Annotated in this window: 99 protein-coding genes and 2 tRNA genes (2 of these 101 only partly in view); 40 read left to right on the forward strand and 61 right to left on the reverse strand. The window is 60.4% G+C overall.

Translation table 11 applies throughout. The features are described 5' to 3' along the window. The 5 genes from P5689_RS01960 to P5689_RS01980 all read left to right on the forward strand — a co-directional run. Positions 1–277: the 3' portion of a universal stress protein gene (locus P5689_RS01960; RefSeq protein ID WP_285531898.1), read on the forward strand. The gene continues 611 nt to the left of window position 1, outside the view; the window shows 277 of its 888 coding nt (coding positions 612–888); the start codon falls outside the window, past its left edge; its stop codon occupies positions 275–277. Between the two features lie 71 nt (positions 278–348). Continuing rightward, the gene (locus P5689_RS01965) at positions 349–2,343 is read left to right on the forward strand and encodes a glycosyltransferase N-terminal domain-containing protein (protein WP_285531899.1); all 1,995 of its coding nucleotides are present in this window, start codon (positions 349–351) and stop codon (positions 2,341–2,343) included. Beyond that, entirely contained in the window at positions 2,340–3,326 is a 987-nt protein-coding gene (lpxK, locus tag P5689_RS01970) for a tetraacyldisaccharide 4'-kinase (protein ID WP_336717341.1), read from the forward strand. The genes P5689_RS01965 and lpxK overlap by 4 nt, the downstream gene beginning before the upstream one ends. 9 nt (positions 3,327–3,335) lie before the next feature. After that, complete coding sequence (locus tag P5689_RS01975) at positions 3,336–4,262, forward strand: lauroyl acyltransferase (RefSeq protein ID WP_285531901.1); 927 nt, start codon at positions 3,336–3,338, stop codon at positions 4,260–4,262. A 182-nt stretch (positions 4,263–4,444) separates the two neighbouring features. Next, positions 4,445–4,816, forward strand: a complete 372-nt coding sequence (locus tag P5689_RS01980) for a hypothetical protein (RefSeq protein ID WP_023978340.1) — start codon at positions 4,445–4,447, stop codon at positions 4,814–4,816. A gap of 148 nt (positions 4,817–4,964) precedes the next feature. Here the strand turns inward: P5689_RS01980 and P5689_RS01985 are convergent, their stop codons facing one another. After that, positions 4,965–6,362 carry a penicillin-binding protein activator gene (locus P5689_RS01985; RefSeq protein WP_285531902.1) on the reverse strand — a complete coding sequence of 466 codons (1,398 nt, stop codon included), beginning with the start codon at positions 6,360–6,362 and terminating at the stop codon, positions 4,965–4,967. Here P5689_RS01985 and rsmI point away from each other — a divergent pair. Then, entirely contained in the window at positions 6,347–7,291 is a 945-nt protein-coding gene (gene rsmI, locus P5689_RS01990) for a 16S rRNA (cytidine(1402)-2'-O)-methyltransferase (RefSeq protein ID WP_285531903.1), read from the forward strand. The genes P5689_RS01985 and rsmI overlap by 16 nt on opposite strands. A gap of 128 nt (positions 7,292–7,419) precedes the next feature. Here the strand turns inward: rsmI and P5689_RS01995 are convergent, their stop codons facing one another. From P5689_RS01995 to P5689_RS02005, 3 genes are read right to left on the reverse strand one after another with little or no spacing between them, the layout of a single operon-like run. Next, positions 7,420–8,055, reverse strand: a complete 636-nt coding sequence (locus tag P5689_RS01995) for an outer membrane lipoprotein carrier protein LolA (protein ID WP_285531904.1) — start codon at positions 8,053–8,055, stop codon at positions 7,420–7,422. A gap of 28 nt (positions 8,056–8,083) precedes the next feature. Further along, positions 8,084–9,466 carry a glutamate--cysteine ligase gene (locus tag P5689_RS02000; protein ID WP_285531905.1) on the reverse strand — a complete coding sequence of 461 codons (1,383 nt, stop codon included), beginning with the start codon at positions 9,464–9,466 and terminating at the stop codon, positions 8,084–8,086. A 58-nt stretch (positions 9,467–9,524) separates the two neighbouring features. Beyond that, positions 9,525–10,304: a 16S rRNA (uracil(1498)-N(3))-methyltransferase gene (locus tag P5689_RS02005; protein WP_285531906.1), complete on the reverse strand. Its 780-nt coding sequence runs from the start codon at positions 10,302–10,304 to the stop codon at positions 9,525–9,527. An 18-nt stretch (positions 10,305–10,322) separates the two neighbouring features. Here P5689_RS02005 and ubiA point away from each other — a divergent pair, with 18 nt between their 5' ends. Together ubiA and P5689_RS02015 are read left to right on the forward strand one after the other, a co-directional pair. Continuing rightward, positions 10,323–11,243, forward strand: a complete 921-nt coding sequence (gene ubiA / locus P5689_RS02010; protein ID WP_285531907.1) for a 4-hydroxybenzoate octaprenyltransferase — start codon at positions 10,323–10,325, stop codon at positions 11,241–11,243. Then, positions 11,240–11,890 carry a methyltransferase gene (locus P5689_RS02015; protein WP_285531908.1) on the forward strand — a complete coding sequence of 217 codons (651 nt, stop codon included), beginning with the start codon at positions 11,240–11,242 and terminating at the stop codon, positions 11,888–11,890. The genes ubiA and P5689_RS02015 overlap by 4 nt, the downstream gene beginning before the upstream one ends. Before the next feature lie 15 nt (positions 11,891–11,905). Here P5689_RS02015 and P5689_RS02020 read toward each other — a convergent pair whose 3' ends face one another. Beyond that, positions 11,906–13,303, reverse strand: a complete 1,398-nt coding sequence (locus P5689_RS02020) for an MFS transporter (protein ID WP_035443864.1) — start codon at positions 13,301–13,303, stop codon at positions 11,906–11,908. A gap of 3 nt (positions 13,304–13,306) precedes the next feature. Beyond that, positions 13,307–14,056, reverse strand: a complete 750-nt coding sequence (locus P5689_RS02025; protein ID WP_023978347.1) for a dienelactone hydrolase family protein — start codon at positions 14,054–14,056, stop codon at positions 13,307–13,309. A gap of 299 nt (positions 14,057–14,355) precedes the next feature. Here P5689_RS02025 and P5689_RS02030 point away from each other — a divergent pair, with 299 nt between their 5' ends. Then, positions 14,356–15,696, forward strand: coding sequence for a gluconate:H+ symporter (locus P5689_RS02030; protein WP_023978349.1), 1,341 nt, complete (start codon positions 14,356–14,358; stop codon positions 15,694–15,696). 66 nt (positions 15,697–15,762) lie between these two features. Here the strand turns inward: P5689_RS02030 and P5689_RS02035 are convergent, their stop codons facing one another. Genes P5689_RS02035 through P5689_RS02050 form a run of 4 tightly spaced genes read right to left on the reverse strand, consistent with a single transcriptional unit; the run spans position 15,763 to position 19,843 of the window. Then, positions 15,763–16,353, reverse strand: coding sequence for an isochorismatase family cysteine hydrolase (locus P5689_RS02035; RefSeq protein WP_023978350.1), 591 nt, complete (start codon positions 16,351–16,353; stop codon positions 15,763–15,765). Next, a complete protein-coding gene (gene der, locus P5689_RS02040) occupies positions 16,350–17,756 on the reverse strand; it encodes a ribosome biogenesis GTPase Der (protein ID WP_062164785.1) in 1,407 nt (468 codons plus the stop codon). Before der ends, P5689_RS02035 begins: the two co-directional genes overlap by 4 nt. 3 nt (positions 17,757–17,759) lie before the next feature. Further along, the gene (locus P5689_RS02045) at positions 17,760–19,145 is read right to left on the reverse strand and encodes a PQQ-binding-like beta-propeller repeat protein (RefSeq protein WP_240993607.1); all 1,386 of its coding nucleotides are present in this window, start codon (positions 19,143–19,145) and stop codon (positions 17,760–17,762) included. Between the two features lie 5 nt (positions 19,146–19,150). Continuing rightward, the gene (locus tag P5689_RS02050) at positions 19,151–19,843 is read right to left on the reverse strand and encodes a tetratricopeptide repeat protein (protein WP_285531909.1); all 693 of its coding nucleotides are present in this window, start codon (positions 19,841–19,843) and stop codon (positions 19,151–19,153) included. 148 nt (positions 19,844–19,991) lie between these two features. Between P5689_RS02050 and bla the strand changes: the two genes are divergently transcribed. Continuing rightward, positions 19,992–20,948, forward strand: coding sequence for a class A beta-lactamase (bla, locus tag P5689_RS02055; protein ID WP_285531910.1), 957 nt, complete (start codon positions 19,992–19,994; stop codon positions 20,946–20,948). Between the two features lie 87 nt (positions 20,949–21,035). Here the strand turns inward: bla and P5689_RS02060 are convergent, their stop codons facing one another. From P5689_RS02060 to P5689_RS02100, 9 genes are all read right to left on the reverse strand, one after another. Continuing rightward, positions 21,036–21,422, reverse strand: a complete 387-nt coding sequence (locus P5689_RS02060) for a hypothetical protein (RefSeq protein ID WP_285531911.1) — start codon at positions 21,420–21,422, stop codon at positions 21,036–21,038. A 48-nt stretch (positions 21,423–21,470) separates the two neighbouring features. Then, complete coding sequence (locus P5689_RS02065; protein WP_285531912.1) at positions 21,471–22,790, reverse strand: dihydroorotase; 1,320 nt, start codon at positions 22,788–22,790, stop codon at positions 21,471–21,473. Positions 22,791–22,829: 39 nt separating this feature from the next. After that, positions 22,830–24,569, reverse strand: coding sequence for an asparagine synthase (glutamine-hydrolyzing) (gene asnB / locus P5689_RS02070; protein ID WP_285531913.1), 1,740 nt, complete (start codon positions 24,567–24,569; stop codon positions 22,830–22,832). A 3-nt stretch (positions 24,570–24,572) separates the two neighbouring features. Beyond that, positions 24,573–25,661 (reverse strand): glycosyltransferase, encoded by a 1,089-nt coding sequence (locus P5689_RS02075; protein ID WP_408868556.1) that lies wholly within the window; start codon positions 25,659–25,661, stop codon positions 24,573–24,575. A 43-nt stretch (positions 25,662–25,704) separates the two neighbouring features. Next, entirely contained in the window at positions 25,705–26,646 is a 942-nt protein-coding gene (locus P5689_RS02080; protein ID WP_285531915.1) for a glycosyltransferase family 9 protein, read from the reverse strand. Further along, positions 26,643–27,320 carry a DNA polymerase III subunit epsilon gene (gene dnaQ, locus P5689_RS02085; protein ID WP_285531916.1) on the reverse strand — a complete coding sequence of 226 codons (678 nt, stop codon included), beginning with the start codon at positions 27,318–27,320 and terminating at the stop codon, positions 26,643–26,645. Before dnaQ ends, P5689_RS02080 begins: the two co-directional genes overlap by 4 nt. Beyond that, positions 27,317–27,904 carry a dephospho-CoA kinase gene (gene coaE, locus P5689_RS02090; protein WP_285531917.1) on the reverse strand — a complete coding sequence of 196 codons (588 nt, stop codon included), beginning with the start codon at positions 27,902–27,904 and terminating at the stop codon, positions 27,317–27,319. The genes dnaQ and coaE overlap by 4 nt, the downstream gene beginning before the upstream one ends. A gap of 97 nt (positions 27,905–28,001) precedes the next feature. Continuing rightward, positions 28,002–28,868: a shikimate dehydrogenase gene (locus P5689_RS02095; protein ID WP_285533796.1), complete on the reverse strand. Its 867-nt coding sequence runs from the start codon at positions 28,866–28,868 to the stop codon at positions 28,002–28,004. A gap of 2 nt (positions 28,869–28,870) precedes the next feature. Beyond that, positions 28,871–29,644, reverse strand: a complete 774-nt coding sequence (locus P5689_RS02100) for an N-formylglutamate amidohydrolase (RefSeq protein ID WP_122050042.1) — start codon at positions 29,642–29,644, stop codon at positions 28,871–28,873. 60 nt (positions 29,645–29,704) lie between these two features. Between P5689_RS02100 and argH the strand changes: the two genes are divergently transcribed. Both argH and P5689_RS02110 read left to right on the forward strand, forming a co-directional pair. After that, positions 29,705–31,165 carry an argininosuccinate lyase gene (gene argH / locus P5689_RS02105; RefSeq protein ID WP_023978363.1) on the forward strand — a complete coding sequence of 487 codons (1,461 nt, stop codon included), beginning with the start codon at positions 29,705–29,707 and terminating at the stop codon, positions 31,163–31,165. Continuing rightward, positions 31,162–31,299, forward strand: a complete 138-nt coding sequence (locus P5689_RS02110; protein ID WP_023978364.1) for a hypothetical protein — start codon at positions 31,162–31,164, stop codon at positions 31,297–31,299. Before argH ends, P5689_RS02110 begins: the two co-directional genes overlap by 4 nt. On the opposite strand, the gene gluQRS is transcribed toward P5689_RS02110, so the two are convergent. Then, the gene (gene gluQRS, locus P5689_RS02115) at positions 31,284–32,141 is read right to left on the reverse strand and encodes a tRNA glutamyl-Q(34) synthetase GluQRS (protein ID WP_285531918.1); all 858 of its coding nucleotides are present in this window, start codon (positions 32,139–32,141) and stop codon (positions 31,284–31,286) included. The two genes, P5689_RS02110 and gluQRS, sit on opposite strands and share 16 nt — an antisense overlap. Positions 32,142–32,279: 138 nt before the next feature. Here gluQRS and P5689_RS02120 point away from each other — a divergent pair, with 138 nt between their 5' ends. Next, on the forward strand, positions 32,280–32,843 hold the full coding sequence (locus P5689_RS02120; protein WP_023978366.1) for an HNH endonuclease: 564 nt from the start codon (positions 32,280–32,282) through the stop codon (positions 32,841–32,843). 25 nt (positions 32,844–32,868) lie between these two features. Here P5689_RS02120 and P5689_RS02125 read toward each other — a convergent pair whose 3' ends face one another. The 3 genes from P5689_RS02125 to guaA all read right to left on the reverse strand — a co-directional run bounded on the left by P5689_RS02125 (position 32,869) and on the right by guaA (position 37,066). Then, on the reverse strand, positions 32,869–33,219 hold the full coding sequence (locus P5689_RS02125) for an ArsC family reductase (protein WP_408868525.1): 351 nt from the start codon (positions 33,217–33,219) through the stop codon (positions 32,869–32,871). A gap of 130 nt (positions 33,220–33,349) precedes the next feature. Next, entirely contained in the window at positions 33,350–35,290 is a 1,941-nt protein-coding gene (locus P5689_RS02130) for a DUF2075 domain-containing protein (protein WP_035443920.1), read from the reverse strand. Positions 35,291–35,470: 180 nt separating this feature from the next. Continuing rightward, the gene (guaA, locus tag P5689_RS02135; RefSeq protein WP_023978369.1) at positions 35,471–37,066 is read right to left on the reverse strand and encodes a glutamine-hydrolyzing GMP synthase; all 1,596 of its coding nucleotides are present in this window, start codon (positions 37,064–37,066) and stop codon (positions 35,471–35,473) included. A gap of 133 nt (positions 37,067–37,199) precedes the next feature. Here guaA and P5689_RS02140 point away from each other — a divergent pair, with 133 nt between their 5' ends. From P5689_RS02140 to P5689_RS02150, 3 genes are all read left to right on the forward strand, one after another. Next, entirely contained in the window at positions 37,200–37,601 is a 402-nt protein-coding gene (locus tag P5689_RS02140) for a hypothetical protein (RefSeq protein ID WP_031240525.1), read from the forward strand. Between the two features lie 64 nt (positions 37,602–37,665). After that, positions 37,666–37,742: transfer RNA gene (locus P5689_RS02145), tRNA-Arg, on the forward strand. 32 nt (positions 37,743–37,774) lie between these two features. Further along, positions 37,775–37,851 (forward strand) — tRNA-Arg (locus P5689_RS02150). Between the two features lie 14 nt (positions 37,852–37,865). Here the strand turns inward: P5689_RS02150 and P5689_RS02155 are convergent. From P5689_RS02155 to P5689_RS02170, 4 genes are all read right to left on the reverse strand, one after another. Continuing rightward, positions 37,866–38,672, reverse strand: a complete 807-nt coding sequence (locus P5689_RS02155; protein WP_285531920.1) for an SDR family oxidoreductase — start codon at positions 38,670–38,672, stop codon at positions 37,866–37,868. Positions 38,673–38,781: 109 nt separating this feature from the next. Next, positions 38,782–39,186, reverse strand: a complete 405-nt coding sequence (locus P5689_RS02160; protein WP_285531921.1) for a response regulator — start codon at positions 39,184–39,186, stop codon at positions 38,782–38,784. Positions 39,187–39,264: 78 nt separating this feature from the next. Further along, positions 39,265–40,035 (reverse strand): trypsin-like serine protease, encoded by a 771-nt coding sequence (locus P5689_RS02165; RefSeq protein WP_285531922.1) that lies wholly within the window; start codon positions 40,033–40,035, stop codon positions 39,265–39,267. After that, positions 40,032–40,619, reverse strand: a complete 588-nt coding sequence (locus P5689_RS02170; protein ID WP_408868526.1) for a cytidine deaminase — start codon at positions 40,617–40,619, stop codon at positions 40,032–40,034. The genes P5689_RS02165 and P5689_RS02170 overlap by 4 nt, the downstream gene beginning before the upstream one ends. On the opposite strand from P5689_RS02170, the gene lysA reads away from it, so the two are divergent. The 3 genes from lysA to P5689_RS02185 all read left to right on the forward strand — a co-directional run bounded on the left by lysA (position 40,537) and on the right by P5689_RS02185 (position 47,892). Next, positions 40,537–41,838: a diaminopimelate decarboxylase gene (gene lysA / locus P5689_RS02175; RefSeq protein WP_285531924.1), complete on the forward strand. Its 1,302-nt coding sequence runs from the start codon at positions 40,537–40,539 to the stop codon at positions 41,836–41,838. The genes P5689_RS02170 and lysA overlap by 83 nt on opposite strands. Continuing rightward, complete coding sequence (locus tag P5689_RS02180) at positions 41,835–44,540, forward strand: DUF4175 domain-containing protein (protein WP_285531925.1); 2,706 nt, start codon at positions 41,835–41,837, stop codon at positions 44,538–44,540. The genes lysA and P5689_RS02180 overlap by 4 nt, the downstream gene beginning before the upstream one ends. 388 nt (positions 44,541–44,928) lie before the next feature. Further along, complete coding sequence (locus P5689_RS02185) at positions 44,929–47,892, forward strand: TonB-dependent receptor domain-containing protein (protein WP_285531926.1); 2,964 nt, start codon at positions 44,929–44,931, stop codon at positions 47,890–47,892. A gap of 119 nt (positions 47,893–48,011) precedes the next feature. Here P5689_RS02185 and uraH read toward each other — a convergent pair whose 3' ends face one another. From uraH to P5689_RS02225, 8 genes are read right to left on the reverse strand one after another with little or no spacing between them, the layout of a single operon-like run. Further along, positions 48,012–48,344, reverse strand: a complete 333-nt coding sequence (gene uraH / locus P5689_RS02190) for a hydroxyisourate hydrolase (protein ID WP_285531927.1) — start codon at positions 48,342–48,344, stop codon at positions 48,012–48,014. After that, on the reverse strand, positions 48,341–48,835 hold the full coding sequence (uraD, locus tag P5689_RS02195; RefSeq protein ID WP_285531928.1) for a 2-oxo-4-hydroxy-4-carboxy-5-ureidoimidazoline decarboxylase: 495 nt from the start codon (positions 48,833–48,835) through the stop codon (positions 48,341–48,343). The genes uraH and uraD overlap by 4 nt, the downstream gene beginning before the upstream one ends. Then, positions 48,832–49,728 (reverse strand): allantoinase PuuE, encoded by an 897-nt coding sequence (gene puuE / locus P5689_RS02200; RefSeq protein ID WP_285531929.1) that lies wholly within the window; start codon positions 49,726–49,728, stop codon positions 48,832–48,834. The genes uraD and puuE overlap by 4 nt, the downstream gene beginning before the upstream one ends. A gap of 20 nt (positions 49,729–49,748) precedes the next feature. Then, positions 49,749–51,326 (reverse strand): gamma-glutamyltransferase, encoded by a 1,578-nt coding sequence (locus P5689_RS02205; RefSeq protein ID WP_285531930.1) that lies wholly within the window; start codon positions 51,324–51,326, stop codon positions 49,749–49,751. Then, positions 51,326–52,666, reverse strand: coding sequence for an AtzE family amidohydrolase (locus P5689_RS02210; protein ID WP_285531931.1), 1,341 nt, complete (start codon positions 52,664–52,666; stop codon positions 51,326–51,328). The genes P5689_RS02205 and P5689_RS02210 overlap by 1 nt, the downstream gene beginning before the upstream one ends. Beyond that, a complete protein-coding gene (locus tag P5689_RS02215; RefSeq protein ID WP_023978384.1) occupies positions 52,663–52,836 on the reverse strand; it encodes a DUF4089 domain-containing protein in 174 nt (57 codons plus the stop codon). The genes P5689_RS02210 and P5689_RS02215 overlap by 4 nt, the downstream gene beginning before the upstream one ends. Further along, positions 52,833–54,275 (reverse strand): NAD(P)/FAD-dependent oxidoreductase, encoded by a 1,443-nt coding sequence (locus tag P5689_RS02220; protein ID WP_285531932.1) that lies wholly within the window; start codon positions 54,273–54,275, stop codon positions 52,833–52,835. Before P5689_RS02220 ends, P5689_RS02215 begins: the two co-directional genes overlap by 4 nt. Position 54,276: 1 nt before the next feature. After that, positions 54,277–55,005, reverse strand: coding sequence for an HAD family acid phosphatase (locus tag P5689_RS02225; RefSeq protein WP_023978386.1), 729 nt, complete (start codon positions 55,003–55,005; stop codon positions 54,277–54,279). A 314-nt stretch (positions 55,006–55,319) separates the two neighbouring features. Here P5689_RS02225 and P5689_RS02230 point away from each other — a divergent pair, with 314 nt between their 5' ends. Continuing rightward, a complete protein-coding gene (locus P5689_RS02230) occupies positions 55,320–55,937 on the forward strand; it encodes a TetR family transcriptional regulator C-terminal domain-containing protein (protein WP_051395849.1) in 618 nt (205 codons plus the stop codon). Positions 55,938–55,970: 33 nt separating this feature from the next. Here P5689_RS02230 and P5689_RS02235 read toward each other — a convergent pair whose 3' ends face one another. Then, on the reverse strand, positions 55,971–57,128 hold the full coding sequence (locus P5689_RS02235) for an MFS transporter (RefSeq protein WP_285531933.1): 1,158 nt from the start codon (positions 57,126–57,128) through the stop codon (positions 55,971–55,973). A 109-nt stretch (positions 57,129–57,237) separates the two neighbouring features. Between P5689_RS02235 and P5689_RS02240 the strand changes: the two genes are divergently transcribed. The 3 genes from P5689_RS02240 to P5689_RS02250 all read left to right on the forward strand — a co-directional run bounded on the left by P5689_RS02240 (position 57,238) and on the right by P5689_RS02250 (position 62,198). Then, the gene (locus tag P5689_RS02240) at positions 57,238–58,557 is read left to right on the forward strand and encodes an aspartate aminotransferase family protein (protein WP_285531934.1); all 1,320 of its coding nucleotides are present in this window, start codon (positions 57,238–57,240) and stop codon (positions 58,555–58,557) included. A gap of 265 nt (positions 58,558–58,822) precedes the next feature. After that, the gene (locus P5689_RS02245) at positions 58,823–59,755 is read left to right on the forward strand and encodes a LysR family transcriptional regulator (RefSeq protein ID WP_023978390.1); all 933 of its coding nucleotides are present in this window, start codon (positions 58,823–58,825) and stop codon (positions 59,753–59,755) included. A 460-nt stretch (positions 59,756–60,215) separates the two neighbouring features. Then, complete coding sequence (locus P5689_RS02250) at positions 60,216–62,198, forward strand: Hint domain-containing protein (protein ID WP_285531935.1); 1,983 nt, start codon at positions 60,216–60,218, stop codon at positions 62,196–62,198. A 140-nt stretch (positions 62,199–62,338) separates the two neighbouring features. On the opposite strand, the gene P5689_RS02255 is transcribed toward P5689_RS02250, so the two are convergent. The 4 genes from P5689_RS02255 to P5689_RS02270 all read right to left on the reverse strand — a co-directional run bounded on the left by P5689_RS02255 (position 62,339) and on the right by P5689_RS02270 (position 67,710). After that, complete coding sequence (locus P5689_RS02255; RefSeq protein ID WP_023978392.1) at positions 62,339–63,070, reverse strand: CDP-diacylglycerol diphosphatase; 732 nt, start codon at positions 63,068–63,070, stop codon at positions 62,339–62,341. Continuing rightward, positions 63,064–64,614, reverse strand: a complete 1,551-nt coding sequence (locus P5689_RS02260; RefSeq protein ID WP_408868527.1) for a Ppx/GppA family phosphatase — start codon at positions 64,612–64,614, stop codon at positions 63,064–63,066. The genes P5689_RS02255 and P5689_RS02260 overlap by 7 nt, the downstream gene beginning before the upstream one ends. Next, on the reverse strand, positions 64,571–66,745 hold the full coding sequence (locus tag P5689_RS02265) for an RNA degradosome polyphosphate kinase (protein WP_231944704.1): 2,175 nt from the start codon (positions 66,743–66,745) through the stop codon (positions 64,571–64,573). The genes P5689_RS02260 and P5689_RS02265 overlap by 44 nt, the downstream gene beginning before the upstream one ends. Positions 66,746–66,978: 233 nt before the next feature. Then, on the reverse strand, positions 66,979–67,710 hold the full coding sequence (locus P5689_RS02270) for an HdaA/DnaA family protein (protein WP_285531937.1): 732 nt from the start codon (positions 67,708–67,710) through the stop codon (positions 66,979–66,981). Positions 67,711–67,805: 95 nt separating this feature from the next. Here P5689_RS02270 and purM point away from each other — a divergent pair, with 95 nt between their 5' ends. Continuing rightward, positions 67,806–68,864 (forward strand): phosphoribosylformylglycinamidine cyclo-ligase, encoded by a 1,059-nt coding sequence (purM, locus tag P5689_RS02275; RefSeq protein WP_285531938.1) that lies wholly within the window; start codon positions 67,806–67,808, stop codon positions 68,862–68,864. An 8-nt stretch (positions 68,865–68,872) separates the two neighbouring features. After that, positions 68,873–69,457 carry a phosphoribosylglycinamide formyltransferase gene (gene purN / locus P5689_RS02280; RefSeq protein ID WP_285531939.1) on the forward strand — a complete coding sequence of 195 codons (585 nt, stop codon included), beginning with the start codon at positions 68,873–68,875 and terminating at the stop codon, positions 69,455–69,457. Between the two features lie 82 nt (positions 69,458–69,539). On the opposite strand, the gene P5689_RS02285 is transcribed toward purN, so the two are convergent. The 3 genes from P5689_RS02285 to P5689_RS02295 form a co-directional block, all read right to left on the reverse strand. Continuing rightward, entirely contained in the window at positions 69,540–70,952 is a 1,413-nt protein-coding gene (locus P5689_RS02285) for a DUF2142 domain-containing protein (protein ID WP_285531940.1), read from the reverse strand. Positions 70,953–71,027: 75 nt separating this feature from the next. Then, entirely contained in the window at positions 71,028–72,014 is a 987-nt protein-coding gene (locus P5689_RS02290) for a glycosyltransferase (RefSeq protein ID WP_285531941.1), read from the reverse strand. Between the two features lie 107 nt (positions 72,015–72,121). Then, complete coding sequence (locus tag P5689_RS02295; protein WP_285531942.1) at positions 72,122–72,949, reverse strand: sugar phosphate isomerase/epimerase family protein; 828 nt, start codon at positions 72,947–72,949, stop codon at positions 72,122–72,124. 301 nt (positions 72,950–73,250) lie between these two features. Between P5689_RS02295 and P5689_RS02300 the strand changes: the two genes are divergently transcribed. Together P5689_RS02300 and P5689_RS02305 are read left to right on the forward strand one after the other, a co-directional pair. Then, positions 73,251–74,729, forward strand: a complete 1,479-nt coding sequence (locus P5689_RS02300) for a sugar porter family MFS transporter (RefSeq protein ID WP_285531943.1) — start codon at positions 73,251–73,253, stop codon at positions 74,727–74,729. Positions 74,730–75,552: 823 nt separating this feature from the next. After that, on the forward strand, positions 75,553–76,434 hold the full coding sequence (locus P5689_RS02305; RefSeq protein WP_285531944.1) for a DMT family transporter: 882 nt from the start codon (positions 75,553–75,555) through the stop codon (positions 76,432–76,434). 15 nt (positions 76,435–76,449) lie between these two features. Here the strand turns inward: P5689_RS02305 and P5689_RS02310 are convergent, their stop codons facing one another. Beyond that, positions 76,450–76,995, reverse strand: a complete 546-nt coding sequence (locus P5689_RS02310) for a hypothetical protein (protein ID WP_285531945.1) — start codon at positions 76,993–76,995, stop codon at positions 76,450–76,452. A gap of 297 nt (positions 76,996–77,292) precedes the next feature. Next, the gene (ndk, locus tag P5689_RS02315) at positions 77,293–77,715 is read right to left on the reverse strand and encodes a nucleoside-diphosphate kinase (RefSeq protein WP_023978403.1); all 423 of its coding nucleotides are present in this window, start codon (positions 77,713–77,715) and stop codon (positions 77,293–77,295) included. A gap of 117 nt (positions 77,716–77,832) precedes the next feature. Here ndk and P5689_RS02320 point away from each other — a divergent pair, with 117 nt between their 5' ends. From P5689_RS02320 to P5689_RS02330, 3 genes are all read left to right on the forward strand, one after another. Continuing rightward, on the forward strand, positions 77,833–79,725 hold the full coding sequence (locus tag P5689_RS02320) for an ABC-F family ATP-binding cassette domain-containing protein (protein ID WP_285531947.1): 1,893 nt from the start codon (positions 77,833–77,835) through the stop codon (positions 79,723–79,725). A gap of 45 nt (positions 79,726–79,770) precedes the next feature. After that, positions 79,771–80,901: an AI-2E family transporter gene (locus tag P5689_RS02325; protein ID WP_285531948.1), complete on the forward strand. Its 1,131-nt coding sequence runs from the start codon at positions 79,771–79,773 to the stop codon at positions 80,899–80,901. A gap of 180 nt (positions 80,902–81,081) precedes the next feature. Continuing rightward, on the forward strand, positions 81,082–81,879 hold the full coding sequence (locus P5689_RS02330; RefSeq protein ID WP_285531949.1) for a MerR family DNA-binding transcriptional regulator: 798 nt from the start codon (positions 81,082–81,084) through the stop codon (positions 81,877–81,879). Between the two features lie 161 nt (positions 81,880–82,040). Here the strand turns inward: P5689_RS02330 and P5689_RS02335 are convergent, their stop codons facing one another. The 3 genes from P5689_RS02335 to P5689_RS02345 all read right to left on the reverse strand — a co-directional run bounded on the left by P5689_RS02335 (position 82,041) and on the right by P5689_RS02345 (position 85,806). Beyond that, on the reverse strand, positions 82,041–82,502 hold the full coding sequence (locus P5689_RS02335) for a hypothetical protein (protein WP_285531950.1): 462 nt from the start codon (positions 82,500–82,502) through the stop codon (positions 82,041–82,043). Further along, positions 82,499–83,698, reverse strand: coding sequence for a DegT/DnrJ/EryC1/StrS aminotransferase family protein (locus P5689_RS02340; protein ID WP_285531951.1), 1,200 nt, complete (start codon positions 83,696–83,698; stop codon positions 82,499–82,501). Before P5689_RS02340 ends, P5689_RS02335 begins: the two co-directional genes overlap by 4 nt. Positions 83,699–83,835: 137 nt before the next feature. Continuing rightward, entirely contained in the window at positions 83,836–85,806 is a 1,971-nt protein-coding gene (locus tag P5689_RS02345) for a nucleoside-diphosphate sugar epimerase/dehydratase (RefSeq protein WP_285531952.1), read from the reverse strand. A gap of 127 nt (positions 85,807–85,933) precedes the next feature. Here P5689_RS02345 and P5689_RS02350 point away from each other — a divergent pair, with 127 nt between their 5' ends. Then, positions 85,934–87,013 carry a UDP-phosphate alpha N-acetylglucosaminyltransferase gene (locus P5689_RS02350; protein ID WP_285531953.1) on the forward strand — a complete coding sequence of 360 codons (1,080 nt, stop codon included), beginning with the start codon at positions 85,934–85,936 and terminating at the stop codon, positions 87,011–87,013. On the opposite strand, the gene P5689_RS02355 is transcribed toward P5689_RS02350, so the two are convergent. The 3 genes from P5689_RS02355 to P5689_RS02365 form a co-directional block, all read right to left on the reverse strand. Further along, positions 86,964–87,536, reverse strand: a complete 573-nt coding sequence (locus P5689_RS02355) for a GNAT family N-acetyltransferase (RefSeq protein ID WP_285531954.1) — start codon at positions 87,534–87,536, stop codon at positions 86,964–86,966. The two genes, P5689_RS02350 and P5689_RS02355, sit on opposite strands and share 50 nt — an antisense overlap. Before the next feature lie 170 nt (positions 87,537–87,706). Then, complete coding sequence (locus tag P5689_RS02360) at positions 87,707–88,111, reverse strand: MarR family transcriptional regulator (RefSeq protein WP_023978412.1); 405 nt, start codon at positions 88,109–88,111, stop codon at positions 87,707–87,709. Between the two features lie 260 nt (positions 88,112–88,371). Further along, positions 88,372–89,793, reverse strand: coding sequence for a leucyl aminopeptidase family protein (locus tag P5689_RS02365; protein WP_285531955.1), 1,422 nt, complete (start codon positions 89,791–89,793; stop codon positions 88,372–88,374). 108 nt (positions 89,794–89,901) lie between these two features. Between P5689_RS02365 and P5689_RS02370 the strand changes: the two genes are divergently transcribed. The 3 genes from P5689_RS02370 to fdxA all read left to right on the forward strand — a co-directional run bounded on the left by P5689_RS02370 (position 89,902) and on the right by fdxA (position 93,224). Beyond that, positions 89,902–92,436: a helicase-related protein gene (locus tag P5689_RS02370; RefSeq protein ID WP_285531956.1), complete on the forward strand. Its 2,535-nt coding sequence runs from the start codon at positions 89,902–89,904 to the stop codon at positions 92,434–92,436. 3 nt (positions 92,437–92,439) lie between these two features. Next, the gene (locus tag P5689_RS02375; protein ID WP_023978415.1) at positions 92,440–92,724 is read left to right on the forward strand and encodes an RNA-binding S4 domain-containing protein; all 285 of its coding nucleotides are present in this window, start codon (positions 92,440–92,442) and stop codon (positions 92,722–92,724) included. A gap of 167 nt (positions 92,725–92,891) precedes the next feature. Beyond that, positions 92,892–93,224, forward strand: coding sequence for a ferredoxin FdxA (gene fdxA, locus P5689_RS02380; protein ID WP_023978416.1), 333 nt, complete (start codon positions 92,892–92,894; stop codon positions 93,222–93,224). Positions 93,225–93,493: 269 nt separating this feature from the next. On the opposite strand, the gene cyoD is transcribed toward fdxA, so the two are convergent. From cyoD to P5689_RS02405, 5 genes are all read right to left on the reverse strand, one after another. Beyond that, entirely contained in the window at positions 93,494–93,829 is a 336-nt protein-coding gene (gene cyoD, locus P5689_RS02385) for a cytochrome o ubiquinol oxidase subunit IV (RefSeq protein ID WP_062164826.1), read from the reverse strand. Then, positions 93,829–94,446, reverse strand: coding sequence for a cytochrome o ubiquinol oxidase subunit III (gene cyoC, locus P5689_RS02390; RefSeq protein ID WP_023978418.1), 618 nt, complete (start codon positions 94,444–94,446; stop codon positions 93,829–93,831). The genes cyoD and cyoC overlap by 1 nt, the downstream gene beginning before the upstream one ends. A gap of 2 nt (positions 94,447–94,448) precedes the next feature. Next, on the reverse strand, positions 94,449–96,437 hold the full coding sequence (gene cyoB / locus P5689_RS02395; protein ID WP_285531957.1) for a cytochrome o ubiquinol oxidase subunit I: 1,989 nt from the start codon (positions 96,435–96,437) through the stop codon (positions 94,449–94,451). A 6-nt stretch (positions 96,438–96,443) separates the two neighbouring features. Next, entirely contained in the window at positions 96,444–97,373 is a 930-nt protein-coding gene (gene cyoA, locus P5689_RS02400; protein ID WP_062164828.1) for a ubiquinol oxidase subunit II, read from the reverse strand. A 592-nt stretch (positions 97,374–97,965) separates the two neighbouring features. Continuing rightward, on the reverse strand, positions 97,966–98,748 hold the full coding sequence (locus P5689_RS02405) for a Bax inhibitor-1/YccA family protein (protein ID WP_023978423.1): 783 nt from the start codon (positions 98,746–98,748) through the stop codon (positions 97,966–97,968). 322 nt (positions 98,749–99,070) lie between these two features. Between P5689_RS02405 and thpR the strand changes: the two genes are divergently transcribed. Together thpR and P5689_RS02415 are read left to right on the forward strand one after the other, a co-directional pair. Continuing rightward, positions 99,071–99,640: an RNA 2',3'-cyclic phosphodiesterase gene (gene thpR / locus P5689_RS02410; protein WP_285531958.1), complete on the forward strand. Its 570-nt coding sequence runs from the start codon at positions 99,071–99,073 to the stop codon at positions 99,638–99,640. A 1-nt stretch (position 99,641) separates the two neighbouring features. Then, complete coding sequence (locus P5689_RS02415; RefSeq protein WP_285531959.1) at positions 99,642–100,235, forward strand: uracil-DNA glycosylase family protein; 594 nt, start codon at positions 99,642–99,644, stop codon at positions 100,233–100,235. Positions 100,236–100,262: 27 nt separating this feature from the next. Here P5689_RS02415 and P5689_RS02420 read toward each other — a convergent pair whose 3' ends face one another. The 3 genes from P5689_RS02420 to P5689_RS02430 are packed head-to-tail and all read right to left on the reverse strand — an operon-like array spanning position 100,263 to position 104,753. Next, the gene (locus tag P5689_RS02420; protein ID WP_166928205.1) at positions 100,263–100,994 is read right to left on the reverse strand and encodes a MarC family protein; all 732 of its coding nucleotides are present in this window, start codon (positions 100,992–100,994) and stop codon (positions 100,263–100,265) included. Then, on the reverse strand, positions 100,994–103,087 hold the full coding sequence (locus P5689_RS02425) for a lysylphosphatidylglycerol synthase domain-containing protein (protein WP_285531960.1): 2,094 nt from the start codon (positions 103,085–103,087) through the stop codon (positions 100,994–100,996). The genes P5689_RS02420 and P5689_RS02425 overlap by 1 nt, the downstream gene beginning before the upstream one ends. A gap of 40 nt (positions 103,088–103,127) precedes the next feature. Further along, positions 103,128–104,753, reverse strand: coding sequence for a lysine--tRNA ligase (locus tag P5689_RS02430; protein WP_285531961.1), 1,626 nt, complete (start codon positions 104,751–104,753; stop codon positions 103,128–103,130). 167 nt (positions 104,754–104,920) lie between these two features. Between P5689_RS02430 and P5689_RS02435 the strand changes: the two genes are divergently transcribed. Together P5689_RS02435 and P5689_RS02440 are read left to right on the forward strand one after the other, a co-directional pair. Next, positions 104,921–107,815 carry an ATP-dependent DNA helicase gene (locus tag P5689_RS02435; RefSeq protein ID WP_285531963.1) on the forward strand — a complete coding sequence of 965 codons (2,895 nt, stop codon included), beginning with the start codon at positions 104,921–104,923 and terminating at the stop codon, positions 107,813–107,815. Then, a complete protein-coding gene (locus P5689_RS02440) occupies positions 107,808–108,953 on the forward strand; it encodes a glycosyltransferase family 32 protein (protein WP_285531964.1) in 1,146 nt (381 codons plus the stop codon). The genes P5689_RS02435 and P5689_RS02440 overlap by 8 nt, the downstream gene beginning before the upstream one ends. A 135-nt stretch (positions 108,954–109,088) precedes the next feature. Here the strand turns inward: P5689_RS02440 and P5689_RS02445 are convergent, their stop codons facing one another. Next, positions 109,089–112,052, reverse strand: a complete 2,964-nt coding sequence (locus tag P5689_RS02445) for a TonB-dependent receptor domain-containing protein (protein ID WP_285533798.1) — start codon at positions 112,050–112,052, stop codon at positions 109,089–109,091. Between the two features lie 398 nt (positions 112,053–112,450). After that, positions 112,451–113,212, reverse strand: a complete 762-nt coding sequence (locus P5689_RS02450; protein WP_285531965.1) for an SDR family oxidoreductase — start codon at positions 113,210–113,212, stop codon at positions 112,451–112,453. Positions 113,213–113,326: 114 nt separating this feature from the next. Between P5689_RS02450 and P5689_RS02455 the strand changes: the two genes are divergently transcribed. Next, positions 113,327–114,241, forward strand: coding sequence for a LysR family transcriptional regulator (locus P5689_RS02455; protein WP_285531966.1), 915 nt, complete (start codon positions 113,327–113,329; stop codon positions 114,239–114,241). A 51-nt stretch (positions 114,242–114,292) separates the two neighbouring features. After that, positions 114,293–115,343: the 5' portion of a trifunctional transcriptional activator/DNA repair protein Ada/methylated-DNA--[protein]-cysteine S-methyltransferase gene (locus P5689_RS02460; RefSeq protein ID WP_285531967.1), read on the forward strand. 14 nt of this gene lie beyond the right edge of the window; 1,051 of the gene's 1,065 nt are visible here — the first part of the coding sequence; it begins with the start codon at positions 114,293–114,295; its stop codon lies off the right edge, out of view.

Consider the following 115,343-nt stretch of genomic DNA (forward strand, 5'->3'; position numbering starts at 1 on the left):
GCAGATCCTCACCAGTGTCGATTATCACCGGCGCGGGCCTGAAGCAGACACCGTTCAGGATTATCTCAAGCTTCATGGCGTGAATGCCGAGATCAGGAATTTTAAGGGAATCGAACGCGATGTCGGTGCAGGAATCCTTACCGCGTGTGCAGATTTCGGCGCTGATATGCTCACGATGGGGGCTTACTCCCACTCACGGTTGCGCCAGATGATCATGGGGGGCGCCACCCGCCATGTGCTTGAACATGCTGGCATAACGGTTCTCATGAGCCGTTGATGTCGAACTTTTGCCATACCGCACCGGACATGCTACCGGCGCGGTATGGGTGACTTCCTTACAGGCGCCGAATGAACCGTCTTGAGCCAGAGCTCCAGACCGAATGCCGGGTCAGGCATCCGGGCCGCTCACGCGCCGAGCGCCTCCTTCTGACACTGGCACGCGCCTATCTGGGCTTCACCCAGGCCACCATACGCTGGTGCTTTACCGGGGCGCCCGAATCCCTTCCATCCCTGCTGCAAGCTCCCGATCGCCCGGTCGATGGCTGCATCACGGCCTGCTGGCACCGCTCCCTGCTTTTTTTGCCAGCCATGTGTCGTTGGGGGCATCGTCAAAACCCTGCTCTCAATTTTGGCGTCATGATCAGTCGCAATCGCGACGGTCGCTTCATCAACGACCTTGTGGCCCCCTGGGGGATCACCGGGGTCGAAGGGTCCAGCGACCGTCAGGGGAAGAACAAGGGAGGCAGCCGCGCCCTGCGCGAATCTGTCAAGGCGATCAAGAATGGTGCGGTCTTTGCCATAACGCCGGATGGCCCACGCGGCCCCGCTGAAAAGGTTCAGCCCGGCACCCCGGCTCTGATGCGGTTATCTGGCAGCCCTCTTATTCCCGTCGGGGGAGCCTGCACTTCGCTTCGCCTACCGAGCTGGGATGGGTTACGCGTCCCCCTGCCCTTCGGCCGCGGTTACATGCTCTATGGTGCCCCTCGAAAGGGAGACGCCTCCCCCGAGGCCATCGAGAACGATCTGAAAGACCTCTCTGCCAAAGCCGAGCATTATCTATCTGCTGGCCGTTTTACCCTGCCGGATCATCTCTGGCACTTGCTGGGCATGGTCCTTACGCCGGGGTTGCGGGCCATGATGCTCGTTCGCCTCAGGCGCGGCAAGGAGCGGCGCGAACGTCTCCCGGAGCGTCGGGGCCGCGCGAGCCTTACGCGGCCGACCGGTCGAGTTCTGTGGCTGCACGCGGCAAGCGTTGGTGAGACCCATTCCATCCTCCCCCTGATCGAGACGTTGGCAAGGCGCAATCCCGGCTGGCACTTCCTTCTCACCAGCGCCACCATCGGCGGCGCCGATATTGTCGCGCATTATCTTGGCCAGGCAGCGCACAGGGATGCGCGCATCATCCATCAGTTCATACCCTATGATACGCCGCTCTGGACGCGACGCTTTCTGGATCACTGGCAACCCGAAGCCCTGCTTCTGACCGATAGCGAACTCTGGCCGGGGCTGATCCTTTCCTGCACACGCCGCGCCATTCCTGTAGGTGTTCTCAATGGTCGCCTGTCGGAAAAATCGTGGCGACGCTGGCACAAGGCACGCCATATTGCCCCGCCCCTGTTCCGCCGTCTGGCTTTTGTGGCCGCGCGAGGCGAGGAGGACGGGAGGCATTTTCGTGACCTCGGGGTGAAGGATGTCGTCTGTCTGGGCGACCTCAAACAGGATGCGCCGCCGCCGCCAGTTGACCCGGTCGAGCTGGACAGACTCAGACGCCTGATCGCGGGGCGACCGGTTTTCCTCGCCGCATCGACCCACCCCGGTGAGGACGAGATCATGCTACGCGCCGCTCACCTGGCGCGAGAGCACTTTCCCGCTCTCCTGACCATCATCGCCCCCAGACACCCGGTAAGGGGTGAGGATATTGCCACCCTCACCTCTCCGGCAGCGCCCCGGCGTAGCGCAGGCGCCGACCCTGCTGCGCATGATGCCTTCTGGATTGCCGATACACTTGGCGAGCTGGGCTTGTTCTACCGTCTGGCCGATTGCGCGTTCATCGGCAATTCGCTGATCCTACCCGGCGGGGGGCATAACCCGTTCGAAGCGGCAAGGCTCGATGTCGCCCTTGTGACCGGGCCCTTTCATGACAATTTTCGTCCTGCCTTCACGCAACTGAAGGGGCTGGTTGAGACTATACATGACGAGACGCAACTGGCTGACTGGATTGTAGAGGTGTTGACCAACCCTTCCCCCTGGAAAGACCGCGCCTGCCGCGCAAAAGAGACCATCGGGTCGGGACATGATGTAGCACTCAGGCTCGCCGAGAAGATCGAGACGCTGTGCGCCTGAAACTTTCCCCACCGGCTTTCTGGCAAAAAGCAGCACCTGGCTGGCAGGCACGCGCCCTCAGGCCTGTGTCATTCCTGTTCGATACGGTCGGCCTCGTCCGGGCGGTACGCGCACGACCGTCGACAGCGAGCATTCCGGTCCTATGCTGCGGCAATCTCAGCGTCGGCGGTACGGGCAAGACAATTCTCGTCCGGGATCTGGCGGCGCGGCTGGCTGCCCGGGGTGAGCGCCCGCATATACTGAGCCGCGGCTATGGTGGAAGGCTGAGCGGGCCACTGCGCGTGGACGTCCATCACCACACCGCGCAGGATGTGGGGGACGAACCTTTCATGCTGGCGCAAGACTTCCCGGTCTGGATTGGCGGAAACCGCGCGGAAACCGCTCACCTCGCCACCGAGGATGGCGCAACCTGCCTCATCATGGATGACGGCCTGCAGAACACCACCTTGCGCCAGACCATGCGGCTCATCACTTTCGATGGCGCCGTCGGCCTCGGCAACGGTCAGACCCTCCCCGCCGGCCCTCTTCGCGAGCCGGTCAGCCGTGGACTCATGCGCGCCGATGGGGTCATCATCATCGGTCGCGACGACGCCCATCTCGCCACTCATCTACCTTCCTCGATCACGGTTCTGGCAGCTCGGCTCATCCCGTCTGCCACGATAAGGCGGCTCCAGGGCAAGCAGATCATCGCCTTTGCCGGAATCGGTCGTCCCTCGAAGTTCTTTGACATGCTGCGCGAGGCGGGAGCGCCCCCCATGCGCAGCATCGCCTTTGACGACCATCACGCCTATACCGAGCGCGACTGCCGCCGCCTGTCAGTACTCGCCCGTCAGCCGCGAACCGCCCTGGTGACAACACGCAAGGACTGGGTCAAATTGCCCGTCTGGCTGCGGGAAGATGTCAGCGTGATCGATGTCGAGCTTCTCTGGGCCGACCCCGAAGCGCCCGAACGCCTGCTGGACCAGCTATTCGCAACTGTGTAGAGCCGCCTTATGAGCGACACTCCCGCGATCACACTTCTGCACCGCGCCGAATACATGGCGGCCCGCCTCGCCCTCGCAGCGTTGTCCTCGCTGCCCGCGGCGATGGCATCCAATCTGGCGGGCTGGGTGGCGCGTGCAATCGGTCCGCGCCTGCCTGTCTCCCGTGTCGCCGACAATAATCTGGCGCTGGCTCTACCCCGCCTAACAACCGGGGAACGTGCCGCGATCATCGTGGATGTCTGGGATAATCTGGGCCGCACATTGGGGGAGTTTCCCCATTTGCACCGCTTGCAGCAAAACACGGAATCCGGCCCCGGATGGAGCATCAGCAATGCCGAGGCGCTGGAGATCGTGCGGGCCACAGGCAAGCCTGTCATCTTCTTCTCGGGCCATATCGGCAACTGGGAAATGTTGCCAACAGTCGTCGCACGACACGGCCTCCCTTTCGCCTCGTTCTATCGTGCTGCAGGGAATCCGCTCATCAACCGGCTCATCATCGCCCTGCGTTCACGCGCAATGGGGGTCGAGACGCCGATGTTCGCCAAAGGCGCAAAGGGCGCCCGTCTGGCGCTTCGTCATCTCGCCCAGGGGCATCATCTCGGTATTCTCGGTGATCAGAAAATGAATGACGGCATCGAATGTCGCTTTTTCAATCTGCCTGCCATGACAGCCTCCGCAGCAGCGGCCTTTGCCGTGAAATACGATTGCCCGATCGTCACGGGTCGCATCGTCCGGCTTGGCCCCGCCAGATTGCATCTGGAAGTCGGTCCTGTCCTCTACCCCAATCTCGGGGCGCGCCGTACCGATGAAATTGGCAGCCTGACGCAAAGGCTCAATGACCAGCTGGAACGCTGGATTACAGAGAAGCCCGGGAGCTGGCTCTGGCTTCATCGTCGCTGGCCGAAAGAATTGTATACAAGAAAATGGCGTAATTAACGGTCCAGACAGTCCGGAAGTTTCTTTTTTCCTATCTGAACATAGGTGAAACGAAGCATTGCTTTTCTGCAACACCCCGCCGCCACGATGACGGAAAACGTCATACAAACGCAATTTTACGTTGAGACCGCCCGCTTTTGCCGTCTAGCCTCAGTGTTGTACCAGAAATGAGGACGCAACGTATGGCCCAGACGCTGCCGTTTCCCAAGAACGAAACTCCAGCACCTCTCAGCAATGTGATTCCGCTGCGCTTCAATGTGCTGCCTCGTCATCGCGAATATCTTTCGCAGTGGCTGCAGGCTGGCCTCGCGATGGGGCTTTGCGACGCGGATATCGAGACGGAATGTCTGGATGGACGCAGCGAAGCTGTCGCTCATATCCTGATCTGGGTTCGCGAAAACGCTGACCCCGCCTATATGATCAAGCCACGCGGACTGCGCTGGGTTCTGATTGACCATATCCGCGACCACGAACTCGGGGTTTACCCGAGCCTTGAACTCGCCCTGAACACAGTTCGTCCGGTACTGCCGCTCAAATCCATCGCCGCCGCCTGAGTCTTATCGAGTCAGGCTGGCAGAACGGAGCCAGACCCGTCACAGCGCTCAGGTCAAACCCGGGCGCTGGAAAACGACACGCCCGTATTCATGAGGGCGAACCAAGTCTCTGCAGCCGCCCCCAACGTGGCGGAGCCTCGACATAAGCTTAACGGGTCAGGCGCCTCGGTGCGGCCGATGCCATTTTAACCCCACCGCCCGGCAGAATTTCAAACAGGGCAAGGCCGCGTGCCACAGTGCCATCGCCTCTCAGCACGAATGTCCCATCGGCGCCGGCGAATCCGTCCGGACGCAGCAGCGAGCTTTCCGAGAAACCGTCAGGACGCTGGCTCAGCACTGCCGCCATCGTGGCTGTGTCGTAGGCAACATTGGCCAGAACTGACGGGGCATAGCCGTAGCGTGCGCGATAACGCTGCACGAAGTCATTGCGGAAGGACGGATCGGGCGCGGCAAACCAGCCGCCATGCAGGGCACCGAGCTTTGCGGCAAACGCATTCCAGAGTGCCGGCCCCATGATACGGGTCTGTCCCGTATCGATCGCAGCCTGCTTGAGGCCATCAATCACATTGCCAAGCTGAAGCCCCGTATCCCCCAGCAGCAGGGCGTCGAACGGCGGCGGAGCGAGAACGGGTTTTGCAGGAGCCGATGTCGCCGTGCCAGAAGCGGGCGAAACCGTCGCACCAGGCACCGCCCCCTTTGAAGGATCGGCAGCATTGCCGCCAGAAGCGGGCGCGGGTGATGCCTCGCTACCCAAAGGGTTGACAGCATCCGGCTCGGCCGGGGTAGCCGCGGCGGCCTGCTTTGATGCCTCGTCCTGGCGCGCTTGCCAGTCAGACAGGGTCTTGAGACCTGCCGATATCGACTCGGCAGTGCCGGTATGGAAAGCGATATTCGGTTGCGCCAGTCCGCGCGCGGCACAGGCCTTGCCCAGTGCGTCAGCAAGGGCGTGACCAAGCGCCGAGTCAGGAAGATAAGCGGCGAAATTCTTGCGCCCTTCAGCGCTGGCGGCCTCAACCAGACGGTTGACCTGCTGCTCGACTGTTATACCCATGACCCAGACGCCCGGCTTGGCCTGAACCTGATCGCTCGTATAGGCAAATTCGGGGATACCGGCTGGCTGAACGAGGGTTGCAACCGGACTTGTCTGCGGGGCAGTCAGCGGCCCAAGGATTACGCGATCGCCCTGATCAATGGCAGCGCGTGCTGCTGTCTCGGCGGTCTGACCGGGCGCGTCGGTATCGCGTATATCAAGCGTAACCCCATGCCCTTCAGGCACGGCGATATGGGCCGCATTCGCCATCTGCTGGCCAAGCTTGCCGAAGCGACCGCTCAGCGGCAACAGCATACCAATCTTTTTGGGTCCAGAAGCGTCCTGAGCTGCCCCCCCCCCGATCTTGGCGACGGGCGGCGGTGTCTCGGGGCCACCACAGGCAACAAGGGCAAGGGCTGCGACACCGGCGAGAGCGGAAACCTTGCATGCAGAGGCCGACCTGAGCGATGTGAAGGAAACCACGCGCTGACGGGGACCGAATGTCCGACCTACCATCTTATACCCACACTCCTGATAATGACTCGCCCCCTGAGGGCTCGTCGCATCCTTATGACAATTCTGGCAATTCTGCGACTCTTCCCCCCGGCAGCCTCACTCTGATTGCCACACCGATCGGCAACCTGGGCGATATCAGCACCCGGGCGATCGAAACCTTGAAAGCCGCCGATGTGATCCTGTGCGAAGACACGAGGGTGACAACCAAACTGCTCAAGGCCTATAACGTTTCCACACCGACACAAATTCTTCACGATCATAATGAGCAGGATCGTCTGCCAGGGCTGCTCAACCGCATGGCTCAGGGCGGGCGTCTGGCCCTTGTTTCCGATGCCGGAACCCCGCTTGTTTCGGACCCCGGATACCGTTTGACACGTGCCGCCATCGGGGCAGGGTTGTCTGTCGGGGCCATACCCGGGGCCAATGCGGCGACGCTCGCCCTCACGCTCTCGGGTCTGCCGCCCCATCCTTATCTATTCAGCGGGTTTGCCAGCCCGCGTTCATCGGCCCGCCGCAGCCAGTTCGCGGTATTGCGCGCCGCCGAGCAGGCGGGTTTCACTGCAACGCTCATCTGGTATGAAGCGCCCCACCGCCTGCTGGACATGCTGGATGACCTGATCGCTGTTTTCGGCCCCGAGCGTGAAGCCGCCGTGGCGCGTGAACTGACCAAGAAATTCGAGGAGATCCGTCGCGGATCGCTCACAGAGATCCGTGAGCACTTCTCCGGGACAGCACCGCGCGGAGAAATAACGGTGCTGGTCGGCCCTCCGGGCGATGAAGCAGTTGATACCGAGCACGATCTGGACGCCCGTCTTGTCGAGGCGCTCAAGACCCATTCGGTGAAAGACGCGGCGGCTCTGGTCGCCGGGGCGGTCAATCTGCCCAAGCGCGTTGTTTATGCCCGCGCGCTGGAGATTGGTAAAAGCTGATCAGTGACCAAACGCGAGGAAGGCCGTAGGTCGCGGCCGCCTTGCGTCGGCGCGGACATCATACCGGCTCAAGGTTGCCCATCGAAGCGCGGAAGGCGACCTACCCCCCGCACTTCAGGGTGATCACGTCAGTCCTGTTCCTTCGGCAGTGCGAAAAGTGTCGCCGGGTTGCCGGGATTGGAAACGACGTTGAACAGGTCGATCTGTGTCTCGCGTCCTTGCGCATCCTTGACCATCCATGATTTCAGCGTCAGGGGGGAGTCATTGAAGATAAGTGTCAGGCTACCCTCTGACGGCGTCGCCGTGCGAACCAGCGTGACCTGCACCAGCCCATGATCGTGCTGGAAGGCCGTCACCGTCACATCGCCAGACAAGCGCAGATCGGGCCGTAGCAACAGGCCGAGCGGTGTCCGATCGAGCGGTAGCGTCGTGACCTGCCCGAGTTCCCGATCCTGATAGACAACCTTACCATCATTGGCGATGAGCAGCAGCGGGCTCGGCTTATCGTAATCGAAACGCATCTTCCCCGGCCGGTCCAGCCAGGCCTGTCCCGTGGAGCGACTGCCATCGGGCGCGATCTGCTGGAACCGCGCCTTGATCGCATGGATAGCGTTCAGCGCATCCTGCACCCGGGCAATCCAGCCAGCATCGGTGGGCTTTAGAACCGCAGCCTGAGGCGTTGCCGCAGCGCCTTGGGCCAGAACCGTGCCTGGGGTAATGGACAGGATGCCAGCAAGAAATCCGCCCACAAGTAAGGCACGCATGGAAAATCGTGGCTGAATCGCGCTCATTTCAGATCGCCGCTTCTTCAAAAACGTGACGTACATCGCCCTGCCAGGCTCCCTTGAAACGCTCCACCCAGTGCTCGGCCTGGGTCGGGCCGCCATCAGCAATGATCTGGAGCGGGGCAAGACAGACCTCCTCACCCAGACCACGTGCACGCAGCCCCTGATCAGCCAGCGCAATGACGCGCTTGGCGAGCGCACGTAGGCCGCCGGGGAAAGTCGCGTCCATCGCCTTGCGCGGCACTTCGGCACGCAGGGCGCGATAGACCGACCAATCCTGCTCACGAACCAGTGCCTCGGCTGCGACCAGAGTCGCCGGATCATAGAGCAGCCCGACCCAGAGCGCCGACTGAGCCAGCATCATTGCCGGACTACCCGCATCGGCACCGCGCATTTCAAGGAACTGCTTGAGGCGCACATCAGGGAAAACCGTCGTCAGGTGATCCTCGAAATCACCCATCGTCGGGGTGACACCAGCAAGCGCTGGCTGCGCCTTACCTTCCAGCCAAGCGCGGAATGACGCCCCGGCGACATCGCGTATCTCGCCATCGCGCATGATGAAATACATCGGGACATCAAGAACCCAGTCCACATACTGCTCGAAGCCGAACCGGTCGTCGAAACAACAGGCTGGCATGCCCGAGCGCGCGTTGTCTGTGTCGGTCCAGACCTGCGCACGGTTCGACAACAAACCGTTCAGCTTTCCCTCATAGAAGGGAGAATTCGCAAAGAGCGCCGTTGCGAGCGGCTGCAGCGCAAGGGAAACGCGCATCTTGCGAGCCATGTCCTCCTCGGAGCTGAAATCGAGATTGACTTGAACCGTGCAGGTGCGGGTCATCATATCCAGCCCGAGTGTACCGACTTTCGGCATGTAGCGTCGCATGATCGCGTAACGGCTCTTGGGCATGATCGGCATGGCATCACGGGTCCAGAGCGGCTGAAAACCCAGAGGTGCGAAGCCGAGACCAAGCGCCTTGGCCGGTTCTCTGATCGCGTCGAAATGCGCCTGCATCTCGTCGCGTGTCTCGTGCAGCGTCGCGACGGGACGTCCTGACAGTTCGAACTGCCCTGCAGGCTCAAGCGAAAGAGATTCGCCCTTATGATCGCCCTGCCCCTTGAGCCCTATGAGCTTGTCATGATCGGTGATGGCCTGCCAGTCACGCCCGTCAGCCATGACTGCCTCAAGGAGCGATTCGATACCCTTCGGCGTGTAGGCAGGTGCCGAATAGGCTTCGCGGCCCGAATGATCGCCCGGCAGAACAAAGCCGAATTTCTCGTGCTCGGTACCGATGCGCCATGACTCCTGTGGCTTGGCCCCATCCGCAAGAAGTGCAACGAGCTGCGCCTTGCTCTCGATGGGCGCGTCATTCAGGTCACCGGGATTGGACATGGGCGGTACTGGAGCCTCAAAGGGAGATTTCTGGAAAAAGAAACTGTCGAGTTTCGTCCTATATGGACCGTGATGCGCGAAACGCCAACTGGGCAAGCCCGGCAATCACTGCCGTATCTGCCCTGAGGATCAGATTTCCCAGCGAAACCGGCCTGATCGCGCTATGCGTATTCAGCAGGCGGCGCTCGCTCTCCGAGAATCCACCCTCCGGCCCGATCAGCAGGCCGTAATGCGACGGTACCGGGTCAACGCCCGGACACTGCTGTCGTTCCAGCGCTGCGTAGAGCGGGTAGGACTGGGGCCATTCATCAAGCAACTGGGCCAGTGGCCGCAGCGGTTCGATGGCTGGAATGTCGAGCCGCTCGCACTGTTCCGCAGCCTCGATCGCAATGGCGCGAAATCTCTCCGCGTTGATGCGGTGCGTATTGGTGCGTTCGGTGATCACAGGGGCGAAACGTTTGACACCCATCTCAGTCCCCATGCGCAGCACAAGATCGGTGGCGTCGCGCTTGAGCGGGGCAAACACCAGAACCGGCCCCGGCACCTCCACCGCAGGACGGCTGAGCGTGGTCAGGACCGCCTGCCCCCGGTCCTTGCGCTGGATCTCGAGGCGCGCTGTCCATTCGCCCGCCCCTTCACCGAATACGCAAAGCGCGTCCCCTTCGTTCAGCCGCAGAACAGCGGTGAGATAGCGCATCTGCCCCGGATCGAGCGCGATTGCTGTGCCCGCCCCCATGCCGGGAAGGAGTTGATCCAGATAGAGCCGGGGGGCGTCCTGCATGTCTGCCTCGTGATGGGTGATTGACGTTCCCTGTTCATAGACGCAATGAACCCTCATGACGACATGGAGACCTCAATGACGCGCGAGACCGTGCCCCATACCGACATTCGCGCTCATGGCTGGATCGCCCGTATGCCGCGCGCATGGCGGCCCTATCTGCTGCTGGCCCGTCTCGACCGCCCTGTCGGCACGTGGCTTCTCCTCTTGCCCGGCATCTGGGGAATCGCGCTCGCCGAGGGCGCGACATTTTCCCGTCGCGCCGTGCTTATCGCCCTTTTCGCCATTGGCTCCCTCGCCATGCGGTCAGCGGGTTGTGTCGTCAATGACATCTGGGACCGCAAGATCGACGCCCAGGTTGCCCGTACTGCAGGCCGCCCTCTTGCCAGCGGCGCCGTCTCGGTGCTTCAGGCCCTCTGGCTGCTGGCAGCCCTGCTCGTTATCGGCGCGCTGGTGCTATTCCTGCTTCCAGCAATCTGCTGGGCGCTCGCGCCGCTTGCCCTGCTTCTGGTCGGTCTCTACCCGGCAGCCAAACGCGTAACCTGGTGGCCGCAGCTCGTCATGGGGTTCACCTTCGGTTTCGGCGCCCCCATGGGGTACGCCGCTGCCGCAGGGCGGGTCGATTGGGTCTGTGCCCTGCTCTATGCCGGCACGATCCTGTGGCAGCTTGGCTTTGACACCATCTATGGCTTTCAGGACATGGATGACGATGCCCGTATTGGAGTGCGTTCAACCTCGCGTCTCTGGGCAACGCAGGCGCGGCCTTTCATCGCTGCCTGCTACACAGGGGCGGCCCTCCTCCTGTCGGCAGCCATCACACTGGCTGGGCTGCACTGGAGTGTCTGGCCCCTCGCGCTCCTGTCCAGCCTCATGCTGGTCAGTCAGATCGTTCGTCTGGATATCCGCAACCCGGCGCTGTGCCTGATGCTGTTTCGTAAGAATGTCCCGTTCGGCATGGTTCTGGCCGCGGCACTGATCTGCGGGCGGGTGTTGTCGTGAGAGAGGCCGAAAACTTCATTGCCAGTCAGACGGTTATCGAAACCGCGCCCCTCGTCCCGGAGCTGAGGCTGCATCTGGCCACTGAAATCACCCCGATCTGGCAGGCGACAGAAGCCCACCTGGCCGAGATGAACATAGAGCCGCCTTTCTGGGCCTTTGCGTGGCCGGGCAGCCAGCTTCTCGCCCGTTTCATCCTCGACAACCCGGCTCTGGTGCGGGATCGCATCGTGCTGGATTTCGCCTGTGGGGGTGGTCTAGCGGGCATCGCGGCAGCACGATCCGGCGCCGCAGAGGTGCTGGCCAATGATATCGACCACCTCGCCCTTCAAGCCGCGCAACTTAATGCCAAGTTGAATGGCGTTGGCCTCACCCCGCTGGAAGGCTCCATCATCGGCACATTGCCCAAGGCAGATCTGCTTCTTTGCGGAGATGTCTGCTACAACCAGCAGATGGCCGACCAGATCATTCCGTGGCTGCGTCACTGTGCGGCCCATATGGAGGTCTGGATGGCTGATCCGGGCCGCCCCTATGCGCCGAAAGAGGGTATCAAGACGTTGAGCGTAACGGAGCTGCCCACAACGATGGAGCTGGAGGGCAGAACAGCGCGTGAAACACGCCTGTGCCGAATTCTGCCTCTACCGGCCTGACTGGCTTCAGCCCGGTCAGGCCTTCGCCTTGATCGAACGCGCCAGGCTCATCGCAGCGCCGAGCCAGGCAATCAGCATGGCGCAGAGCAGGCACAGCGTTGAGGCATGGGTGCTGAAGCGAAATACGCTTGCAACCAGTAGCGCGCCAAGCGTCTGCCCGCCCAGCCTTGCGACCGACACAAGTCCGCTCGCGCTTCCCTCGCGCCCACGGGGAGCCGCCAGCATCATGACGCGGTTATTGGGGGGCTGGAACATGCCGAACCCGGATCCCGCCAGCCAGGTGCGCCAGATGATATCCAGATTCGAGGCATCTGGCGGCAGAAGCCAGAGCAACGCAAACCCGCATCCGGTTACGGCAAGGCCGAGGCTGGAGAGCAGAACCGCAGGGACTCGATCGGTCCAGCGGCCTATGAGGAACGACATGGTGGCCACGCCTACCGCCCAGGGCGTGATCAGAAACCCGGTGACTGTCGCCGGGCGCTGGAACACGGTCTCAAGCGTGAAGGGCATGGCGATGATGAAGAAATTCGACGCGACAAACCCCGTCATGCCGACAATGAACGCAATCATAAAGGACGGCACACCCAGCAGATCGACCGGCACCACAGGCTCGTCCTTGCCGCGCTGATAGCGCAGAAGCGCTGCCCAGCACAGAACGCCTGCCCCCGAGAGCAGCAATGCGCCCCAGAGGCCGCCATGCACCGCGTCATCAACGCCAATCACGGTGAAGGTGAAGGCACAGATGGTCAGCACCACAGCAGGCAGATCGACCGCCTTCTCCGAGCGTGGCGTAACTGGCAGGGCGAAGCTGGCAAGCGCCAGGGCCGCCAGCCCGAGGGGCACATTGATCCAGAAAATCCACGGCCAGTCGGCAACCGACATGACCAGAGAACCGACAGTAGGGCCTAGCGCCACGCCGGTACCAATAATCAGGCCGTTCAGGGCCAGCCCTTTGCCAAGCGCTGCCTTTGGGTAGATGAACCGTATGAGCGCAATGGCAACGCTCATGATACTCGCCCCGCCAATACCCTGCAGAGCCCGCGCAAGGGCAAGCTCGAGCAGACTGTGAGACAGGGCACAGAAGATGGAGGCGACAAGAAAGATTGCGATGCCTAGCCGGCACATGCGCGCAAAGCCTATACGCGCCCCGATCGATGCCAGGGGGAGCAGCATCGAAAGCGAAGCAAGCTGATAGGCATTGATGACCCAGATGGACTGGGATGAGGCGATATGCAGGTCATGCGCAATGCTCGGCAGCGCGACATTGGCCACCGCGTAATCAAGCACCGAAAGCAGCACGGCCAGCGCGACTGCCAGCATCGCCCTCGCACGCTCGACACCATACAGCCCGTCAGGCTGCCCGGTGCCATCGCTGTCGTTATGCGAAATTCCGCCCTGTCGTGCCGCTTTCATGACTCAGGGCTGAGCCATGAACACGCGCTGATAGAGCCCGTTGGTCCAGCTCATGCCCTGAAGGAACAGCGCTGCATCGAAACGGGGTGCACCATCGCGCAGGAAGGCGTGCTGGCCATCGACCTCATGCCATTCCAGCGCCGTACCGGCCTGCTCGAGCGCATCGCGAATCTGGCGACGTCCCTCATAGGGCACATGCGGATCATGACGGCCCCATACCATCATGATCTCGCCGCGTATCTCGGCAGCGCGGGCCAGCGTACCATCATGGCGCTCGCCACCCAGCGTGCCGGTATGCAGATCGGTAGCATAGAAACAGGCTGTCGCTTCGATGTCCGGCAGCAGCGCTGCACGGAAGGCAAGGTGACCGCCGAGACAGACGCCAAACGCACCAAAGCGCCCGCTGCACGCCTCATGCCCGCGCAGCCAGGCAATGAGCGCCACATTGTCAGTGTCAAACTGTCCGATGGGCTTGGTGTATTTCAGGTCATTCCCGCGATCTGTGCCCGGCTTGTCATAGGCCAGCACACAGCCTGGGGCCTCGTATTCGTGATAGACCTCCGGGACCGCTACCAGATAGCCCTGCCCTGCAATCATCGCGGCGAGACGCTCGATGGGCGCAGTCACCTGATAGATTTCCGAGAACAGCAGAATGGCGGGGAAACGTCCCGCTCGTGCCGGACGGAAGAGATGGACGCGCATCTCGCCCGTGGGTGTCTGGATATCGGCTGTTTCGTCGCTTCGGATCAGCACGGTGTTTCCCCTCTCAGGATCTTATGGAGTCGTAGGCGCCACTGGCGAGTCTGTTTCGTGCATAGAACCTCATGCCCGCCAAGACCATGCCCACGGAGGCAAAGCCTGACGGATGGTGCGACTCGTGTGCTGATCACGCAGATCAGCGGCCTGCCACGAGAAAACTTTGGATCGATCCAGAATCAGGGCCGTGCCGGAACAGGCAGGATCAGGCTTGTAAGATTTCTGCCCAATATGTGAACACGCAGCAACCTGATGACACGTTGACAGAAACCCCGTTAGCCCCGCGTGATCACGTCATGTCTGCACTTTTTGCCATCTCCCTTGCCTCCGCCGCGATCCTTGCGATCGTCGTCCTCATTGCCTTTTTCAGGCTCAATCCGTTCATCGTGCTGTTCACGACGTCGCTAGCGCTTGCGCTCGCGGCGGGGATGCCAGCCGACAAGGTGGTAAAATCTTTCGAGGAGGGAGCAGGCCACGTGCTCGGCCATGTCGGCACGGTGATCGCGCTTGGCACGATGCTGGGCAAGATGCTGGCTGAATCGGGCGGCGCGGACCGCATTGCCCTGACCATCTCCAACCGGGCCGGACGCTCGCGCGTGGACTGGGCCATGATGATCATCGGTCTGCTGATCGGCCTGCCGGTATTCTTCGAGGTCGGTTTCGTCCTGCTTATCCCCCTCGCCTTCGTGCTGGCCGCCCGCACCGATACACCGTTGTTGCGTGTCGCGCTTCCCATGGGGGCCGCGCTGTCAGTCACCCATGCCATGATCCCGCCGCATCCGGCCACGCTGCTGGCGCTCTCGGCCTATCATGCCAATACGGGCCATACGATTTTCCTCGGTATCCTGATCGGTACGCCCATCGCCATCATCGCAGGCCCTCTCTTTGCCCGCTTCATTGCCCCGCGCGTTCCCCTGACCGAGGCCAACCCACTGGCAGAGCAGTTCGTCAACCGCGAGCCGCCCCAGAACATGCCCGGTTTTGCCATCACCGTTTTCACCATCCTCTCCCCGGTGGTGCTGATGCTGGTGGCCTCGATTGCCGATCGTGTTTCGGCACCGGGAACGACGCTGAACACGGCCCTGCATTTCATCGGCAATACCGATATCGCCCTCGTGCTGGCCGTCATCCTCTCCTTTTATGTTCTCGGGCTGGCCCGCGGTTTCTCCCGCGAGACCATCCTGCGTTTTACCAATGAATGTCTTGGCCCGACCGCACTCATCATGCTTCTGGTTGGCGCAGGCGGCGGCTTTGGCCGCGAACTGGTTGATAGCGGCGTCTCGAAGGTCATCACCGACACAGCGCTTAACTTCAATGTGCCGATTCTCGTCCTGGGCTGGCTGCTGGCGGTCATCGTGCGCGTAGCCTGCGGTTCGGCAACGGTTGCCATGAGCACCGCCTCCAGCATCGCTGGTCCCATCCTGCTCAAGAGCCAAGGCGTCTCACCCGAACTCATGGTTCTGGTCACGGGCGCAGGCTCGGTGGCTTTTGGCCCCATGAACGATGCCGGATTCTGGCAGATCAAGGAATATCTCGGCCTGACCGTGCCGCAGACCATCAAGACCTGGTGCGTCATCGAAACGCTGATCGCGTTCCTCGGCCTTGGTTTCTGCCTGCTGGCGTCGCTGTTCATATGAAAAAAGCGCGGGACAATGATCCCGCGCATCTTGCCTCTGCGCCGACAGGCGCACCTCGTGAGAGCGTCAGAGCGTAGCCAGAAACGCCTCTGACGTCATAGGGCGGGAGAACATCGGGTAGGTGTACTGGATGGCCGCCTCATGCTGCGCTTGTGAAAGCGTGGCAGTGCAATCGGTCAAGGTCACCACATCATAGCCCAGTTCATAGGCCGTGCGCATGGTGGACTCCACACAGCAATCGGTCAGGAAACCTCCGAGCGCGACACGCGTGATCCCGTTATGCCGCAGCACAAAATCAAGATTGGTGCTGGCAAAACTGCACAAGCCACGCTTGCCTGAGATGACGATATCATCACCCTCAGGCGACAGCGCGTCGATAATCCGAGCGCCCCACTCCCCTTTCTGAAAAGCCTGCGTCGCCTTGACGCCAGCCAGAATTCCGTAGGGCGCGCTGGCGAGCTCCGGATAGCCCTTTGCGAACTCGATGGGCACCCAGACAATCTTCACGCCCTTGGCACGCGCCGCGTTGACGAGAGCGATTGTGCGATCGATCATGCCCGTGCGGGCGATCTCGGCCTTCACGCCGTCATGCAGCGCTCCGCCCTCGGAGACGAAATCATTCTGGAATTCGATCAGCACAAGGGCGGTCTGGCTCATGACTTGTTCTCCGCATAGGGGTTCTTGGTGCCCCTCAATTGCAAACGGATCGGCGTGCCCGGCAGATGGAACGTCTCGCGCAGCCCATTCACCAGATAGCGCTTGTAGGCATCCGGCAGCAGCTCTGCGCGCGTACCGAACAGGATGAAGGTCGGCGGGCGCGACTTGGCCTGCGTCATGTAACGCAGCTTGAGACGGCGCCCGTCAACCAGTGGCGGCTGATGCCGCTCAAGCGCGGCCTCGAACCAACGATTGAGCTCTCCGGTCGTCACGCGGCTGTTCCAAACCTCATGCGCCCGACGAACGGCGGGCAGAAGCTTGTTTACCCCAGCACCCGTCAGGGCCGAGAAGGTAACGACCGGGATACCGCGCATCTGGGCCAGCGAGGTCTCGATACGATCGGCAATCGCCTGACGGGTGGCCGCACGGTCCTCGACTGCATCCCACTTGTTCAGGGCCAGAACACAGGCGCGCCCCTCCCGCTCGATGAGACGGGCAATCTGCAGATCCTGCTCATGCACACCCAGCGTGGCATCGAGCGTCAGCACAACCACCTCGGCCATTTTCAGCGCCTCGATGGACGCCGAAACCGACATGCGCTCCAGATCCTGCTCGATGCGCGCCTTGCGACGCAGCCCAGCCGTATCGACAAGCTGGATCGGGCCAACCTCGTCATGCAGCGACACCGAGATTGAATCGCGCGTCAGTCCCGGCTCCGGCCCGGTGATCATGCGCTCTTCACCCAGCAGGCAGTTCAGGAGCGTGGATTTACCGGCATTGGGGCGGCCCACAATGGCAAGGCGCAGCGGGCCCGCTGGCCTCTCCTCAATTTCCTCGCCGTCCTCGTCGAGCACCTTGGCGCGCGAACGCGGCTTTTCACGCACACGCTCACCTTCAGGCAAGCGATCGGCGATTTCGCCCATCAGATGCGCGATACCCTCGCCATGTTCAGCAGAGAGCGCCAGTGGCGTCCCGAGACCCAGAGAATAGGCCTCGAGCACTTCGTTACCCGCCGCCGCACCCTCTGCCTTGTTGGCGAGGAGCAGCACTTTCTTGTTCTGCTTGCGCAGCCAGGCAGCGAAATGCTTGTCGGCGGGCGTCACACCGGCGCGGGCATCGATGCAGAACAGCACGAGATCTGCCTGCGCCACGGCCGATTCCGAGGACGCGCGCATACGACCAAACAGCGTGTCCGGCGCAGCCTCTTCAAGACCTGCCGTATCGATCAGGCGCACCTTGCGCCCACGGAGCAACGCCTCTCCTTCCTTGCGATCGCGTGTCACGCCCGGCATGTCAGACACAATGGCCTGACGCCGCCCTACCAGCCGGTTGAAGAGAGTCGATTTACCGACATTGGGACGCCCGGCGATGACAACGAGCGGAAGAAAAGAAGAGTCAGTCACGGATCAACCATATGCATTCAGGTTACCATCGGTCGACAGCACAAGAACCTTGCCGTCGCAGATGATGGGTTCAACCAGGGTAGGCTTTTTTGTTTTCAGGGGTGCGTCAGCCTTGCCCGTGACTGCGTCGATCACCTGGAAGCCGTTTTCCTCGAGAGAGGAAACACACACAAGCTTTCCATCGGCCATGACGGGGCCAAACCACGTCACGGCATATTTCTGCTTGGTCTCGTTCTTGAAACGACGCAGATCGTGAATCCAGCGCACATGGCCGGACAGGCGATCAAGACAGGCAAGCTGCTGATCCGAGGAGATCAGATACAGCCAGTCGCCCACAATGAGCGGCGTATTCTGCCCGCTGGCTTCACGCTCCCAAAGGCGGCGACCCGAGCGCATATCGATAGCGACCAGAACCTTGGAGAGCGAAACCGCATAGGCTGTGCCGTCCTTGACCACGGGTGCGCCACGCACACAGGCCAGATCGAGCATGGCGCCGCGACCGTTCGAGCCGCCAAGGCTGTCGCTCCACACAAGCTCACCGGATTCCGCACGAAGCGCCACAAGGTCGCCACTGCCAAAACCGGCCACGACGACGCCGTTATATACCGCCGGAGCGGATTGCCCGAACATGACCGTATCGGCCTCGGTGGCCTGATAGGTCCAGATCTGCTCGCCCGTCTCGGCATTCAGCGCAAAGAGCCGCTCATCGATCGTGCCGAAGAACACGCGTCCATCGACGATGGTCGGTGCCGAACGCCCCGGCACAACGGTTTCAGCGCGCCATTTGACCTTGCCGGTCTCGGCAGCCACCGCGATGACCTGCCCGACACCATCGACGATATAGAGCGTGTCACCGGCAAGGCCCATACCGCCACCGATATCGCTCGAACGCGCCTTGTTGCCCTTGGGGATGAATGTCCAGAGCGGGCTCATGGCTGGCCAGTTCCAGGCTCTCACCGTCCCGACACCATCGCGGGTGTAGATGCGACCTGCGTCAATGACGGGTGGCGACTGGATGGCGCCCCGGCCATTGGGGCCAAGGGCGACGAAATGCAGGAAAGCAGGCTCGGAAATGCCGTGACCGATCGAACGCGACCAAGCGAGCTGCGGACCGGCCCAGTTGGTGTTCAGCGAGAGATGGTCCGGCACGCGCCCGACCAGCGGCCACGCTGTGATGGGCTGAGCCGGGGGCAGAACGATCGGTGTATGATCCTCTTCATCCACGACCAGACCAGCACCGGTCGACAGCACATCATAGCGCTTGCCCGCAAGAATCTGCTTGGGGTCGTCCTTGAAGATTCCGCAGCCGCTCAGCATGGCCGTCGTGGCGAGGGTCGAACCCAGAAAGAAGCGTCGTCCCGGCTGGCGCGGGGATGTCTTGTTCGTCATGGGCATCAACCGGCTCCGCCGAAGGTTTGAAGAAGAATGGAAGCACGCTGGCGAACACCGTCCGGCGCGTCGGGTGACTGCGCGAGCCCCATGAGGAGGCTGCGCGCCTCGTCATGCTGCTTGGCTGTGGCATCCGCCCGCAAATCGAGCGCCGCGAGGCCTTCCTGGGCGAAGGCACGCCAGGGACCAGCGCTGGCAGCCAGCACCTCGAACCCCTTGCGTGTCTCGGCCGGGTTCGCGTCATCGATATGGCTGTTGAGCAGAAGCAGACGGGCCAGATCACGGAGCGAGGCATTCTCGTTCTTGTCGTCAATCACACCCTGCCAGGCCTTACGCGCGCCATCGACATCGCCAGCCTGAGCCTTGAGCTGGGCCAGCCTGATGGCGGCGAAGCCACGTGTAGCGCCGGGGGCCTTGCTGGCGAGGTCAGCCAGGACGGCCTGATTGGCCTTTTCGGACTGGCTGCGTGCGGCCGCATCGGGCTGGGGCGCCTGAAGCGCCTCCATAGCCGTATAATAGCGGCCCGAGGCCTCTGCCTGCGCCTGATGGTGGCGATGAATCTGCCATTGCCATCCGCCCACACCGATCAGTGCGACAAGCGCCACACCGACCGCAACACCTCCAAAACGCCGGGCAGTTGCGCGCATTTCAGCTGCACGCATCTCCGCCTGGGCCTGACTGAAAAACTCGTCTGCCACCGTGATCCTCTTGCGACACTATTGCCGCAACCATACAGACGCCTGCACCCTGCGGCAAATTGCTTTGTCATTGCAGACATGCATCGGACAAACTTCAGCCACAACCGCGCGTCAGAACAGCGTTTTACACTGATTCAGAAAGTCCTTCATGCGCCCAGATCCCGTTGCCCCACTGGCGAGACGACGCCTGCTTGTCGGCCTTCCCCTTCTCGGGATAGCCGCCCGATCAGCACTCTCCCATGAGGCCCTGGCTCAGGCGGCTTTGACCCAATCGGCCCCCGTTCTCTCTCCGGCAACCCATCACGCCCTGTCCGATATCGCTACGCGCTACGAGAAGATTTCGGGCGGGCGCCTTGGCGTCCACATCTTCTGTCCCGAAAACGGTACGGCACTCTCGTGGCGAGGCGAAGAACGTTTTCGCATGTGCAGCAGCTTCAAGGCGTCGCTCGCTGCGTGTGTGCTCGCACGCTGCGACCGGGACGAGGACGATCTGACCCGACGCATCGCTTTTCGCGAGAGCGATTTCAAGGAGCCGTTCTGGGCCCCGGTGGCCGCCCGGAACCGCGATGCCGGCAGTCTAAGCCTTGCGGCGCTCTGCGCCGGGGCGGTCACGATGAGCGATAATATCTGTGCCAATATGCTGTTGCGTCATATCGGCGGGCCCGCAGCCCTGACGCGCTTCTGGCGAGATAGCGGCGATGAAATCACGCGTCTCGACGCCTATGAGCCAGAACTGAACCGCCCCTCTGCCAACCCTGATGACAACACGACCAGCCCCGTTGCGATGGCACGGACACTGCATCGTCTGATCCATGGGACGTTGCTTCATCCCAACTCGGCAGCACTGCTGCGCAGCTGGATGATCAATTGCACCACCGGTACTCAGAGACTGCGCGCCGGGCTGCCTGCGCATTGGGTGGTGGGCGACAAGACAGGAAATAACGGCAAGGATATCGCCGCCGACATCGCCTTCGCATCGCCCGACAAGAACGCTGGTAAGTCGGTTATCATCGCCACCTACACCGCGGGCGGCACTCCGGACGAGACACAGTTTCGCCGCGTCTTTCATGACATCGGCGCCCTCGCCCCGGCATTGCTGGGCTGAAACCTGCGCCTTACCGAGAGGCCGCAACGAAGAAGGGGACGGGCTCATACCCATCCCCTTCTTCCGTAAGCCCGAACAGCGCGGGTCTTACTTCTTCGCGAGCTTCTTGCCAGCGGCCGTCAGCTCAGCCGAGATATGGCTGAAATTGGCGGCGATACGCTGCTGAACGCCTGTGCTGACGGCATGCACCTTGGCAATACGTTCGCGCGCATCCTCGCTGATGGCCTGCTCTTCTTTCTGTGACGCACTGGCAACACAGCTATTATAGGCGCGCGCCTCTTTCTCATAAGCCTGGAACTTGTCCACGCTCGCATTGTAATGCGCGGTATCGGTCGCTGTGATGGAGGGCGCACTCGGCTCCTGACCGCATTTGGCGCGCGGATCGGCCTTTGCGACAGAAGGGAGCGACCCGGTTACAGTAACCGAGGCCAGAGCGATCGAGGCGAGAAGCGAAGGTAAGGCGATAGGTTTCATGATCGTGCGATCTGCTGATGTGAAGTGAAAGACGCTATTGCGCAGGAATTACGGCGCAAATCGGGCCAGACGACCGATTGGTGCCGAGGTAATTTCATCATCACGCATGACGATATGCCCGCGCACGATCGTCCCGACAGGCCAGCCCGTGACCTGTTTGCCGTCGAAAGGCGTCCAGCCAACGGGGCTCGCAATCCAGTCGTTACGGATTTCGCGTCGGGCTTTCATGTCCACGAGCGTGAAATCAGCGTCGAACCCGACGGCCATGCGTCCCTTGGTCTGCAAGCCATAGATACGGGCCGGCCCCGCCGCCATCAGATCGACCAAACGCGGCAGAGACAGGCGACCAGCATTCACGTGATCGAGCATGACGGGCACAATCGTCTGAACACCCGTCAGACCGGCAGGACATTGCGGCCAGGGCTTTTCCTTGGCCTCGCGCGGATGCGGCGCATGATCTGACGACACGACATCCACCCGCCCGTCACGCAGGGCGGCCCAGCAGGCGTCATAATGGCGCTGCTCGCGAATAGGCGGGTTCATGACGGCATAGGCACCGAGCGTCTCATAACAGTCCGGCCCTACCTGTGTCAGGTGATTGACCAGAACCTCCACACTCACATGGGAACGATGGGCAGCAAGCCAGTCCAGTTCCTCGGCGGTCGAGGTATGCAGGATATGGACTGGTCGGCCCGTCTTGCGGGCAAGTGCCGTGATCCGTCGTGTGCCGAGAAAGGCACATTCCTCATCGCGCCAGATCATGTGGTTTACATGAGGCATTCCTGTCTCGAACAGGGGCTTGCGCGCTTGCAGGCGGTATTCATCCTCGGAGTGAAATGCCACGCGACGGTGCCCGCTACGCAACACAGCCTCGATGCCCTCATCATCCTCGATCATCAAATCGCCCGTGGATGACCCTGCAAAAACCTTGATGGCGCAAACGCCGTCTTCCTGCTCCAATGCGGCCAGTTCCGGCGTGTTGGCACGGGTTGCTCCTACATAAAGCCCCATATCGATCAGCGCGTTCTCCGCCACGGTCAGGCGCTTGTCGGCAATCGTGGCGGCGGAGGTGATGGAAGGCGATGTATTGGGCATATCAAACACCATCGTCACGCCGCCAAGCGCTGCCGCACGGGTGCCTGTTGCGATGGATTCGATTGCGGCATTGCCGGGGTCACGCAAATGCACATGCGCATCGATCAGGCCAGGCAGCACATGCAACCCGGTCGCATCGATCTCCTCCGCAGCCTCGTCCTGCGCCGTCACGGCCAGGCTCGCAATGCGCCCGTCTTTCACGCCCAGATCGGCCTTGGCCTCACCCCAGGGGAAGACACAGATCCCGCCTCTGATGATCAGATCGTAATGCATGGGTTTCTCCTATTGCGGGTGATGGAAATCAGGGAAAGATCAGGCGGCGAGCGTGTCGAACACATCGCCATGGTACGGGATTCGCTCGATATGAATCCGGTGCCACAGGGCGTAGAACAGCAACGCCCAGGCAGCATGACGCTCGCGCCGCCCCTCTGCGCGATCGAAAATCCGACGAATGTCCTGCGCCTCCAACACGCCCTTGAACGCTTGCGCCTCAGCCACCCAAGGCCCGAGACGGGCGGAACGAGCGCCAATCCACTGCCCGACCGGCACCGTGAATCCCTGCTTGGGCGCAAAAGGCGACGACCCCGGCACATTCTTCTCTACCCAGCGTCGTAACAGATATTTGCCGTGGCTGCCCTTCACCTTGAGATGATCGGGCAAGGACCAGGCCAGAGCGCTCATGACCGGATCGAGCAAGGGGGTCCTGCCCTCGATGGCATGGGCCATGAGGCAGCGATCGAGCTTGATCAGCAGGTCATTCGGCAGCCATTCATCCAGATCGAGGCCCTGCACGGACCGAAGACGCGTCTGCTCATAGGGTGGCGTGAAGTCCTTCTTCCACTGCCCCCCAGTAGGCAGACGGCAAAGCCCGTCCATCATGCCGCGCCGCCAGGACAGACGCCCGCCCCGCCACCAGGGGCGCATGGCGCGGCGATAGCGGCCATAGCCGCCAAAGAGCTCATCACCCCCCTCACCGCTCAGTATCACGGTCACATCCTTGCGCGCCTCACGCGCCAGAAACCAGCTGGGGATTACGGCATAATCTGCCACCGGATCATCGAGGCAAGCCACGATTTCAGGCAGATGGCGCCAGACCATGCTTTCGCTAATGGTCAGCACATGGTGCTCGGCGCCCAACGCACGGGCGGTCTCCGCCGCCTGCGCACTCTCATCGACCGAGCCGGTGTCGAAACGCGCGGTCCACGCCAGAGGCGCCCCGCGGCCAAGGCGCGTCATGGCCGCAAGAACCGCCGTGCTGTCTATGCCGCCAGAGAGAAACATGCCGAAAGGCACATCGGCCCGCTCATGCGCCTGCACACTATCCATAAGGGCATGGTCGAGGCGTGAGAGCGCCATCTCCTCGCTCAGGTCCCGGTTGATCGTGCCATGACGGGCGGGCAGTTTGCTGGCGCGATCCAGCGCGCCATTGACGAAACGCAGGGTTTCGCCGGGCAGGACGCGCTTGATGCCGGGATAGATCGTCTCACGCCCCGCAACGAACTGCACCTGCAGCAACTGGTCGCGGGAGGCGTCGCGCACGCCGCGCGTGACGAGCCCGGTTGCGAGTAACGCCTGCGCCTCAGAGGCAAAGATCACCCCCTGCTCGATCTCGGCGTAATAGAGCGGCTTGATACCGAACGGATCGCGACTGAGGGCCATGACCGTGTCAGGCCCAGTCTCGTCCAGCAGCGCTATAGCGTACATGCCGCGCAGCTCGAACGTGTAGGCGGTATCGCAATCGGGCCAGAGGAACAGGGGCGATTCACAGTCGCTGCCCGTCTTGAATGGCGCATCGGCAAGCGTCGCGCGCAGGGCCGGATCGTTATAGATCTCGCCATTGGCAACCAGCGCAATTGGGCCCTGAATCAGAGGTTGCGCGCCCCCTTTCAGGTCGACAATGGAGAGACGGCGATGAACAAGCGCCGCTGATCCTGTCTCATGGAATCCCTCGCCATCAGGACCGCGGTGACGCAGCGCTTGAGCCATGATCTGAAGGATTGCCGGGTCAGGCGCATACCCGGGACGACATGCCACGCCAGCGATACCACACATGGCCTAACGCTCCCCGCTATGCCGCGAGGCCAGCGCATGCAGGAAATCATCCCAACGCGCCAGTACGACCGGGGCGGCAAACTCGCGTTCAAAACGTGCCCTGCCATTGACGCATAGCGATGCCGCCAGCGCAGCCGTTTCAAGTACCGTCGCAATTTCCCGCGCAAAGGCCTCGGGATCTTCGGTGGGCGCAAGCAGCCCGTCCTGCGTTCCGGCCAGAACCTCCTCCGGCCCCTGTATCGCGCTCGCCACGACAGGACGCCCCGCCGAAAGCGCCTCGATCACCACATTGCCCAGAGGTTCGATTCGCGACGGGCAAACCAGCAGGTCGCACGCCTTCAGCCACGGGCCGCTGTCCTGCACCCAGCCGGGCATATGGACGCGATCAGACACGCCCTCACCACGCGCAAGACCGGTAAGGGCTTCGCGCTCCGGCCCCTCACCCGCAATGACGAGATGAACGCCGGGTAACTGCTTCATGGCGCGTATCAGAACATCGAAGGCCTTGTTGCGATGCAGCCTGCCCAGAGCCAGAATGAACGGCCGCCCCTCCGGTACGCAATCGGGACGCTGCGGCTTTACATAGGCCAGATCATTTGCGAAATTGGGCAGATAATGCACCCGCGCTGCATCCCAGCCCTGGGCCACCATCCATCGTGTCAGCCCGCGGGTATTGCCCACGAGGTCGGAGCATTTCCGGTAATTGGCAAGGTCGTAATAGCCGCCCAGCCTTCCCGCGACAGGCCACGGCCCTGCCGGCATCATACGGGCGGCGCGGCTCATCCAGGCGATGGTTACGTCAGGCTGAAACCGTGTGAGGGAACGACGCAGACGCCAGGGCGTCAGCAGATCGAGCCGGCCGCCGAAACGCATGGCCTCAGTGGTGACGTGTCGCGCGCCCAGCCGCGCTTCGCGCGCAGGGTCACGACGAAGGATCGCCCTGACATCATGACCGGCCTCATGCTGGGCCATGCACAGGCGTTCATAGAAAAGTTCGGCGCCCCCACTACGTGCGCCCGCCATGACGTGAGCGATGCGCAGAGGGGTGAAATGTCGCTCCGACAGGCTCAGATTGCCCTCCCGCTCACGCATCGCCTGACTGGCAGACGCCGATTCTGCACCCGCACCGATCGTCTCAACCGCCATGATGCGCCTCTTCCTCTTCTGCCAGCAGGGTCTCGATTTCGGCCAGAACGGTCGCGACAGTGAGCCCAGCAATCGGGGCCTTGCCCTCCGGGCCGGGTGCCGCCACGAAATGTGCCTTCCTGCCCGTCGGCGCATATTCCGAGGCGCGACTGGGGCCGAAGAGACCAAGTGTTGGCGTACCGGCCGCCGCCGATAGATGCATCAGCCCCGAATCATTGCCGACAAACAGGGCACAGCGGCGCAGCAAGGCACCTACGAGGCCAAGGCTCCCTTCTCCACCGAGATCAATGGCGCCTCTCCCCTCCTCTAGGCCGGATGCCGCAAGCGCCTCGATGACAGGCCGTGCGAGTGCCTTCTCTGCCTCGCCGGGGCCATAGAAAATGACAGGGGTCAAACCTCGTGCCTGCATGGCCCGACCGACCTCGATGAAGCGCGGGGCGGGCCAGATCTTGCCTTCCCAGTTGGCGGTCGGCGCGAGGGCGCAATAATGCCTTGTCGCTGGCAGAATCTCGGCAGCAAGATCCTCCTGTTCCGGACGACACCAGATTTCGGGCACGAGCGCCTTCTTGCCCCGAAACAACGCTGCCAGATGGCCGATACGCGCGCCCGGCCGACGGCCACCGCGCAGGATACGGCGGTGCAATGTCGGCAGAAAAAGCGAGACGCCCGAACCGCGCAGATCGACAATCCGGGTCCAGAACGTGCCGACACAGCCCCACCACAGGCCGAGCCAATGCAGGTCGTAGCGCTTCTTGCTGACCACGATCACCCGATCGACCGAGGGGCACGGCTCGAAATAGCTGGCTGCGACAGGCCCGCAAGCCACGGTGATGCGGGCATTCGGGTGAAGGCGGCGCAGTTCGGCCAGCACACCGGAGGAGATGACGGCATCACCCAGACGGTTGGCCGTGATGAACAGGATGCGTTTCATTGCAGCCAGATCGGCTCCTTCAGTCCCGCTACGAAGGCCTCATGAGCCGCTTTCGTCGCCTCATCCGGCGGGGACATGGGGCGCGGTCTGCGATCGGGGTTGCCGCGATAGGTGGCAACACCACCGCCGCTCCCAGACACCGCCAGTCCGAGACCGCGCTGGCGACCGCCCATCAACTCCAGATAGACCTCGGAGAGCAGCTTGCAGTCGAGCAGCGCATTATGAGTGGTTCGTGCTGACAGATCGATGTCATGACGACGACATAGCGCATCGAGCGAGTTGGGCAGACCGGGATAGCGTTTTTTCGCCATTTCGAGTGTATCGATCATACGCGCACGATCGAGGGGCGCCTTGCCGCATGCCTTGAGTTCGGCATTGATGAAGCCAAAATCGAACGGCGCGTTGTGGGCGATCATCTCATCATTGCCGATGAAGGCCAGAAACCCGTCCACAATTTCGGCAAATTTCGGTTTATCGAGCAGGTCGTCGAGCGTGAAGCCGTGCACACGGCTGGCCTCGGGCGGCACGTCACGCTCGGGGTTGACCAGCACATGGAACGCCTCTCCGGTCGGGAGATCGTCAATCAGTTCGAGCGCCGCAATTTCGATCACGCGATCGCCGGTCGCCGGGTCGAGCCCTGTGGTTTCCGTATCGAAAAGGATGGACCTTTTCATGCTGCGTTCTCCAGGGTTCTCATCATGCGTTTCATCTGCTGCGCGGTATGGCCGCGCGAGAGGCCATTACGCAACAGCAGATCGGCGCGTCGATTGCGTTCGTTATCGCTCATCTGACGTGACAGCAATGCACGCGCCTGGGCCTCGCTCATTGAGCGTCGGCGCATGATCCGACGCAGGCGCACAGGCAACGGCGCCGTCACCACAACGACCAGATCGCAGTCACGATCAGCTCCGGTTTCAAAAAGAAGCGGAATATCCAGCACACAAAACCGCATTCCGCGCCGGCGCATCTGCCGCAGGAAATCCTGCCTCGCCCTGCGAACGAGCGGATGGATAATCGCCTCAAGGGCTGCAATGCGCTCCGGATGCCCGATGACGGTCTGGCGCAAGGCTGCGCGATCGACCGCCCCTTCTTTCACCGTTTCAGGCCAGAGCCGGGCGAGTGCCGGAACAGCCGCACCATTTTTCGCCTGAAGGGCATGGACAGCGCGATCTGCATCGAAAACCGGCCATCCCGCCTTGCGAAGAAAATGCGCGACCGTGCTCTTGCCTGCTCCCATGCCGCCCGTCAGGCCGATCACGACGGTTCCTTTACGCTGTGGCCGCCAGTCCTTGCGAGGGCAAACAACCCCGATGCGCGCTTTCGAACTCAATCCGGCACCTCTGACGCAGTCCTGCTCAATCGATCGTCTCGATCAGACGTGCTCGCAGCGCGTCATCCACCTGCGGCTCGTGACCGAACCACGCAGCAAAACCCGGCCTTGCCTGATTGATCAGCATACCAAGCCCATCGACCCCCTTGAGTCCGCGAGCACGCGCCGCAGCCAGAAGAGGCGTTTCGAGCGGCATATAGACGATATCGGACACCACCAGATCGGACGACGCCAACGCGAGTGTTGCGGCCCAGTCGTGAGTTTCCTGCCCGGCCATACCCAGCGACGTGGTGTTGGTGAGAAGCCCGAAAGAGGCGAGAGCTTCGGGCCATTCCTGCCAGTCCAGAACGGTACCGCCCCCCAATGCCTCGACAAGCGACTGCGCACGGCTGCGGGTACGATTGGCAATGGCCAGGTCGCATCCCGCATCGAGCAGTGCCGCACAAACGGCCCGCGAGGCCCCTCCGGCGCCAAGCACCAGTGTCTTGCGCGGCAGGGTGATCCCTGCCTGATCGAGCGAGTCCAGATAGCCCGTGCCGTCGGTGCAATCGCCGAGGATGGTGCCATCGGGTGGAAAGACCAGCGTATTCACGGCCCCTGCCCGTCTGGCCTGGTGGGTGTCCCTGCCAGCCAGACTGTAAGCGGCTTCCTTATGCGGGATCGTGACATTCAGGCCTGCAAAGCCAAGGGCCTGCAAGGCGTGTACGCCAGCCTCGAAGCGTTCCGGCGCCAGCGGCAGACGCAGGTAAAGACCGTCGATTCCGTAAGCCGCGCACCAGTAATTATGCAGGATGGGCGAGCGCGTATAGGCGAGCGGCCATCCCGTTACAGCCGCGAGAATAGGCTGGCCCTGCGGAAAAAGCGCCGCAAGTTCAGCCTTGGCGTCTGCCAGGTTCAGTGCGCCGTCGAGATGGCGTTCCAGTAGAGCGGCAACAGCCGCGCCAGTCTCTGTGCCCAAGATATCTGTCCTGCCTCGTTTTCAATCAGATCCTGCCGGATCTCTATCTCCAGATAGGGCAGACCGCCCTGCTCTGCATGATACGGCACGGTATAATCCGATGTCGCGGTCAGGACATAGGGTTCATTATCCCCCACGCACAGATCCCCCTCCTGCCGCAGCAGATCGAGCATGATTCGTGCCGAGCGCGTATCCCGATGATGCAGGATCCCCACATGCCAAGGACGATCCTTCCCGTTCATGCGCGGCGTGAAGCTATGCAGGGCGATCAGGGCCACGGGCGTTTGCCGCCGGCGTAGCAGTGCTGCGATCTGGTCATGATAGGGATGAAGTATTTCGCGCTCACGACGCGTCCGACAGGCGGCGCTGAGTGCCACGTTCGCGCCTATGGTTGTGTGGTCCGACACTGCCGGGATGGATGTCGGATGACCGGGTGCACGATTGCTGTCGATCACGAGACGGGAATAGACTTGCTCGACCAGATCAGCACCGAGCAGCGCCTGCAACTGCACACCAACTCCGTGGATACCGATATCCCAGGCGATATGTCGCCCCCAATCGGTCTCCTCCACTCCAAGACGCCCCAGCGCTTTGGGTACCTCGCGCCCTGCGTGGTCGCTCACGAGAATGAACGGCGATGCACCTGCGGCTTTCGTTACCCGGTAGGGCAGCGGATCTTCAGGGCCGAGAAGAGGGGGAAGCTCGCTCATGAATTGCGCGCACCTTGCTGACTGACTAGGTTAGCCCACCTTGACCACAATCCCCATGCCATGGACAACCCCGTGACCGAGACCAAGCCCCAGCCATCAAGCGACACTCCCACCCAGACCGAAGCGCGTCTGGCCAACCCGCAATGGGGCGGGCGCTTTGCGGCCGGTCCGGCTGCCATCATGGCCGACATCAATGCGTCCATCGATTTCGATCGCAAGCTGTGGCGTCAGGATATTCGCGGCTCGCTGGCTCACGCTGCCATGCTCGCCCGCGTGGGTCTGCTGACGGCGGCCGAGGAAAAGGAGATCCGTGACGGGCTTCACGGCATTGCCCGTGATATCGAAGCCGGGAATTTTCCTTTCTCGCAGGATCTTGAAGATATTCACATGAATATCGAGGCACGCCTGTCCGATCGTATCGGCGAGGCTGGCAAGCGCCTGCATACAGCGCGCTCGCGCAATGACCAGGTTGCCACCGATTTCCGCCTGTGGGTGCGCGACGCCATTGACGGAATCAGCGGGCAAGTTACCGCGCTCATGCGCTCTCTGGCGACACGGGCACTGGAACACGCTGCTGACGCCATGCCGGGCTTTACCCACCTGCAGGTCGCCCAGCCTGTCACGTTCGGGCACCATCTGCTGGCCTATGTCGAGATGCTCTCCCGTGATCGCGACCGCCTGCGCGACGCCCGCGCACGTCTGAACGAATGTCCGCTCGGCTCTGCAGCGCTTGCAGGCACCTCTTTCCCGATCGACCGGCGCTTCACGGCTGCTCAGCTCGGCTTTGACCGCCCCACGGCCAACTCGCTCGATTCGGTGTCCGATCGCGATTTCGCCCTCGAATATCTTTCGGCTCTGTCGCTGCTCGGTATGCATCTGTCGCGCTTGTCGGAAGAGTTGGTGCTGTGGTGCTCGGCACCGTTCAGCTTCGTACGGCTTTCAGACGGCTTCACCACCGGCTCCTCCATCATGCCGCAAAAGAAAAACCCTGATGCCGCCGAGCTGGTGCGCGCCAAGGTCGGGCGCATCACGGGTGATTTCATGGGCCTGCTGATGGTGATGAAGGGCCTGCCTCTGGCCTATGCCAAGGACACGCAGGAAGACAAGGAGCCGGTATTCGATGCTACCGAGGCCGCAACCCTGTCTCTTGCTGCCATGGATGGCATGATACGCGACATGACTGCCAACACAGACAAGATGCGCGCCCTCGCCGGTGCCGGTTTCGCGACCGCAACCGACCTTGCGGACTGGCTGGTGCGCGTGCTGCGTCTGCCCTTCCGCACGGCGCATCATGTCACGGGCCGGCTTGTTGGCATGGCCGAAGCCAAAGGCTGCGATCTGGCTGATCTCACGCTGGAGGAAATGCAGAGCGTCGAGCCGCAGATCGATGCCAGCGTTTTCGATGTGCTGACCGTGGAATCCTCCCTCGCCTCGCGCACCAGTGAGGGCGGCACAGCGCCGGAGAACGTTGCCCGCGCAGCAGGGCTCTGGCTGTCACGCCTTGAGGAGAACGCAGCATGACCCGCACGACCCGAATTCTCGGCCTGGCCCTGGCAGGCGCGCTCATGCTCACCGGCTGCGGCAAGAAGGGCGCACCCCACGCCCCCGGCCCGGCCAGCAAGATCACCTACCCTCATAACTACCCGCCGGAGTAATCCGCCCTACCGTTGAGGGGCGTCCGGGCAATGGATGAGCGCGCCAGAGCGATAATGGCAGCCGCGTTCATCCCTTTTTCCCGCAGGGCACGCAGGCTCTCGGCACCATCCCGCTTTGAAAGCTTGCGCCCGGTTTCATCGCAGATCAGCCGGTGATGAGCATAAAGCGGAGCCACAAAACCAAGCAATTCCTGCAATACACGGTGCACCGAGGTTGCCTCGTAAAGATCCGCGCCTCGTGTGACGCAGGTAATGCCCTGACGGGCATCGTCGCAGGTGACGCACAGATGGTATGAAACGCCATTATCGCGCCGTCCCAGCACGACATCCCCGAAATCCTGCGCCCGCCCCTCAATGCATTGTGCCCCTTCCTGCCAGGAGGGGATACACCCGAGCCGCTTTAGTGCTGCGTTCATATCGAGACGCCAGACATGCGGCTGATCCGGCACAATCTGGCCATGCCGACCACGGCAATGCCCGCCATAAACGGCACTCCCATCCGGCGCGATGCCCGCCGCACCCACCTGCATTTCGGCCCTTGAGCAGGTGCAAGCATAAACCAGCCCCTGTTCGCGCAATCTATCCAGCATGGACCGGTAGTAAGGCAGATGGGCTGACTGGCATATGACAGGCTCCGCGCTTTCGAACCCCAGCCACAGAAGATCGTCCAGAAGGGCCTGCGTGAAGGCAGGCAGGCAGCGCTGCGGGTCGATATCCTCGATGCGGATCAGGAATGTTCCGTCATGCCCCGCCATATCCCGCGCATGACAAGCCGAAGCAACATGACCCAGATGCAGAAAACCCGTCGGGCTCGGTGCGAAACGTGTGCGAAATCCTGTCATCAAACCTTCGCTTGCCCTGCTCACGGAAAGCTGAAATAGTCAGACCGATAAGACAGACGGCGCGTATCTATAGGCGCTGGTTTCCCGTCGCGCTTGAGATAATCCGATCGTGCCGCCCTGTAAAAGAGGATGCGATCGATGCTTGCCAGCGCCCAGCATTTCCCCGCCCTTGTTCTGAATGCGGATTTTCGTCCGCTTTCATACTTCCCGCTATCGCTATGGTCCTGGCAGGAAAGCGTCAAGGCGGTGTTTCTCGACCGGGTTTCGGTCCTGAGTGAATACGACGATATCGAGGTCCATTCGCCAAGCTGCGTCATGCGCGTGCCCAGCGTTATTGCGCTGAAGGAGTATATTCCCACAGCGCGACGACCGGCTTTCACGCGGTTTAACGTTTTTCTGCGTGACAACTTCTCCTGCCAGTACTGCCACGACCGATTACCCACGCATGAGCTGACCTTTGATCACGTTATCCCTCGTGCCAAAGGCGGCCGCACCACCTGGGAAAACGTCGTGACGGCGTGCAGCCCGTGTAATCTGATCAAGGGGTCGAAGCTCCCCGCCGAGATTGGCATGCACCCGCGTATCAGGCCCGTGCAGCCCTCGACACGGCGCCTGCAGGAGAATGGCCGTAGCTTTCCGCCAAACTACCTGCATGAAAGCTGGCGCGATTATCTGTACTGGGACAGCGAGTTGGAGGGCTGAGTTTTACCCTCTCGCCCGCTTCCCCTCAGGAAGTGGGCGCAAAAACTGCCGCATAGAGCTCGGGCTTGAACCCAAGCGTCACCGCTCCGTCACGCATCAGAACAGGGCGCTTGATGACGGCCGGATGCGCGAGCATCAGCGCTACAGCCTGAGCTTCCGTGCTGACCTGCTTGTCCGTCTCAGGCAGTTTACGGAACGTCATCCCCGATTTGTTGAGCAGTTTCTCCCACCCAACAGCCTTCACCCAAGCCGCCAGTTCCTCAGCGCTCAGCCCATCCTTGCGCAGATCATGGTAGCGATAGGCAACACCCTCGGCATCCAGCCAGCGCCGCGCCTTGCGCACAGTGTCACAGGTCGTGATTCCGTAAATAGTCACCCCGTGCTCCAATTACCCCTCCTCGTAAATGTCTATACCCAACTCTGGGCAGTATCATACCATGGATGGCGGCGCTTACCGGTAGCGTTCGACATTATCGCAAAGACGATCATCGCCTTCTTTTCGCCCCTCAGGAGTACGGATCACATCCACAGCCAAGCAAAAATTCGTAGACCTCGTCATAGGCGCGCTCCGGCCTGGTGACATCCTCAGGGGAGCCTTCAGGAACAAAGATGATCATGCCTTGACGTGCTCTGGTAAGGAGAACCCGATAGGCGTTCGCCACGTAGCGCTGTCTCGCAGAATCATTAACTCGCTGCCAACGAGTCCCTTTGAACTGGAAGCTCGTCCATGCGTGGCCTTCCCGGCGATAATTGAGGTCCCAGCAAACGCAGGTCCAATCCAGCTCTAGCCCTTGAGTCTCGAATTCTGTGCCCACGTCCTCGAGCGCATCTGAGGATCGGACATCATCATGCGGCCCAAGAAACCAATGTTGCGGCTCGATCTTCGCTTTTACAAATAGCCCACAGGGCCGAAGTCTCACAGCGTTTGACGACGCCAGCAAACCGCTTCGCTCCTGCCCTCGACGCTTAGCGCGGAGCCAACGCCGCGCAGCCTCTAAATCACGGGTCACCAAAAGCGGAAAACGAGTAAGCCCTTGTCTCACCTGCCGTGCACGCGCCGCGTCCCCGGCGACGGCATACGATATGAATTCTGATAGCCGTTCAGCGCGGAACGATCGGATAGACGTCGATAAATGCAAAGGAGCAGCCAGCTCCCGATTAGGCAATACGCTTTCATAGGTGAGTTCTGGGGAGAGATGGACCCGCCAATGGGGGAAAATCCCCTCAAGCGCGCGCAGCCACTCATCGATGCCTGCTTCGCCCGTGTTGATCTCTTGCCCACCACCAACCAGGCAAACCACTACGCACCAATCTGGATGCCGATCCATGACCGAAAGGAGGAACGCAGGCTCTGACATTGAGAACCCCGACTGTCCTCGCTTCTGTTGCATAAACTTTGATGTTTGCTCGACGTCCCAAGCGCGCTGCGCCTCATCGAACACGACAACCTTTTCGGCAGGCGGTGAAACACAATTCAAGGCCTCGTCGCGGAAATGATGGATGTTCTGAATGAAGGCCTCAGCGCGGCGGCGCTCCCGGACTTTGCTGCTGTCCTTGTTTTTTTCTTTCGCCGCTTTCACTGCGTCAACCGTCAGGGCTTCCCGTAACACCTCGACTAATGGGCCGTTGCCCGACAAGAACACGGCATGTTCCTCAGCATGAGCGCGTTGACGATCGGTGGCTAGGTTAAGACCGGCCAATGTCTTACCTGATCCTGGTACCCCCGTAATGAAACAGATCATTTTGCGATGCTCGCGCTTCGCGTTTTCGATCACGCGCGCAACGTATTGAGCAGTCTGCGTCAGGTTCTCCGCGCCGGCTTCCGAACGCGATATACTGTGGACCGAATGACCATGATATAGCGCCTGCGCGGCTTCAATAATCGTCGGTGTCGGCTGATAGCGACCGGCTTCCCATCTCAATGGGTCAATAGCAGGGGTTGTGTTTAGGTTGGAAATTTCTCGGATAGCCCGTTCGAGATCATTTTCGCCTAACGCGATTGGCTTCAACAGGCCGTCATCGTCGGACCGATACTCAGGTGTCGAAGGTGCCTGCCACGATGTTGCTACAGCAATGGGAACGACGGGGAGAGTATGGCTCGTTTCATGGAAGTTTTTGAGATCCAGTGCGTAGCCGTAAACTTGATCAAGATCCCCGCGGCTTAGATATTTCGCGCCGATCTTATATTCGATTACGAATACGATGCCGTGGAGCAACAAAACCAAATCGGCCCGCCGCCCCATCCGAGGGATGAGAAATTCCATAAAGGCGTGGGCCGTCGGAAACGCCTGAAGCAATCTCCGGAGATGTCTAATTTGATAGATCCAAGCTCCGCGTTGTGTCTGCTCAACGCTGAACGGCAATTCCGATGCCAGCCGACCAAGCAATGCCTCGTCGGACGCCGCATCAAGCTCGGTTTTGTCGAGAGATAGGTAAGCGCGTGCCATAAATGCCCCAAGGCGATCAGCTATCGAGTAGTCGAGTTGAAAAGCCTGTTCTCGAGCCAAGCATCGTGCAAACAGAACTGCATGTGCCAAGGCCTAGTCTGATGTAGAAAGAGCGCCCCATCTGAACAGGGCGCTCCTTTCAATTTCGTCGGATCAGCGTGGTACCAAGATCGTACGGGATCATTCCCACTCGATCGTGCCCGGCGGCTTCGAGGTAATGTCGTAGGTGACGCGGTTGATGCCGCGCACTTCGTTGACGATGCGTCCTGCAACACGGTTCAGGAAGCCGAAATCGAAGGGGTAGACCTCAGCCGTCATGCCGTCCGTGCTGGTTACGGCGCGCAGAGCACAGGCCTGGTCGTAGGTGCGGCCATCACCCATCACACCCACGGTGCGGACCGGAAGCAGCACAGCAAATGCCTGCCAGATGGCATCATAAAGCCCGGCATTGCGGATTTCTTCCAGATAGATCGAGTCCACCTTGCGCAGCAGATCGAGCTTTTCGCGATCGATTGCGCCCGGAATACGGATCGCAAGGCCCGGCCCAGGGAAGGGATGACGCCCGACAATGGCTTCTGGGATACCAAGCTCGCGACCCAGGGCGCGCACTTCGTCCTTAAACAACTCGCGCAGCGGCTCGACCAGCTTCATGTTCATGCGGTCGGGCAAACCGCCGACATTATGATGCGACTTGATCGTGACCGAAGGACCGCCGGTGAAGCTGACGGACTCAATCACATCCGGATAAAGCGTGCCTTGCGCAAGGAACTGTGCACCGCCCAGCTTGGTGGCCTCTTCCTCGAACACCTCGATAAACAGACGCCCGATGGTCTTGCGCTTCACCTCCGGGTCCGTCACGCCAGCCAGGGCGTTCAGGAAGAGATCAGACGCATCGCGATGAACAAGGCTGATATTGAAGCGGCCACGGAAAGTCTTGACCACTTCATCTGCTTCGCCCGCGCGCAAAATGCCTGGATCGACGAAAATGCAGGTGAGCTGATCGCCAATGGCATCATGGATCAGCTTCGCCGCCACGGAGGAGTCAACGCCCCCTGACAGACCACAGATCACACGACCAGAGCCTACCTGCTCGCGGATACGGGCAATTTCGAGGTCGCGGAAGCCGGCCATGGTCCAGGTGCCCTTACAACCGGCAACCTCATGCGTGAAGTTCTTGATCAGCGCGGCACCATGCGGGGTGTGCACCACTTCCGGATGGAACTGCACACCATAAAGGCGACGCCCCTCATCGGCGATGATGGCAAACGGTGCCCCTTCCGACCACGCGACAGCGCGGAAACCGGGCGGAAGCGCCGTAACGCGATCACCGTGGCTCATCCAGACCTGCTCACGATGGCCGCGGGACCAGGCACCACGGAACAGGGCGCAATCTTCGGCAATCTCGATGTGAGCCCGACCGAATTCACGGTGCTCATGGGTTTCTACCTTGCCGCCGAGACGCGCGCACATCGCCTGCTGGCCATAGCAGATGCCCAGCACGGGAACATTAAGGTCGAACACGACATCGGGGATCTGCGGTGCGTTGTCGTCATGAACGCTGGCCGGGCTGCCAGAGAGGATGATGCCACGCGGGTGGAAACCGCGGATCTTCTCTTCTGTCGCGGTGAAGGGCCAGATTTCGCAATAGACGCCACTCTCGCGCACGCGGCGGGCAATGAGCTGCGTGACCTGACTGCCGAAATCGAGGATAAGGATACGATCTTCATGAAGCTGCAGGTCGAGGTTATCGGCGTTTTGCGGGGCGGTGTCGGTCATGGCGCTCTTTCAACACGTCGTGCATGGGCAAGTTCTGTGGGCATCGTATAGGATGTTCGTCGTGCATCGTCATCCCAAACGACGCATTATGCCCGCCTAAATGTCACCATTCCTTCATTCAGACGAGACCGATATGTCGCATTCCCGCTTTCGCCCCCTGCCCTGCGCGGCGCTCCTTGGTGTGATCGGGGCGCTTTCGGCCTGCTCCTCCCCCCAATCCCCGAGCAAGGACCCGGTCGGTCTCTGGACGGGAGCACTTGTCACCGATGAAGGAAGCTGCCCGACGAACACGGACTCGACCTTGCAGATTGGCAGCAAGGCCATCAGCTTCACGCCCGGCGATAACGCACTCGTTCTGAAGGGTGTACGTGGGGCCGACCCGCACCACTATCATGCGCAGCTCGATCTCAAGGATGCGCAGGGCAAACCCTACAGCATCGTGTTCAATGGGTATCCTGTCGGCAATGCCATAGGGGGCATCTATGGTGCGCCCACATGCCGCGCCCATATCGTCATGACCCGTCCAAATCATTGATTGAAAAAAATTCTTTTTCCCTCTTGCGGGGTCGGGAAACTCGCAGTAGAACCCGCCCCACGACGCACCCGTAGCTCAATTGGATAGAGCACCAGACTACGAATCTGGGGGTTAGAGGTTCGAGTCCTTTCGGGTGCGCCAGTATATATCGTGATCAGTCAAATGATCACTACGCACCCGTAGCTCAATTGGATAGAGCACCAGACTACGAATCTGGGGGTTAGAGGTTCGAGTCCTTTCGGGTGCGCCATACTCCAATCAAAATCAACGCCCGCCTGAAACCGTTAACACGGTGCCAGTGATATAACGTGCCTGATCCGATGCCAGAAAAATTACCGCATCGGCAATATCGCTCGGATCGGCAATCATTTCCATCGGTACAATGGCTCTTGCCCGCCGGCGCATCTCATCTGTGACATGAGCGGTACGGGTCATGCCGAGCGCGACAGCAACCACCCGAAGCCTATCGGCTGCCACCTCATTCGATAACCCGATCGTCAGGCTCTCGATTGCGCCTTTTGTCGTCGCCAGCGGCACATGCCCCGGCAAGCCTCCAAGGCGTGCGGCGATGGATGAGATATTGTTGATAACGCCGCCCATGCCCCCAGCCTTGATGGACATATGGCGCACGGCCTCGGCACTCACGAGCATCGTGCCGAGTATATTGGTGTCGATTACCTTTTCAATCTCTGGCGGTGTCGCATCGGTCAGTGCGGCTGCTCGTCCGGGGATACCTGCATTATTGACCACGACACCTACACGCCCCAGCGTTTTGATTGTCTCGGCAAAAGCACGAGCAATCGCATCCGCGCAGCGTATGTCGAGTTGCAGCGCCAAGACCGAGCACCCCGCCTGGGCAAGAGATTGCATCAGCCCTTGCGCAGCCAGATGGTCATGGGCGTACGTGAAGGCCACGCTACGTCCGGCCAGCGCGAAGCGCCGGACAATCGCCAGACCAATTCCACGTGCGCCGCCTGTCACGAATACGGCGCCCGATACGGCGTCAGATTGATGGGAGCACTGTTCAGCAGCATCCGGAAGACCCGGATCTGCCTGTTCGGGGTAGTCCATTACGAGATCCCGTTATTGTTTTTATCGTTCGGGATTGCCTTGGTGGCATGAAGACGAGTGGTTTTCCCACCCGCTCGTAACTTATGTGTTGGTGACGGCGGAGCTGGCCTCAGTGCACCAACTGCGCCAGCGCCGCACAGACGTCGCTCTCAAGGAAAGGCTTGGAAACGAAGAGGCTGCGCGGCGGCAATGAAAAGCTGTCCGGCGCCCTGCGGCCCGAGGTCAGAACGAACGCCACATCCGGGCGTGTCCTCGACAAATGATGACCAAGATCGAGTCCAGTCATCGTGCTCGGCATTTCGAAATCGGAGAATACAGCGCGGATCTGGGGGTTCTTGCACAGCACTGCAAGCGCTTCGTCGGCGTCTTCGGCGGAGATCACGTTGTAACCTGCCTGCTCGATCATTTCCGAAACATAGAGACGCAGCAAGACCTGATCCTCAACAACCAGAACGGTCGGGGCAGCGCCGCCCTGCAAAGCATTGACGGGTTTCAGGGATGAACTCGCGAACATGATTGCTACGTCTCCTGAGAGCCTTGAGCCATATCAACGAGAATTGACGGCTTTGGTTTTCAGGATGACAGTCGCGTTCTACCTAACAGTTTTGTTAACAATCAATTCGTTAGCGAAACCGGCTGCCGTGCCCCCCTGTCCTTCATGTGCCGTGACATCGATACCGGCAATGGCCCAGCCGGGACCCTCACGAACCAACAGCGGCGCGCCACTTGCCCCATGGGTCGCGGCACAATCGTGGTCAATCAACTGGCCTCGCACACGAATCACATGGCAGTCCATGTCACCCATGGCAAGTTCCATGCGGTCCTGCTGATACCCGGCCAGCATCGCAGTCTGACCAGCGGTTGCCGCCATGATCGGCAGCAGATCCTGCGATTTCATGAGAGGCTGATCCAATATGACGGTCGCATGATCGGCCTGGCTGGTACGCAGAGGGTGAAACGGATTATAGCTTGGCGGAATGATGAACTTTACCCCTCGCGCCGTGGCCCGCCACGCCCCTGTGTCATAACCGAGCATGAAATGCACACTCGAAGGCTGTATGAAATTGGCAGCCTCATCACGCCACAGGCAATGAGCCGCTGTCATGATGACAGAGGGTGCAACGAGAAATCCGGTGCATTTCACACCGAGTTCGGTCTGCACACGCCCCAGAATACGCCAGGGCGTCCGGTTGACATCAACAACATGTCGCGTGCCGGAGCCGACACCCACCAAGGCGGATTTCTGCGGTCCTGCCGCCAGGGCCACCCCCGGCAAGATGCAAGCCAGCGCCGCAAGGGCGACGCACGGAAACAGCTTGCTGCAAACCCTGTAACGCGCCACCCACCCTGTTGCGGCCCTCATGACACCTCATCCGTGCTCTGCGCAAGATGATCGGGCCCGAAAGACCACGGAAGCAGGGCTTCAAGCGTTGTCTCAAGAAGAAGCTTACCTTCTGTGTTGACGATCTTGACGGCCAGATCCGGCGCGCCAAATTCGCGCAATCTCTGGCGACAGCCCCCGCACGGGGTGCAGGGCGCTTCACCCGACCCGACAATCACGATCTCGTCGATCCGGCGCCCACCGGCCATGACCATTGCGGCAATCGCCCCCGCCTCCGCACAACCTCCCTGGGGATAGGCTGCGTTTTCCACATTACACCCGGCATGGATCACCCCCTCACAGCGTAGCGCCGCGCCGACATGGAAGCGCGAATAGGGTGCGTAGGCTCGCTTGCGCGCGGCCAGGGCCGCCTCGATCAGGTCCCTGCTCATCAAATATCCTTCTCCCTTGCATAATCGCAGCTTGGAAGCCGCAGATTGCCCTTGTAGTCTGTCATTCATGACACGCCACGACCCTGATATCATGAACCTTCTCGCCTCTCGCCCCTCGTTGCATATGGATGGGCAGGATGGTCTGCTGTTTGAGGGGGTTCCCCTCCAGACCATCGCGAGCGCGGTTGGCACACCATGCTGGGTCACGGGCGCAGGGACGCTCAGACGGCGTACCCGCAATCTCAGGAAAGCCTTCACCGAGCGTGGCATCGACATATCGCTGCATTATGCGCTCAAGGCCAATGACCATCTCGCGACCCTGACCGTTCTGCATCAGGAGGGTTGTGGTGCCGATGTCGTGAGCGGTGGCGAGTTGCGCCGCGCTCTTGCCGCCGGAATCAGCCCGTCGCAGATCGTGTTCTCCGGTGTCGGCAAGACAGATGCCGAGCTCATGCTCGCCCTGCAGGAAGATATCGGCCAGATCAATGTGGAGAGCGGGGAGGAGCTAAGGCGCCTTTCGCATCTTGCGCGTGCTTCCAGCCTCACCGCCCGGGTGGCCCTGCGCGTCAATCCGCATATCGATGCGGAAACCCACGACAAGATCAGCACGGGGCGACTGGGCGACAAGTTCGGAATCGACTGGGCCGATGTTCCCGCCCTCTACCGCGAAGCCAGCACCCTGCCGGGTATCGATATCCGCGGACTGGCGACCCATATTGGTAGCCAGATACTGTCGCCTGCCCCGTTCAAGGCCGCCTATGCCCGTATCGCCGAGATGGTGGTCGGCCTGCGCGACGAAGGTCTGAGCGTTTCGGTGGTGGATTGTGGCGGCGGTCTGGGTGTGCGCTATCGTGACGAGCTCGCTCCGCCCCCGGCCGCGCTCGCCGGGGCAATTGCCGAGACACTGGGCCATCTGGATCTGAAACTCGCCATTGAACCCGGTCGCTGGATCGCAGCACCGGCCGGCGTCCTACTGGCCTCGGTGATCGATCTCAAAGCCCAGCGCGAGGGTGTTTCGGACTTCGTGATCGTGGATGCGGCGATGAACGATCTGGCGCGCCCAAGCCTCTACGGGGCCTGGCACGGTATCATCCCGCTTGCACCCGATCTTGCCTATGCTGAAACGGCACCCCAGACCGTCGTGGGGCCCGTATGCGAGTCAAGCGACGTTCTTGCCAAGGACCGGCTTCTGCCTGCTGTACGCACGGGCGATCAGATCGCCATTCTCGATACGGGTGCCTATGGCGCCGTCATGAGCTCGACCTATAATAGTCGCCCCCTCGCCGCACAGGTCATGATTGAACACGGTCAATGGCAGGTGGTGCGCAAGCGGCAAAGGGTCGAAGCGCTCTGGGGTGATGACAGCATACCGGAGTGGCTGGATAGCGAATGAGCATGGCGCCGCCCGCACCGTCCTCCGGCTCCAGCCTTACGCTCGAAATACGCGTCCATAAAGCGCGTCATCGAGCAAGACGTGTGCTCTGGCTCGAATCTGCCTGGTCTGCCGTCCAGCGCCCTCTGGCGCTCGTAGGTGCCTACGCCATATCGGGGTTGCTGCGCCTTCCGCAGTCCTTGCCGGACACGCTGCACGCCTTTCTGCTGGCGAGCGTTGCAGGAGGGGCCATCGCCCTTGCTGCCCGCAATCTGACGCGTTTGCCCCCGCCCTCACCCGCCCTCATAGACAGGCGCATCGAGCGGGCTTCCGGGTTATCGCATCAGCCTCTCGCCGCACTCGATGACTATCCGGCTGATGGCGAGGAAACCGCCCTGTGGCGCGTGCATATGGCTCGTCTGCGCGACAGCGTTGGACGGTTGCGCACGGGCTGGCCACGACTGATCTGGACCACCGGCCTAAAATTCGGCTGGGCGGGATTCGGGATCTGCCTGATCGCGACACTCGCCCTGTCGGGCCCGGCGGCACCCTCGCGGCTCGAGGCCGCCTTCCTACCGGGCGTAGATGATATCGATGTCCCGTTGCCGCAGATCGAGGCCTGGGTCGACATGCCGGATTATGCCCCCGGCGCGCCTGTTTTCCTGACGAATACCACCACGCCGCCACGCCTTCCGCAGGATGCGAAACTCACCATTCATGTCACTGGCGCACGCTCAGGCCCCCATCTTCTGGGTATCGAAACGAGCGATGTCGTCACGAAGCAACTCGATTCGGGAAGCTGGAGCTTCACCGCCAAACTCGCTCACAGCGGCAGGATTTCTGTCCGCTCGCGTGGCCGTACAGTTGGCGAATGGCAATTCGAGATCGACCCGGATCTCGCCCCCGAGGTTGCGTGGACATCACCACCAGCGCCCGCAAAAGACGGCACCGATCTCGTCATGCCTTGGAAAGTTGCTCAGGCACATGGCGTGGCGGCGTTACAGGCAGAAATCACACTCAAGGCCGATCCGGACAAGCCTGCACTGAACGTACCCATTCCTCTCAAAGGGGTGCCCAACAAGGCAGACGGCACGTTCCAGAATGATCTCACCGATTCGCTATGGGCGGGAGAGGCAGTCGCGCTGCGGCTCAAGGCCACGAGCCGCAGTGGCAGGACAGCCTACAGCAAATCCGAGACGGTGACGCTTCCTGTCAGGGTGTTTCACGATCCTGCAGCCCGCGCCCTGGTGAGCCTGAGGCATCGTTTCGGGCTCGACCGCGAAACTGTCGCACAGACCGCCGATGAGCTGAGGGCGATTGCGAGCGCATTGCCGCTGCAGGAGAAAGGCAGCATCCTCGCGCTCCTCTATGCCGCCGCCCAGCTTGAGGATCAGGATTCAGACGGAGCCAGAGAGAACACGATCGGGCTTACCTGGGCTGTCGCGCTGTATCTGGAAGATCTGCGCAACACGGACCGTGACACCGCACAGGCCAATCTTGAGATCCGCGCGGCGCAGAAGGCCGTACAGGACCAGATTGCCCATATGCGTGCGCTGGGCCCTGCCGGGCATAGCGAGGCCGAACAGCAGGAACTCGCCTCGCGCATAAAAACCCTGCGCGAGGCCCTGAGCCGACGCATGCAGGCGCTGATGCAACGCAGCATGCAGCTTGGAACGGTCATTCCCGATATCGGTGAGTCACCCGATGATGGGTCGGATCCGGTATCGAGGCTCATGCGCCGCCTGCAATCGGATGCGGCCAATGGCAATGCCGATCAGGCGATCAAAAGGCTGGACGACCTTTCGCGAATGGCCGAGCGTATGCGCACGGCCACCCCAGAGGACCTGGCGCAGATCGCCCAGCAGCTTCAGGCGCAGGCACGGGCGCGAGCCCAGAAAGCGACCCTGCATGATCTCGTCAAACGTGAAACCACCCTGCTCGACCATGCCCAGTCCCGCCTGAACCCTGGCCAGCGCGCCGCGCACGAGGCCATGCTGAACCAGAATGCCCCGGGGCAGGATGTCAGTGCCATGTCCACCGCTGAGTTACTCAAGCGCCTCGGGATGGCCCCCCCGCCGAATATGGATGAGACAACGCCCCCGATCCAGCCTCCCTCTCTTTCACCAGAAGAAATCGCACTGCAGCACGAGGAGAGGCGCAACGATCATGCTGTCCAGCGTGCCCTGCAAATGGTGGCCCGTCTGCTCAATGACGACATCAAGGGCTTGACCGGCAAGACGATGCCGGGCCTGACCAAGGCCGATCAGGACATGAAGGCAGCGCGTGCAGCCCTGGCCTCAGCACAGGACGGGCCTGCTGAAATTGCCATACGCAAGGTGCTCAAGGATCTTGCCGAAACTGGCCAGCAGATGAGCGAGGCACAGAAAGGCAAGAACCATGGTGGTGGACCGCTTGCCTTGCTGCCCACCATGGGAAGTTCGGGCCACGCCCAGGGTGGCAAGGACAAGAGAGGTCAGAGCCAGGCTGATAGCGACGATGACGACAACGGAGACGGCCAGTCTGGTGACAAGAGCGACCGCGATCCCCTCGGCCGTAAAACCGGCAAGGGCCATTCCGGTGCTGACACGGACGGCACAGTACCGGAAGCAGACAGCCGCGAAAAAGCCAGGGAAATCGAGCGCGAGCTTCGCCGACGTGATGCAGATCGGACACGCCCCCAGAGCGAGCTCGACTATCTGGACAAGCTGCTGAAATCCTATTGAGCCGCACGACCAGCGTCTCCCGAATGCACGCCTCACACGGCGCCGCAAAGGGATGCGCTGACTAGCCCTATCCCGGCAGGTCCTTAATGAAATCTGAAGGTTAAGGAACGCTGTCGCCGAATCGCGTGATGGTGCTGCCAATCGTCTGTCTCTTGAGCTTGTACGCCAGCCCGCTTGCGTAGAGCACCCGACCAAACCTTATCGGCTACCTCACCCTTCGCGCGATGAACTGGAGGTAGGTCGCCGTTGTGGCAACAAAACGATGCAATTTTGCAACATCGCCCGAGCACTTTGCAGAAACGTAACGTCACAGAACGATAACAACCTTGCAATAAAAAGATAGAAACCGCAGCCTCGTGAAACCAAGTGATTCCGAGGGCAAACTTTTATGAAAATCGTTAGTTTTCAGAGACGAGGGCGATTGCTGCTGGGCGCGGCCATCATCCTTTCCCCTGTCGTAACGAGTGTCGCAGCCCATGCGCAGACGGCTGCAGCGACCACCCATCATCGCAAGGCGGCCAGGCACAGCACGGCTCGCAAGACCACCACTCGTCCGGTCAACGGACCGCAGCTCGGCGCTCAGACAGCGCCCGCAGCTACGATGGTCCCCACACGCTCGCAGAACGCGCTGCGCAATGTCGCACCGGCAAGCGCTGTATCGTTCTCGCAGGGTGGCAAGTCAGAGGAGTTGATTGTCGTCGGTTCGGCACTCACCACGGCCAATAATACCAGTGCCAATCCGGTACAGATCGTCACGTCCAAGCAGATCCAGCAAACCGGTGCGACGAACCTTAACGACTTCCTGTCGCGTCTGCCTTCAATCGGCGCCAGCGGAACGAGCAATAGCAATACTAATGGCGGCAACGGGGCGTCCTGCGTCGATTTGCGCAACCTGGGCCAGAACCGCGTCCTCGTTCTTGTCGACGGCAAGCGCACGACGCCGAACGGCAATAGCAACTGTATCGACCTCAACACCATCCCGGTACAGATGGTGCAGTCGATCGAAATCCTGAAAGATGGTGGCTCAGAGCTCTACGGTGCAGATGCTGTATCGGGCGTCCTCAACATCAAGTTACGTCATGATCTGAACACAGGGTCCGTCACGATTCGCGGCGGTATCACCGGTCATGGTGATAACCGCACCGGCATGATCTCCGCCATGAAGGGCTGGAACTTCGATCATGACAAGGGCAACCTGACGCTTGGTGGAAGCTATATGACGCAGGGCGGCGTGATACAGCGCGATCGCTCCTGGTCCAGGGTACCTCTTGGGGCGGTAGGGGCTTATCCGACCAACTCGAACCTGCAGGTCGGTTCAATCATCACACCCGGCGGTACGTATTTCGGCAGTGAGAACACCTATGTTGGTAATCTCGATAATGGATCGCTGAGCCCCTATAGCAAAAGCAAGCGTTATAACTATGCTCAAAACCAGTGGCTTGTGAATGCTCTGCAGGACTCCACCCTTTCAGGAGATCTGCATTACGAGTTCAATCGCCACTTCGACGTTTATTCCAACGTCCTTTACGCGCACCGTACATCGAAAACCCAGCTCGCCCCTGAACCGGCAATTGGCAGCGTTCCCCCCTCGCCTCTACCAAACGGCATCATTCTGCCGTCGGGTTATCCCGGCAATACGGCGGGAGAGGATCTTCAGCTGTACCGTCGTCTGAACGAGTTCGGACCGCGCACCAATAATAATGCGAGTGATACTGTCACCGGCATGGTCGGCATGCGTGGCGATATCGTCCACGACTGGAAGTACGATCTGTCTTACACCTACGGTGCCAGCCAAGTGACGAACGAACTGCAGGGCGTCGGAGACTACTCCAAGCTTCTCCAGGAATGGGGACTGGAGCCCTATGCTGACCCGAACGACCCGAACGGCGCTCTGGTCTATAATCCGAATTCCTGCGCAGGTTCACCGGGCTGCGTACAGTCCAACGCCTTCACGCGCCTCTCGCCGGGCGCAGTGCAATACGCCAATTATACGACGTATCAGCACACCATGTATCAGCTCCGTGACCTGAACCTGCGCATCCACAATAACCATCTCGTTCATATGCCCTGGAAGGGCGGTGGCGACTTTGGTGTTGCGCTGGGTATGGAGCACCGTGGCGAACAGCTGAGCAATAACCCTGACCCGCTCGTTGTAAGCGGCTACTCCCTGACCAATACGGTAGAGCCTACCTCAGGTGGCTTTAACGTGACGGAAGGCTATATCCAGGGTCATGCGCAGCTCCTCAAGGACGTTGCCTTCGCCAAGGACCTGTCGATCGACGGTCAGGGCCGTTACTCGTCGTACAACACCTTCGGTGGAGCCAAGAACTGGAAGGCAGGCATCGATTGGGCGCCCACGCGCGATATCCGTTTCCGTGGCACGATCGGCACCTCCTTCCGTCAGCCAAATGTGTATGAGCTCTATGGCGGTGTGGGCCTCAGTTATGTCTCGGCTTCCGACCCCTGCGCCGGTGCAACCAGCCCTGGCCTTATTGCCAACTGCATCAAGGGCGGCGTGGCCAACCCCCAGAACTTCAATTCAGCCAATTCGGGCCAGGTTCCAACCTTGCAGGGCGGCAATGTGGCCCTGCGTCCTGAGACGGGTCGTACCTATACCTTTGGTACCGTGCTCACGCCGCGCTGGATTCCTGGTCTCGCAGCCTCGGTTACATACTGGCACTACACGATCGGTGGTCTGATCAACTCGCTGCCAACACAGTACATCCTCAATCAGTGCTACGAGGGCGGCGTACAATCGTACTGCAACTCGGTCGATCGCCTTTCGAATGGGCAGATCAACACGGTTTCGGCGCTCGACCAGAACCTTGGCGACCTGCTTACCAGCGGTATCGACTTCGACCTGAATTATCGCTGGAGAGTGACCCGGCACGACTCTTTCATCGTCGACAACAACTTCCAGCAGTTGGTCAAGTACAAGCAGCAGCAGCAGCCTGGCGGCGCGTATCTGAACCAGACAGGCGCCCTGTTTTATCAGAGTGGTGTCGGTCAACCCCGTGTGCGCGACTACGCCACTCTTACATGGCAGCATGATGCGTTCCGGATTTCCTACATGTTCCAGTATATCGGCGGCATGAACTGGAATGACGGATCAGCTTTCCTCAGTGAAGAAAACCCTGCTGCCAATGCCCGTATCAAGACACCTGCGATGGTCCAGCAGGATATCTCTATCGGTTATGCTTGGAAGCGCTGGAACTTCGAGGGTGGCGTGCAGAACATTGCTGGCAAGAACCCTCCTTTCGTTCTCAACGCGGCCTCGAACTCGGCCGATACCACCTATAACGGCTTCTATCTGGGCCGTTACATCTTCCTGCAGGCTGGTCTGAACTTCTGATCACCCCGGACGCGGAGTTCTGCTCCGCGTCACGGAAGAAAGACGACTAAAAAAGGGAGAAGGGCCTACGCCTTTCTCCCTTTTTCACGCGCATACCGCGCCGACCAAGATGACGCGTATCAGCTTCCGCGATAGGTGGAATAGCCAAAGGGCGAGACCAGTAGCGGCACATGGTAATGCCCGGTTTCCGTCATGCCGAAATCGATCTGCACCACATCCAGAAAAGGCGGCTCGGGCAGATCATGCCCACGCCCCCTGAAATAGGCCGCCACGTCGAAGCGAAACACATAAGCGCCTGCCCCGACCGCGATATCCTTCAGGCCGGGACAGCGGCCATCCTCATTCGTCGCACCTTCATAGAGCACGCGATCATCATAAAGCAGGGTGATCGTCATACCCTGTGCAGGCACGCCCCCTGCCGTGTCGAGAACATGGGTGGAAAGGCTGGTCATGATGCTGTCCTGTCCTTGAGTCTGAGCAACGCAATCTGGTCGATCTGACCGAGGGCCTCAGCCAATTCCTCCTGCGGTGACTGCGCCAGCCGACGTCCGATCTCCTGACGCATACGCTCCTTGGTGGCCTGTCGGACACAGATGACGAAAGGCATGTCGAAACGCGCCTGATAGGCCTCGTTCAGTGCGCGGAACGCGATGAACTCAGCCTCGCTCAACCTGTCGAGACCCGCCCCTTCCTGCTCGGCCGCCGAGAGTCTGCCCAGATCGGGGTCCACACCGAATTTGCGTGCCAGCTCCGGATGGGCCTTGACCAGCGCTTTCTGCCTGTCGTGCCCGGCATCGCGTATGATCTGCGATGTTGCGGCGATCATGGCCTCCGGGCCTGCAAAAGGCGCCTGCGGCCACGCCGCAGCCACGATCCAGGGCGTGTGCTCATAGATATCGCCATAGGCCGATACGAATTCTTCCCGTGTATTCGCCGTGATCATGCGGGGTGATGCTCCTGCCAGTGACGGGCGATATCGAGCCGCGTCGTAACCCACACGTGCTGATGGGCCTGCACATGGGCGATGAAACGTTTGAGCGCCAGCGCACGGGCGGGCCGGCCGGCAAGGCGACAATGCAGGCCAACAGACATCATGCGCCCGCCCTCCTGATACAGCATGTCGAACGTGTCACGCAGATAACGGAAGAACTGCTCGCCTTCGGTAAAGCCATTGAGCGCAACGAGCTTCATGTCGTTCACGTCGAGCGTGTAAGGCACGATCAGCTGCGCCCGGCCATAGCGACGGTCGTAATAGGGCAGATCATCGGCATAGGAATCGGCGTCGTAAACGAAGCAGCCTTCCTCAGCGACAATCCGCGCCGTGTTCGGGCTGGTACGCCCCTGATACCAGCCCAGCGGGGCCTCCCCCGTGACCTCTTCATGCAGCCTGATGGCTTCACGGATATGCTCACGCTCGATTGCTTCAGGGATGTCCTGATAATCGATCCATCGGTAACCGTGGGATGCAATCTCCCAGCCTGCCTGCTTCATGGCCGCTACAGCATCGGGATTGCGGGCAAGAGCCATTGCCACGCCAAAAACCGTGAGGGGCAGGCCCGCCTCGGTGAAAAGCCGGTGGAGACGCCAGAAGCCGGCGCGCGAGCCGTATTCGTACAGGCTTTCCATCTGCATGCAGCGCGCACCGGTGATCGAACGGGTACCGACCATTTCCGACAGAAAGGCCTCGGAACCGGCATCGCCATGCACAACGTTGTTTTCGGCGCCTTCCTCGTAATTCAGAACGAACTGGACGGCGATGCGGGCGCCGCCAGGCCATGCAGCCTCGGGGGGATTGGCACCATAGCCCAGCAGGTCGCGTGGATATGCCTGTGTCATGCCTGTACGTTCTCTCCCGTTCAAAGCGCCGCCACGCCGCCATCGCTACGCGGGTCGGTGGCCCCTTCCATTGTCCCATCCCGATAGCGCCGAATGGCCCCGGCATGACCCATCGCCGTGGCAAATGGCGTCAGACTCTCGACGTCGTGACCAAGCGCGCTCAGCCCCTCTAGGATTTCCGGACCAAAGCGCGTTTCCATCTTGAGCGTTGTGGTGGTTTCACCCCAGGTGCGCCCCAGAAGCCAGCGCGGTGCCGTGATCGATTCCTGAAGGCTCAGCCCGGCAATGACGTTGCGCGCCACGATGGCTGACTGGGTCTGCGGCTGCCCCTCGCCGCCCATCGTGCCATAGGCCAGCAAGCTTCCATCATTGAGCGCGGCCATGGCGGGGTTGAGCGTGTGGAAAGGCTTGCGCCCCGGCACGAGGCTACGCAGACGCCCGGGCACGAGGTCGAAACTGGCACCGCGATTCTGCCATACCAAGCCGCTCTCCGGCAGCACGATGCCCGAGCCGAATTCGAAATAGAGGCTCTGGATCATGCTGACGGCCCAGCCCTGCGAGTCCATCACGCCAAACCACGTGGTATCGCCCTGCTGGGTCTGATGGGGCCAAGGTGCCGCTCGGGTCAGATCAATGGAGGCCGCCATATCATCCAGAGCAGCCTGATCGGACAAAAGCGCCTGTGGGGAGGTTTCCATGATGGCAGGATCGGCAATCACACGATCGCGCCAGATGAAGGCGGCCTTCGTCGCCTCGACCCAGCGATGAATGTCGTCAACCGTATCAGCCCCGGTCACGCCCAGCCGTTCGGCCAGAGCCAGAATCAGCAGGGAAGCCGCGCCCTGCGTGGGTGCGACCATATTGAAGAAGCGACCATGATGAAGGCTGGTCTCAAGCGGCTTCGTCAGGAGCGCTTCATGGTGGTTGAGGTCGTCGCGGCTGACCGGCGAACCGCAGGCCGCAAGATCAGCCGCGATCTGATCGGCCAGCTTGCCATGATAAAAATCGCCCAGACCGGCATTGGCGAGACGTCGCAATGTGCGCGCCAGCGCCGGATTGCTGTGCACGGCGCCCGCAATCGGCATATCGCCTTGTGGCAGGAACAGGCCGCTGAAATTGGGCATGTAGCTCAACACGTCCAGATGCGCTGCCATAAGCCCGGCCATGCTCTCCGTGACCACCATGCCGCTCTCGGCGTGATCGATGGCGTCGGCCAGCAATGTCGAGAGAGGCAACGCCCCTCCCGCATAGGCAAGCGCTCGCGACCAGCCCGCAACCGTACCGGCAACCGTGTTGGCTGCCAGCCCGCCACGCCAGGGCACACTGTCACATTCCGCATAGAGTTCAGGAGTCGCGTTCTGGGCGAGCCTGCCGCACGCATCAATGGCCACGGTTTCGCCATCAGGGCGGCGAATGAGCCAGAAGCCATCTCCCCCAAGGCCGGTCATATGGGGGTAAACCACAGACAGGGTTGCAGCCACGGCCACGGCTGCCTCGACCGCGTTGCCTCCCGCCTTGAGAATGTCCCTCCCCGCCTGCGCCGCAAGATGATGCGGGGCGGTAACCATTCCCTTGCGGGAGCGTGCGCTGAAAAGCATCAATCCTCCAGAATACGGGCGCGAGCGACGCCAGCGCGTTCCAGCGCCTCGCCGAGCGCAACGAGACGATCTTCACGCCCCGGCTGCGCCACGAGCTGGACGCCAAGCGGCATCCCGCTGCCAGCATTAGCGTCAATGGCCAGAGGCACGGTCAGGACCGGGAAACCGGCCAGAGTGAGAGGCTGGGTGTAAAGGCCGAGATTGGCACGCGCAGAAACCGGTTGACCACCAATTTCGATGACGGGTGTATCGATCCGCGGAGCCGGGCCGACCACGGCGGGTGCAACCAGAATATCCGCCTCAAGAAAGGCCTCATGCATACGCTCACGAAACCAGTGGCGGATCTTGTGCGCCCTGAAAACATGCGGCGCCGGGACAAGAGCCCCTGCGAGCAGGCGATCACGCACCGCCGGATCATACTGCTCCGGGCTGTGACGCAAGCGATCGAGATGCAGGCCTGCCCCTTCGGATGCGCTGATGACAAATGCCGCGGCACGCGCCGTTGCGACCTCTGGCAGAACGATCTCGCTACGTATCGACAGGGCCGTGCAGAAAGCTGCGAGAGCCGCTTCCATCTCCGGCGACATATCCTGGGCAAACCAGCCGCCAAGCCGCGCCATTTTCAGCCCTGCAACGTCCACCCGCGCCAGAGATGACGCGCTCAGCACCTCCACCATCACCCGCATATCGGCAGCGCTTGCCGTGAAAGGCCCGACCGTATCGAGACTGGCGACAAAAGGATAAGACCCCGCTATTGGCAGCAGGCCCTGCGTGGCTCGCAGCCCCCACACGCCACAAAGCGATGCCGGCACACGGATCGAGCCATTCGTGTCGGAGCCCAGGGAGAGCGGGAAATATCCTGCAGCGACACCAGCCGCAGACCCGCCGGAAGACCCACCGGCGAGACGCGCGCTGTCATGCGGGTTTTTCGTGATGCCATAATGGGCATTGTCTGTCGCAAAACCGTAGGCAAATTCATCCATATTGGTCGTGGCGAGCGGTATGGCGCCAGCCTCAATCAGCCTGCTGACCAGCAGCGCATCGCAATCGGCCGGCGCTACGCTGGCCAGAACCGTCGACCCAGCCGTAGTGACCAGACCTTGCACATCAAACAGGTCCTTGATGCCAAAAGGCACCCCTGCCAGCGGTCCGGGGTCGATCCCCTCGGCCACAAGAGCATCGATGCGGCGTGCCTGATCGAGCGCCCGCTCCGACAGCAGGCGCGTGACGGCATTGATGGTGCCATCGCGCTGGATGACACGGTCGAGGCAGTTCTCGATCAGGCTGAAGGCGCTGCGTTCGCCCGACCTGACAGCGCGCGCAATCTCGGTGGCGTTCATGGATGATACTCGAGAGCGGGCTCAGTGCGCTCCGGCAGATCGAGCGACAGAACGAGCTTCTGGTACCGCGCGAGCAGGGCAAGGTTTTCTAGCACGCCGGGTTGGCAATCGACCGGAATCGTCAGATCAAGCGCAGCCGCACGCGCATTGAGCGTGGCCTCATCAATCATGCCTGCTCCTCACCCTCTCGACCGAGACTGACGAGTTCCTCCGCGTCATAGGCAAGCAGGCTTTCAAGGTGCTTTTCACCATCCTGGACAAACAGGTCGCAAGCAATCGAGCGGGCCAGGCGGTCCACGCCATAGCGCATGCCGCTGATCGAGGCACCCGAAAGCCCCATGCTCGGCGTCGCCGCAAAGGTGAAGTTATAGATCGCCCCCAGCATGGCGGCATCCGGATGAGCCGGGTCGCGCGGCAGGAACTGGCTCTGCGGGCCAAGATAGGGATAGGAGTCCAGAACGGCGCTTTCCTCGCCGTCTGGGGCCTCGAAACAATCGCGCCACAGCGCGACGTTTCCGGCAAATGAGGCTGTTTCCGGCCGCTTGCTGAAATCGATCACGAAGCCCGTGCCGATAATCAGGAAGTCAAACTCCATCGTCCCGTGAGGCGTATCGACAGTAATGGTTTCACCCTCGCAACGCGCGCCCAGCCAGGGGGTATCGCCATGGAAGCTGAACCCGTCATGACGGCTGCAACGCCAGAACGTGTCCTGTGGCGGCGGCTGATTGAGATCGAAGATGCGGCGCATGAAACGCCAGCGTGTCAGATCGGGCAGTGCCGGGAAATGAGCCAGAAACCCGGCATTTTCCATCCAGCGATACGGGTTGATGCGCGGCAGGGTCTTGCGGCGTATGCAGACGGCAACCGATCGGGCACCGGCTTCCAGCGCGGTCGCCGCATTATCGAAGGCAGAGGCGCCACCGCCGAGCACACCGACACGCTTGCCACGCAACGCCTCGAAATCGATCGGCTGATGGGTGTGGGCGTAGAGATGGCTGGGAACCGCCTCGCGTATGAATTCCGGCACATGCCATGACCCGCTGCCTTCAATGCCGGTCGCCAGCACAAGGCGGCGTGCCCAGACGTAAGAGATCTCTCCCTCCTGTGAACGGAACTGAAGATGCAGCAAGCCATCCTGCCAGACGACATCGACCAGTTCACGGTCATGCTCTACTGGCAGGGCAAGCGTCTCCTCATACCAGCCGAGATAGGCCTGCCAGTCGCGCCGGTCGATCTTGCCCAGCGACTCCCATGCATCCTTGCCATAACGCGCCTCAAACCAGCTTCGCGGCGTCAGTGAGGGGATGCCGAGATCAGGGCCAGTCACATGCTTGGGCGTACGCAGTGTGATCATACGGGCAAAAGTAACCCAAGGCCCCGCCTGCCCCTTCTTTGCGCGCTCGAATACCCGAACGTTATGCACGCCAATGCGACGAAGCGCGAAAGAGGTCGAGAGACCTCCCTGCCCGCCACCGATCACCGCAACATCGAGCACCGCCTCACCATGATGGGTCAGCGTGGACGAGACCCAGGGACCCGACGCATAGGCAATTTTCTGAAGATCCTGATGAACCCGGTCAGCGAGATCACGGAGCGCTTTGTTCTGCATGTCAGGGCACCCGGTAAAATGGATTGGGGAGGAGGAAGCCACGATCGGCGTGACCACCTGCGAGATCGGAGGGCTGATCGCCTATATTGGCGATGATGTGATAGCCCTTCTGTTCGATTTCGCTGCGGGCCGCCGCCTTGTAATCCGAGGCCGACGGCGTATGGCTGCCCTCAGGCCTGAGCACAAGGCCCGACCAGCCCTTATAGCCAGCAGTCTCGAGGTTATGCGCCGTATCGGCTCGCTCGTTCTCACTGCGTCCGGTTACGAAAAACACCGACACACCACGCTGCTGGGCCACACGATACAGAGCGAGCGTGGAGGGAAAGGCCTGCGCCTTGGCGCTCATTTCCCAAGCCATCACGCCGCACGGCCCCTTGGGCAGTACATCGCACTGACCATCATGAAAATAGGCGAAATGATTGGCCTTAATCTCAGGCCAGTTGGAGAGCGATGTCTCATCGATATCCAGGACAATCGCAGGCTTGCTCACATGCGCGGCGCGCAGACGAACCCAGTCCGATGCCTCCTCGATCACGGCGGCGAACTCACGATCATAGGCCCCGCTATCATGATAGGCGGTGGCGGCAATCGCTGCATCGCCTACATTAGCCGGCACCGCGTGGGCAGCGCCCGCTGCCGTTGCCCCAAGCACAGAGGCAAGCGCTAATGCGCGCCCGAAACGATTTGCGCGTCGGCGAGAAACGGCATGGACGATAGACGAATAATTCATGGCAGGCGGCGCTCCTGTGAAGCCAAGATACAATTGCGTTATCTTCACAGCTGTAGAGACGGCTCACAAGACCGGTGCGCCGGAGCATGTCCTTGCCTCAAACAATCGTTTTTCATACCTGCCCCGTCCTGTATTGATATCTCGTTCCCCAAATGAAACAGAACATCTCCTCTTCGTCTATCCCTCTTGTGCACAAACGCACGGGACGCCTATTTTGTAAATTCTGGTTCAGATAACCCGAATAGCGTTGCAACTACTTGCAATTACCCTAATATACGCCTAGACACGGTCGTATACAACGAAGCAGTCGGGAGATGATTTTGGGCGCGCCTCGGGAAATTGCGGTCGTGACCATTCTGGAAGCCGCGGAAAAGATCTTCTCCGAACATGGATTCAGCGGTGCGAGCATTGCTGCTGTGGCCCGGGAAGCCGGTATTCCCAAAGCCAATATTCATTATTATTTCTCAACTAAGGAGACCCTGTATCAGGAAGTGCTCCGGCGCACCGTGCAGGAATGGCTCCGGGAATGCGAAATCTGGCTTCGCCCCGAAAATAAAGCCTCTACGGCCCTGCGCGCCTATATCGGCTCCAAGCTCGCCTTCTCACGTGCCAATCCCCATGCGTCACGCCTGTTCGCGCACGAAATTATCGGGGGCGCGCGCTATCTGCATGATTATCTCTCGACAACCCTGCGTGAGGCGATAACGCCGTTCGGTGAGACATTCACGGTCTGGATGGAGCGGGGTGAGATTCCGCAGGTCGATCCGACGCATTTCCTCTTCTGTCTGTGGGCCATGACCCAGTGGTATGCAGATATGCAGCCTCAGGTAACCGCCCTGCTTGGCAAGGAAACGCTTGAAGAAAGCGATTTTCACGCCGCGGCGGAAACAATCCTGGCCCTTGTCCTCGCCCGGAAGGACATAACGGCCTGAGGCCTGTACTGCGGAGAAGGCCCGGCTGGTGGTTTATCCTCGGGCCACTGAGGGGACACGAACAAGCAGAACAATCAGGATGGCGAGCGCGGCGAGTGCGGCACCGCTCATCGAAACAGCACCATAGCCCAGCCCCTGATACAGAACCGCGCCGCCCAGCCAGGCACCAAGCGCGTTGCCAAGGTTGAAGGCGCCGATATTGACTGATGACGCCAGAGCCGGAGCACGTTGCGCCGCCTGCATCGTGCGCATCTGCAACGCTGGCATGATGGCGAAAGAGGCGGCACTCCAGACCAGAATACCAAGTATTGCGCCAATCGGCGTTACTGCAATGAACGGGTAGATCAGCATGATGCCACCCAGTACAGGCAGCATCAGCAACAGGGCAAAACGCGTGGAGCGATCGGCCAGACGACCGCCAAGCGCTGCGCCAATGCTGAAACCGACGCCGATCGTCATGAGCGCGAGGGTGACGAGTCCCTCACTGGCATGGGTGATGCTGTGCAGGAAGGGGGCGATATAGGTGTAGAGAACGAACATGATCCCCGCACCGAGTGTCGTGACGGCAAGGGCCAGCAACACTTCACCGCCTGCCAGAACGCGCAATTCGCCAAGGATATCCGGACGTGGATTGCTGCCCCGTGGTGGCAGGGCGAGGCTGAGGGCCAGCACGGCCAGGGCGCCAAGCAGCGCGGTCACCAGAAAGGCGCTGCGCCACCCCATGGTATCGCCCAGCCAGGTTGCCGCGGGCACTCCGAAGATATTCGCGATGGTCAACCCCATGAACATCGACGCCACCGCCGAGGCACGACGCTCGGGCGCCACGACACTTGATGCCTCTACAGCGCCAAGGCCGAAGAACGCTCCGTGTGACAGGCTGGTAATCACCCGCCAGATCATCAGGACGGCATAGCTATGGCTTAGCCCGGCACCGAGGTTGCCGATAATGTAAAGCCCCATCAGCCCGACAAGAGCCGCCTTGCGCGACATGGCACCCAGCAGCAGCGTCATGATAGGCGCCCCCAGCATGACTCCAAAGGCATAGGCGCTCACGAGCGACCCGGCCTTGGGCACACTGATGTGAAGATCCTGAGCAATGACCGGCAACAACCCCATCGGGGTGAACTCGGTCGTGCCTATAGCAAAAGCCCCCACTGCCAGCGCGAGCAGCGCTCCTCGAGCCGAACCCATCTTACCCCCTGCCGAATTAAAGCTTGCGCAAGTTCTTCTTACTTTCCAGATCCTGCGCCCCGTGCCACGATTTTCTCCTGATGTTTCCACAAGGAGCCGGATCGAGACAATGACCACACCATTTGCCGACAGCAATCATGACGCCCTCTGGCTGCCCTTCACGGCCAATCGCCAGTTTCGCGATGCCCCGCGCATGCTCGTTTCGGCAAAAGGCATGTATTACCGTGATGATAAAGGCCGCGAAGTCCTGGATGGTTGCGCCGGACTCTGGTGCGTCAATGCAGGCCACGGGGCACCGCGTATCGTGGAAGCCGTGCAGAAGACGGTCGCGACCCTCGATTTTGCCCCCGCTTTCCAGATGGGCCACCCCATGGCTTTCGAGGCCGCAGACCGTGTCGCGCGCCTGGCCCCGAATCCGCTCAACCACGTTTTCTTCTGCAACTCCGGCTCTGAAGCAGGCGATACGGCGCTCAAGATTGCCATCGCCTATCATCGCCTGCGTGGCGAAGGCACACGCACCCGTCTGATCGGACGTGAACGCGCCTATCATGGCGTCGGGTTTGGCGGCATTTCGGTCGGCGGCATTTCGGGCAATCGCAAGCTCTATGGTTCGCTGCTGACCGGAGTGGACCATCTGCCCCATACGCTCGATCTGCGTCGCAACGCCTTCTCGCGCGGCCTGCCGGAACATGGCGCGGAACTGGCTGACGATCTGGAGCGCATCGTCGCCCTTCATGACGCCTCGAACATTGCGGCTGTCATTGTCGAACCCATGGCTGGCTCGACAGGCGTGCTGCCAGCGCCGAAGGGCTATCTCAAACGCTTGCGCGAGATCTGCACCAAGCATGGCATCGTGTTGATCTTCGATGAGGTCATCACCGGTTTCGGTCGTCTGGGCGCGTCTTTCGCTGCTGAGAAGTACGGCGTCGTGCCCGACATCATGACGGTGGCCAAGGGTATAACCAATGGCACGATCCCGATGGGTGCCAATATCGTATCCGACGAGATTTTCGACGCGTTCATGCAGGGACCGCGCGAGGCCATCGACCTGCCGCATGGCTACACCTACTCGGCCCACCCCATCGCCTGTGCTGCTGCCATTGCCACACTCGACACTTATGCCGAGGAGCATCTGTTCGAACGCGCAGCCGCGCTCTCGCCGTATTTCGAGGAGGCTGCCCACTCGTTGAAGGGTGCGCCCTATGTGGTCGATATCCGCAATGAGGGGCTTGTGGCCGGTATCGAACTTGCCCCCCGAGTCGCCAAGACGACGCGGGCATTCGAGGTGTTCGAGCGCGCTTTCCATGAAGGGCTGTTGCTGCGCTACACAGGTGACATCCTCGCCATTTCACCGCCGTTGGTCATCGAGAAGAACGAGATCGATCGCATCTTCGAGACGATTGGCGGCATCCTCAAATCGATCGACTGACATCCGCAGGGCGTCGCGGGGAAAATCCCGTGACGTCCGCGCGAAAAAGGCCCGGACAAGCTCGATCAAACTGTGCCGCAGCCTGAGCCCAGGCGAAGTGCTGGCCGGACGCGCATGGATACATCGCGGGGTTCGGCAAATAACTCCTGCGCCCATCACAAGTCACGACCCGATTTTTGGATGCCTTGTCTTTCCGGGCGTATTGAGACAAGGGCAGAAAGCGCAGTAAGCCGCTCTGCATCCCTAACCGGACGGGACTATACCAATGCCAGCCAATCTGGACCAGTACCTCAAGCTGCGCCATCTGCGTGTTGTTACCGAGATTTTCAACACCGGTCATATCAGTGTTGCCAGCGCCAATCTGGGCCTCACGCCGCCTGCAATCTCGAAAGCTTGCGCAGAAATCGAAGCGATTATTGGACACAAGCTGTTTGACAGGACCCGGTCAGGAATGGTGCCCACCGATCTGTGCCACCTCCTGGTCCGTTCCTCAGGAATTATCACGGCCGAGCTGAGAAAACTCTCTGCCGAGATTCAGGACAATCTTTTCAACACGCCACAATCGCTAACCATCGGCTATCAGTCACCGTCGCTTTCAGCAATCGCAATGCACGCGGCGGGCGTGTTGCGGCAGCAGATACCTGCGTTGAGGCTCAAGATCATGCAGATCGATAGAGCCTCGCTGCTGGATGGCTTGCAACAGGATCGATACGATATCGGCTTCATTGCATTGCATCAGATCGAGAATTTCCCTGCCCTATCCAGTCAGATCCTGCTGAATGAACGCTGCTTCGCTGTGTCGCTGGAGGGCACGATGAGCCTCTCGGAGGTGCTCGACAACTGGGCGGATTTCAGGTTGCGCAACTGGGTCCTGCCGATACCGGGCTTCGCAATTCGCGACCGATTTGAATCCCTGCTTGCATCGCGCAATCTGTATAGCCCGGCGAACGTCATCGAACTTAATTCCGCCTACGACGCGCGCCCGCTTATCGTCGCGTGCAACGCCATGACAATCGCTACGAACACGATGCTCAGCAACGCAGGTGTCACTCTGCCGAGTTTCAGCCGTGGCCCCACCGATGACGATATCCTCCTCGCGAGCGGGGTGGTCTGGCGCGCCCACTCGCCAAATCTGGGCATCATCGATCGGTTTCGCAAAATCGTGGAAGCATGGGCCAATCCGATACCTCCAGGGTGATCGATTGGCTGCTCATCGATCGGGCCCAAGGTCTCAGCAACACGACGTCACATGTATTCCAATTTTCATCGTGCCTTGAGGCAAAGATAATATCGCGAGCACCGCTACTGTCGATAGTTTCTCTCTCAACAACATCGACAGGCGAACGATAGTCGCATCGTATTCTCTCTGACACGCGAAGATGAGCTGATCTGTACCCAGATACTCCTGGATGAGTGGGGTATTCCTGAGCAGTTCCGCTTTCATGACTGATGACCCAGTCGCAGAGGGAGCGAAAACGCGATCTATCGTTCGCCGCAGCAGAGAGGCGAAACGCCCATGGCCTTCCAGCCCGATCCAAATGCCCGTATCCTCACCGGCACGTGGAGCGCCGTAAATTCAGGGGGGGGTTACCGTCTTCCAAAGCGGGGCCACCGTCGTTAATCCCCCTGTCCAGTTCAACGGCGCGACGCTGAACATCATGTCAGGAGCGACGGTCTCCAACGTATTCTTCAGCAACTCGGGCGGCTATCCCCGTGTGAATGTGTCCGCAGGCGGCGTTTTGACTTCCTCCTATATTCGAGAAGGATACTTCACGGTTTTCAGCGGTGGGAAATCAATATCGAACGATATTGAATCCAATACTGCTATCGTCATGAGCGGGGGCTCTTCCGTCGAGGATCGTCTCTTCAATATCAATCGGCCCGTCAATGGTTTTTGGGTGAGTTCGGGGGGGACAATCATAAGCCCGGTCGTGGGCAGCGGAGCATCGCTGGGGGCGTATCCCGGCTCAATCGTGGGCGGTCAACCCTCTGTTACCGGTGGCCTTGTGGTCTTCAACGGCGCAACTGTAGGAAACGGGGAGATTCCCGACTCACTTGTCTTCGCCCCAAACGCGACAGTCGTCACAGGGAACTGGTCGGCAGTTCTCTCAGACGGTAAGACCGTTTATCAGAGCGGGACTGTAACGCTGACGGGACCGATCCGTATTTCCGGCGGCAACCTTACGGTTACCTCGGGAGCGGTAGCCTCGGGTGTCTACCTTCAATATGTACCGTTACAATGGCCTCGTGTTGATATTCAGGCGGGAGGCACCCTCGTTTCATCCTATGTACAGAATGGGGGCGTCTTTGTATCGGCGGGAGGTTTGGTATCGGCGAGTACCTTGGACTCAGATTCCGGAATTGTATATTCTGGAGGATCCGCCATCAGCAACACCTATAATAACACCGCATTTGATAACTCCAATGTACGAGTATTATCCGGTGGCGTCATGTCCAGCCCGTTCATTACCACCGGCGGAATTGTACAGGTAAACCAAGGCACAGTCGTCAACCCGACGGTAAACGGCAATGGATATCTGGGCATCACGAGCGGCCAAATGATCACGTGTTTCCTTCGCGGGACACTTATCACCACATCGCTCGGCGATATCCCGGTAGAGGAAATCAAGGAGGGAGATCTGGTCACGACCTATGACAGCATGGGTCGCGTGACAGGTGTTCAACGTGTGATTTGGATACATTCCAGCCACGTCGAAGTACCTCTCTTCGACGACAGGTCGGCCAGTTATCCCGTGCGTATCATGCGTAGTGCTTTCTCTGAGGGCTGCCCGGCACGGGACATGTGGGTGACCGACGAGCATTGCTTTGTGTTCAAAGGTCGCCTCGTACCCGTGCGTATGCTCGTCAATCAAACCACTATTGCATATGACAAACGGCTATCTCGCTATGACTATTTCCATATCAAGCTGGAAAAGCATTCGATTATCCAGGCCGAGCACGTATTGACCGAGAGCTTCCTCGATAGCAACAACCTCGAAAATGGAGGGGAATTCTGCAAATCATTCGTGCCGCCTGTCCCGGCCCTACCGCTCGGCGTCGAGCGTTGCTTTGTGGAGCCGATCTACCGTGAACTTGAGGGTCGCGGGCTGGGTCTCACGGGCCACTCACCTGCGAGCCTAAATCCCTCGATCGAAGACGCTGGCCTTTATCTGGAAACCGATGATGGCAGACGGATTAAACCGCTGAGACGCAAGGGGAACTGGCATGTCTTTATGGTCCCGGCGGATCTGCGCAATCTGCACCTCGTCTCCCGGGTTTTCAAACCCTCGGAAGCAATTGGCCCCTTCCTTGACGATCAGCGTCTTCTCGGCGTTCTAGTTCAGGATATCGTCATTTACGATAGTCTTCAGACGACCGAGATAGACATCCATATCACCCAGTCCGATTTACCTGGATGGGATGTGCCGGAGAAAGGCAAGCATCGCTGGACCCAGGGGCGCGCAAACCTTCCGATAAACCATATCCCCACCGAGACAGAGTTCATGCTTTGCATCGAAGTGATTTCCGGAGGACCCTATCCTCTGGGATTTGGAACGAGCTTCCACTCTTTTCTACAGCAGGGCGCGCCCATGATGCCGCCCGGGCAAATCGCAGATCAACAGTTAAGGGCGGCAGGTTAAAGGCCGAAGGAATAGACGGGAAGGACAAATAGATAGGAAGGCACTCTTGGTCGTCCCCGCCATGGTGTCGGGGCCAAAAAGATCTCGCCTTGTCTGAGATACGCGAACCCATCTATCGGTCAGGGGCGCCGGGCAATCATTCAGTTACCGCGCCCCTGACACCGATGATCCTGGATTTCCTCACCGGACGCACGGTCGTCACCACCCACAACATCGTCGAGCAGGACATAGCCAGTTCCCAGGGGTGTCACGATGAGAGTGTGATTTCCCATTTCCTCCTCGGGATGGGCAAGGTTGGCTGCCAGGATGCGGAAAGGCGAACCATTCATCGTGGCGAGATAGAGCGCACGATAATGGTGATTGTTGAAACTCTCTGAAAGATATGACCATGAGGGGCCAATGGATGCCGTGTTGCGATCCAGCAAAGCGCGCATTCTGACATCGATACAGTCGAGATGAATATGGAGCTGGTTCTGCGAGCGCCCGTGAGCGGAATTGATCGCAAGAGAGAGCTCGCTCTCCGGGATCGAGCGATGGTAATCTTGCCCGACACGCTCGCGATATGCCCAAGCTTCGGCGAAATAATTTGGCTGTTCAGGTCGCAGGAGTACGGGACTCTCCATGCCTGTTACTTTCTCCGTAGGAATCAGCAGATACTGCCCTCGACCTTCTATGGAGTGGAGCAGCGCAAAGCCATGAGTCTCATCGTAGACCGTGCAAGGTTTGAGCCCGCGAGCGCAACGACCATGCACAAGTTTCCAGAGTACGTCTGGATCACGGTCTTTATGAATGACCAGCCCTGGAGGTGAGGCAAGAGCAGGGCTGATTCCAGTCAGCGCCGCAACGGTCAGGAGAAGGAACGATTTCAGCACGAGCGGGTGGCTGCTGAGAGAGCCATGCTCTGACCCAGTCGCTCAAGGCGACGCTTGACCCCGCCACCCGCAGCAAAGCTGCTCTGCTCGTTATGGCTCAGCCAGAGAATCCCGTCCTCGATCGAGAGCGAGGTATTCTTGAGGAGCGCCGACGTGCCACCGCAGATCGTATAGGCAAGGCGAAGCGCAAAGCCGAGCTGCACGGCGCGGTCGCAATCATCGGGTGAGAGCAGACGCCGCGAGACTTCCATAAGGGGATCGGCCGGGTCGGCCTCGTAACGGACCGCCAGTGTCAGGGCGACGAAGGCGCGTGACTGGTGGTCAAAGCCAACCCCATGCATACGCATGATGCGCAGATAGGTCTGGGCTGCGCGATATTCGGGGTGATCGAACGAACCGATGTCGGACATACGGCAGGCCATGTCGCGCAATGCCGTTTCGGACGGCGTTTCATGCTGGAACAAGGGCTCCGTCCAGCGCACGAGATCATCGGGCAGCTCCATGCTGCGGCTCAGACGGTGCGCGGTCTCATCAGCCAGTGCCCGACAGGGGTCGAGTGCAGCAACCTCCTGCCCGACCTTGCGCATATACCAGCCCTCCCGCAGGCCATCGACGCTGAAAATGATCTGTGATGGCTGCACGATACGCATCAGGCGCCGCAGGACGGTTGCGGAAAACGGGACATCGTCCAGACGCTTGCGCGGGAAGCCGGGTACTTTCTCCAGCATCTTGCGCGGGGTATCGATCAGCCACGTCACCATCTCGCGCGCCTCATCGGCACCCAGCGTGTAGAGATGAACGATATTGAGCGGGTAATGCGTGCGGGCAATCTGCAACCGGGCCAGGGCGCGGAAGGCGCCCCCAACCAAATAGAGCGGCTTACCCTTCAGGGCAGGCAGCCACGCCACATCATCTAGATCGGCTTCCACAACCTCACGTGCACGTTTGAGGTCACCGCCGGAACGGTCAGACAGGCGTATCACCCCAAGTGGCTTGGTGCAGGCCTCATTATGCCGCCCCCCTGCCACACGGATTAGCTCGAGCGAGCCACCGCCAATGTCAGCAACAACGCCATCTGCATCAGGCAGACCACAGAGCACGCCGGTAGCAGCGTAATCAGCTTCCTCCTCACCCGAAAGGATACGGATCGGCACGTCGGGCATGCACTCGTGCAGCGTCTCGACAAATTCGCGCCCGTTGCTGGCATCGCGAACGGCAGCCGTCGCCAGCACCTCAAAAGGATGGGCGTCCATTGCGCGCGCAATGGCATTGAAGCGGGTCATGACATCGCGTGCGAGTATCAGCCCCTCCTCATTCAGGCGGCCCGTCTGCTCAAGCCCGCGCCCCAGACGCAGCGTGGCTTTTTCATTGAAGATCGGGATCGGATTACGGGTGACGCCCTCGAACACGACCAGCCGGACCGAATTCGATCCCAGATCGACGATGGCGGCGCGATGATGGCCCTTTGGCGCGTCAGTACCCGTCACTCTACCCTCTTCCTCAATCTTCGCGGATACGCTCGGGCCGTTCACGACGACCCGCATCCTTATCCTGCGGTTTCTCCCTCGCTGCCGAGCCGCGCCCAGAGAGCGAAGGGTTATGCATGAAATATTCATGCGCCGAGAAGGGATTAGCCCCCGGAGATACACGATGCCAATCCCCACGCGAGGAAAGCACCCAGCTTTGAAGCGTGTCACGTAAATCCATGGTCATGATCTGACCCAGGATCTGGGCATGGACGGTCGAATTGAAGATCGGCACCATCGCCTCGACGCGACGATCCATGTTTCGTCCCATCCAGTCAGCCGAGGAGATAAAGACCTTGGCCTTGTGCGAAGGCATCCGATGGCCATTGCCAAACGCGAAGATGCGCGCATGTTCCAGAAACCGACCGACGATCGAACGGATCTCGATATTTTCCGAAAGGCCCGGCACACCGGGGCGCAGGCAGCAGATACCCCGAATGATTCCGACCACCCTCACCCCGGCGCGTGACGCCCGGTAGAGCGCATCGATCAGGGCCGGGTCGACCAGGGAATTCATCTTCAGCCAGATCTTGGCAGGGCGACCGGCCTTGGCATGAGCGATCTCCCCCTCGATCAGGTCCATGAGCGTGTCACGCAGCGTGATGGGGGCAAAAGCGAGTGCCTCCATATCCACCGGGGTCGCATAACCCGTCATGTAGTTGAACAGCTTGGCCGAATCGCTCGCGAGCTGGGGATCGCAGGTGAAGAAGGATAGATCCGTATAGATACGCGCCGTAATCGGATGATAATTGCCCGTACCGAAATGCGCGTAGGACCGCAGCCCCCCAGCTTCCCGTCTGACAACGAGACTGAGCTTGGCGTGCGTCTTGAGATGGGTGAAGCCGAACACCACCTGGACGCCTGCCGATTCGAGCGACCGCGCGAGGCGGATATTGGCTTCCTCGTCAAAGCGCGCGCGCAGCTCAACCATCGCCGTGACCGACTTGCCCAACTCGGCGGCCTCGATCAGCGCCCGCACAATGGGGCTGTCCCGCGAGGTGCGATAGAGCGTCTGCTTGATCGCCACCACGTTGGGGTCAAGCGCTGCCTGTTTGAGAAACTGCACCACCACATCGAAGCTCTCGAAGGGATGATGCACCACGATATCCTTGGCGCGAATCGCTGCGAAGCAATCGCCGTCATAATCGCGGATTCGCTCAGGGAAGCGCGGCGTATAGGGTTTGAACAGCAGGTCAGGGCGATCGGATACGATCATCTGCTTGAGATCGACCACACCGATGATATCGGGCTGAACCACCACATCGTCACGTGCCACGTCGAGTTCTTCAGCGAACTCACGCCCCATGCTCTCCGGTATGGAGGCGTCAAGGGCAAGATGGATGCCCACACCACGGCGGCGCTGCTTGAGCGCTGTCTCGTAGGACAACACCAGATCCTCGGCTTCGTCCTCGAACTCGACATCCGAATCGCGGATGATACGCAGCACCCCGCCCTCGGCAATTTCCATCCCGGGAAAGAGGCGTGTGATATGCAGCCGGATGACATCCTCCAGCGCCACAAAGCGCACATCGGGGCGGATATCCGGCTCCTCCTTGTGCGGCGCCGGCAGCCGTATGAAACGGTCGATCTGCTGGGGCAGCAGAATCAGCGCATCCATCGAAAACCCCGGGATCGTCGGGTCATTGAGGCGTAGTGCCAACGCCATTCCAAGATTCGGAATGAACGGCATGGGGTGCGAGGGGTCGATGGCAAGCGGCGTCAGAACAGGATAGATCTCGTTCTCGAACTTGGCGGCAATGCTCTCGCGCTCGGCGTCTGTCAGTTCCTCACGTGTGCACAAGCGAAGCCCCGCCTGGGCGAGTTCACCGCGCAACAGGCGCCAGATGCGCTGCTGTGCCGCAAAGAGCTTCGCCGCGCTGCGGCGCACGCTCGTCAGCTGGCGCGCTGGCGTCAAACCATCAGCCGAGGGGGCGACCAGCCCCTCGCGCACCTGACCAACAAGCCCTGCCACACGCACCGAGTAGAATTCATCCAGATTACTGGCACTGATCGACAGAAAGCGCAGACGCTCCAGCAACGGGTGGCGGCTGTTTTCCGCCTCCTCAATCACGCGCTGGTTGAAATCGAGCCAGGATAATTCACGGTTGATGAACCGCGTCGGTGAGGTCACGATTCCGGGGTCAGGAATCCGGGCTACGGCACGCGTGGCGCGCGTCGCCCTTGGGGCTTTCGCCCGTGTGGCGCGTGGTGCCTTGGAGGGGGCGGGCTTTGAGTCCTTTTCCGAAGACGACGTCACGCGCTACGTTTCCTGTTTCTGTCCAATGAGAAGTAACAACATCGGCTCGTGAGCAGCGCGCGTCAAACCCCTTAACCCAATCATCATAAAACGTTCCGGCCCGGTGATGGCCCGAGTGGTCAGGTTCAACGCTCGCCGGGGGCTGGCTCATCCAGCAGTCCCGACAGGGCCTGTCGTGCAAGGACCCGCGTGAGTGGCCTGTTATGAGCAAGCCCAGCCTGATCGAGCCGGTCGACTGCGCTTACGATCGCATCGCAGGTGCGCGGCAGATGGTGCATGAGCCAATCGAGAATCGGCTTGGAGACAATCATCTGACGCTCTGCAATCAGGCGCAGAAGCAGGGCAAAACGCAGGGAATCCTCAGGCGACAGAAGCGGCACCACCGTGATGGCCCGCAAGCGGCTCGCCAGATCAGGCAGAACGATGGGCAGCCGGACAGGCGCATAACGCGAAGCGATGAGCAGGGTCGTGCGATGTTCACGCGCCAGGTTAAGCAGATGCAGCAGGGCACGCTCGGATGTCACACGCTCCAGATGATCGAGCGCCAGTGTGGTGTGGGCTGCCCCCGCAATCTCGACCACCTGCGCCATATCCAGCGTCGCCGCATCTACAACACGTGCCTGACGCCTCGCCGCCCAGATGTGCAGAAGATGCGACTTGCCACAGCTGTCGTCACCGCAAAGCAGCAGCCTGCGGTCGGGCCAGCCAGTCTGGTTCAGCCAGTGGCGCGCCTGTGCGTTGGAGGCCGACGGAATGAAGTGACGGGCTGCAACGCTTGCAGGCGGCCGCAGCGCCAGCGCGAGTTGCGCGGCGGCGTTGCCCGGCGCCAATCCGTCAATTCCCGCTTCTTTGTCCATTCAATAGCCGTTCCGGTCCTTTCCGAGCCGGGTCGGCTCCATTAGAAGGACAGATACTAACGCAACCGGCCAGGTTTTTCGAGCGAGGCGACAGCATGACCGATCCGATTTCCCCTTCAGCAAGCTATCGCGATTCCGGCGTCGATATCGAGGCCGGTGATGCGCTGGTCGAGGCGATCAAGCCCGCAGCAAAATCGACCGACCGGCCGGGCACAATGGGTGGTCTGGGCGGCTTCGGTGCGCTGTTCGACCTCAAGGCCGCTGGCTTCACCGACCCGATCCTCGTCAGCTGCACCGATGGTGTGGGCACAAAGCTCATGGTCGCCATCGAGAGCGGTCAGCATGATACGGTCGGCGTCGATCTGGTCGCCATGTGTGTGAATGATCTTGTGGTACAGGGCGCTCAGCCGCTTTTCTTCCTTGATTATCTGGCAACCGGCAAACTGGCTGTTGAAGATGCTGCCCGTGTCGTGAAGGGTATTGCGCAGGCCTGCCGCGATACGGACTGCGCACTGGTCGGCGGTGAAACTGCCGAAATGCCCGGCATGTATGACTCCGGGCATTACGATCTCGCCGGCTTCAGCGTTGGCGCTGCCGAACGTTCCGCCCTGCTTCCCGCCGGCATCACGGAAGGTGACACATTGATCGCCCTTCCCTCCACCGGCGTTCATTCCAACGGCTATTCGCTGGTGCGCAGCATCAAGGCCATGAGCGGTCTGCAATGGAACAGCGAAGCTCCCTTCGAGCCGGGCAGCACGCTCGCCGAAGCGCTGCTGCGCCCCACCGCGCTTTATGTGCGAACGGTCATGGCCCTGCATCATGCCGGGTTGCTGCATGGCTGTGCGCACATCACCGGTGGTGGCCTGCCCGGGAACCTGCCGCGCGTCCTGCCAGAAGGTCTGGGCGTACAGATCGAAGCCGATACCTGGCCCGTGCCCCCTGTCTTCCGCTGGCTGGCCATCACGGGCAATGTCGCGCATGACGAAATGCTCAAGGTCTTCAATTGCGGCATCGGCATGGTTCTGATCACGCCCGAGCCCGAGAAGGTTCTGGCCATGCTCGAAGCCCGAGGCGAAAAGGGCTATCGCATTGGTGACGTTACTGCCAATGGCCCACGCTATGCGCTGGATGGCCAGGTTGATTTCGCCCTATGAGCGAGGCAATGGCTGTCCATAAAACCCCCATCGCGGTTTTCATCTCGGGGCGCGGCAGCAATATGAATGCCCTGATCGAGGCCTGTGCACGACCGGATTATCCGGCGCGCATTGCCCTTGTGCTGAGCAATAACCTGGATGCACCGGGGCTCGAGACGGCACGAAACGCAGGCCTTGAAGCTGTTGCGATCGATCACCGTCTTTTCCCGAAAGACCGCGAAGGACACGAGAAGGCCATTGAAGCGTGTCTCGAAAAGGCAGGAATCGAAGTGATCTGCCTCGCGGGCTACATGCGCGTCCTCACCCCTTATCTCGTCGGGCGATGGGCGGGCCGCATGCTCAACATTCACCCGAGCCTGCTACCGGCCTATCCCGGTCTGGATACGCATGAGCGCGCCCTGGCGGCGGGTGATACCCGTCATGGCTGCACGGTCCATCTGGTTACCGATGGTGTAGATGAAGGCCCGGTGCTGGGCCAGGCCGAGGTGCCGGTCCTGCCGGGCGATACACCCTCCGCGCTTGCGGCACGCGTTCTGGAGCAGGAGCATCGCCTCTACCCCGAAGCGCTCGCAGCGTTTCTGAAGGCCCGATAAGGCACCTTCCTGCGACAAAAAAGCCCGGTCAAGCCGGGCTTTTTTTATTGAGCATCCCAGGTTCGAGGAGCAAGGCGCTCCCTTACCAGAAACGTGCGGCCAGAACGCTCGTGAGCGTTACAACGTCAAAGCACAGGAAAGCGGTCATACCCAGCATGGCCCAACGCTGTGTGCTTTCCGACGGGGAAAGCTGGCCTGCTCTTGGCATGAGGGGAAACAATAGAGCCAGAAAGGGCGCAATCGGCAGGAAGTAGCGACCCTGAACGCCATCGATGATGGGCGCACCTACCGGGGTCCAGATCACATAAAGCGAGAAGTAGACAGCGCCGACTGCAAGCAGCATCGCAAGCACCGTCACAAGAACCGTTCTGCCGTTTTGTGCCAAAGCCCGGTTTCTGATCGCTGGATAGGCGCAAAAGCAGAGCGTAGCGAGAATCGTCACATAGACAAGGCGATAGAACCAGGCCGGAAACAGTGTATCCAGCCAACCAAGCACTCCGATGAACTCGTGAATGTTGTGACCGAGATTCACCTTGAGCGTCGTATAGGCGAGCATCGGCAGCGAGAGAGGATGGGTGAGTACCCAGTGCACCTGACCACTATCCGACGTGCCTGACCCATCAAGGAACTGCACTTTGGTCGGGGTCATGCCGAAATGCTGCCAGATCAAAAACGCCACAATGCTGGCCACGAAAGGGGCCACCGCCAGATATTTGCAGCGCCCCGAACCCAGCCATTCCCGCGCTGGGAACAGGCCAAGCGGTATAAGGCTGCACAGCAGCAGAGGGGGCTTACTGACCGTCAGAACCGCGAAAAGACAGGCGATACCAATCCAGAAGCGCGTTGATCCCGGATCAAGCGTATTGATCCGGGTAAGCAGCGAAGCCGTAAGAAGGGCGAGCGCGAAGATCAGGCCATCCTGCGAGCATGACGCGTTGAGCGCCATCACCATGGGCAGGCTCGCAAGCAACATTAGATAAAGCACCCCGCGACGGGCCAGCGCGATGGCGAGCGTGCACAGAGCAATGCTGATCACCGCGTTGATCACATGCACCATGATGCTGGTCTGGATGATCGTCGCCCGCGTATGGCGACCGATAAAGGTGACGACCGCGCCCGGCAGATAGGTGATAGGAGCGTAAATGACCGTATTGCCGAAGGAGGCCCAGCTCTGGCGATGATCCCATGGACGGGCGGCAAGCGCTGAAAGCTCGTTCATGTCCACCTTGGTTTCGGCATGGAAGCGCAGGCTGTTCAGCAATTCTGCCTCAGAGGGAAAATTGGCAGGCAGATAGCCCCCGGCCTGAGCCGCGTCGAGCTTGATGCCAACAAACCCGCCTTGGGCGATCTGAACGATTCGCGCGAAATGATTACGCTCATCCGGCATCTGCCCGGGTGGAATAAGCAGGATACAGGCAAGCCCCATCATGGAGGCGAAGAACATGAATACGCGCACAGGCGAAAGCGCCAAGGCCGATCGCAGAGTGGAAAGCAAGACTTCATCCCCCCGGGGAAAATGCAATGATGGCCCGGAAGCGACCGGACTGGTAACAGCCGCCAGCGCGCCCTGTCAGAAATCCACGCAGGGTGGCGCCTGAAGCGCCAGATAGGCCAGACGCTTGTTCTCCTGCCGGCCCAGCGCGACACTGTTAAGAATGAGCCCGCAAACCAGCGATAGCGCTGCAAGAAGCTCGAACCCGGTGGCCAGTACGGCAGATGGCAGATGCGGCACCGTGTGAGTCTCGATGAAGTCGAGTACCGAGCGAAGCCCGATCAAGCCGCCAACCACAGCGAGGAACAGGCCGATCGCGCCGAAGAACAGAAACGGGCGTTCCTGCTTGAGCAGATTGACGATCGTGCCAAGAATACGAAAGCCGTCGCGGTAGGTATTCAGCTTCGAAAACGATCCCTCCGGCCGCTCGATATAGCGTGTCGAGACTTCACCCATCGACATATTGAGTTGAAGGGTGTGCACCGTGAATTCGGTCTCGGTCTCAAAGCCCGACGAAAGCGCCGGGAAGGATTTGACGAAGCGGCGGCTGAAGACGCGATAGCCCGAAAGCATGTCAGACTGACCCCGACCAAACAGGCTCACGACCAGACCGGTCAGTACCTTGTTACCCAGTACATGGCCAGGACGGTAGGCGGCAACCGCTTCATGAACACGCACGCCCATCACGGTATCATGTCCGTTTTCGAGCGCCATACGCACCATCTGCGGGGCCGCAGCCGCCTCATAAGTGCCATCGCCGTCAATCAGCACATAAAAATCAGCTTCGATATCCGCAAACATGCGCCTTATGACATGGCCCTTGCCCTGCAAGCGCTCACGTCGAACGATGGCACCGGCTTCTCTCGCCAGTTCGACGGTTCGATCGCTGGAGTTATTGTCATAAACATAGATGGAGGCGTCTGGCAGGGCATCCCGCATGTCGCGCACAACGCCAGCTATGGTTACTTCCTCGTTGTAGCAGGGAATGAGGACGGCAACCCGGCAGGTGCCAAGCGGCAGTGCGGTTGCTGTGACGATACCTGCCTGATTGCGGTCTGTCTGCATTACTCTCTCTGCGGAACGATCCTGATAAGGCGCTCCTAGCATCTCGGCTGCATCGAGGCCAGATCATGTCGGTGGCCCCATGGTCTGCGCAGCCAGCCTGCCCCAGCTTAACCAGTCGTCATATGATCACGCAGCACGCCTTGAAGGCGTGGCAGTAGAAAAGCCGGGTCGCATTCCCATAGCGCCGGGCTGATCAGTTCCACCGACCATGGCCCGACATAGCCGCTGCGCCTGACGGCGTCGCACCATCCCGCAAGGTCGATTTCCCCCTCCCCCGGCATGCAGTCACGCAGCACGGTCTCGTCCCAAGCCTCGCCGGGACGTGGAAGGCGCCCATCGCAGAAATGCACACCGAAGATCCTTGCAGGGTCGAGGGAATCGAGATCGGCAGGTACCGCTCCTGACCCGTGGAAATGCCAGAAATCGACAACCACGCCCACATTGGGAGCCCCCACACGGGCGATAACCTCTTTAGCCTGGGTCAAGGTCCGGAAACGGGTGAAGGCCGGCAACTCGATCATGTATCGCACACCCCAATCGCCCCCAATCGCGGCAATTGAGGCGATATTCTGCACCATGACATCCATGAGCGCAGACTCTGGCAGATGATCGGCGCCCTTACGCGGCAGAACCATGACCGTTCTTGCCCCCAGATCATGCGCCTCGCGCGTGATCTTGACCGCTTCCTCCATCAGGGCTGCGCGTCCGGTCGCATCGTGACGCTCGATGTGATCGAGCGCGCTGACATGGCTTATGCCCATCCCGGCATCACGCACCATGCCTCGCACGGTGTCGATGGCACCGCCGCAGGCGAGATAACGGGCAAGCTTTGGATAGAAAATTTCCATATCGTCAAACCCCGCCTCATGCGCGAGACGGATATCAGTCAACAAATTCGAGTGGAAACTCGTAATACCGTGCAACGCGGTGCGCATGACGACCATCTCCTCCTGACAAATCAGTCATCCTCATCGGACAGAAATCTGCCCCGGTGATCCTGCGCCGATCCTGTCCCGGGCGGTGCCAGGGTCACAGTCCGTCCTTGATGTGAAACCATCGGAATTCGCATTCGCTTCCGCAGGCGCGTGGCTAGGCTCCAGACGTTAACTTAATGTCATCTTGGGGTCGCCCTATGATCATTCCTTCGATTCCCTCCCCTGCCTTGGATCGTCGCTCCTGCGAGACCCATCGCGCGTCTGCAATCGAGACCGCTTTCTCGGCAAACGGAGGACGCGCATGAGACGGATCCAGTCACTCGTCGGCGTCACGTCCGAGCGCCATGATGTTTCCTATGTGCTTCGCATCTGCGCGGTAGCAGCGCTGGGCGGTATTCTCTTTGGTTACGATACCTCCGTCATATCGGGGGCCATCGGGCCGATACGGGCCCATTTCCATCTGAGCGACGCAGCAACCGGCTGGGCTGTCTCCAGCGTGATACTAGGCTGTATCATCGGGGCCTTTGGCTCGGGGTGGCTCGCTCACACGCTCGGGCGCCGGATGGCGCTGTTTATCTGCGCCATCCTGTTTTCTGTGCAGTCGATTGGTGCAGCCCTTGCGCCTGATTTCACCCAGTTCGTCATCTACCGAATTCTGGGTGGGCTGGCTGTTGGCATCGCCTCTGCGGTATCGCCCATGTACATGTCTGAGGTATCGCCAAAGGACATGCGCGGTCGGGCCTTGTCGATGGAGCAGTTTGCCATCGTTCTGGGCGCGCTGATCGTTTACGTCGTCAATTACCTGATCGCTGCCCGTGCGAGCACGGCCTGGCTTGAGGAAATGGGCTGGCGCTGGATGCTTGGCTCGGAAATTGTACCGTGCCTCGTCTTTTGCGCGACGATTTTCCTCATTCCGGAATCTCCACGCTGGCACATGATCCGTGGGCGCGAGTCCCATGCCCTCAAGACGCTGAGCCGGATCTCAAACGAGGCCCATGCACGCTCGCTCATCGCTGAGATACGGGAATCCATGACGCAGCATACCCGCCAGGGGCCTGCGCTCATGACAGTGCTGCGCGACCGCCGCGCAAGATGGATCGTCTTTGCGGGCGCCATGGTCGCAGGCCTGCAGCAATTCACCGGCATCAATATTGTTGTCTATTACGCACCGATGCTCCTGAGCACGACCAGCGGCAGCCTTCAGAATGCCCTGTTCCAGACCATCTGGATTGGGGTGGCCAATCTCGTTGGGGGCATGATTGGTGCCTGGATTGTCGATCGCAAGGGAAGACGTCCGCTGATCCTGTGGGGGTCGCTCGGCATGACCATCGGCCTTCTGGTGTCGTCCGTTGCCCTCTACAGACAGGATTCCGGACTTCTCGCCCTGTTCGGCCTTCTCTTTTACATGCTCATGTTTGGCCTTTCCTGGGGGCCTGTCGCATGGATACTCGTTTCGGAAATCTTCCCGAACCGCATCCGCTCTATTGGCATGAGCCTAGCCGTCGCTTCAAACTGGGTGATGAATTTCATGGTGGCGCAAGGCTTTCCCATGCTGGCAGGCAACCATGCTCTGAATGAGGCTTTTCACGGTGCCTTTTCCATGTGGCTTTTTGCGGCGCTCTGCCTCGGTTCGATGGTCTTCGTGTTGCGGTATATCCCTGAGACAAGAGGGGTCTCCCTTGAGAAGATCGAGGAAACCATGATGGCTGGCCCCGCCTACACAGCGAGCTGCCCGGAGAACAAGTCGTTCTTCACCAGACGCCCTGTCGATCACACTTGAACCGGGCGTGGTGAAGCCTGATAGAAAAAACAAGCTGACATAGGCGGTGCCACTTCAGATGCCGTCATTACGCCTCCTCATAGTCCCGCGTGCCGACAGAATTCATTGACGGCACGAGGTGTCGGGAGGAAGCATTTTGGCAAGCGTGACCGGGCGTAGATCGTTCGGTAGCGCCGCCTGTTCAATCTCGTCGGCCCGACGATATGGCTCAACATCGCGATACTGACGGGCTCGCAGGTGTCGCGCGCAAACCCTCCTATACGCTGGCCGGGACGTGCACAGCGGCACAGGTAACGATACAGGCTGAGACAGGTTGACGCGTCCAGCAGGATCAAGCCGGTCGCTCGTGCCAGACGATCTTCCATGCAGGAAGAGTAATTCCCGTCAATCACCCAGCGGTTATCCGAAATTGCCCGTGTGTGATCAGTGTGGAAAGCGTCAAGCGGCCTTAATGTGCTGAAACTGCCATGGTGATAACGCAGAAGGTCCAGATGAACCACCGGGAGATCAAACGCTGTGCCCAAACGCAGCGCAAGCGTGGATTTCCCGCTATTGGAAGGGCCGAGTATACAAATACGCGTTCCCAGTCTGCTTATTGGATCCATTGGCTTCACACCCCCGGCCTGAATAGGCTTTCCCGTAACGCCAGAGAAGACCGGGGACTCTGCCGCCATCGGCACTCGCGCGGAAGACATCACTCTCATAGAGGGTGCGGCTGCCCCGCACCCGTGCCAAAAGACAACTCAGACGACCTGGAAAGGGGGGACGATCCGTGCAGAAGCAACAACAGAACCATATGGGACCAAAGGAATGGTCGCTTCTGTTGATCCTCGCCCTCCTCTGGGGCGGCTCATTCTTCTTCTTCAAGATCCTTGTTTCTACCGTACCGCCCTTCAGTGTCGTTCTGGGGCGGGTCGGGTTGGCGGCCTTGGCGCTCAATCTTCTCTTGGTCGTCCGCCGCACGACCCTGCCGATGGATCGCACCCTCTGGTTACGGCTTTTCGTGCTCGGACTGCTCAATAACGTCATACCCTTTTCAGCTATCGCATTCGGCGAAACGCGTATCTCCAGCGGTCTGGCGGCAATTCTGAATGCCACAACGCCGGTTTTCACTATTATCGTCGCGCATTTTCTGACTCATGACGAGAAGATGCGTTGGGGAAAAGTTGCCGGCATCGTTCTGGGCTTCTGCGGAGTTGGCACGCTGATCGCGCCTGCATTGGCAGGAGGCAAATTTCAGAGCTCGCTCGTCGGAGAGCTGGCCTGCCTTAGCGCCGCGCTGAGCTACGGGTTTGGGGGCGTGTACGGACGAAAATTCCGCGGTCTACCGGCTTTACAGATCGCCACCGGGCAGCTCACCGCCAGCACGATCCTGATCCTGCCCCTTTCCCTGCTGGTCGATCACCCGTGGACGCTTCCTCCACTCTCAGCAACCGTATGGGGGGCCTTTGCAGGCATCGCATTGCTCAGTACGGCTGGCGCGTTTATCCTCTATTTCAAGCTTCTTGCCACCTCCGGCGCCACAAATCTCTCGCTCGTTACGTTCCTGCTCCCCATCATGGCGCTGATGCTCGGGATACTCTTTCTGGGCGAGCACCCCGGCTGGTCTGCTCTGGCCGGGCTCTGCCTGATTGGCGCAGGCCTGGCCGCTATCGATGGACGCCTGTTCCGCCTCGTCACAGATCGGGCAACGACATCTCGATGACCCTGGCGCGCCGACTTAGATCCCGCGCTGATCATCCTGCTCTTGCACATCCTCGCCCGGATCACTCTCGGCTGACGGCTCTGATACGGTGAGCCGCAGGGAGATCATCGCCACATGATCCGGTGATTGCCGGGCAAGAAAAAGCGTATGACCAGGGTCGATCCAATGCATGACCTCCGCCGGCTCAGACGTCGACGCAGAATTCCCCGCATTGACCATGCCGATTTCCGTTACCGCATCGCTTTCGGACAGGATGACACGCACTGGAATCGTCTCCGGCAGCACAACACCGTCCTCGGACGTCACGGAGTCTCTTTCCTCACGCTTGAGGCAAATCACCTGAACGTTTGGGGGAAGGATGTAGCAACACTCATCCGCCGCCAGCCCGAGCTTGTCCAGCTTTCGGCCATCCTGCGTGTAAATACAAATATCAGGATCAACGATCTCTAGAGGCCTTGCTTCCGAAGGCATAGATTTGGCCGGAAATTGAATGATGTTGTCGGAATATATCGATATTTTGTCGGTAGATTCATCATCTTTATTTATGCTTATCACTGCCATCGAATTCTCTACTTTGCGTAATTTCTATGTGATTACGTAACCTCAAGTTTCTTATCACTTTGCCATCTGCGTGATTTATCAAATCGGGCGTAGTTTGTCAGATTATTCAGGTTATTGTTCTACAAAGCGTTAAAAGCCGCCATCGGCGGCGTGAAGATCGTGGCCAGATAACATGAGTACATTTTTGCGGGGGAACGACGCAGCCATACCGCCTGACCACGCTTTCCAACCCAGCAGAAAGTCAAAAAAAAGGCGGCTGAAAAGCCGCCTTCTCTACCTGCCTTGGTGGAGACTGCCTTACGGCAGGATTTCCGTCTCGGCAAAGAAGAACGAGATTTCGTTCTTTGCATTTTCGAGGCTGTCGGAACCATGCACCGAGTTGGCTTCGATGCTCTCGGCATAGAGCTTGCGCACGGTGCCCTCAGCAGCCTGGGCCGGGTTGGTTGCGCCCATGACTTCGCGATGATGCGCCACAGCGTTGTCACCCTGCAGTACCTGCACGACGACCGGCTCGGACAGCATGGAAGCAACGAGGCTGCCGTAGAACGGACGCTCGGCGTGCACAGCGTAGAAGGCCTTGGCCTGGTCTTCAGTCAGCTTGATGCGCTTCTGGGCGACAATGCGCAGGCCTGCGCCTTCGAACACGGCATTGATCTTGCCGGTCAGGTTGCGACGGGTTGCATCGGGCTTGATGATCGAAAGGGTGCGTTCCAGGGCCATGAGGCATCTCCTGCATTAAAAAAGAAAAGCGGTGAACGCCCTTCCCCTAGAGCAAAACAAGACTTCCTGATAGTCCGCTTGGCATCAAAACGCCTCCATATTGCCCGGGAAGAAACTGTGAGCCTGCTGACCATCACCGACCTGACCCTGCGCATTGCCGGTCGCGTCCTGCTCGACAATGCCTCACTCAGTATCGACCCGGGGCGCAAGGTGGGGCTGGTCGGCCGGAATGGCGCCGGCAAATCGACGCTGCTTGCTGCCATTGCCGGTGATCTGCACCCCGATGGGGGCACGATACAGCTCTCCAACCGGGCCAGCATGGGGCGCGTCAAGCAGGAGACGCCTGAGGGGGATGCCTCCCTTATCGACACGGTTCTGGCTGGCGATCTTGAACGCGCGCGCCTGCTGCACGAGGCCGAAGCGGCCCATGATCCCTCTCGCCTTGCCGATATCCATGAGCGTCTGCTTGTCATCGATGCTCATACGGCCCCGGCCCGCGCAGCAAGCATCCTGTCAGGGCTTGGTTTCGATCATGCAGCCCAGCAACGCCCGGTCTCGTCATTCTCCGGTGGCTGGCGCATGCGCGTGGCGCTGGCCACAGCCCTGTTCCTGAACCCCGATCTGCTGTTGCTGGACGAGCCCACGAACCATCTCGATATCGAGGCGACAATCTGGCTCGAAAACTGGCTCAAGACCTTCACGGGTGCGGCCATCGTCGTGAGCCATGATCGCTCCCTGCTCGATAGCGTGGTCGATTCCATCGCGCATCTGGACAAGGGCAAGCTGAGTCTTACTCCTGGCGGGTATAACGAGTTCATCCGCATACGCACCGAGCAGGCCCTGCAGCAGAACAGGGCAGCCGAACGCCTTGCTGTGCAGCGCGCGCATATGCAGTCTTTCGTCGATCGCTTCCGGGCCAAAGCCACCAAGGCCCGACAGGCTCAGGCCCGCCTCAAGGCACTGGCGCGTCTGCCTCAGATCGACTCTGTTGTGGAGGACAGTCCCACCCGCTTTTCCTTCCCGGAGCCCACGCCGCTTCCCCCGCCCATGCTGTCGCTGGAAAATGTGAGCGTTGGGTATGACGGGCGCGCTGTCTTGTCGAACCTGTCCTGCCGCCTCGATCTTGACGATCGCATCGCGCTTCTGGGCCAGAACGGCAAAGGTAAATCGACCTTCGCCAAATTGCTGGCAGGGCGTCTCCACCCCATCTCAGGCCGCGTCAACCATTCTCCAAAGCTTCGCATCGGCTATTTCGCCCAGCATCAGGGTGACGAGCTCGTGCTGGGCGATACACCCATCGACCATATGAGCCGCGCCATGCCTGACGCGACGCCTGTCGCCGTACGCGCACAGCTCGACCGGTTTGGCCTCGATGCCGGCAAGGCCGAGTCCCGGGTGGGCGACCTGTCAGGCGGTGAGAAAGCGCGCCTCCTTCTTGCCCTCGCCACGCGCAACGCCCCTCACCTCCTGCTGCTGGACGAACCGACCAACCATCTGGATCTTGATGCCCGCGATGCACTGATTCGCGCCCTTTGCGATTTCGAAGGTGCTGTCGTGTTGATCAGCCATGATTCTCATCTGGTGGAATCCGTCGCTGATCGTCTCTGGCTTGTCGATGAGGGAACAATCACGCCGTTCGATGACGATATGGACGGCTATCGCAGCTGGCTAATCGAACGGGCACGCAAGGCTGCCAGCGACAGCCGGGTGGAGAGCGAGCCGGACAGCGCCGGCAGGAAGGATCAGCGCCGAGACCGTGCGGAACAGCGAAAGGCTCTGGCGCCCCTGCGCAAGGAAGCCAAGGCGGCCGAGCATTTGCTGGAACAGCTTGGCAAGGAACGCCAGAAAATCGAGACGCGTCTGGCCGATCCGGCACTCTATGCAAAAAGCGATACAGCCGAAATCATGAAGCTGAACACAAGACTTGCCGCATTGCGCCTTGAGGAGCAGGCCGCTGAGGAACGCTGGCTGAACGCAGAAGCCGAAATCGACGAGGCGAACCGAAGCTAGGGCTTTCCGTTACAACGAGACAGATTTTTAAAAACAAGAGAGACGATGTCTGAAACCCATCATGACGACGCCCACGGCGCGGGGCGCGAACTGACACGGATCTTCCGGATCCTGCGTTTTACTCTCATCGTTACAGTTGCCGTGCTCGCTATCTGGCTCATAGGCGACGTGCTGATGGTGGTTTTTGCCGCCACGTTGTTTGCTGTGATCCTGCACGGTCTGGCGCGTATTCTGCGTGACAAGGCGCGTATGCCTTACCAGCTCGCCGTGGGTCTGGTGGCACTGACAATCCTGCTCGCCATCGCGGCTCTGTTCTTCTTCAGTGGCCCGCAGATTGGTGACCAGTTCGTCAAGCTGAAGCAGGCTTTGATCACGCAGTATGGACAAATACGCGAGCAGATGGGCACCAGCACATGGGGCCAGTTTGCCCTCGATCATCTGCCCAAATCGCTCGGTGGGAACGAGGCTGGCAGCGGCCCGTCCCTTGGTGCCGGTCTAGCCAATTCGGTAACCGGTATTCTGAGCAGCGCGTTCGGACTGCTCGGCACGATTGCCGTGATCCTGATTGCGGGACTCTATTTCGCCCTGTCCCCCGCCATCTATGTGGATGGTCTGCTGCGCCTCGTGCCCGAGGGCCATCGCCCGGAGGCCCGCAAGCTTCTTCTGACGGCGGGCACGGCGCTGTGGTCTTGGACAATCGGACAGGCCTTTGACATGCTTGCCGTCGGTCTGGCCTCGGGTATCGGGCTGGGCTTTCTTGGCGTTCCCCTGGCGATGGCCCTTGGCGTTGTTGCCGGCCTCTGCAATTTCATCCCCTATATCGGCGCGATTCTCGGGGCGATACCGGCTGTGTTGATCGCCCTTTCCCAGGGCACACGCACCGGCCTCATGGTGGCGGGGCTTTATTGCGTCATCCAGTTCCTGGAGGGCAACGTGCTCGCCCCCCTGATCCAGCGCCACGCCGTTCATATGCCGCCAGCGCTGGCAATTCTCTCCCAGACCGTGTTCGGCACCATTCTGGGCGTGCCCGGCCTCATTCTTGCCTCTCCCCTTACCGCAGCCCTGCTTGCCATTGGTGACAAGGGCACGGCACCGCTCGCCGATGATATGCGTACGGGCGAAACCATGGGTGATGCACCGCTCTCGAGCGAGAGCGGAAAACAACAACACGCCTGACCCTTAACTGACGGGGCGTATTATCACCCCGTCAGTCCAGCCTGCCAGCCGGAGTGATGCCACGGGCTGCGCGCGGCTCTGCCTTCAAATACCAGTCTCAAACTTAATGTATTTACCTCTTGCTCCTCACACTGTGTCAGCATCGCATGGTGATGCCGGACGAAAGAGAGGGGCATCGTGATGCGTGATCGATCAATTGGCGAAATGGCTGCCCAAAGCGGGCTGTCGGTACGCAGCTTGCGCCACCTTGAGGAAAAAGGGTTGATCGCCCCACGCCGAACCGAGGCAGGTCGTCGTGTCTACGGCGCGCGGGAAGTAAATCTGATCACCAAGATCCTCCCGCTTCGGCAGGCAGAGTACCGGCTATCGGAAATCTCCGCGGTCATGATTGCCCCCTCTCTGGACGCCCGGAGCCTGATCGAAACACAGATCCTGCATCTTGGCGCGAAGCAAAGAGAGATCGAGACCATGCTGCGCCGTCTGCGGCATATGTCCGATCTGCTCGAGACACGCGAAACGCCTGATGCTGACCGGCTCTGTTCCCTTATCAAGGAGGCACAGACCATCATGACACAACAGGATCTCAGAACCGTCGCAAAGCAGTATTTCATTGAGGAAGAATGGGATCGCTGGCAGACGCTCGGGGCTAGACTCTTTCCGGGAGAGACGCGCACCGCCTATGAGCAGAACTGGGCGGCGTTGATCACCCGTGTTGCAGACGCCATCAGACAGGGCGTTGCTCCAGGGTCGCCCAAAGCCTTGTCACTGCTTGGTGAATGGATGACGCTGCAACAGCCGATGGTTGATGCGCTGGGCAAGGAGCACTGGGACAAGGCGGCAAAGATGTATGCCGATATGGAAAGCTGGCAAGCAGAAACAGCCAGGGCACCGTTCAGTGCCGAGGTCTATCGTTTCATGACGGAGACCGGCCGCCTCTCTTGCACGGGGGGAAAGCAGGTCTCGCAGGGCCAGCCCTGAATACGCGCACTGTTGGTCCGGGATGGATGCTTTCATTCCGGGCGATGGGTGTCGCAATTATGACGCCTGACACCATGCCTGCAACCGTCACGGGTGTCAGGCTAAAGTGCCAAGCAAGCGCCTGAACACTCTTGCAGGTGAACAGGCCACGAAGCTTTTCCTCAGGGAACGTCGGTTTTCTCGAAGCCCTGCCCCTCGATCAGGCGACGCAGCGGCGCCCAGTCCTGATCGTCGAAGCTTTGCACCTTGAAGCGTGCCTTGGGGTTCGCGCGCGTGATGGCGGTATCATTCCAGTCAGCGCCGCTGATACCGGTCCAGAGCGCGAGCTCGAACGGCTCACCATCCGGCAGGTGGGCCTTGATTACCACATCGCCGGTTGAAGGGGCTGGCGAGGTGAGCGGGGCCCAGCCATGCGTATGGCTGTGGAGCCATTCGTTCAGCTGAGCCGTTTCCACCGCGTCAAGCTTGCGCGTCTGGTTCGTCTGCTCGATCGTTAGTGTCACATCCGACACGGTCTCGAACCGTACCGGCCGCAGAGCCGGCCATGCGAAATACCAGATGAGCGCGACCGTCGAGAGAACAACCGCCAGAAATCCGAAAACGAGAAGGGTTTCTTTCCTCACGCGCCGCGCTCCTGCCCGGCATCGGCCGAACCGGCCTCACCACCTGCCTCGGACGCTGCAAAATAGGACGAGACAGCACCGATCACTCGGCTGACCTCTTCATCAGTCAGTTCAGGATGAAGCGGCAGGGCCAGAATACGAGAGCCTAGCGTTTCCGAAACTGGCAGCGATACCGTCTCGTCATGATGCTCGGCATAAGCTGGCTGCTCATGCAGCGGGCGCGGATAGTACACGACGCTCGGGACCCCGTGGCGGCCAAGATGCGCCTGCAAGGCATCCCGCGTGGCGGCGTCCGGCAGCAGGATGGAGTAGATGGCCCAGGCGCTTGCACTGTCCTTTACCCGTGCAGGTGTCTGCACAATAGCGGAAAGCGCCGCGTCATACGCCTGTGCAATGGCTTCACGGCGGGCCAGTTCCTCTTCAAACCGGTCGAGCTTCGCCAGAAGAATAGCCGCCTGAAGCGTATCGAGACGTCCATTGAGGCCGATACGCAGAACCTCGTAGCGCGTGCGCCCCTCGCCGTGGGTGCGCAGCGAACGGTACAGCGCCGCACGCTCGGCATCGTCAGTGAGGATGGCACCCCCATCGCCGTAGGCCCCCAGCGGCTTGGACGGGAAGAAGGACAGGGTTGTCGCCATCGCCTCGCGGCCCAGCTTGTGACCGTTCAAAGAGGCGCCAAAGGCCTGGGCGCAATCAGCGACAAGCAACAGTTCCTCCTGCGCGGCAATATCGCGCAGGTTTGCCCAGGGCGCAGGCTGACCGAACAGATCAACGCCAATGATTACGCGAGGCTCGAGCTCCTCCTGCGCGCGTATCGACGCTATGCGGGCGCTCAGATTATCGCAGTCGATCTGAAAACTTGCCGGATCCACATCCACGAAAACCGGGGTGGCGCCAAGCAGCAGCACCACTTCCGCGGTGGCGGTATAAGTAAAGGCCGGCAGAAACACGGCGTCGCCCGGACCAATCTCCTCGGCCATGAGCACCATAAGCAGTGCATCGGTACCGGACGAGACGCTCACCGCATGCGTCGCACCACTATAGGCGCAGAGCCTTTTTTCGAGCTCCTCGACCTCCGGCCCCATCACGAATTTGCAGTGCTCGAGAACTGTGTCGATCCGCTGCTTCAGCGGCGCGCCGAGGCGCGCCTGTTGTCTGGGCAGGTCGAGAAAGGAGATGGGGGCTTTGTCGCTCATGGCACCTTTTTTTCCATTAACGGCCGCATGAGGCCGGTCCCGTATCGCCAGAGGGTCCGTCAATCGCGGCATAGCCCGAAAGACAGTTTCCGTTGGCCGGGCGCATAGGGAGGCGCGCCCGTACGATCATGCCGGGACTATGACACAGGGTTCGTGTTTTCCGAAGCCTCCAAGCTTTCAGCTTTCTGGATGGGCGGGGTGGAATACCGCACCTCACCCAGCGGGTTATGGGCAAATTCGGGCACGAGTTCCTGCATGAGCGCCAGGGATTGCCCGATATCATCGGCATGGCTGGCCGCCTCAAGCTGCTGAAGCAATGTACGGGCAGCTTCCAGATCAATCATCCGCGGCGTTGCCATTTTCAGACCCGGCGCATCGGTCGGCACCGGCGCCTCACGCCCATGAAACAGCTCCTCATAGAGCTTCTCGCCCGGGCGCAATCCGGTAAACCGTATGGCGATGTCCTCATCAGGCCTCAGCCCCGCCAGACGCACCATTTGACGGGCCAGATCGAGAATACGAACCGGCTCGCCCATATCGAGAACAAAGATTCCGCCGCGTTGCAGACGTTGATCCGTCTCATCGGCCTCACGTCGGGATGCTGTGCCACGAACACTGGCCTGAAGCACGAGACCCACTGCCTCCGGCACAGTCATGAAGTAGCGTGTCATGTCAGGATGTGTGACGGTGAGCGGTCCGCCCTGCTCCAACTGGCGTCGGAACAAAGGCACGACCGACCCCGTAGATCCAAGGACATTGCCAAAACGCACGGTCACACAACGGAAATGCGAGCCCTTCGCCTCAGCCTCGCCCATAAGCGCCTGACAGTAGATCTCCGCACAGCGTTTGGTTGCCCCCATGATGCTCGACGGATTGACGGCCTTGTCGCTGGAAATGAGGACCATCGCCCGTGCTCCGTGGCGAATAGCGGCATCGGCCACGATCCGCGTCCCGATCACGTTTGTCAGCACGCCCTCGCAGGGGTTGGCCTCGACAATCGGTACATGCTTGAGCGCCGCAGCATGAAACACGAGCGCCGGACGATAGCGTGCGAATACCTCGTCGATACGCTGCACATCGCGGATATTGGCCACGATGACCTGACGCTGCACATGGGGGAACAGCTCTGACAGTTCCAGATCGATCTGCCAGAGCGCATATTCTCCATGATCCAGCAGGAGCAACGTGGCCGGACCAAACTGCGCAACCTGTCGGGCCAGCTCTGAACCGATCGTCCCACCCGCACCGGTGACCATGACCACCTGTCCCTGGATCAATCGCGCCATGCCTTCACGATCCAGCGGGACTTCCGGTCGGTTCAGAAGGTCCTCCAGTGCAATGGGACGCATCTGGATTTCTTCGGCCGGGGTCAGCCGTGTGAGCGAAGGGGCACGTTGTACCGCAATGCCGTAGCTCTGCCCGGCATCGAGCACGACAGAGAGCTGCGACCCACGCCATTCGGGATCGGTCACGATCACGCTGTCAGGAAGGGTGTCGTTCTTCTCCATTTCCGCCAGCACGGAGGAAAGATCCTCGGTCACACCAAGAATCGGTACGCCATGCAGCCGCCGCCCCTGCTGCCCTGGCGAGCGGGTAACCAGACCCAGCACAAGATAATGTGCGTCGGATACGCGCTCCAGCGCGCGAAGAAACAGATCAGCGCTCAGATCCGAGCCCGCAAGCAGAACACGGCGCTTCTGCCCCTGCGCCTGCTGTCGCACCGTCCCGTAAAGGCGCGTGGCAACACGACCGCCTCCAAGGCCAACGAGAAGAACAAGTGCGTAGATCAGGGGAAAGGTCGGCGATGGCAGGGGAAAGCCGGAGACCCAGAGCATAAGCGAGAAAAGGGCGGCGCCAGCGATAGAGGCAGCCGCTATACCGCGCAGATCCGCCACACCCGAAAAACGCCAGTATTGCTGCGGGATACGAAAAGGCAGTCCGCTGACGAGCAATGTGATGGCACCGCCCATGATGAACCAGAGTGGATGCAGCAACCCGTCATGAGGGGCGGCCAGAAAACGGGCTACAGGAGCAGCGAGTCCTGATATCAGACCATCAGCCAGAACATTGACGGCAATGCGCCCTCGCGATCGATGACGCCGCGTCAAGGATGAGGGGACCGGGCTATGAGATTGTTGCTTCGCGTTCACACGACACTTATAGCCGCAAAAAAACTTTTGTCGCGATGGGCAGTCGTCACGTCAGCCCCTGCCCGCTGAGAAATTTCCGGATCCGATGATGATACCCCTGATCCTCTGTTGTGCTGCCACGGCCTGTATCGGTGCTGCCCTTGTTCTTCACATGATCCGTGTCGGGGTCATGGATATGCCGGGTCATCGCAGTTCACATACGCGCCCTACCCCCAAAGGGGGTGGCATTGGCATTATCACGGGGTTCCTGCTCGTCTTTCCCCTGTCGCAACTCTGGACGCAGGGCGATCTGCCGGGCCCTGCGCTTCTTCTGCCTCTTCTCGCCGTGGCCTTGCTCGCTTTCTTTTCCTGGCTTGACGATATCCACTCCTATCGCGCCTCGCTCAAGCTGGGCGTTCAGGGCATCTCCGCCCTGATGACACTGGCGGGCGTGGCGCTCACCTCACTCCCGGGCTCCGGCTCTAGTGTGATCGGTGACGTAATCTCGGGCAGGAGCGCTCTCCCTCACATTCCCGACTATCTCGCGTCAGGCTGGGTCATCGTGGCTCTTGCTATCGGCATCGGCTTCCTTTGGCTCGTTTTCACGACCAATGCCCTGAACTTCATTGATGGCCTGAATGGCCTGGCGTCCGGTGTGATGGCCATTACGGCTCTGGCGCTCTCGCTCCTGTTCAGCCACGCGGGGAGACCCGCCTTTACCCATGCGGCGCTTCTTCTGGCTGTTGCACTCCTGGTGTTCCTGCCCTTCAATTTCCCCAGGGCGCGTATCTTCATGGGTGATGTCGGCAGTCAGGGTGCAGGACTGACTTTGGCATGGCTCGGTATCGAGGCCGCCTGCGCAACACCCTGCCCCCTGATCGTACCCTTCATGCTGGGTGGGGTGCTCTATGACGTTGCCTTTACGCTGATCCGTCGTGCGATCGCAGGTGACCCGCTGGCACAGGCCCATCGAGGCCATCTTTACCAGCTCGCGGCGCGCAGCGGCGTTTCACCAACGCTTGTAAGCCTCTTGCACTGGGCCTTCGCCCTATGGGGCGCAGCTGCCGCCGTGACCCCCTTGCCTCTCGCCGCTCAGTTGAGCTTCGTCCTGGCCCCGCAACTGATCTGGACAGGCTTTACTCTGCATCGGGCACGGGCACGGGCCCGGGATCTGGGCAAATGGTGACGCCGCCACGCTGACGTTCGAGGACGTCGATGACAGAGCCCAGATAACGGGTCCGAGCCAGCGGCCCGAAGCCATGTCGCCTGGCCAGCTTCATGGAGGCCAGATTATCCGGATCGATGATGCAGCGAGCGACCCTGTGATCGGTCTGGGTATCGAGCCAGTCCAGAGCGGCGGCCACACCCTCACCCCCATACCCTCTGCCATGACACCATGAGGCGAGCACCCAGCCAGCCTCGGGATAGCCATCGAGTGACGGCTCAATTCCCCGCCTTGCCTCGCCGAACCCGATCGTGCCCACAAAACGCCCGGTAAGGCGTTCCCTCACGCACCAATAGCCGTAGCCGAGTATTCCCCAGTACCCACGATACCGTATCAGCCGGTCCCAGGACTCGTTGCGCGACGCAGGCTGACCGCCTGTATAGCGTGTCGCGACCGGGTCGGCGCGCATGTCCGCAAGCGCCTCGAGATCCTGCCGGGCAGGAAGCCGAAAACACAGATTAGTCGTGTCGAACTCGCGCGTCATGGCTTTCCCCCTTTATGGATACGTCGGATGCCACGGTCGTGGGAGACACCGGCCCAAACTATCCGAGACCCTCATATCGCTGGTACCCAAACAAAAAAAACCGCCCCCCTTTCAGGAGGCGGCTTTTAAAACCAACATCAGGCATGCGCCTGCTGAACAACCTGAATTGTTCAGCCAGCAATGCGACGCACGGTCATACGCTCAACCGTGCCGCGACCGGTCTTGGCAGCCGGCTTGACCGTGCCCGAAGCCTCGCTCATGAGCGAGCGCATTTCACGGAGGAAAGCCGAGCCCTTGAGCGTGCGCTGCACGAGAACCGAGCGGCGATCGAGCGGATCGACCTTGCGACGCGCCAGGTCAAGCTCGCCCAGACGATCGAGAGCGCGCGTAATGGCGGGCTTGGAGACATTGAGCTCCTGTGCCAGACCGCGAACCGTGTGGGCGCCATCCTGCAGATAGCAGGTCAGAAAAACGCCGAGCTGACGCGCGGAGAGATCAGGACCGTCCTTGCGCACGAGCGAAACGATCGTGTCACGAAGAAGGTTGAGCATCTGGTCATTCTGTGCCTGGGCCATCGAAAAAACTCCTCAATGCATCGCGCATCTGGCGCGGCTAATGGTCTTACCCGTCGCCCAAGTAAGCCACCCTGAAAACACCTTACGGGTATTTCAGGGATGCCACGCCTTGGGTGCGTGTCCTGAAGGCGCTTGCTTTAGGAACGAAGCGGGTTACATCCCGATTAGCGTTGCATTCCTACAACATGCGTCGAACGATACGCATCCATATAGGTTCGTTTTTGTAATCGGTTTAGTATCTTTTTGTTGAAAGTCAGTGACTAAGCTGAGCCCGACCCTACTCTTTCATTAATCATTCGTAATGTTGCGATTGTCAGAGCACGCAGGGCGAGCGTCTCTCCCCCCTCTGGACGCCCGGTTCTTGCGCCGTCATTCCAGGCATAAGTGTCTATATGTGCCCATTTTACAGTGGGTTCGACGAAATGCTGAAGGAACAGGGCAGCCGTAATCGCCCCCGCCATCGGTTTGTCCGTCACATTGCCAAGATGGGCATTTTTGCGGCGGAGCCATGCGTCGTAGCCATGCCAGAGTGGCAATTGCCACATGGCATCACCGGTCTCCTGACCTGATTCGAGCAAGATCTGCGACCATTCCGGATCGTTACAGAACAGTGCAGGCAAGTCAGGGCCCAGCGCGACACGGGCCGCACCTGTCAGAGTCGCCGCATCCAGCAGCCAGTCAGGTTGGGACTCGCACGCCTCGGTCAGCAAGTCGCTAAGCACCAGGCGCCCCTCAGCATCGGTATTACCCACCTCAACCGTCAGGCCTGTACGCGTCGTCAGAATATCGCCCGGCCTCATGGCATGGCCGGAGATGCTGTTTTCAACGCAGCCAAGACGCAATTCCAGACGCAAAGGGAGGTCTTGCGCCATGATCACATGCGCCAGAGACAGCATCAGGGCAGCGCCACCCATATCCTTTTTCATGCGCAGCATGCCGCTCGCGGGCTTGATGTCATATCCGCCAGTGTCGAAGCAGACGCCCTTGCCAACCAGAGAGAGCAGCGGCGCATCGGCTCCGGCAGCGCTGCCCTGCCATGTCATCCTGAATACTTGCGCCGGGCGATCTGACCCCGCGCCTACAGCCGCAAGGCAGGGATAGGCCCGCTCAAGAGCCTCAGCGCTTATGATCTCGCTCGAAGCGTTGTGAAGTCGGGCCACAGCCTCAGCCCTTTGCGCCAACTCCACCGGTCCTAGCAGATTGGCAGGCATATTCACTAGGTCGCGGCCGAGCCATGTCGCCTGAGCAAGCGCGACGGCGCGACCTGTATCACACTCTGGAGGCAGAACCAGGCGCACCGTATTCTCGCTCGCCGGGCCTATCGCGTAGTGATAGGCGCCCATGCAAAAGCCCATCACCACATCCTGCATGATCTCCGGGCGCGACCCGGCATAATCGGGTGCGACAGCAGGGACCCAGTCACCGGAAGGCAAGCCCGTGGCCAGCGCACCGAACCGCGCTGCATCGCATGATTGCGGATCATCCAGATAGACCGCGTGACTGACGCCCGCCGCTCCGGGGACGAGATAAAGACGTCCTGCCAGAGGCTCTCCGGCCATTTCGCGCAGGGCGGCGCCGTGTCCATGAAGCAATGCCTCGATATCCTGCCCGACAGGTACAATATGGAGGGGTCTCGCCGCGTCGGCGCTCGTCGTCAGGCAAAGCTCTTCGGGGTTGCGCATGGTTATCTGCCTTTTTGCTGATCTTCCGATGGAGGATCGGGTCCGTACAAGCTGTGCCAGTGGCAGTGGCGTCTTGCAATTCGATCGCTCATGCACAAGCATCGTATCATGAAGTCCCAGCTCCATCTCATGCCCCGCCGAATTCGTGCCGTGCTGGGACCGACCAATACCGGCAAGACCCATTATGCGCTCGAACGCATGCTGGCGCATGAATCTGGCATCATCGGCTTCCCCCTGCGCCTGCTGGCGCGCGAAAATTACGAGCGCATGGTGCGCCTCAAGGGTGCGCGCCATGTGGCGCTTATGACGGGTGAGGAAAAGATCGTTCCCCCCGACGCAAAATGGTTTTCCTGCACGACCGAGGCCATGCCCCTCACGCGCAAGGTCGAGTTCGTGGCCGTGGACGAGATCCAGCTCAGCAGCGACCCCGATCGTGGACATGTCTTTACTGACCGGTTGCTGAATGCGCGTGGCAATGTGGAGACCCTATTTCTCGGTGCGGAAACCATGCGCCCCCTTCTGCAACGCCTTGTGCCCGGTATCGAGATCGACACCCGCCCACGCCTCTCAAGTCTGGTCCATACGGGTCATACCAAGCTCTCTCGGCTCCCCGCACGCTCGGCCATCGTCGCGTTCTCGGCTGCCGAGGTCTACGCCATTGCGGAGATCATACGGCGTCGACGGGGCGGCTGCGCGATCATCATGGGGCAGCTCTCGCCGCGCACCCGCAATGCGCAGGTCGAACTCTATCAGAACAAGGATGTCGATTATCTCGTTGCGACCGATGCCATAGGCATGGGGCTGAACATGGACGTGAACCATGTTGCGCTGGCATCGCTCACAAAGTTCGACGGCGCCTCGCTTCGGCCACTGACAGCCCAGGAATGTGCCCAGATTGCCGGTCGCGCCGGGCGCGGCATGAAGGATGGCACATTCGGCACGACCGCCGAGGCGCGTCCGATGTCAGAGTCGCTTGTCGATGCGATCGAAGCGCACCGCTTTGACCCGGTCGAGCGTGTGAGCTGGCGCAATGCGGCTCTCGATTTTACCTCCCCCGACGCCCTTTATGCGAGCCTCAACGCATCACCACCCAAACGCGGTCTGGTGGCGGGCCGCCCTGCTTCCGATGTGCTGACGCTCGAGAGCCTTTCAGGTGAGCGCGAGATCCGCGAGGCAGCACGAGGCAGGAAGGCCACAGCCCTGCTATGGGACGTGTGCCAGATTCCCGATTTCCGGAAACTGGGTGACGATTCCCATGTGCGGTTGTGCCATCGTCTCTTCATGCATCTCCTGCAGGATGGAGGCATCCCTGGCGCGTGGTTCGACGCCCATATTTCCGGGTTTTCGCGCCTCGATGGCGATATCGACACGCTGATGCATCGCCTTACCAGCATCAGGATCTGTGCCTATGTGGCGGCGCGCAGTGACTGGAGCGATCGGGCAACCCATTGGCAGGAACGCACCCGAGAAGTCGAGGATCTGCTGTCAGACGCGCTGCATGAACGCCTGACAGCCCGGTTTGTCGATCGGCGCGCCACATCCCTCCTGCGTCGTCTCGACAGCGACGGCACACGGGACCTGCTTTCTGCCGTGACCCGTGAGGGGCAGGTGATTGTCGAGGGCCACGCCGTCGGCACCATTGAGGGCTTCACCCTTAAGCCCGATCGTGAAGAGGCCCTTCCCGAACGCAAGCTTATGCTGCGTGCAGGACGGCGTGCGCTGCTGCACGAAATTCCGCGACGCGTGCAGGCCCTTGTCTCCGCCTCCGATGACACCCTCTCGCTGGATGCAACCAATGGCCATATTGCCTGGGACGGCGTGGTCATTGCGCGCCTCGCCCGTGGCACAGCTCTCCTAGCGCCTTCCGTACAAATTCTGGGTGGGGAATTTGCTGACACGAAGCAGCGCGATCTCGTTCAGGAAAGGCTCACGGCGTTCGCAGCTACCCATATCCGCACGACGCTGGCCCCTCTATACGCGCTGGCTGCGCAGCCCCGCCCTACGCCTGCCCTGCGCGGCCTTACCCATCGCCTGATGGAATATGGTGGTGTCGCCCCCCTGATGCCTGGCGAACCCGCCAGCCACGGAACGCAGGTGCTTGGCCATCTGCGACGTCTGGGGATCCTGTTCGCCCCGCAGGGCGTCTTCATGCCTGTCTTGCTCAAGCCTGCCGCCATGACCCTGCGCTCGTTGTTGCTCGGTCTGTGGCATCGCCACGCCAGTCAGAACCCTGACGCTCGGCAGATAACGATTGCCCTTCCGGGTACAGCGCCAATAGCCTCTGCGGGCTGGGCCTGGGCTGGTGGAAGCTGGATGCGGCTGGATCGTGTGGAGAAACTGCTGGGCGAGGTGCATCGCCTGACACGACAAGGCCCCTGCCCCGTGCCGAACGATCTCGCGCAGCGCTACGGGCTGAACAAGACAAAGCTTCCGGAGGTCTTATCCAGCCTGGGCATACGCCTGCGTGTGGCTGCACCGTTGCCGTCAGGGCAATTCGGGCCGCCTGCGCCCCTCATGCTCTCGGCAGTGAAACCACAGGCAAAACATCGCCGTCATTCGGGCAAGCGAGCGCCCGCAAAGCCATCCCCCCCCTCTGACAGTCCCTTCGCTGCGCTGGCGCGGCTGGGTCTGGGCGGGAGATAATCCATGACTGATGCGGAGCGTGATTATCAGCGGCTCGATCTCTGGTTGTGGCATGCTCGTGTGTGCCGCCAGCGTCAGGACTGCGCCGCGCTGGTGGAGAAAGGACGCATCAGGATCAATCGTCAGGTAACGACAAAGCCCCATAGCAAGATACGTGTGGGCGATGTGTTGGGACTACCCGGTCACCCGCGCCCTGAGGTCCGTATCTGGCGTGTTCTCGCCCTTGCCGAGCGCCGCGGCTCTGCCACCGAGGCCGCCCTGCTTTACGAGGTTATTGGCGAGGACTGAGCCCACAAGGCAAATTTGCCGTGGCTTGCCGTAAACATATGCTTGCCAGAGACCGAAACTTCCGCCTATCTGCGGCATCCCTTATTGGAAAATCCCAGACGGCGTCTCTCTATTGCCTCCCGGGATCCTCTCGGGCCTCTGGCCCCAGCTTAAGATCGGAGACACCTATGGCCTATGTGGTCACCGAAAACTGCATACGCTGCAAATACACGGATTGCGTTGAAGTCTGTCCGGTTGACTGCTTCTATGCAGGCGAGAACTTCCTCGTGATCAACCCCGATGAGTGCATCGATTGCGGCGTTTGTGAGCCCGAATGCCCTGCTGAGGCCATTGTGCCTGATAGCGACGACCGTGCGACGCCGTGGCTCGAGGTCAATAGCAAATATGCTGCTGTGTGGCCCAACATCACACGCAAGATCGATGCCATGCCGGATGCCGATGAGTGGAAAGATAAACCCGGCAAGGATGCCATGCTCTCGCCGGAGCCGCACAAGGACTGAGAGACGCAATGCGTTTCTGAGAAGGGCCCGATCATCGATCGGGCCTTTTTTGTATCTGTCATCCGTATCGCCAGAGCGGCAACCCATTGCAGTCTTCCTGGCCACTGGCAGACGAGACCGTAGCTCTGTCACGGCAGGCAAGGCCGCCGCAGGGCAACGCTGCCAAAAGAAAAGGCCCGGGGGATTTCTCCCCCGGGCCTTTCCCGTTTCACCGGCATGATCGACTTCCGGCGCATCCCTGAGCGGAAGACGCTGGAAGACAGATCGCGTCAGCGCGACATCATGTTCATGCTGACATCGTGGATGATGAAGATCGTTCCACCGATGATGATCAGCACGCAAATGACCGCGAAGGCAAATGCCGTGTTGTTCCAGGATTGGCTCGAGCTGCTGTTCATGTGCAGGAAGTAGATCAGATGCACAAAGATCTGAACCACGGCCAGCGCGGCGATGACACCGAAGGTCACGCCGGGGGTCATGAGGTGCATCTCGACGATAGCGAAAGCCGCCACCGTCAGGATGGCCGCAATCACGAAGCCGATGATGTACGAGGCGAAGCTGCCGTGAGACTCGCCTTCGTGTTGATGGGTCGATGCTTGGCTCATCAGATCACACTCAACAGATAAACGAAGGTGAACACGCAGATCCAGACGATATCCAGGAAGTGCCAGAAAAGGCTCAGGCACTGGAGCTTGTCCATATAGCGTGTGCTGAAAACCTGCGAGCTGAAGCTCTGGACCATGATAACAGCGATCCAGACCAAACCACAGGTCACGTGAAGACCATGCGTCGCCACCAGCGTGAAGAAGGCGGAGAGGAACGCAGAGCGATCCGGACCGGCACCTTCATGGATGAGGTGAGCGAATTCGCGGACTTCGAGAACAAGGAAGCCGAGGCCGAGCACGAAGGTGATGGCGAGCCATGCAAGCATGGCGCCCTGCTTGCGGGCATAAGCCGAAAGCATACCGAAACCGAAGGTGATCGAGCTGAGCAGGAGGAGGGCTGTTTCCAGCCCTACCCCGTTCAGATCAAACAGCTCCTTGCCCGTCGGGCCACCAGCGAACTGGGTGCGCATGACAGCGAAGGTGGCGAACAGCGTCCCGAAAAGGAGGCAGTCCGTCATCAGGTAGATCCAGAAACCAAACACGTTGTTCGTGTTGTGGTGTTCGTGATCATCGATGCCGTGTGCGGTGCCGTGCGGCGTTGCTGAGATATTTGCCATTGTTATTCTGCCGCCTGTGCTGTCAGCGAGCGGACATAATTTTCCTGGTCGCGTTCGATTTCGCTAACCGGGACATAGTAGTCCACATCATTGTTGAAGCTGCGCAGGATGACTGTCGCGAACACGCCAACCAGGGCGAGTGCTGCAAGCCACCAGATGTACCAGATCGCTGCGAAACCGAGCACGAAGCTGAAGGCACCGACAAAGAAGCCGGCAGCCGTGTTCTTCGGCATATGGATCGGTGCGAGCACCTTACCCTCATAGCTGCGACGGCCCATCTGCTTCTCGGTATGGAACGTATCGATACCGTGAACGTCAGGAAGGACGGCGAAGTTATAGGCGGGCGGGGGCGAGGACATCGACCATTCGAGCGTACGTGCGTTCCACGGATCACCCGTGAAGTCACGGTTCTCGGCCAGGTTACGATCGCGGATGGAGACGTAGATCTGCATCAGCTGGCAGACAACACCCACTGCAATGACGGCAGCGCCGGCAGCAGCGATGAGCATCTGAACATGCCAGTCAGCATTGTCGTAATGGTTCATACGACGGGTCATGCCTTCGAAGCCGGCAATATAGAGCGGCACGAATGCAAGGTAGAAACCGACGAACCAGCACCAGAAGGCGCGCTTGCCCCAGGATTCGTTCATCTTGAAGCCGAGAACCTTCGGCCACCAGAAGTTCAGACCTGCGACATAACCGAAATACACACCGCCGATGATGACGTTGTGGAAGTGAGCGATCAGGAACAGCGAGTTATGCAGCACGAAGTCGGCTGCCGGCATCGCCATCATGACGCCCGTCATGCCACCGATGGAGAAGGTGACCATGAAGCCGATGACCCAGTACATGATGCCGTTGAACTGAATACGGCCCTTGTACATGGTGAACAGCCAGTTGAAGATCTTCACGCCCGTCGGGACGGCGATGATCATCGTGGCAACACCGAAGAAGGCGTTGACGTTCGGGCCTGCGCCCATGGTGAAGAAGTGGTGAGCCCAGACGATGAAGGACAGAACGCCGATCGCAAGCGTGGCGTAAACCATCACGCGGTAGCCAAACAGGGGCTTGCGCGAGAATGTCTGGGTGATTTCCGAGAACACACCGAAGGCCGGCAGAACCAGAATGTAAACTTCCGGGTGACCCCACGTCCAGATGAGCGAGAGATACAGCTGAACGCTGCCGCCGCCGTCATTGGTGAAGAAGTGCATACCCAGATAACGGTCAAGCGCGAGCTCGGCCAGGGTAACCGTCAGAACCGGGAAGACTGCCATGATCAGAACGACCGTGACGAAAGCCGTCCAGGTAAAAACGGGGAGCTGCATCCAGCCCATGCCCGGAGCGCGCATCTTCACGATGGTGACGAAGAAGTTCACGCCAGTCAGCAACGTACCGACACCGGCAAGCTGCACGGCCCAGATGTAGTAATCCACACCGACGCCAGGGCTGAACTGCTGCTCGGACAGCGGCGGATAGACCAGCCAGCCGCACTGAGCGAATTCACCGATGAAGAGCGAGACGTTGATCAGAACAGCGCTGATCGTGGTCATCCAGAAGCTCAGCGAGTTCAGGAACGGGAACGCCACGTCGCGTGCGCCGATCTGCAGCGGCACGATGACATTGAGCAGACCCGTCATGAACGCCATGGCCATGAAGAAGATCATGATGGTGCCATGGGCGGAGAAGATCTGGTCGTAATGGTGCGGGGGCAGATAGCCCGGGTTGCCATTATAGGCCAGAGCGAGCTGGCTGCGCATCATGATGGCGTCGGCAAAGCCGCGGAACAGCATGACGAGGGCCAGTACGATGTACATGATGCCCAGACGCTTGTGGTCGACCGAGGTCAGCCATTCACGCCACAGATAGCCCCATTTGCCGAAATAGGTGATGGCACCCAAGACGGCGAGCGCGACGATAACAACACCTGAGAACGTGCCGACGAGAATGGGCACATCCAGCGGTATCGCCGAAAGTGTTAACTTACCTAGCATGTGTCCCTATTCCTTCATCTGCATGTCGGACATGGCGGACTGCATGTGCATGACCTGACCCGTCGACTTGTCGATGACCATACCGTTGTTATACTTGGCCACGATGCTGTCGAAGAGGTTCGGCTGAACATGCGCGAAATACTTGACCGGTGCTGCTTCCTGCGGAGCGGCAACCTGCGGATAGTCGGCTGAGTCGAGCGAGTCAGACGCGCCCTTCACCTTTTCCACCCACTGGTTGAAATCCTCATCCGTCATGGCAAGCGTGCGGAACTTCATGTCAGAGAAGCCGCGACCCGTGTAGTGCGCTGCTTCACCCAGGTAATCGCCCGGCGCACTGGCCAGAAGATGGAGCTGCGTCTGCATGCCAGCCATGGCGTACACCTGCGAGCCCAGACGCGGGATGAAGAACGACGTCATGACCGAGTCAGAGGTGATGCGGAAGTTGATCGGCGTATTGACCGGCACTGCAAGCTGGTTGACCGTTGCAACACCCTGGTCGGGGTAGATGAACAGCCATTTCCAGTCGAGTGCGACAACTTCGACGTTCAGAGGCTTGCGCCCTGCCGCCTCAGCCGAATGCAGCGGGCGATACGGGTCGAGCGTATAGCTCGTGATGATCGCGATCGCGCCGAGGATGACGATTACAACAGCCGGGACGCCCCAGACGAAGAATTCGATCTTCGTTGAGTGATCCCAGTTCGGCAGATACTCGGCCGATGTGTTGCTCTCGCGATACTTCCAGGCGAAGTACAGTGTCATGATGATGACGGGGATGACGATGCAGAGCATCACACCCAGTTCGATCAGGATGACGTTACGGTTCTGAAGCCCAACCGGGCCACGCGGATCGAGAAGATCGAGCGTACAACCGGAGAGGAAAAACGCCGGCGCCAGCGGCAGTAGCCGCCGCAACTTCGGCAAGAGTCTATTGTTCATTGTCTGCCCCGCTCGTTGAACCGACCGTCAAGCTTTTTGGCTGCGCTACGCTGCCGCTGAACCCGACCACGGCTTGGTCGAACATGGCGACAACACCTTCAGGGGATGTCATCCATCTCTCCTATTCCAGTGAACGATACGTATCGCGCCGCAACGTGACATCATCATACGACCGGGATCGTATGAAGACGTAACGTTACGTCTGCCGGTGGCTCTGAACGCTCCGACCACGACACGTCTCATCCTTGCCTCGCCTTGCTTCGGCAAGGCGATCGACCGGTTGATCAACCGCCTGCCTGCACGCTGGGCATCAGCGCCCAGCTCTGTTCTGTTGTTTCCGCCCGATTGGTCTGCAAAGCAAGCACTGATCAAGACTTTTCATGGGGCTGTTCACAATTTGAACACAGATGTTCGTCTTCAGAATCAGGGCTTTAGCGCACATTATCGCTTTTCTGCCGCAATTCATTGCGGATTTTTTAGATTCAGTTCAGACAGAAATAACAAGTTATCCAGACCGAAATAGTCTGAATAAACAAAAAGGGGCGTGCCTGTGACACGCCCCCTCAAATAAACGATTGATCTAGATCAGTAGTCAGCTGTTGTTATTATTACGAACGCCCATGAACTGGAGCAAAAAGGTGAAGAGGTTGATAAAGTTCAGATAAAGCGAAAGCGCATCGTAAACACTGCGCTTGCCCATTTCCTCCGGCCCCACATAGGACAGGTAGTATTGATAGGTTGCGCGGATACGCTGCGTGTCAAACGCTGTCAGCACCGTGAACAGCACCACACCGATCAGGCTCACCATGAATGACATGGCGGGGCTGTGGAGGAACATGTTGACCAGACTGGCGATAACCAGACCGATAAGCCCCATGAACAGGAACGAGCCAAGCGAACTGAGGTCACGGCGGGTCGTGTAGCCCCACAGAGACATCGCCGCAAACGTTGCTGCTGTGACGAAGAACGTACTCGCCACGGATGTATGGGTATAGACAATCAGAATATTCGACAGGCTGGCGCCCATCACGGCGCAGAAAGCCCAGAACAGACCCTGCGCAGCCTGACGCGACAGGCGGTTCACACCGAATGACATGACCATGACGAAGGCCAGCGGGGCGAAGATCGTGAGCATTCCCAGCCCCGTCGGGCGGGTCAGGATGCCACCCGGCGTCAGAACCTGCTGGAAGAAGAGGTCACGCAACGAGGTTTCGGCTACGGCATATGCCACGAAACCGGTCACCACCAGCCCCGCTGTCATCCAGTTATAAACGCTGAGCATGTAGGCGCGCAAACCGGCATCGACCGTATCGACCCTGGCGGCTCCGGTGTTACCCGAGGTATTACCAGATCGAGAATTTGGAACGAAAGCCATGACACCCTTTCCTGAGATTTGGCCGGACTGGCCTTTTGTTTCTTCAATGTGGCGCTTTTAGCATAGTGGTCAAGTCGGCCGCGAGGAACGACATTCTAAGATACATTCACCGCGCTTGCCGAAACCGCTGCGATGCGGTGCGTTATAGGCTGTGACGTTACGACAGAACGGATCTCATACGCTATCGAATTGACTCCCTCCCTCATTCCACGCCGCATCCTGCATGTCGGGTTTGCTCCTGCCCTCTCTGATCCGGTCCCTGCGGGGATATCCTTCCGCCAAAGGGCCACTCTTGGCTCATCCCGCCTGACAGGAAGTGTTCATGCGTCTGTTCACTGCTCTCGACCTTGCCAGCGAGCACAAGCGTCTTCTGTCGTCCCTGCGCCGTCCCATCGCCGGTGTGACATGGCACCCACCGGAGACCTATCACCTCACCCTGCGCTTCATCGGCGATATCCGCTCTCGGCCGATGATGGAGGAGCTTGACCATACGCTGGCCGCCATCACCACCACGCCCGTCCAGATCGAGCCGAGTGGGGTAGGTATTGCGACACAGGGCACCCGGTCGCGCCTTTGGGCAGGCGTGGCGCCCTCCAGCAGCCTGATGACCCTGCAGGGCAAGATCGATACCGCCCTGAGGCGGTGCGGTCTTGTTCTCGAGAAGAAGCGGTTTATGCCTCATATCACCCTTGGCGTTTTTGACGGCGATCCGGGCGCCGAGGTCATTCGCTGGATCCAGGGGAATAACCTGATGCGCGGCAAGCCCGTCGTGACGGAGCACTTCGTGCTGTTCCGTTCCCACAGGGGGGGCGATACGCCTCATTACGAAACCTGCGCCGAGTACGCACTGACACCCAGCGCCTTGCCGCCACTCGAAGCGTGGTCTTTCTGAGTTGCCACCCCCCAAACCTCAGGAGAGCCTTGCAGATCTGGTAACGCGCGTCAGAGCGTGCCGTATCTGTGAAGCCTCGTTGCCCCTCGGCCCCAAACCGCTCATCCATGTCTCGCCAACGTCGCGTGTCCTCATCGCGAGCCAGGCGCCCGGCACCATTGCCCATGAGAGCGGCAAATCGTTCTACGATCCCTCGGGGCGACGTCTGCGGGAATGGATGGCTCTCTCCGAGGAAGATTTTTACGACACGGCCAAAGTCGCCATTCTGCCCATGGGGCTGTGCTATCCCGGTCGCCTGCCTAATGGCGGTGACAAGCCACCCCGTCCGGAATGCGCGCCTGCATGGCGCGACCAGGTTCTCGGGCATCTGAAGGAGCTGCGGCTGATCCTGCTGGTTGGCTCCTACAGCCAGCATTACACGCTGGGGCGTGGATCCGTAACGGATCGTGTGCGTCACTTTCGGGATTACCTGCCCCGTTACTTTCCGCTGCCGCATCCGTCATGGCGAACGGGTGTGTGGGAAAAACGGGCGCCTTGGTTCCGTGAGGAGGTCATCCCTGCCCTGCGCCATGAGATACGCAACGCCTTGGCCTGAAAGCCTTGCCCGTTTGCCCAACTAGGTTCAGTTCAGCAAATTGAGTTGGCGCATATGCTTGAGTGTCGAGACAACGAACCCCTCCAGCCCCGCGAACAGGATCTGGATACCGATACAAAGCAGAATGAGGGCAGCAAGACGGCTCACGATGCGCGCCCCGGTCCGTCCAAGCGAGCTGACGATGCGCTCGGCATAGGTGTAGAAAATGACCACGGTCAGGGAGACGGCAAGTACCGCTAGGGACAAGCCAATGATGTAGCTGGCAGCCGAGGCACCAAGGGTACGACCCGAACTCAGGGCAATGGCCACGGCAATACTGCCAGGCCCCACGGTAAACGGCATGGCCAGAGGGAAAAACGCCCTGTCTCCCAGGTCGTTATCCGCGTTGGCGGTATCATGGTCGAAAACCTGACGCTCCTTGCGCGCCTCACTCTCCTCTGGCGCCAACAGAAGCGCCCATGCACGCGAGGCGACCACGAGGCCACCAGACACGCGCAGGGCATCAATGGTGATCCGAAAGAAGCTGAGGATCCACCCACCCAGCCACACCGACACCATCAGAATGATGAAGGAATAGAACCCGACGGTCCGGGCCAGACGGACCACCTGTGCTCGTGGGCGACCCAGGGTTGTTTGCGCAAAGATAAGCGAGGCGCCCAGAGGGTTGACGATCGAGAACAGGGCCGAATAAGCCATCAGCCAGATGGCCGTTACATCGCTGATCCTGACCTGTTGCGTCAACACATGGGGCAGGTGCATCACCCGGCCCGATCGGCTCGGGCCTTGACCGACAGGAAACGTCTTGTGTGCAGAAGGCGTTTGAGCCGCCTGTGCTCACTGCCCAGCACCGCCTTGACCGCCTGCAGATCCTGCGCGAGGCAGCACAGCGCCCCGGTTTCACCCGGGCCGTTGGGGCAAACCGTCATGCCAATGTCGTGATAGACCCCAAGAAGCGCTTGTCCCACCTTGATGAACACGGGATGTCGCCCCTCTTCGAGGGCGAGATCGCGCAGACGCCAGATTGCGGCAATACACTCGGTCTCCGCGCCGGCAGGATCGCCAACACCGATGATGAACTGACCCGTGCGCAGAAATGGGATTCCGGCACGGCCGTTGTCGTTCAGGATCAGTCCGCTCGGGCGACGAGGGCCGAGCTCCTCAAGGGCGTGAGCCAGGTTGCGGTAGAGCGTCTCGCTCTCCTTGTCCCAGGGACGCACCAGTACATGACTGCGACGCAACATCTGGATGACGGCCACAATGCCGAGCAGAGCCGAAATGCCCAGCGCCCAGCGAACGACCGAGGTATGCGCATCATAGATCAGCGAGCGCCACCATGCATGGCCGAGATGATGGCGCAGGGCAAACAGCCCCACGCTGCCGAGGCTGATGATCCAGAGCGTGACCGGCGCCATAAGTGTCGGGCTGAGGGGTTCGGCAAAGAGCCGCGCTTTGCGATAATAGCACGACCGAAACGGCGCGATGAGGAACATCACCATCATCAGGCAAAGCGGAATCGCCAGAGGCCCCTGCCGCAGGATGACAAGTGGAATGGCAACACCCAATAGCGTAAGCGCCGCCCGCCATGCCGCAGTCACGCGCTGCGCCAACCCTGCGGCAACCCCGACAAGCATTACCCCGGTCAGGCACAAAAGGAATTCTGCCAGCTGCAGCATGAGATGGGTGAATGGCGTGCCAAGGAGGGGCGCAGGAACGGCCACGGCGTAGAACACGAGCAATATGCCAGTACCGGCCACCACACCTGTCGCGACCGTTACCGAAAAATCGGCCTCGGACTCACGCACCACCTGACTTGGCCGCCTAGCAAATGCACCTGCCGCTGCTCCTCCGCGGCGCCGCGCCCAGGCCGCATCACCACGCAGAAAGAGCTCATGAACGGCAAACATGCCCCCGGCCAAAAAGAGCGGAATGATGTAATAAAACAGGCGGAAAGTGAGAATAACGCCAAGGATCTGCGGGGTGGGCAGATAGGGCCCGAGCGCCAGAAGCATTGCGCCGTCGAACACGCCCAGTCCACCCGGCACACTCGCGACCAGACCGGCAGTGTAGGAGGCGATGTAGATGGCGAGAAATGCCGGAAAGCCGATTGCCGCTTCCGGAGGCAACAGGACGTAGGCAATCATCGCTGTCATCGCCATGTCGGCGGCGCTGACAATAACCTGCGCCACAGCCACACGGAAACCCGGCACGTCGAGCGTGTAACGCCAGATGCGCATCTGGCGATATCGCAATGACACGCCAAGATAAGCGAGCACGCAGAGCCAGGCCGCTGCACCACCCAGTTGCAGGACCAGATGGGGCAGATGCGCCACAAGCGGGATATGGCCGGGCTCGAACAGGAACACGCCGCCTATGAGCGCCATCGCACCAAGCAGATAGGTGGTGGAACAAAAGGCAATGATCTGGGCGATGCCGCCAGGCGACACCCCCCAGTTGCGATAGAGCCGAAAACGCACGGCCGCGCCGGAAATGGCAGAGCAGCCCAGATTATGCGACAGCACGTAGGAGCAGAATGCTGCAAAGGCTGTGCGTAGGAACGACTGCTTTGACCCGATATGATAACAGGCCAGCCGGTCGTAGAAAGACAGGATGAAATAGGACAGGAAGGTGCAGCCTACCCCAGCCAGCAAGGCCTGTGCCGGTATAGCCTGGAGAGCCCCCCTTATCTGGGCGAGAGAGAGCGATTTGAGCTCTTTCTGGATAACGTAGATCGCCGCCACCAGAAGAATGAGCCCCAGCAGCGCTGGAAGACGACAGGCCACACGTCGCCAAGGGCTCGCAGGTTTGGCCTCGCCTTCCTCACAGCAGGGTGTTGTCTGTTCCTGAACGGTCATGAACCCTCAATCAAGGCTGCTGATCGTCTCTTCTCACCTGTCAATTATTGGCATCAGCCACGGCAACATCGCGGGCAAGGGCATTTTCGATCAGCGCCACTGTTTCCGGCAGGCCGAAAAGCGAAGCGAAGATGCCAAAGCGCGGTCCCTCGGTCTGCCCGAGCAAAACCTCGTAGAGACACCCGAACCACGCCCTTAGCGGCTGGATCTGATGTTTCTTGCCAATTTCGAAGACGATATCCTGAACCTGAACAGGAGATAGTCCGGGGTCTGCCAGTTTCAAGGCGTCTGCCAGATCCTGCAGGGCCACGCGCTCCAGATCCGTTGGCGCACGGAACGTCTTGGCCGGGCGGACGAACTCCTTGAAATACACCAGAGCATGGCCGACCAGACGATCGACATAGGGGTGCGTTTCCGGCGAGAGGCTCGGGTCGTAACGGCGCAGGAATTTCCAGAGGGTATCGCTGGTCTCGGCGTTGGCGACCGAGGCCAGATTCAGCAGGGCCGTGAACGAGACCGGGCTTGAAAGCCCCTTGTCGAGCGTGCCGCCATGAATGAACCAGGCCGGGTTCGCGCGCAGCGTGGTCTCGTCTTCCGTCTCGACAGCCTTGTCCAGATTGGCCAGATACTCGTCCATGGCACGGGGGATGACATCGAAGAACAGGCGCTTGGCGCGTGTCGGCTGATTGAACATGTACTGCGCCAGACTCTCGGGCGGCGCGTAATGCAGCCATTCCTCGATCGACAGACCGTTCCCCTTGGACTTGCTGATCTTCTGGGCGTTCTGGTCGAGAAACAGCTCATAGGTCAGGCCCGCGGGCGGGGCCTTGCCAAGGATACGGCAGATCTTGCTGGACAGCTTGACGCTATCGATCAGGTCCTTGCCTGACATTTCGTAATCCACGCCCAAAGCGTACCAACGCATGGCCCAGTCGGCCTTCCACTGCATCTTGGCGTGACCACCCAGCACGGAGGTCTCGAAATTCTCACCCGTCTCGGGATCCTGCCACTGCACGGTGGCGGCAATCGGATCGACCCTGGTCACGGGCACCTGCATGACCTGACCTGTGCGCGGATGAATGGGCAGCACAGGCGAATAGGTCGCGCGACGTTCGGCACCCAGCGTGGGCGCAATAGTCGCCACGACCTCGTCATGCACCTCAAGCATACGACGCAGCGCCGCATCAAAACGGCCCGATGTGTAATAATCGGTTGCCGAGGCAAACTCGTACTCGAAGCCGAAACGGTCGAGGAATTCGCACAGCATCGCGTTGTTATGCGCCGAGAAACTCTCGAATCTGCCGAACGGATCAGGGATACGGCTCAGCGGCAGGCCGAGATGCTGCGCCAGCATCTCCTGATTGGGGACATTGCCCGGAACCTTGCGCAGCGCATCCATGTCATCGCTGAAAGCCAGCAGACGTGTCTTGCGTCCCGTCAGGCGTTCATAAGCCAGACGCACCCAGGTCGTGCGCGCGACTTCACCGAAAGTGCCGATATGGGGCAGGCCGGACGGGCCATAGCCGGTCTCGAGCAGGGCCGGAGCATCGCCGCCTCGTGCCTCGACATGGGCCACGATTTTTCGCGCCTCCTCGAACGGCCATGCTTTTGGCAGGTCGAGGGCGTCTGGAGTGAGGGAGGCGTTGTTTTTTGCAATGCTGGACATGATTGGTCGAAAACTAGAAATAGTTCCGCCCCGGGTCAAGCAAGTTGGCGTTAGGCCTCTTTGGCCGCGGGCTGCCCAACGCGCCCATTCCATCCCGCTCCAGGTCGCATATGGCGAAGGAAACGCCCTGCTGGCGGGCAAGCACGAGTGCGTTTATGGTCAGTGTGATGCCCACACCCTCCCGCGCCTTACCTTATGATGCCCCTGCCCTTGTAACGACCAGAGCGCGGGCTTCGGTTCTGACACCGGATGGCGAGCTTCTCTCCCTCGACGCGAATGAGGCGGCACAGCTGCTGGCGACGCTCCCGCCGCCGCTGCTGATTCATGGGCCGGCCACAATCAGGCGACTGGGTCTCACACCACCGGGTCAGGTCGTACCGTGGTTCGATCTGCTCGAACTGTTCCTGTTTCTCTTTCCCACACGCCCTGTCGTGCCGACCCCTCGGGGTATGGCGCTGGCGTTGGGGGTGATGGCCCCCGACCCGTGCGAGGCCGATTTTCTGCATCATCTTCTTGAAACGCTGCGCCAGAGCCTCACCCGTCTGGCAGAGACGGGCGAGGCGGACACCATGCAGGCTTTGCTCCCTCTTCTCTCCCGTGCAGGCTGGGCCTGGGCCGCGTTCGTCGAGACGGAACTGGCGGCAACTCCTTCAAGACAGCGCCATCCCTACGAGGCGTTGCGCGTCTGGCGGCGTCTGCCGCGCTGGGAGGAAATGGCGCAAAGACCACCGCCGGGAAGCCGCCCCGTCAGCCCTGTCGAGGCGCGCACACGCCTCTCGGCCATACTGGGTGACAAGGCCGAGACGCGCCCGGGACAGGCCGATTATGCCTCGGCCGTGACCCACGCCCTCGCCCCACGCGAAGGATTCGGGATACCGGAAATCGTGCTGGCGGAGGCCGGAACCGGGACAGGCAAGACGCTTGGCTATATCGCCCCGGCAAGCGTCTGGGCCGAACAAAATGATGGACCGGTCTGGATTTCCACCTATACGCGGCATCTGCAACGGCAGATCGAGCAGGAACTGCACCGCCTCTATCCCGATGATGCCGAACGCCGAAATACAGTCGTTCTGCGCAAGGGACGGGAAAACTATCTCTGCCTTCTGAACATGGAAGACGCAGTCAACACGCTGGCGTCGAGGCCCAACCCCTCACCTGCTGCACTTGTCGGCCTGTCCATGCTGGCCCGCTGGGCCGAAGCGACCGAAGATGGCGATCTGATGGGGGGCGACCTGCCGGGCTGGTTTGGCGATATCTTCGGCACCAGCACGATCTATGGCATGGCTGACAGACGGGGCGAGTGTATCCACGGCGCCTGCCCGCATTATCAGACCTGCTTTGTCGAACATTCCATTCGTCGGGCACGCGGCGCCAATCTTGTGATCGCCAATCATGCTCTTGTGCTGTCGCAGGCAAGCTGGGCGAGCCTTGCACGCGACGATGTGCCTGATGAGGACCAGCTTCCAACGCGCTATTTCTTCGATGAGGGACACCACCTGCCCGAGGCGGCAGATAGCGCGTTCTCGCTCGCCCTTTCGGGGCTGGAAGCGGCGGAGCTGCGACGCTGGCTGCTTGGCGCCGAGGGGAGCCGCTCGCGGGCGCGCGGATTACGCCGACGCCTCGAGGACCTCGTTGCCACCTCCCCGGCGCTGGAATCGCCGCTGGATGCCATTCTTTCCGCGGCCCATGCCCTGCCCGCACCGGGCTGGCTCGGTCGCCTCAATGGCGAGGATGACGCGACGGAGCCGGAAGTGCCGGAGCTGATCACCAACAGCGCCGAGCAGTTTTTCCGTGCGCTTAGAGCCCAGCTCGAAGCCCGCCGTATTGGCGCAGCGGGACAGGACACGTCCGAATGTGAGCTCCACCCGGCAGGCGAGACGCTCAGGGGGGCGGCAGACCCTTTCGATACGGCGCTACGACGCCTGCTCACGCCGCTCGAAACCCTCGTCGAACGACTCAAGGCCCTGCTGAGCGAGCCGGATGACGCGCTGGAGGCGGCGCAGAGGCTGCGTATCGAGGCCATGATACGCTCTATCCGCCGGCGGGCCATTTCGCGTGTAGAGGGCTGGATTGCCATGCTCGATACCGCGCTGGGCGACACGCCTGAATCGGGAAGTGCATTCATCGATCTCATCAGGCTCGAATATGTTCCCGCCCGCCCGGGCGAGCGCGATATCGGTCTGCACCGTCACTGGCGCGACCCGACCATTCCCTTTGCCTCGGTCATGCAGGGGCCGGCGCATGGCATCCTGATCACCTCGGCCACATTGCGTGACCAGACACCCCCGCAGGGTGAGAGCGGCCCTGACCCCCGTCTGGTCGAACAGGGCTGGCAGGCAGCCGAGACGCGACTGGGTACGCCGCATTTTATCAAGCCGCCCATGCGGGCCTCGTTGCTCAGCCCATTCGATTACGCCAGCCAGACACGCGCGCTGATCGTCACGGATGTTCCACCGAACGATCTCGATGCGCTGGCAAGCGCCTACAGGCTGCTTTTCATGGCGTCGGAAGGCGGTGCGCTGGGGCTGTTTACCGCCATCTCCCGTCTGCGCGCCGTGCATCAGCGGATTGCGGCACCGCTGGAGGAAGCAGGCCTGCCGCTTTACGCGCAGCATGTCGATACGATGGATAATGCCACCCTGGTCGATATCTTTCGCACCGAACTCCATTCCTGCCTGCTCGGCACAGATGCGATGCGCGACGGCGTGGATGTGCCGGGTCAGGCGCTGCGTCTGGTCGTTTTCGAGCGTACACCGTGGCCGCGCCCCGATATCCTGCATCGCGAGCGGCGCAAGGCGCTCTCCCCCGACGACCCGCGCGATTACGACGACCGTCTCACGCGCATGAAACTGCGTCAGGCTTTTGGCCGGCTGATACGCAAGGGCGATGACCGCGGGGTATTCGTCATTCTCGATCGACGCATGCCCTCACGCCTCCTTTCCGCTTTCCCTGAAGGCGTCGCTGTCGAGCGTGTGAGCCTTGCGCAGGCGGTGCGGCAAATCGGGGAGTTCCTCCCTCATGAGCCTCACGCCGTAACGGAAAGTGATCCGCACGATGTCTGACACAGCCCTCGTGACCATGTTCGGGGATGTTCTCATCCCCAACGGGACAGAGACTCCCGAGATGGGGGCGACCGGGCCAGGAACGCCCGGAATGGGGACAAACGGGACAACTGATAGCCTCACGCCGAATACAGACAGTCCCATTCGCGGCACGGTTCTAGAGGGCACTGGGCAAACCCTGCTCGGCATCGATACGCAACGCCGCCTGTTGCTCAATGCACCTGCCGGGTGGAACCTGCATCAGACAGCGCCCGCCGTGTATCAGCTTCGCGATGCCTCCGGCGCCATCTGGTCGCACGCCCCTGACGGCTCACGCGACCGGGTCATGGAACGCGCCAGCTGGAGCGAACTCGTTTGCCTCAGCCTGCGCCGCTTCCCGGTCATCGCGCCAGCACAGATATCATCCGAGCCCGTGCCGCGTCTGTTGCATTACATCTGCAATGATGTGGCGACACTGGACCCCGCCATTGCAGCCAATATCGAGCGCACGGCCCAGATGAATTCGGGATGGTCGCTCAGGCTGTGGGACGAGGCTGCACGTTTCGATTTCATATCCGAGCATTATGGCTGGGACGTGCTTAAAATATACCTGATGATTGGCGGGGAATACGGCGCCGCCAAGGCGGATTTCTTCCGTTATCTGCTGATTTACAAGCTGGGTGGGGTTTATCTCGACCTCAAATCGACCACCTCGCGACCGCTGGATGACATGATACGCACGGATGATGCGTATCTGATCTCGCAATGGAACATGTCAGGCTCCGGGCTGCACAAGGGATGGGGCATTGGTGCCTCGATCGCCTATGTTCAGGGTGGAGAATACCAGCAATGGTTTCTCATCGCCCGGCCCGGTCATCCCTATCTGAGGCGGGTGATCCAGCTCGTGATGACCAAGATCCTGACCTACCGCCCCGAGGTGCATGGCGCGGGCGCGGTCACGACATTCAATATCACAGGCCCGCACGCCTATACCAAGGCGATCTATCCAATCAGAAATGCTTACCCTCACAGGGTATTCGATGCTGAAAGCGAGGGGCTGGTCTATTCGGTCATCGAGGATCATCGTGCACGCAGCGGCAGCAACTACCGCGAAGCCCGGACGCCCATCGTGACCGGAAACGAGTCCTATCGCCTGTAAGGCGGGCAGCCTTCGCGCAACCAGACATGCAACACATTGCACAATAGAAAAAGGCCGTCGAACCTAAGGTCCGGCGGCCTTCAACACAGGGCGTTCGCGCCCCGTTACACGAGGCGCACCATCCGTGGGGCAAGATCAGAAATTGACCCCGGCCTGAAGGAAGACATAGCGGCCATAATAAAGGTCGCCATAAAGACCGGCAGCGCTGTTGGTCGAGGCATCGGCCACGAAGGGCGGCTGCTTGTCGAACAGGTTGTTCACACCGGCCTGGAACGTCCACTTGTTCAGACGATAATCAATCGTCAGATCATGCGAGAACACGCCGGGGGTCTTGTAGCGTCCATAACCAAGGGCCGTGCTCAGATCCTGCGATCCGTTGTTCCACACCATGCCACCCGTATATTTCATCATATAGGTGACGCCCCAGTTGCCATGCTGCCAGTTGACCGTGGCGTAGTCGCGCACGCGCGGCTGGCCAGTGCCCGACTGGTACATCAGACGACCGGCATAGTTGTACCACTGTCCGCCCGGCTCGTTCTGCTGCAGATAGCTGATGAGCTGCTGAAAGTTGTTGCCCAGCGTCACCACATCTTTGGGTGTTACACGGATACGATAATCAAGGTCGAAATCGATACCGCTCGTGCGCAGACCGCCGATATTGGCATAGTAGTCCGTCACAGAGTTCAGCTGGCTCGTGCTCGAGACGCGCGTGATGTTGTTGCAGTAATTGGTGCTGGCACCTGTGTAGCACTGGTCAAGAATATACTGTGAGCTCAGATACGAGATCATGTTCTTGATCGTGTAATGCCAGTATTCCACCGAAGCGGAAAGACCCGGCACCCAGCGCGGTGTGATCACCGTACCGATTGTGTAGGTGCGGCCGGTTTCCGGCTTCAGCGAGGCGTTACCACCATAAAGCGTCGGCACCTGACCCGAGTTTGCCGCAACGAAGGTTGACGTGTTGATGCCCTGCTTGGCGCAATTGGCCACGACATTGGCCGAGAGCGAGCCATAGGAGCTGGCCTGGGCACAGGGATCGGTTGCCGAGGCGTAACCAAGGCTGCCACCTGAATAGAGCTCATACACATTCGGCTGGCGATAGGAGCTGCCAATGGTTGCGCGGAAACGGATATCGCGGATCGGCGCCCAGTTGATCGAGGCCTTCCAGTTCTTGGTGCCACCAAAGGTGCTGTAGGACGAATAGCGCCCCTGCGCATCGATGGTCAGATCCTTGGCGAGGAAGACGTCTCGTAGAAGCGTCGCCTTGCCTTCGAGATACCCTTCCGTGACGTTGAACCCACCGCCGGTATAGGAGGCCGAGTTGGTGAGCGTGTCGCCTGACGCGACAACAGCATCAGGATGATAGGCAAGCTGCTCGCCACGATGTTCCATGCCCAGCGCAAAGCCCAGATCGCCGCCGCCCTTCCAGGGCATGGTGGCAACATGGTTGTTGTGCATACGCAGGTTCAGGTCGCGCAGCTGGTAATAGTAATGATCATGGCTCGTGTAGTTCGAATAAGCCGCAGCAGCTGAGGAAAGGGGCTTGAACGGATCGGACAGCACACAACCGGCAGAGGCCTGACAGACCGACGGGTTATAAACGAGCGCAGAACTTGAATCGGTCGGATCGACTTGCTGCAGACCGTATTCCTGCAGAAGCTTGGCATAGTTGCCCACACCCGACATCTGCGATGTCACCTGGTTCCAGCCATAGGTGTAGGACAGATCGTACATCCAGCCATGGGTGATCTCGCCCTTGGCGCCTGCAATGGCGGTGTAGGTGTCGGTCGCTGTCTCGGTACGACGGTTACCCCATTCGCCGTAACGCTTGTACATCAGCACGTCTTCGCCAAACGTGTTGTATGGCGCATCGGCCGGGATCACGAGGCTGGACGGCAGGTTGGACGGGTAGATGCTGCCCGTCATGGGCTCCGGCGCCAAGGTGGTGCTGGAGGTACGGTGGCTGTACTGGAAATTGGCATAGGGCGTGAAATGGCTGTTCACGTCATAATGCGCGTCGAAAGACAGCGTGGAGTTCTGCAACGAGTTGGTCAGGGATTGCTGCGAGCCATAATTATAGCGATCTGCAGAGGTGGCCGTGTGGTAGCCGGTCCCACTGGCATTAGGGATATAAGTCCCTGAATCGGTGAAATACTTGCCCGTCGTCGGGATTGATGAACCATAGAGCAGGTCGGACGCATCGGTCGGATCGTTGATCTGCACATTGCGTGACCAGGCGCGGTTGCGCTGCATGATCCCGCTCTTGGTCATGTATGACCCGAACAGTGTCACGTTGCCCTTGCCGTGATCGAAGTTCCAGCCCTTGTAGCCGGAAATCTGACCCGTCTGGCCGTCACCGACATCGGTAATCCCGCCGCGAACGGTAATGTTCGCGTCATTCAGGTCATGGCGCATCTTGATGTTGATCACGCCTGCAACGGCGTCGGCACCATAGAGTTCGGAGCCGCCATCCTTGAGGATTTCGATGCTCTGAACCTGATAGACGTTGATCGTGTTCAGATCGACGCAGCTGTTATTGCCGTTGAGCGTGGTGCGCTTGCCATCGATCAGCACCAGCGTGCGGTTCTGGCCAAGGTTGCGCAGATCCACGCAGGACGACCCGCCCGTACCGTTCGTCTGCGAATTATAGGTGCCCGACGAACCGACGGAAGGCAGGCGCTGCAGATAATCGCCTACCGTGGTGGCGCCTGTCTGCAGGATCTGCTTGGACGTAACGATCTGGACCGGGTTGGCATTGGCGTTGTTCGAGGTGCTCAGCGCCGAACCGGTCACCACAATATTTTCACTGCCACCCCGCGCCCCACGACCGGAAACCGGCGCGAATGTGTCGTTGCTGGCCGAGATCGAACGGACGCCAGCGCCCTGCGCCGCAGGGCGGACAAGCGGCGCAGCCGAGGCTGCCGGAGCGGTTGTCGCCTGGTTCCGCGCAGCGACAGTGGTCTTTTTGGCCGTGCGCTTATGGGCCTTGTGTGAGGATACAGCGGCAGATTGGGCAGCGTGGGCGAGTTGCGCCTGCCCCAGGACCAGACCTGCACCAACTGTGGAGACAAGCAGCAATCGCCGCTTGTTCTTGATCATGTTCATCGTGTTTTCGACCTCCAAAAGGCGTTCTGAGGCCGAAAAGATTTCACAAACGAAATTACGTCCAGAGGCATATTTGGAATCACGAGTCATAAACTCGTCACATTGTATTTTTGCCACACAGTTACTTACTAACGTTGTATTTCGAACTCAAATATTACTTTCGTTCGTTAGTTAATACTTTTCGACACAATGCGTTCCAGATCGAAATGCGACGGGCCTGACCCTGAATCGGGGGGTGAATGGACGATCCCCTCCCCCGTTACGGAAAGCCGTCGCACCACGACTAACCGAGAAAGATGCAACGTGGCGCCGCACGACAACCCACGCTCGCTCAGGCCAGCTCCGTGCCCGAGATAGCTTCAGCCCAGGTAATCAATGCGGCGATGACATCGTCAGAGGGATTGCCCGCCAGATACCTCGATGCGCTGCGCGTTGACCCAGCGGTTATCGTCCGAGAGAAGCGAGGCGATCATCGGGCCGATATCATCAGGCAGGCCGACACGCCCCAGCGCCGTGTTCTGGGCGATATGACGGGCAATCTCGGGATTGTCCCGCACGGCGCCACCGGAGAAATCAGTCTGTATGGCGCCGGGTGCCACGACATTGACCGTAATGCCTCGCGGGCCGAGTTCCTTCGCCATATAGCGCGTCATGGTCTCGATCGCGCTCTTCATCGAGGCATAGACGATGCGACCCGGAAAGGTGAAACGTGTCAGGCCGCTGCTGATATTCAGGATACGTCCGCCATCCGCGAGCAAAGGCAAGAGCGCCTGCGTCAGGAAGAACGGCCCCTTGAGATGTTCGCCATACATGCGGTCGAACTCGGCCTCGGTGGTATCTGCCAGGCCGCCATTATGGGCACTGCCGGCGTTATTGATCAGATAGTTGAAATGAGACAGGCCCCATTGGCCCAGAATGTCCTTCACCTGCCCGGCGAAGGCGCTGAAACTGTTGCTGCTGGCCATATCGAGTTTGAGCGTGGCAGCCTTTACACCGGATTGCTCTGCCAGAGCGACAACGACCTCCGCCGCCTCCCGGTTACCCTGATAGGTCAGAATGACGCCAATGCCTCTCTGGGCAAGAGCCTCGACGGTGGCTCGGCCCAGGCCACGGCTACCGCCCGTTACAAGCGCGATGCGTTGGATGGAAGTCATGGTGATATCCTCTCGTTTCCATACGCAGAGGAGACCATGCGTGCTGGCTTGCGATAAGCCGCGCATTCCTGTCATCATTATTCACCAAAACAGAACAATCGGCAGGATGGGCTCATGGACAGACTGGCCAGTATCGAGCTTTTCCTGCGCGTCATCGAGCGCGGCAGCTTCAGCGCTGCGGCCTCTTCCTGCGGTGTTTCACGACCCGCTGCGAGTGCTGCCATTCAGGCGCTGGAACGGCGTCTTGGCACAAGGCTGTTGCATCGCTCCACACGTCACGTTCAACCCACAGAGGAAGGCAAACTCTACTACGCCCATTGCCGCTCGATCGTCGCTTCACTCGAAGAGGCCGACCGGTCCATTGGCTCGGCGCTGACCGGCGTGATCCGTCTTGATACGGTCGGGCATCTTGCACGCACCATTATCCTGCCCGCTTTGCCCGATTTCCTGTCCCGTCATCCGGGGCTTACCGTGCATCTGGGCGAAGGCGAGAGGCTCGTCGATCTTCTGCGTGAAGGCGTGGATTGTGTGGTACGCGGCGGCCCCTTGCCCGATAGCGACATGATGGCTCGCCCGCTCGGCCTGCTTCCGGAAATCACGGTGGCCAGCCCTGATTATCTGGCCCGTCATGGCACGCCCCGTGACCCGGACGATCTGGACGGGCATTGCATGATCGGCTTTGCGTCGTCCCGCACGAAGCAGGTCCTGCCGCTGGAATTCAGCCTTGGCGGCCAGCTTGTCGAACGTATCCTGCCGGCTCGACTTCTCGTTTCCGGCGCGGAATCCTCGGCGACAGCAGCGTGCCTCGGGCTTGGTCTGGCTCAGGCGCCGCGTTATCGCTTCGAGGCCGAACTGGCACGCGGCGCGCTGGTCGAGGTGCTTTCTGCATTTCCTCCGGCCCCGACGCCCCTGACGCTTCTCTACCCCAGCAACAGGCAGCTCCCACCGCGCGTACGCGTCTTCATGGACTGGCTGATCGACATCTTTTCTGCGTTCGACAGAAACAATCGCAAACAGGCAGAAAAATGAAACGCCCGTTTTCCGGCCTCACGTTCTGAGCGGAGGGGTTAGGGTCATCTCATGCTGTTCGATCTTCCCTCCCATGACACGCTCTATCAGGCGCTTCTTGCGCGCGATGCCCGATATGACGGACGGGTTTTCGTGTGTGTTGGAACGACGGGAATATTCTGCCGTCTGACATGCCCGGCACGCAAACCCCTCGCCACCAACTGCACCTTTCGCGACAGCGTGCGCAGCTGCATCGAGGCCGGGTTCCGCCCCTGCAAGCGATGTCATCCGCTCCAGGGCGGCGGCGCTCATGACCCCCTCATTGCCGAGCTGCTCGACAGGCTCGAATCCAATCCGGGTCGGCGCTGGAACGAGCAGGATCTGGTGGCCCTCAGGCTAGACCCCTCAACTGTCAGGCGCAGCTTCAAGCGGCATTTCGACATGACGTTTCTGGATATGGCCCGGCAGCGTCGCCTGCGCGACGGCTTCCTGACCCTCTCACAGGGAGAGCCAGTCATCGCCGCCCAGCTCGATTCAGGATTTGAATCGGCCAGCGCCTTCCGTGAGGCCTTTTCCAGACTGATCGGTTGTGCGCCCGGCACGCTGCAACAAGGCGGTATGCTGCAGGCCAGCTGGATTGCGACGCCGCTGGGCGACATGCTGGCGGTATGCTCGACGCGTCACCTGCACCTTCTCGAATTCATCGATCGCAAGGCCCTCCCACGCGAACTCAAAGCCCTGCAAGCGGCGCTCAAATCACCTCTCGGGCTCGGCAGAACCCAGGTGACAGAGCAGGCACATGCGGAACTCGACGCCTATTTCGCGGGTGTATCGGCCCGCTTCGAGACACCCCTCGCCCCCTCGGGATCCGAGTTCACGCGCCGGGTTCATCGCGCCCTTCAGGACATCCCACCGGGCGAAACACGTAGCTATAGCGCCCTTGCCCGCACCATCGGCCACCCGGGTGCAGTTCGAGCCGTGGCACGCGCGAATGGCGCCAATTGCATCGCGCTCATGATCCCGTGCCATCGGGTGATCGGCGCAGATGGCACCCTGACAGGCTATGGCGGCGGATTATGGCGCAAGCAACGCCTGATCGAGATCGAGCGCTCATTCGGCGCCC

Source organism: Asaia sp. HumB, assembly GCF_030263835.1.
Lineage (GTDB): Bacteria > Pseudomonadota > Alphaproteobacteria > Acetobacterales > Acetobacteraceae > Asaia > Asaia bogorensis.

Bases quoted from the DNA above. Each gene is read 5' to 3' on its own strand.
- P5689_RS02065 (WP_285531912.1), bottom strand. From the start codon at position 22,790: ATGCATTACGATCTGATCATCAGAGGCGGGATCTGTGTCTTCCCCTGG.
- cyoB (WP_285531957.1), bottom strand. From the start codon at position 96,437: ATGCTAGGTAAGTTAACACTTTCGGCGATACCGCTGGATGTGCCCATT.
- P5689_RS02245 (WP_023978390.1), top strand. From the start codon at position 58,823: ATGCCAGCCAATCTGGACCAGTACCTCAAGCTGCGCCATCTGCGTGTT.
- thpR (WP_285531958.1), top strand. From the start codon at position 99,071: ATGCGTCTGTTCACTGCTCTCGACCTTGCCAGCGAGCACAAGCGTCTT.
- P5689_RS02230 (WP_051395849.1), top strand. From the start codon at position 55,320: ATGATTTTGGGCGCGCCTCGGGAAATTGCGGTCGTGACCATTCTGGAA.
- P5689_RS02165 (WP_285531922.1), bottom strand. From the start codon at position 40,035: ATGAGGGCCGCAACAGGGTGGGTGGCGCGTTACAGGGTTTGCAGCAAG.
- bla (WP_285531910.1), top strand. From the start codon at position 19,992: ATGCGCCCAGATCCCGTTGCCCCACTGGCGAGACGACGCCTGCTTGTC.
- puuE (WP_285531929.1), bottom strand. From the start codon at position 49,728: ATGACACAGGCATATCCACGCGACCTGCTGGGCTATGGTGCCAATCCC.
- P5689_RS02290 (WP_285531941.1), bottom strand. From the start codon at position 72,014: ATGCAGACAGACCGCAATCAGGCAGGTATCGTCACAGCAACCGCACTG.
- P5689_RS02260 (WP_408868527.1), bottom strand. From the start codon at position 64,614: ATGCGGGTCGTCGTGAACGGCCCGAGCGTATCCGCGAAGATTGAGGAA.
- P5689_RS02445 (WP_285533798.1), bottom strand. From the start codon at position 112,052: ATGATCAAGAACAAGCGGCGATTGCTGCTTGTCTCCACAGTTGGTGCA.
- P5689_RS02100 (WP_122050042.1), bottom strand. From the start codon at position 29,644: ATGAGCGAGCTTCCCCCTCTTCTCGGCCCTGAAGATCCGCTGCCCTAC.
- P5689_RS02020 (WP_035443864.1), bottom strand. From the start codon at position 13,303: ATGAAAGCGGCACGACAGGGCGGAATTTCGCATAACGACAGCGATGGC.
- P5689_RS02375 (WP_023978415.1), top strand. From the start codon at position 92,440: ATGACTGATGCGGAGCGTGATTATCAGCGGCTCGATCTCTGGTTGTGG.
- lysA (WP_285531924.1), top strand. From the start codon at position 40,537: ATGAACCTTCTCGCCTCTCGCCCCTCGTTGCATATGGATGGGCAGGAT.
- guaA (WP_023978369.1), bottom strand. From the start codon at position 37,066: ATGACCGACACCGCCCCGCAAAACGCCGATAACCTCGACCTGCAGCTT.
- P5689_RS02220 (WP_285531932.1), bottom strand. From the start codon at position 54,275: ATGCAGAACAAAGCGCTCCGTGATCTCGCTGACCGGGTTCATCAGGAT.
- dnaQ (WP_285531916.1), bottom strand. From the start codon at position 27,320: ATGAAAAGGTCCATCCTTTTCGATACGGAAACCACAGGGCTCGACCCG.
- P5689_RS02360 (WP_023978412.1), bottom strand. From the start codon at position 88,111: ATGGCCCAGGCACAGAATGACCAGATGCTCAACCTTCTTCGTGACACG.
- P5689_RS02420 (WP_166928205.1), bottom strand. From the start codon at position 100,994: ATGCACCTGCCCCATGTGTTGACGCAACAGGTCAGGATCAGCGATGTA.
- P5689_RS02185 (WP_285531926.1), top strand. From the start codon at position 44,929: ATGAAAATCGTTAGTTTTCAGAGACGAGGGCGATTGCTGCTGGGCGCG.
- P5689_RS02455 (WP_285531966.1), top strand. From the start codon at position 113,327: ATGGACAGACTGGCCAGTATCGAGCTTTTCCTGCGCGTCATCGAGCGC.
- P5689_RS02370 (WP_285531956.1), top strand. From the start codon at position 89,902: ATGAAGTCCCAGCTCCATCTCATGCCCCGCCGAATTCGTGCCGTGCTG.
- P5689_RS02060 (WP_285531911.1), bottom strand. From the start codon at position 21,422: ATGAAACCTATCGCCTTACCTTCGCTTCTCGCCTCGATCGCTCTGGCC.
- P5689_RS02330 (WP_285531949.1), top strand. From the start codon at position 81,082: ATGCGTGATCGATCAATTGGCGAAATGGCTGCCCAAAGCGGGCTGTCG.
- P5689_RS02355 (WP_285531954.1), bottom strand. From the start codon at position 87,536: ATGACGCGCGAGTTCGACACGACTAATCTGTGTTTTCGGCTTCCTGCC.
- asnB (WP_285531913.1), bottom strand. From the start codon at position 24,569: ATGTGTGGTATCGCTGGCGTGGCATGTCGTCCCGGGTATGCGCCTGAC.
- P5689_RS02300 (WP_285531943.1), top strand. From the start codon at position 73,251: ATGAGACGGATCCAGTCACTCGTCGGCGTCACGTCCGAGCGCCATGAT.
- P5689_RS02270 (WP_285531937.1), bottom strand. From the start codon at position 67,710: ATGGACAAAGAAGCGGGAATTGACGGATTGGCGCCGGGCAACGCCGCC.
- P5689_RS02130 (WP_035443920.1), bottom strand. From the start codon at position 35,290: ATGGCACGCGCTTACCTATCTCTCGACAAAACCGAGCTTGATGCGGCG.
- P5689_RS02440 (WP_285531964.1), top strand. From the start codon at position 107,808: ATGTCTGACACAGCCCTCGTGACCATGTTCGGGGATGTTCTCATCCCC.
- P5689_RS02035 (WP_023978350.1), bottom strand. From the start codon at position 16,353: ATGAGCCAGACCGCCCTTGTGCTGATCGAATTCCAGAATGATTTCGTC.
- P5689_RS02075 (WP_408868556.1), bottom strand. From the start codon at position 25,661: ATGCGTGAGCGGGAGGGCAATCTGAGCCTGTCGGAGCGACATTTCACC.
- P5689_RS02160 (WP_285531921.1), bottom strand. From the start codon at position 39,186: ATGTTCGCGAGTTCATCCCTGAAACCCGTCAATGCTTTGCAGGGCGGC.
- ubiA (WP_285531907.1), top strand. From the start codon at position 10,323: ATGACGCGCGAGACCGTGCCCCATACCGACATTCGCGCTCATGGCTGG.
- P5689_RS02295 (WP_285531942.1), bottom strand. From the start codon at position 72,949: ATGCGCACCGCGTTGCACGGTATTACGAGTTTCCACTCGAATTTGTTG.
- P5689_RS01965 (WP_285531899.1), top strand. From the start codon at position 349: ATGAACCGTCTTGAGCCAGAGCTCCAGACCGAATGCCGGGTCAGGCAT.
- P5689_RS02180 (WP_285531925.1), top strand. From the start codon at position 41,835: ATGAGCATGGCGCCGCCCGCACCGTCCTCCGGCTCCAGCCTTACGCTC.
- cyoA (WP_062164828.1), bottom strand. From the start codon at position 97,373: ATGAACAATAGACTCTTGCCGAAGTTGCGGCGGCTACTGCCGCTGGCG.
- cyoD (WP_062164826.1), bottom strand. From the start codon at position 93,829: ATGAGCCAAGCATCGACCCATCAACACGAAGGCGAGTCTCACGGCAGC.
- fdxA (WP_023978416.1), top strand. From the start codon at position 92,892: ATGGCCTATGTGGTCACCGAAAACTGCATACGCTGCAAATACACGGAT.
- P5689_RS02005 (WP_285531906.1), bottom strand. From the start codon at position 10,304: ATGAGGGTTCATTGCGTCTATGAACAGGGAACGTCAATCACCCATCAC.
- P5689_RS02250 (WP_285531935.1), top strand. From the start codon at position 60,216: ATGTCAGGAGCGACGGTCTCCAACGTATTCTTCAGCAACTCGGGCGGC.
- P5689_RS01980 (WP_023978340.1), top strand. From the start codon at position 4,445: ATGGCCCAGACGCTGCCGTTTCCCAAGAACGAAACTCCAGCACCTCTC.
- rsmI (WP_285531903.1), top strand. From the start codon at position 6,347: ATGTCCGACCTACCATCTTATACCCACACTCCTGATAATGACTCGCCC.
- P5689_RS02435 (WP_285531963.1), top strand. From the start codon at position 104,921: ATGCCCACACCCTCCCGCGCCTTACCTTATGATGCCCCTGCCCTTGTA.
- P5689_RS02080 (WP_285531915.1), bottom strand. From the start codon at position 26,646: ATGAAACGCATCCTGTTCATCACGGCCAACCGTCTGGGTGATGCCGTC.
- purN (WP_285531939.1), top strand. From the start codon at position 68,873: ATGGCTGTCCATAAAACCCCCATCGCGGTTTTCATCTCGGGGCGCGGC.
- P5689_RS02215 (WP_023978384.1), bottom strand. From the start codon at position 52,836: ATGATTGATGAGGCCACGCTCAATGCGCGTGCGGCTGCGCTTGATCTG.
- uraD (WP_285531928.1), bottom strand. From the start codon at position 48,835: ATGATCACGGCGAATACACGGGAAGAATTCGTATCGGCCTATGGCGAT.
- P5689_RS02045 (WP_240993607.1), bottom strand. From the start codon at position 19,145: ATGACGAACAAGACATCCCCGCGCCAGCCGGGACGACGCTTCTTTCTG.
- P5689_RS02210 (WP_285531931.1), bottom strand. From the start codon at position 52,666: ATGAACGCCACCGAGATTGCGCGCGCTGTCAGGTCGGGCGAACGCAGC.
- P5689_RS02110 (WP_023978364.1), top strand. From the start codon at position 31,162: ATGACCCGCACGACCCGAATTCTCGGCCTGGCCCTGGCAGGCGCGCTC.
- P5689_RS02225 (WP_023978386.1), bottom strand. From the start codon at position 55,005: ATGAATTATTCGTCTATCGTCCATGCCGTTTCTCGCCGACGCGCAAAT.
- P5689_RS02205 (WP_285531930.1), bottom strand. From the start codon at position 51,326: ATGCTTTTCAGCGCACGCTCCCGCAAGGGAATGGTTACCGCCCCGCAT.
- cyoC (WP_023978418.1), bottom strand. From the start codon at position 94,446: ATGGCAAATATCTCAGCAACGCCGCACGGCACCGCACACGGCATCGAT.
- P5689_RS02170 (WP_408868526.1), bottom strand. From the start codon at position 40,619: ATGGTCTGGAGGGGAACCCCCTCAAACAGCAGACCATCCTGCCCATCC.
- P5689_RS02325 (WP_285531948.1), top strand. From the start codon at position 79,771: ATGTCTGAAACCCATCATGACGACGCCCACGGCGCGGGGCGCGAACTG.
- P5689_RS02000 (WP_285531905.1), bottom strand. From the start codon at position 9,466: ATGTCCAATCCCGGTGACCTGAATGACGCGCCCATCGAGAGCAAGGCG.
- P5689_RS02140 (WP_031240525.1), top strand. From the start codon at position 37,200: ATGTCGCATTCCCGCTTTCGCCCCCTGCCCTGCGCGGCGCTCCTTGGT.
- P5689_RS02425 (WP_285531960.1), bottom strand. From the start codon at position 103,087: ATGACCGTTCAGGAACAGACAACACCCTGCTGTGAGGAAGGCGAGGCC.
- uraH (WP_285531927.1), bottom strand. From the start codon at position 48,344: ATGACCAGCCTTTCCACCCATGTTCTCGACACGGCAGGGGGCGTGCCT.
- P5689_RS02405 (WP_023978423.1), bottom strand. From the start codon at position 98,748: ATGGCTTTCGTTCCAAATTCTCGATCTGGTAATACCTCGGGTAACACC.
- P5689_RS02340 (WP_285531951.1), bottom strand. From the start codon at position 83,698: ATGAGCGACAAAGCCCCCATCTCCTTTCTCGACCTGCCCAGACAACAG.
- argH (WP_023978363.1), top strand. From the start codon at position 29,705: ATGGACAACCCCGTGACCGAGACCAAGCCCCAGCCATCAAGCGACACT.
- P5689_RS02240 (WP_285531934.1), top strand. From the start codon at position 57,238: ATGACCACACCATTTGCCGACAGCAATCATGACGCCCTCTGGCTGCCC.
- purM (WP_285531938.1), top strand. From the start codon at position 67,806: ATGACCGATCCGATTTCCCCTTCAGCAAGCTATCGCGATTCCGGCGTC.
- P5689_RS02350 (WP_285531953.1), top strand. From the start codon at position 85,934: ATGATGATACCCCTGATCCTCTGTTGTGCTGCCACGGCCTGTATCGGT.
- P5689_RS02365 (WP_285531955.1), bottom strand. From the start codon at position 89,793: ATGCGCAACCCCGAAGAGCTTTGCCTGACGACGAGCGCCGACGCGGCG.
- P5689_RS02450 (WP_285531965.1), bottom strand. From the start codon at position 113,212: ATGACTTCCATCCAACGCATCGCGCTTGTAACGGGCGGTAGCCGTGGC.
- P5689_RS02310 (WP_285531945.1), bottom strand. From the start codon at position 76,995: ATGGCAGTGATAAGCATAAATAAAGATGATGAATCTACCGACAAAATA.
- P5689_RS02155 (WP_285531920.1), bottom strand. From the start codon at position 38,672: ATGGACTACCCCGAACAGGCAGATCCGGGTCTTCCGGATGCTGCTGAA.
- P5689_RS01975 (WP_285531901.1), top strand. From the start codon at position 3,336: ATGAGCGACACTCCCGCGATCACACTTCTGCACCGCGCCGAATACATG.
- P5689_RS01995 (WP_285531904.1), bottom strand. From the start codon at position 8,055: ATGCGTGCCTTACTTGTGGGCGGATTTCTTGCTGGCATCCTGTCCATT.
- P5689_RS02430 (WP_285531961.1), bottom strand. From the start codon at position 104,753: ATGTCCAGCATTGCAAAAAACAACGCCTCCCTCACTCCAGACGCCCTC.
- P5689_RS02120 (WP_023978366.1), top strand. From the start codon at position 32,280: ATGCTTGCCAGCGCCCAGCATTTCCCCGCCCTTGTTCTGAATGCGGAT.
- gluQRS (WP_285531918.1), bottom strand. From the start codon at position 32,141: ATGACAGGATTTCGCACACGTTTCGCACCGAGCCCGACGGGTTTTCTG.
- ndk (WP_023978403.1), bottom strand. From the start codon at position 77,715: ATGGCCCTGGAACGCACCCTTTCGATCATCAAGCCCGATGCAACCCGT.
- P5689_RS02030 (WP_023978349.1), top strand. From the start codon at position 14,356: ATGTCTGCACTTTTTGCCATCTCCCTTGCCTCCGCCGCGATCCTTGCG.
- P5689_RS02235 (WP_285531933.1), bottom strand. From the start codon at position 57,128: ATGGGTTCGGCTCGAGGAGCGCTGCTCGCGCTGGCAGTGGGGGCTTTT.
- P5689_RS01985 (WP_285531902.1), bottom strand. From the start codon at position 6,362: ATGGTAGGTCGGACATTCGGTCCCCGTCAGCGCGTGGTTTCCTTCACA.